The organism is Blastococcus sp. VKM Ac-2987 (assembly GCF_026967805.1).
Lineage (GTDB): Bacteria > Actinomycetota > Actinomycetes > Mycobacteriales > Geodermatophilaceae > Blastococcus.
This window is the reverse complement of record NZ_JAPVBG010000002.1, coordinates 425,624-538,546: the sequence shown is the minus strand read 5'-3', so window position 1 is coordinate 538,546 and position 112,923 is coordinate 425,624. Positions and strand designations below refer to the sequence as shown.

110 protein-coding genes and 1 tRNA gene (2 of these 111 only partly in view) are annotated in these 112,923 nt (G+C 74.5%); 51 read left to right on the top strand and 60 right to left on the bottom strand.

Annotation, left to right across the window (positions count from 1 at the left end; genetic code table 11):
• From O2W17_RS11455 to O2W17_RS11440, 4 genes are all read right to left on the bottom strand, one after another.
• Positions 1–93: the 5' portion of a peptidoglycan DD-metalloendopeptidase family protein gene (locus O2W17_RS11455; protein ID WP_269192565.1), read on the bottom strand. It extends 1,308 nt beyond the left edge of the window; only the first 93 of its 1,401 coding nucleotides appear in the window; it begins with the start codon at positions 91–93; its stop codon lies beyond the left edge, outside the window.
• A 186-nt stretch (positions 94–279) separates the two neighbouring features.
• Positions 280–1,080, bottom strand: a complete 801-nt coding sequence (locus O2W17_RS11450) for an ATP-binding cassette domain-containing protein (RefSeq protein ID WP_269192564.1) — start codon at positions 1,078–1,080, stop codon at positions 280–282.
• Entirely contained in the window at positions 1,077–2,012 is a 936-nt protein-coding gene (locus O2W17_RS11445; RefSeq protein WP_269192563.1) for an ABC transporter permease, read from the bottom strand. The genes O2W17_RS11450 and O2W17_RS11445 overlap by 4 nt, the downstream gene beginning before the upstream one ends.
• A 119-nt stretch (positions 2,013–2,131) precedes the next feature.
• Positions 2,132–3,127: a substrate-binding domain-containing protein gene (locus O2W17_RS11440; protein ID WP_269192562.1), complete on the bottom strand. Its 996-nt coding sequence runs from the start codon at positions 3,125–3,127 to the stop codon at positions 2,132–2,134.
• A gap of 158 nt (positions 3,128–3,285) precedes the next feature.
• Between O2W17_RS11440 and O2W17_RS11435 the strand changes: the two genes are divergently transcribed.
• Both O2W17_RS11435 and O2W17_RS11430 read left to right on the top strand, forming a co-directional pair.
• Positions 3,286–4,350, top strand: a complete 1,065-nt coding sequence (locus O2W17_RS11435) for a Glu/Leu/Phe/Val family dehydrogenase (protein WP_269192561.1) — start codon at positions 3,286–3,288, stop codon at positions 4,348–4,350.
• A gap of 163 nt (positions 4,351–4,513) precedes the next feature.
• Complete coding sequence (locus O2W17_RS11430) at positions 4,514–4,738, top strand: DUF3073 domain-containing protein (RefSeq protein WP_269192560.1); 225 nt, start codon at positions 4,514–4,516, stop codon at positions 4,736–4,738.
• A gap of 155 nt (positions 4,739–4,893) precedes the next feature.
• On the opposite strand, the gene purM is transcribed toward O2W17_RS11430, so the two are convergent.
• Both purM and purF read right to left on the bottom strand, forming a co-directional pair.
• Positions 4,894–5,958 (bottom strand): phosphoribosylformylglycinamidine cyclo-ligase, encoded by a 1,065-nt coding sequence (purM, locus tag O2W17_RS11425; RefSeq protein ID WP_269192559.1) that lies wholly within the window; start codon positions 5,956–5,958, stop codon positions 4,894–4,896.
• 103 nt (positions 5,959–6,061) lie between these two features.
• Positions 6,062–7,600, bottom strand: coding sequence for an amidophosphoribosyltransferase (gene purF / locus O2W17_RS11420; RefSeq protein ID WP_269192558.1), 1,539 nt, complete (start codon positions 7,598–7,600; stop codon positions 6,062–6,064).
• Positions 7,601–7,802: 202 nt separating this feature from the next.
• Between purF and O2W17_RS11415 the strand changes: the two genes are divergently transcribed.
• On the top strand, positions 7,803–8,111 hold the full coding sequence (locus O2W17_RS11415; protein WP_269192557.1) for a hypothetical protein: 309 nt from the start codon (positions 7,803–7,805) through the stop codon (positions 8,109–8,111).
• A 28-nt stretch (positions 8,112–8,139) separates the two neighbouring features.
• Here the strand turns inward: O2W17_RS11415 and O2W17_RS11410 are convergent, their stop codons facing one another.
• Both O2W17_RS11410 and O2W17_RS11405 read right to left on the bottom strand, forming a co-directional pair.
• On the bottom strand, positions 8,140–8,748 hold the full coding sequence (locus O2W17_RS11410; RefSeq protein WP_269192556.1) for an MBL fold metallo-hydrolase: 609 nt from the start codon (positions 8,746–8,748) through the stop codon (positions 8,140–8,142).
• A complete protein-coding gene (locus tag O2W17_RS11405) occupies positions 8,748–9,833 on the bottom strand; it encodes an S-(hydroxymethyl)mycothiol dehydrogenase (RefSeq protein WP_269192555.1) in 1,086 nt (361 codons plus the stop codon). The genes O2W17_RS11410 and O2W17_RS11405 overlap by 1 nt, the downstream gene beginning before the upstream one ends.
• A 206-nt stretch (positions 9,834–10,039) precedes the next feature.
• Between O2W17_RS11405 and O2W17_RS11400 the strand changes: the two genes are divergently transcribed.
• Together O2W17_RS11400 and O2W17_RS11395 are read left to right on the top strand one after the other, a co-directional pair.
• Positions 10,040–11,458 carry an OFA family MFS transporter gene (locus tag O2W17_RS11400; protein WP_269192554.1) on the top strand — a complete coding sequence of 473 codons (1,419 nt, stop codon included), beginning with the start codon at positions 10,040–10,042 and terminating at the stop codon, positions 11,456–11,458.
• Positions 11,455–11,604, top strand: a complete 150-nt coding sequence (locus O2W17_RS11395; RefSeq protein WP_269192553.1) for an MFS transporter small subunit — start codon at positions 11,455–11,457, stop codon at positions 11,602–11,604. Before O2W17_RS11400 ends, O2W17_RS11395 begins: the two co-directional genes overlap by 4 nt.
• A gap of 129 nt (positions 11,605–11,733) precedes the next feature.
• Here O2W17_RS11395 and O2W17_RS11390 read toward each other — a convergent pair whose 3' ends face one another.
• The 6 genes from O2W17_RS11390 to purB form a co-directional block, all read right to left on the bottom strand.
• The gene (locus O2W17_RS11390) at positions 11,734–12,156 is read right to left on the bottom strand and encodes a sterol carrier family protein (protein WP_269192552.1); all 423 of its coding nucleotides are present in this window, start codon (positions 12,154–12,156) and stop codon (positions 11,734–11,736) included.
• Positions 12,156–14,522 carry a phosphoribosylformylglycinamidine synthase subunit PurL gene (purL, locus tag O2W17_RS11385; protein ID WP_269192551.1) on the bottom strand — a complete coding sequence of 789 codons (2,367 nt, stop codon included), beginning with the start codon at positions 14,520–14,522 and terminating at the stop codon, positions 12,156–12,158. Before purL ends, O2W17_RS11390 begins: the two co-directional genes overlap by 1 nt.
• Before the next feature lie 77 nt (positions 14,523–14,599).
• Entirely contained in the window at positions 14,600–15,271 is a 672-nt protein-coding gene (gene purQ, locus O2W17_RS11380; protein WP_269192550.1) for a phosphoribosylformylglycinamidine synthase subunit PurQ, read from the bottom strand.
• A gap of 10 nt (positions 15,272–15,281) precedes the next feature.
• Positions 15,282–15,521, bottom strand: coding sequence for a phosphoribosylformylglycinamidine synthase subunit PurS (gene purS / locus O2W17_RS11375; RefSeq protein WP_269192549.1), 240 nt, complete (start codon positions 15,519–15,521; stop codon positions 15,282–15,284).
• Between the two features lie 50 nt (positions 15,522–15,571).
• Positions 15,572–16,435, bottom strand: a complete 864-nt coding sequence (locus O2W17_RS11370; RefSeq protein ID WP_269192548.1) for a phosphoribosylaminoimidazolesuccinocarboxamide synthase — start codon at positions 16,433–16,435, stop codon at positions 15,572–15,574.
• Complete coding sequence (gene purB, locus O2W17_RS11365; protein ID WP_269192547.1) at positions 16,432–17,739, bottom strand: adenylosuccinate lyase; 1,308 nt, start codon at positions 17,737–17,739, stop codon at positions 16,432–16,434. The genes O2W17_RS11370 and purB overlap by 4 nt, the downstream gene beginning before the upstream one ends.
• Before the next feature lie 102 nt (positions 17,740–17,841).
• On the opposite strand from purB, the gene O2W17_RS11360 reads away from it, so the two are divergent.
• Entirely contained in the window at positions 17,842–19,263 is a 1,422-nt protein-coding gene (locus tag O2W17_RS11360) for an AI-2E family transporter (protein ID WP_269192546.1), read from the top strand.
• Positions 19,264–19,265: 2 nt separating this feature from the next.
• On the opposite strand, the gene purD is transcribed toward O2W17_RS11360, so the two are convergent.
• Positions 19,266–20,549, bottom strand: coding sequence for a phosphoribosylamine--glycine ligase (purD, locus tag O2W17_RS11355; RefSeq protein ID WP_269192545.1), 1,284 nt, complete (start codon positions 20,547–20,549; stop codon positions 19,266–19,268).
• Between the two features lie 229 nt (positions 20,550–20,778).
• Between purD and O2W17_RS11350 the strand changes: the two genes are divergently transcribed.
• Positions 20,779–21,780, top strand: a complete 1,002-nt coding sequence (locus O2W17_RS11350; protein ID WP_269192544.1) for a glycerophosphodiester phosphodiesterase family protein — start codon at positions 20,779–20,781, stop codon at positions 21,778–21,780.
• Between the two features lie 10 nt (positions 21,781–21,790).
• Here O2W17_RS11350 and rsgA read toward each other — a convergent pair whose 3' ends face one another.
• Positions 21,791–22,822 carry a ribosome small subunit-dependent GTPase A gene (gene rsgA / locus O2W17_RS11345; protein WP_269192543.1) on the bottom strand — a complete coding sequence of 344 codons (1,032 nt, stop codon included), beginning with the start codon at positions 22,820–22,822 and terminating at the stop codon, positions 21,791–21,793.
• 187 nt (positions 22,823–23,009) lie between these two features.
• Complete coding sequence (locus O2W17_RS11340; protein ID WP_269192542.1) at positions 23,010–24,368, bottom strand: adenylosuccinate synthase; 1,359 nt, start codon at positions 24,366–24,368, stop codon at positions 23,010–23,012.
• Between O2W17_RS11340 and O2W17_RS11335 the strand changes: the two genes are divergently transcribed.
• From O2W17_RS11335 to O2W17_RS11325, 3 genes are all read left to right on the top strand, one after another.
• On the top strand, positions 24,367–24,981 hold the full coding sequence (locus tag O2W17_RS11335) for a hypothetical protein (protein ID WP_269192541.1): 615 nt from the start codon (positions 24,367–24,369) through the stop codon (positions 24,979–24,981). The two genes, O2W17_RS11340 and O2W17_RS11335, sit on opposite strands and share 2 nt — an antisense overlap.
• A gap of 111 nt (positions 24,982–25,092) precedes the next feature.
• Positions 25,093–26,202 carry an ABC transporter permease gene (locus O2W17_RS11330; RefSeq protein WP_269192540.1) on the top strand — a complete coding sequence of 370 codons (1,110 nt, stop codon included), beginning with the start codon at positions 25,093–25,095 and terminating at the stop codon, positions 26,200–26,202.
• A complete protein-coding gene (locus tag O2W17_RS11325; RefSeq protein WP_269192539.1) occupies positions 26,199–27,038 on the top strand; it encodes an ATP-binding cassette domain-containing protein in 840 nt (279 codons plus the stop codon). Before O2W17_RS11330 ends, O2W17_RS11325 begins: the two co-directional genes overlap by 4 nt.
• A 41-nt stretch (positions 27,039–27,079) precedes the next feature.
• Here O2W17_RS11325 and O2W17_RS11320 read toward each other — a convergent pair whose 3' ends face one another.
• The 8 genes from O2W17_RS11320 to O2W17_RS11285 form a co-directional block, all read right to left on the bottom strand.
• Positions 27,080–27,223: a GPGG-motif small membrane protein gene (locus tag O2W17_RS11320; RefSeq protein WP_269192538.1), complete on the bottom strand. Its 144-nt coding sequence runs from the start codon at positions 27,221–27,223 to the stop codon at positions 27,080–27,082.
• 155 nt (positions 27,224–27,378) lie between these two features.
• A complete protein-coding gene (locus tag O2W17_RS11315) occupies positions 27,379–27,801 on the bottom strand; it encodes a DUF3151 domain-containing protein (RefSeq protein WP_269192537.1) in 423 nt (140 codons plus the stop codon).
• A 4-nt stretch (positions 27,802–27,805) separates the two neighbouring features.
• Positions 27,806–28,840: a class II fructose-bisphosphate aldolase gene (gene fbaA, locus O2W17_RS11310; protein WP_269192536.1), complete on the bottom strand. Its 1,035-nt coding sequence runs from the start codon at positions 28,838–28,840 to the stop codon at positions 27,806–27,808.
• 127 nt (positions 28,841–28,967) lie between these two features.
• A complete protein-coding gene (locus tag O2W17_RS11305; protein WP_269192535.1) occupies positions 28,968–29,603 on the bottom strand; it encodes a pentapeptide repeat-containing protein in 636 nt (211 codons plus the stop codon).
• 6 nt (positions 29,604–29,609) lie between these two features.
• A complete protein-coding gene (locus O2W17_RS11300) occupies positions 29,610–30,962 on the bottom strand; it encodes an FAD-dependent oxidoreductase (protein WP_269192534.1) in 1,353 nt (450 codons plus the stop codon).
• Positions 30,959–32,374 (bottom strand): FAD-binding oxidoreductase, encoded by a 1,416-nt coding sequence (locus tag O2W17_RS11295; protein ID WP_269192533.1) that lies wholly within the window; start codon positions 32,372–32,374, stop codon positions 30,959–30,961. Before O2W17_RS11295 ends, O2W17_RS11300 begins: the two co-directional genes overlap by 4 nt.
• A 115-nt stretch (positions 32,375–32,489) precedes the next feature.
• Complete coding sequence (gene pyrE / locus O2W17_RS11290) at positions 32,490–33,044, bottom strand: orotate phosphoribosyltransferase (RefSeq protein ID WP_269192532.1); 555 nt, start codon at positions 33,042–33,044, stop codon at positions 32,490–32,492.
• Positions 33,045–33,099: 55 nt separating this feature from the next.
• Positions 33,100–33,780: a fasciclin domain-containing protein gene (locus O2W17_RS11285; RefSeq protein ID WP_269192531.1), complete on the bottom strand. Its 681-nt coding sequence runs from the start codon at positions 33,778–33,780 to the stop codon at positions 33,100–33,102.
• 149 nt (positions 33,781–33,929) lie between these two features.
• Between O2W17_RS11285 and O2W17_RS11280 the strand changes: the two genes are divergently transcribed.
• A complete protein-coding gene (locus tag O2W17_RS11280; RefSeq protein ID WP_269192530.1) occupies positions 33,930–34,409 on the top strand; it encodes a hypothetical protein in 480 nt (159 codons plus the stop codon).
• Here the strand turns inward: O2W17_RS11280 and O2W17_RS11275 are convergent, their stop codons facing one another.
• On the bottom strand, positions 34,410–35,159 hold the full coding sequence (locus tag O2W17_RS11275) for a hypothetical protein (protein ID WP_269192529.1): 750 nt from the start codon (positions 35,157–35,159) through the stop codon (positions 34,410–34,412).
• 105 nt (positions 35,160–35,264) lie between these two features.
• Complete coding sequence (gene clpB / locus O2W17_RS11270) at positions 35,265–37,850, bottom strand: ATP-dependent chaperone ClpB (protein WP_269192528.1); 2,586 nt, start codon at positions 37,848–37,850, stop codon at positions 35,265–35,267.
• Positions 37,851–38,068: 218 nt separating this feature from the next.
• On the opposite strand from clpB, the gene O2W17_RS11265 reads away from it, so the two are divergent.
• Both O2W17_RS11265 and O2W17_RS11260 read left to right on the top strand, forming a co-directional pair.
• The gene (locus O2W17_RS11265; protein WP_269192527.1) at positions 38,069–38,545 is read left to right on the top strand and encodes a MarR family winged helix-turn-helix transcriptional regulator; all 477 of its coding nucleotides are present in this window, start codon (positions 38,069–38,071) and stop codon (positions 38,543–38,545) included.
• A 76-nt stretch (positions 38,546–38,621) separates the two neighbouring features.
• A complete protein-coding gene (locus O2W17_RS11260; RefSeq protein ID WP_269192526.1) occupies positions 38,622–39,059 on the top strand; it encodes an OsmC family protein in 438 nt (145 codons plus the stop codon).
• Between the two features lie 89 nt (positions 39,060–39,148).
• On the opposite strand, the gene O2W17_RS11255 is transcribed toward O2W17_RS11260, so the two are convergent.
• From O2W17_RS11255 to O2W17_RS11210, 10 genes are all read right to left on the bottom strand, one after another.
• Complete coding sequence (locus O2W17_RS11255; RefSeq protein WP_269192525.1) at positions 39,149–40,831, bottom strand: MFS transporter; 1,683 nt, start codon at positions 40,829–40,831, stop codon at positions 39,149–39,151.
• Between the two features lie 301 nt (positions 40,832–41,132).
• Entirely contained in the window at positions 41,133–42,608 is a 1,476-nt protein-coding gene (locus O2W17_RS11250; protein WP_269192524.1) for a dihydroorotase, read from the bottom strand.
• Positions 42,605–44,023 (bottom strand): FAD-dependent oxidoreductase, encoded by a 1,419-nt coding sequence (locus tag O2W17_RS11245; RefSeq protein ID WP_269192523.1) that lies wholly within the window; start codon positions 44,021–44,023, stop codon positions 42,605–42,607. The genes O2W17_RS11250 and O2W17_RS11245 overlap by 4 nt, the downstream gene beginning before the upstream one ends.
• Positions 44,020–44,661: an aspartate/glutamate racemase family protein gene (locus tag O2W17_RS11240; protein WP_269192522.1), complete on the bottom strand. Its 642-nt coding sequence runs from the start codon at positions 44,659–44,661 to the stop codon at positions 44,020–44,022. The genes O2W17_RS11245 and O2W17_RS11240 overlap by 4 nt, the downstream gene beginning before the upstream one ends.
• Positions 44,662–44,705: 44 nt before the next feature.
• Positions 44,706–46,064 (bottom strand): MmgE/PrpD family protein, encoded by a 1,359-nt coding sequence (locus O2W17_RS11235; RefSeq protein ID WP_269192521.1) that lies wholly within the window; start codon positions 46,062–46,064, stop codon positions 44,706–44,708.
• A 14-nt stretch (positions 46,065–46,078) separates the two neighbouring features.
• A complete protein-coding gene (locus tag O2W17_RS11230; RefSeq protein WP_269192520.1) occupies positions 46,079–46,780 on the bottom strand; it encodes an ABC transporter ATP-binding protein in 702 nt (233 codons plus the stop codon).
• A complete protein-coding gene (locus tag O2W17_RS11225) occupies positions 46,767–47,501 on the bottom strand; it encodes an ABC transporter ATP-binding protein (RefSeq protein ID WP_269192519.1) in 735 nt (244 codons plus the stop codon). The genes O2W17_RS11230 and O2W17_RS11225 overlap by 14 nt, the downstream gene beginning before the upstream one ends.
• A complete protein-coding gene (locus O2W17_RS11220) occupies positions 47,498–48,535 on the bottom strand; it encodes a branched-chain amino acid ABC transporter permease (protein WP_269192518.1) in 1,038 nt (345 codons plus the stop codon). The genes O2W17_RS11225 and O2W17_RS11220 overlap by 4 nt, the downstream gene beginning before the upstream one ends.
• A complete protein-coding gene (locus O2W17_RS11215) occupies positions 48,532–49,587 on the bottom strand; it encodes a branched-chain amino acid ABC transporter permease (RefSeq protein WP_269192517.1) in 1,056 nt (351 codons plus the stop codon). Before O2W17_RS11215 ends, O2W17_RS11220 begins: the two co-directional genes overlap by 4 nt.
• Entirely contained in the window at positions 49,584–50,837 is a 1,254-nt protein-coding gene (locus O2W17_RS11210) for an ABC transporter substrate-binding protein (protein ID WP_269192516.1), read from the bottom strand. Before O2W17_RS11210 ends, O2W17_RS11215 begins: the two co-directional genes overlap by 4 nt.
• 250 nt (positions 50,838–51,087) lie before the next feature.
• Here O2W17_RS11210 and O2W17_RS11205 point away from each other — a divergent pair, with 250 nt between their 5' ends.
• From O2W17_RS11205 to O2W17_RS11145, 13 genes are read left to right on the top strand one after another with little or no spacing between them, the layout of a single operon-like run.
• Entirely contained in the window at positions 51,088–51,885 is a 798-nt protein-coding gene (locus tag O2W17_RS11205) for an IclR family transcriptional regulator (RefSeq protein WP_269192515.1), read from the top strand.
• Positions 51,882–53,066, top strand: coding sequence for a CaiB/BaiF CoA transferase family protein (locus O2W17_RS11200; RefSeq protein ID WP_269192514.1), 1,185 nt, complete (start codon positions 51,882–51,884; stop codon positions 53,064–53,066). Before O2W17_RS11205 ends, O2W17_RS11200 begins: the two co-directional genes overlap by 4 nt.
• Entirely contained in the window at positions 53,063–53,929 is an 867-nt protein-coding gene (locus O2W17_RS11195) for an HpcH/HpaI aldolase/citrate lyase family protein (protein WP_269192513.1), read from the top strand. The genes O2W17_RS11200 and O2W17_RS11195 overlap by 4 nt, the downstream gene beginning before the upstream one ends.
• Positions 53,926–54,759 (top strand): cyclase family protein, encoded by an 834-nt coding sequence (locus tag O2W17_RS11190; protein ID WP_269192512.1) that lies wholly within the window; start codon positions 53,926–53,928, stop codon positions 54,757–54,759. Before O2W17_RS11195 ends, O2W17_RS11190 begins: the two co-directional genes overlap by 4 nt.
• Positions 54,756–56,162 carry an MmgE/PrpD family protein gene (locus tag O2W17_RS11185; protein WP_269192511.1) on the top strand — a complete coding sequence of 469 codons (1,407 nt, stop codon included), beginning with the start codon at positions 54,756–54,758 and terminating at the stop codon, positions 56,160–56,162. Before O2W17_RS11190 ends, O2W17_RS11185 begins: the two co-directional genes overlap by 4 nt.
• A gap of 44 nt (positions 56,163–56,206) precedes the next feature.
• Complete coding sequence (locus O2W17_RS11180; protein WP_269192510.1) at positions 56,207–57,526, top strand: MmgE/PrpD family protein; 1,320 nt, start codon at positions 56,207–56,209, stop codon at positions 57,524–57,526.
• A complete protein-coding gene (locus O2W17_RS11175; protein WP_269192509.1) occupies positions 57,523–58,896 on the top strand; it encodes an MmgE/PrpD family protein in 1,374 nt (457 codons plus the stop codon). The genes O2W17_RS11180 and O2W17_RS11175 overlap by 4 nt, the downstream gene beginning before the upstream one ends.
• A complete protein-coding gene (locus tag O2W17_RS11170) occupies positions 58,893–59,780 on the top strand; it encodes a DUF3891 family protein (RefSeq protein ID WP_269192508.1) in 888 nt (295 codons plus the stop codon). Before O2W17_RS11175 ends, O2W17_RS11170 begins: the two co-directional genes overlap by 4 nt.
• The gene (locus O2W17_RS11165; RefSeq protein ID WP_269192507.1) at positions 59,777–60,361 is read left to right on the top strand and encodes a pyridoxamine 5'-phosphate oxidase family protein; all 585 of its coding nucleotides are present in this window, start codon (positions 59,777–59,779) and stop codon (positions 60,359–60,361) included. Before O2W17_RS11170 ends, O2W17_RS11165 begins: the two co-directional genes overlap by 4 nt.
• Positions 60,358–60,711: an EthD domain-containing protein gene (locus O2W17_RS11160; protein ID WP_269192506.1), complete on the top strand. Its 354-nt coding sequence runs from the start codon at positions 60,358–60,360 to the stop codon at positions 60,709–60,711. Before O2W17_RS11165 ends, O2W17_RS11160 begins: the two co-directional genes overlap by 4 nt.
• A 53-nt stretch (positions 60,712–60,764) precedes the next feature.
• The gene (locus O2W17_RS11155; protein ID WP_269192505.1) at positions 60,765–61,400 is read left to right on the top strand and encodes a hypothetical protein; all 636 of its coding nucleotides are present in this window, start codon (positions 60,765–60,767) and stop codon (positions 61,398–61,400) included.
• On the top strand, positions 61,397–62,341 hold the full coding sequence (locus tag O2W17_RS11150; protein ID WP_269192504.1) for an LLM class flavin-dependent oxidoreductase: 945 nt from the start codon (positions 61,397–61,399) through the stop codon (positions 62,339–62,341). The genes O2W17_RS11155 and O2W17_RS11150 overlap by 4 nt, the downstream gene beginning before the upstream one ends.
• Entirely contained in the window at positions 62,338–63,720 is a 1,383-nt protein-coding gene (locus O2W17_RS11145) for an MmgE/PrpD family protein (protein WP_269192503.1), read from the top strand. The genes O2W17_RS11150 and O2W17_RS11145 overlap by 4 nt, the downstream gene beginning before the upstream one ends.
• Positions 63,721–63,759: 39 nt before the next feature.
• Here O2W17_RS11145 and O2W17_RS11140 read toward each other — a convergent pair whose 3' ends face one another.
• The 5 genes from O2W17_RS11140 to dnaK are packed head-to-tail and all read right to left on the bottom strand — an operon-like array spanning position 63,760 to position 68,512.
• Positions 63,760–64,233, bottom strand: coding sequence for a MarR family winged helix-turn-helix transcriptional regulator (locus O2W17_RS11140; RefSeq protein WP_269192502.1), 474 nt, complete (start codon positions 64,231–64,233; stop codon positions 63,760–63,762).
• Positions 64,230–64,682, bottom strand: coding sequence for a heat shock protein transcriptional repressor HspR (locus O2W17_RS11135; RefSeq protein WP_269192501.1), 453 nt, complete (start codon positions 64,680–64,682; stop codon positions 64,230–64,232). Before O2W17_RS11135 ends, O2W17_RS11140 begins: the two co-directional genes overlap by 4 nt.
• Positions 64,679–65,899, bottom strand: a complete 1,221-nt coding sequence (gene dnaJ / locus O2W17_RS11130) for a molecular chaperone DnaJ (RefSeq protein ID WP_269192500.1) — start codon at positions 65,897–65,899, stop codon at positions 64,679–64,681. The genes O2W17_RS11135 and dnaJ overlap by 4 nt, the downstream gene beginning before the upstream one ends.
• Positions 65,900–65,930: 31 nt before the next feature.
• Complete coding sequence (gene grpE / locus O2W17_RS11125; RefSeq protein WP_269192499.1) at positions 65,931–66,635, bottom strand: nucleotide exchange factor GrpE; 705 nt, start codon at positions 66,633–66,635, stop codon at positions 65,931–65,933.
• A complete protein-coding gene (gene dnaK, locus O2W17_RS11120) occupies positions 66,632–68,512 on the bottom strand; it encodes a molecular chaperone DnaK (RefSeq protein WP_269192498.1) in 1,881 nt (626 codons plus the stop codon). Before dnaK ends, grpE begins: the two co-directional genes overlap by 4 nt.
• 309 nt (positions 68,513–68,821) lie before the next feature.
• Here dnaK and O2W17_RS11115 point away from each other — a divergent pair, with 309 nt between their 5' ends.
• The 3 genes from O2W17_RS11115 (at position 68,822) to O2W17_RS11105 (ending at position 74,966) form a co-directional block, all read left to right on the top strand.
• Positions 68,822–72,454 (top strand): heterodisulfide reductase-related iron-sulfur binding cluster, encoded by a 3,633-nt coding sequence (locus O2W17_RS11115; RefSeq protein WP_269192497.1) that lies wholly within the window; start codon positions 68,822–68,824, stop codon positions 72,452–72,454.
• A 140-nt stretch (positions 72,455–72,594) separates the two neighbouring features.
• Positions 72,595–73,560, top strand: coding sequence for a DUF389 domain-containing protein (locus O2W17_RS11110; protein WP_269192496.1), 966 nt, complete (start codon positions 72,595–72,597; stop codon positions 73,558–73,560).
• A 68-nt stretch (positions 73,561–73,628) separates the two neighbouring features.
• Entirely contained in the window at positions 73,629–74,966 is a 1,338-nt protein-coding gene (locus O2W17_RS11105) for a CynX/NimT family MFS transporter (RefSeq protein WP_269192495.1), read from the top strand.
• Here the strand turns inward: O2W17_RS11105 and dcd are convergent.
• Positions 74,963–75,547 (bottom strand): dCTP deaminase, encoded by a 585-nt coding sequence (gene dcd, locus O2W17_RS11100; protein ID WP_269192494.1) that lies wholly within the window; start codon positions 75,545–75,547, stop codon positions 74,963–74,965. The two genes, O2W17_RS11105 and dcd, sit on opposite strands and share 4 nt — an antisense overlap.
• Positions 75,548–75,723: 176 nt before the next feature.
• Here dcd and O2W17_RS11095 point away from each other — a divergent pair, with 176 nt between their 5' ends.
• The 5 genes from O2W17_RS11095 (at position 75,724) to O2W17_RS11075 (ending at position 82,088) form a co-directional block, all read left to right on the top strand.
• Positions 75,724–78,444: a S8 family serine peptidase gene (locus O2W17_RS11095; protein WP_269192493.1), complete on the top strand. Its 2,721-nt coding sequence runs from the start codon at positions 75,724–75,726 to the stop codon at positions 78,442–78,444.
• 173 nt (positions 78,445–78,617) lie between these two features.
• Complete coding sequence (locus O2W17_RS11090) at positions 78,618–79,196, top strand: PAS domain-containing protein (protein ID WP_269192492.1); 579 nt, start codon at positions 78,618–78,620, stop codon at positions 79,194–79,196.
• Position 79,197: 1 nt separating this feature from the next.
• Positions 79,198–80,151: a methyl-accepting chemotaxis protein gene (locus O2W17_RS11085; protein ID WP_269192491.1), complete on the top strand. Its 954-nt coding sequence runs from the start codon at positions 79,198–79,200 to the stop codon at positions 80,149–80,151.
• Between the two features lie 52 nt (positions 80,152–80,203).
• Positions 80,204–80,277: transfer RNA gene (locus O2W17_RS11080), tRNA-Gly, on the top strand.
• Positions 80,278–80,462: 185 nt separating this feature from the next.
• Positions 80,463–82,088 (top strand): sensor histidine kinase, encoded by a 1,626-nt coding sequence (locus O2W17_RS11075; RefSeq protein WP_269192490.1) that lies wholly within the window; start codon positions 80,463–80,465, stop codon positions 82,086–82,088.
• Positions 82,089–82,101: 13 nt separating this feature from the next.
• On the opposite strand, the gene O2W17_RS11070 is transcribed toward O2W17_RS11075, so the two are convergent.
• The 4 genes from O2W17_RS11070 to O2W17_RS11055 all read right to left on the bottom strand — a co-directional run bounded on the left by O2W17_RS11070 (position 82,102) and on the right by O2W17_RS11055 (position 84,978).
• On the bottom strand, positions 82,102–82,746 hold the full coding sequence (locus tag O2W17_RS11070; RefSeq protein ID WP_269192489.1) for a response regulator: 645 nt from the start codon (positions 82,744–82,746) through the stop codon (positions 82,102–82,104).
• A 73-nt stretch (positions 82,747–82,819) separates the two neighbouring features.
• A complete protein-coding gene (locus tag O2W17_RS11065) occupies positions 82,820–83,848 on the bottom strand; it encodes a type III polyketide synthase (protein ID WP_269192488.1) in 1,029 nt (342 codons plus the stop codon).
• A 73-nt stretch (positions 83,849–83,921) separates the two neighbouring features.
• Positions 83,922–84,629 carry a methyltransferase domain-containing protein gene (locus tag O2W17_RS11060; protein WP_269192487.1) on the bottom strand — a complete coding sequence of 236 codons (708 nt, stop codon included), beginning with the start codon at positions 84,627–84,629 and terminating at the stop codon, positions 83,922–83,924.
• A 7-nt stretch (positions 84,630–84,636) separates the two neighbouring features.
• Positions 84,637–84,978: a DUF3140 domain-containing protein gene (locus tag O2W17_RS11055; protein WP_269192486.1), complete on the bottom strand. Its 342-nt coding sequence runs from the start codon at positions 84,976–84,978 to the stop codon at positions 84,637–84,639.
• A 101-nt stretch (positions 84,979–85,079) separates the two neighbouring features.
• On the opposite strand from O2W17_RS11055, the gene O2W17_RS11050 reads away from it, so the two are divergent.
• The 11 genes from O2W17_RS11050 (at position 85,080) to O2W17_RS11000 (ending at position 91,874) form a co-directional block, all read left to right on the top strand.
• Positions 85,080–86,015 (top strand): ribokinase, encoded by a 936-nt coding sequence (locus O2W17_RS11050; protein ID WP_269192485.1) that lies wholly within the window; start codon positions 85,080–85,082, stop codon positions 86,013–86,015.
• A gap of 66 nt (positions 86,016–86,081) precedes the next feature.
• A complete protein-coding gene (locus O2W17_RS11045) occupies positions 86,082–86,237 on the top strand; it encodes a hypothetical protein (protein ID WP_269192484.1) in 156 nt (51 codons plus the stop codon).
• Between the two features lie 142 nt (positions 86,238–86,379).
• Entirely contained in the window at positions 86,380–86,514 is a 135-nt protein-coding gene (locus O2W17_RS11040; RefSeq protein WP_269192483.1) for a hypothetical protein, read from the top strand.
• Between the two features lie 162 nt (positions 86,515–86,676).
• Positions 86,677–87,303, top strand: coding sequence for a TetR/AcrR family transcriptional regulator (locus O2W17_RS11035; protein ID WP_269192482.1), 627 nt, complete (start codon positions 86,677–86,679; stop codon positions 87,301–87,303).
• 15 nt (positions 87,304–87,318) lie between these two features.
• The gene (locus tag O2W17_RS11030) at positions 87,319–87,744 is read left to right on the top strand and encodes a hypothetical protein (RefSeq protein WP_269192481.1); all 426 of its coding nucleotides are present in this window, start codon (positions 87,319–87,321) and stop codon (positions 87,742–87,744) included.
• Positions 87,745–87,880: 136 nt separating this feature from the next.
• Entirely contained in the window at positions 87,881–88,051 is a 171-nt protein-coding gene (locus O2W17_RS11025; RefSeq protein WP_269192480.1) for a hypothetical protein, read from the top strand.
• Entirely contained in the window at positions 88,048–88,404 is a 357-nt protein-coding gene (locus O2W17_RS11020; RefSeq protein ID WP_269192479.1) for a LapA family protein, read from the top strand. Before O2W17_RS11025 ends, O2W17_RS11020 begins: the two co-directional genes overlap by 4 nt.
• Before the next feature lie 189 nt (positions 88,405–88,593).
• The gene (locus O2W17_RS11015) at positions 88,594–90,438 is read left to right on the top strand and encodes an acyl-CoA dehydrogenase (protein WP_269192478.1); all 1,845 of its coding nucleotides are present in this window, start codon (positions 88,594–88,596) and stop codon (positions 90,436–90,438) included.
• A gap of 114 nt (positions 90,439–90,552) precedes the next feature.
• A complete protein-coding gene (locus O2W17_RS11010) occupies positions 90,553–90,804 on the top strand; it encodes a hypothetical protein (RefSeq protein WP_269192477.1) in 252 nt (83 codons plus the stop codon).
• Complete coding sequence (locus O2W17_RS11005) at positions 90,801–90,944, top strand: hypothetical protein (RefSeq protein ID WP_269192476.1); 144 nt, start codon at positions 90,801–90,803, stop codon at positions 90,942–90,944. Before O2W17_RS11010 ends, O2W17_RS11005 begins: the two co-directional genes overlap by 4 nt.
• 24 nt (positions 90,945–90,968) lie before the next feature.
• Entirely contained in the window at positions 90,969–91,874 is a 906-nt protein-coding gene (locus tag O2W17_RS11000) for a 3-methyladenine DNA glycosylase (RefSeq protein WP_269192475.1), read from the top strand.
• 33 nt (positions 91,875–91,907) lie between these two features.
• On the opposite strand, the gene O2W17_RS10995 is transcribed toward O2W17_RS11000, so the two are convergent.
• Positions 91,908–94,922 (bottom strand): glycosyltransferase family 2 protein, encoded by a 3,015-nt coding sequence (locus O2W17_RS10995; RefSeq protein WP_269192474.1) that lies wholly within the window; start codon positions 94,920–94,922, stop codon positions 91,908–91,910.
• Positions 94,923–95,242: 320 nt separating this feature from the next.
• Between O2W17_RS10995 and O2W17_RS10990 the strand changes: the two genes are divergently transcribed.
• The 3 genes from O2W17_RS10990 to O2W17_RS10980 all read left to right on the top strand — a co-directional run bounded on the left by O2W17_RS10990 (position 95,243) and on the right by O2W17_RS10980 (position 98,522).
• Positions 95,243–96,811, top strand: coding sequence for a chitinase (locus O2W17_RS10990; RefSeq protein ID WP_269192473.1), 1,569 nt, complete (start codon positions 95,243–95,245; stop codon positions 96,809–96,811).
• An 85-nt stretch (positions 96,812–96,896) separates the two neighbouring features.
• Positions 96,897–97,652, top strand: coding sequence for a 3-hydroxybutyrate dehydrogenase (locus O2W17_RS10985; protein ID WP_269192472.1), 756 nt, complete (start codon positions 96,897–96,899; stop codon positions 97,650–97,652).
• A 36-nt stretch (positions 97,653–97,688) separates the two neighbouring features.
• Positions 97,689–98,522: a tyrosine-protein phosphatase gene (locus O2W17_RS10980; RefSeq protein WP_269192471.1), complete on the top strand. Its 834-nt coding sequence runs from the start codon at positions 97,689–97,691 to the stop codon at positions 98,520–98,522.
• Positions 98,523–98,526: 4 nt separating this feature from the next.
• Here the strand turns inward: O2W17_RS10980 and O2W17_RS10975 are convergent, their stop codons facing one another.
• The 8 genes from O2W17_RS10975 to pdhA all read right to left on the bottom strand — a co-directional run bounded on the left by O2W17_RS10975 (position 98,527) and on the right by pdhA (position 108,022).
• Entirely contained in the window at positions 98,527–100,611 is a 2,085-nt protein-coding gene (locus tag O2W17_RS10975; RefSeq protein ID WP_269192470.1) for a diguanylate cyclase domain-containing protein, read from the bottom strand.
• A gap of 69 nt (positions 100,612–100,680) precedes the next feature.
• Complete coding sequence (locus O2W17_RS10970) at positions 100,681–102,732, bottom strand: sensor domain-containing diguanylate cyclase (RefSeq protein WP_269192469.1); 2,052 nt, start codon at positions 102,730–102,732, stop codon at positions 100,681–100,683.
• Positions 102,733–102,985: 253 nt separating this feature from the next.
• Positions 102,986–103,135 carry a hypothetical protein gene (locus O2W17_RS10965; protein ID WP_269192468.1) on the bottom strand — a complete coding sequence of 50 codons (150 nt, stop codon included), beginning with the start codon at positions 103,133–103,135 and terminating at the stop codon, positions 102,986–102,988.
• A 223-nt stretch (positions 103,136–103,358) separates the two neighbouring features.
• The gene (locus O2W17_RS10960) at positions 103,359–103,820 is read right to left on the bottom strand and encodes an SRPBCC family protein (protein WP_269192467.1); all 462 of its coding nucleotides are present in this window, start codon (positions 103,818–103,820) and stop codon (positions 103,359–103,361) included.
• A 130-nt stretch (positions 103,821–103,950) separates the two neighbouring features.
• Positions 103,951–104,325, bottom strand: coding sequence for a hypothetical protein (locus O2W17_RS10955; protein ID WP_269192466.1), 375 nt, complete (start codon positions 104,323–104,325; stop codon positions 103,951–103,953).
• 38 nt (positions 104,326–104,363) lie between these two features.
• Positions 104,364–105,902, bottom strand: coding sequence for a dihydrolipoamide acetyltransferase family protein (locus O2W17_RS10950; protein WP_269192465.1), 1,539 nt, complete (start codon positions 105,900–105,902; stop codon positions 104,364–104,366).
• A gap of 3 nt (positions 105,903–105,905) precedes the next feature.
• A complete protein-coding gene (locus tag O2W17_RS10945; protein WP_269192464.1) occupies positions 105,906–106,883 on the bottom strand; it encodes an alpha-ketoacid dehydrogenase subunit beta in 978 nt (325 codons plus the stop codon).
• On the bottom strand, positions 106,883–108,022 hold the full coding sequence (gene pdhA / locus O2W17_RS10940) for a pyruvate dehydrogenase (acetyl-transferring) E1 component subunit alpha (protein ID WP_269192463.1): 1,140 nt from the start codon (positions 108,020–108,022) through the stop codon (positions 106,883–106,885). The genes O2W17_RS10945 and pdhA overlap by 1 nt, the downstream gene beginning before the upstream one ends.
• Before the next feature lie 216 nt (positions 108,023–108,238).
• Here pdhA and O2W17_RS10935 point away from each other — a divergent pair, with 216 nt between their 5' ends.
• Positions 108,239–108,712, top strand: coding sequence for an Lrp/AsnC family transcriptional regulator (locus tag O2W17_RS10935; RefSeq protein ID WP_269192462.1), 474 nt, complete (start codon positions 108,239–108,241; stop codon positions 108,710–108,712).
• Here O2W17_RS10935 and O2W17_RS10930 read toward each other — a convergent pair.
• Positions 108,709–108,960 carry a DUF3253 domain-containing protein gene (locus O2W17_RS10930; protein WP_269192461.1) on the bottom strand — a complete coding sequence of 84 codons (252 nt, stop codon included), beginning with the start codon at positions 108,958–108,960 and terminating at the stop codon, positions 108,709–108,711. The two genes, O2W17_RS10935 and O2W17_RS10930, sit on opposite strands and share 4 nt — an antisense overlap.
• Positions 108,961–109,059: 99 nt before the next feature.
• Here O2W17_RS10930 and O2W17_RS10925 point away from each other — a divergent pair, with 99 nt between their 5' ends.
• On the top strand, positions 109,060–109,578 hold the full coding sequence (locus O2W17_RS10925) for a hypothetical protein (protein ID WP_269192460.1): 519 nt from the start codon (positions 109,060–109,062) through the stop codon (positions 109,576–109,578).
• Between the two features lie 69 nt (positions 109,579–109,647).
• On the opposite strand, the gene O2W17_RS10920 is transcribed toward O2W17_RS10925, so the two are convergent.
• Positions 109,648–110,973, bottom strand: a complete 1,326-nt coding sequence (locus O2W17_RS10920) for a serine hydrolase domain-containing protein (protein WP_269192459.1) — start codon at positions 110,971–110,973, stop codon at positions 109,648–109,650.
• A 35-nt stretch (positions 110,974–111,008) separates the two neighbouring features.
• Entirely contained in the window at positions 111,009–111,332 is a 324-nt protein-coding gene (locus O2W17_RS10915) for a DUF3817 domain-containing protein (protein WP_269192458.1), read from the bottom strand.
• 113 nt (positions 111,333–111,445) lie between these two features.
• Between O2W17_RS10915 and O2W17_RS10910 the strand changes: the two genes are divergently transcribed.
• Positions 111,446–112,006, top strand: coding sequence for a hypothetical protein (locus tag O2W17_RS10910; RefSeq protein WP_269192457.1), 561 nt, complete (start codon positions 111,446–111,448; stop codon positions 112,004–112,006).
• Here O2W17_RS10910 and O2W17_RS10905 read toward each other — a convergent pair.
• Positions 111,976–112,923: the 3' portion of a C40 family peptidase gene (locus tag O2W17_RS10905; RefSeq protein ID WP_269192456.1), read on the bottom strand. It continues 147 nt past the right edge of the window; the window shows 948 of its 1,095 coding nt (coding positions 148–1,095); its start codon lies beyond the right edge, outside the window — the gene reads right to left on this strand; its stop codon occupies positions 111,976–111,978. The two genes, O2W17_RS10910 and O2W17_RS10905, sit on opposite strands and share 31 nt — an antisense overlap.

The window sequence follows — 112,923 nt, the reverse complement described above, 5'->3', positions numbered from 1 at the left end:
GGCGGTGCGGAACGGCCGGGTGGAGCGGCCCGCGACGGCCCGGCCGGTGCCGGTCCGCGGGGTCGCCGGTCCGGACGGACGGCGCTGGGACATGTGCTCGCTCCCTGGGGAAGAGGGTTTGGGCGGTGTGGCCTGCGAACGGTCCCACTGTCACCGGGAGTCACAAAGGCAACACGCGGCAGCACAGCCACGCCGCGGACCAGAACGATCGGCGACCGTCTCGTCACGGTCGGTATGTCGACCTGACGCGTGCAGAACGGTTTCCGCCGCTCCCGGCGGCTAGCTCCCCGGGCGCTCCAGCTCGTGGCCGAGCGCGTCCAGCTCGGCACCACCGGCCATCAGCCGGGTGAGCTCCTCACGGCTGATGTCGGCCTTCGCGAACTCGCCCAGGCTCCGGCCCCGGTTGAGCACGAGGAAGCGGTCCCCGACGGGGTGGGCGTGGTGCGGGTTGTGGGTGATCAGCACGACGCCGACGCCCCGGTCGCGCGCCTGCGCCACGTAGCGCAGGACCACGCCGGCCTGCTTGACGCCGAGGGCCGAGGTGGGCTCGTCGAGGATCAGCACCCGGGCGCCGAAGTGCACCGCCCGGGCGATCGCCACCGACTGGCGCTCCCCGCCGGAGAGGGTGCCGACGGGCTGGTCCGGGTTGCGGATGTCGATGCCCATCGCGGCCAGCTCGCGGCGGGTGGTCTCCTTCGCGCGCGCGACGTCGAACCGCCGGAAGGGTCCGCGGCCGCGGGTCGGCTCGGCACCGAGGAAGAAGTTCCGCCAGATCGCCATCAGCGGGATCATCGCCAGGTCCTGGTAGACGGTGGCGATCCCGGCGTCGAGCGCCTCGCGCGGCGATCCGAAGCCCGCCGGCCGGCCGTCCAGCAGCACCGTCCCGCGGTCCGCCCGGTGCACGCCCGAGAGGATCTTGATCAGGGTGGACTTGCCCGCCCCGTTGTCCCCGAGCACGCAGGTCACCTCCCCGGCGCGCACGGTGGTGCTGACGCCGTCGAGGGCGATGACCGAGCCGTAGTCCTTGCCGACGTCGGCCAGCTCCAGCAGCGGCGGGGCGCCGTCCCGGGGCGCGGTCACCGCCGGGCCGCCTCGGCGGAGCGGCGGACCAGCCGGTTGGCCAGGACGGCGAGCAGCAGCATGGCGCCGAGGAAGAAGTAGAACCAGTCGGCGTCCCAGCGCAGGTACGGGATCCCCAGCTGGGTCATCCCGAAGATCAGCGCGCCGAGCGCGGCGCCGATGGCCGATCCGAAGCCGCCGGTGAGCAGGCACCCGCCGATGACCGCGGCCACGATGTAGATGAGCTCCTGGCCGATGCCGGTGTTGGCCTGCACCGAGGTCAGCCGGACGGCGAGGGTGGTGCCGACGAACCAGGCCGCGGCCGCCGTCGTCATGAACAGCGCGATCGTGGTCCGCCGGGCGGGCACGCCGACGTTGCGGGCGGCCACCTCGTCGCCCCCGGTGGCGAAGACCCAGTTGCCGAAGCGGGTGCGCAGCAGGACCCAGGTCGCCAGCGCGGTGAACAGCAGCCACCACAGGACCGCCACCCGGATCGGCGCGCCCAGCACCTCCACGCGGGAGGCGAACACCCACTCGGCCACCGCGTACCCGGGCACGTCGTCGATGCCGCCGACGGTGACCGTGTCGGTGAACAGCTTGGTGAGCCCCAGGTTCAGGCCCTGGAGCATCAGGAAGGTGCCGAGCGTGATGATGAAGCTCGGCAGCCCGGTGCGCGTGACCAGCCAGCCGTTGAAGAAGCCGATCGCCAGGGCGACGACCAGCGCGACGCCGATGGCCACCCACAGGTGCTGCCGGAACTCGACGGCGACGATGCCGACCGTGAGCGCGGTGGTCCCGGTCATCACGCCGGCGGAGAGGTCGAAGTGGCCGCCGATCATGAGCATCGCGACCGCGACCGCCATGATCCCCAGCGTCGACGCGGGGTCGAGCCAGTTGGCGATGCCGCGGGGCGACCGGAACACCTCGGACTGGACCGCGAAGAACGTGAACACGGCGACCGCGCCGACCAGCGCGCCCAGCTCCGGCTTGACCAGCAGCCGGCGCAGCGGGCCGGCGGCACCGAGCCGCTCGTCGCCCCGCCGCTCCGCCGGGGCGGTCGCCTCCCGGGTGCTCAGCGCGTGCCGGCCGTGGCCAGGTCGGCGATCGCGTCGACGTTCTCGGCGTCGACGATCGCCGGTCCGGTGAGCACCGGCTGGCCACCGCCGACCGTGTTCAGGTTCTCGGCGTAGAGCTGGAGCATCACGACCGGCAGGTAGCCCTGCTCGTACTGCTGCTGGTCGACGGCGAAGGCGATGTCGCCGGCCTGGATGCCCTCGATCACGTCCTCGTTGAGGTCGAAGGTGGCCACCCGGGCGTCGGAGCCGGCGTCCTGGGCGGCCTCCACGGCGACGGCTGCCACGGCCGAGTTCAGGGCCAGCACCGCGTCGATGCCCTCGTCGCTCTGCAGCTGCGAGGCGATGGTCGACTGCGCGCCGGTGAGGTCGTTGATGTCGACCTGCACGGTGCGGATCCCACCGCCCAGCGCCTCCGCCGCGCCGGCGCAGCGCTGCTCGAGGCCGATGTTGCCGGCCTCGTGGATGACGCAGAGCACGTCCTGGGCGCCGTCCTCGGCCAGCCGGCGGCCGGCGCCCTGGCCGGCGATCGTCTCGTCCTGGCCGACGTGGCCGATGGCGCCGAACTCGGCGGACTCCCCGCCGCCGGAGTTGATGGTGACCACCGGGATGCCGGCCTCGACCGCCTGCTCGACGGCTCCCTGGAGCGCGTCGGGGTTCGCCATCGAGACGACGATGCCGTCCACGTCCTGGTTCACCGCCGCCTCGATCAGCTGCGCCTGCCGCTGCGGGTCGCCGTCGCTCTGGTAGTCGACGTCGATGCCGAGGTCCTCGCCGGCCGCCTGCGCGCCGTTCTGCACGACGTCCCAGAACGCGTCACCGGCCGAGCCGTGCGTGATCACCGAGAAGGCCAGGTCGCCCCCGCCCCCGGCGCCGTCGGACCCGCCGCCGGCTCCGTCGCCGCCGTCGCCGTCGCTCGCGCTGTCCGTGGTGCACGCGGAGAGGAGCAGGGGCGCGGCCAGGGCCAGTGCCAGCAGTCGCTTGGGTGCGGCCATCGAGAGTCCTCCTGTGCTCGCGGGGCCCTGGGCCCGCGCGTCCGGTCCGCCCAGGATCATGCCCCTCCCGCCTGCCGGTGGCGCCGTCGAGGGTGGCCGACGCGCGGCCGCTTCCCTCGGACCGGGTCACGGCCGCGGCGCGTTCTACGCTCGGCGTCGTGGACGTCCTGGCATCCGGTCATGAACAGCTCGTGTTCTGCAGCGACCCCGAGTCGGGGCTGCGGGCGATCATCGCCATCCACTCCACGGCCCTCGGGCCGGCGCTCGGGGGGACGCGCTTCTACCCCTACGCCGACGAGGAAGCCGCCGTCGCCGACGCGCTGCGGCTGTCGGCCGCCATGACGTACAAGAACAGCCTGGCCGGCCTCGACCTCGGCGGTGGCAAGGCGGTGATCATCGGCGATCCGCGCACCGCCAAGACCGAGGCCGTGCTGCGGGCCTACGGCCGCTTCGTCGAGTCGCTCGGCGGGCGCTACCTCACCGCGTGCGACGTCGGGACCTACAACGCCGACCTCGACGTCGTCGCCCGGGAGACGCGGTTCGCCCACGGCCGCTCCGAGGCCTACGGCGGCTGCGGCGACTCCTCGGTGCTGACCGCCTACGGGGTCTTCCAGGGCATGCGGGCGGCCGCGCAGCACTGCTGGGGCTCCCCGTCGCTCGCCGGGCGCACGGTGGCCGTGGCGGGCGTGGGCAAGGTGGGCTCGTGGCTGGTGGGCCACCTGGTCGACGACGGCGCCGACGTCGTCGTCACCGACGTCGACCAGGGCGCCGTGCAGCGCCTGCAGGCCCGCCACCCGCAGGTGCGCGCCGTCGACGACACCGCGGCCCTGGTGCGCACCCCCCATGACGTCTACGCGCCCTGCGCACTCGGCGGGGCCCTGGACGCGGAGACGGTGGAGGCACTGCCCGGCCGGATCGTCTGCGGCGGGGCCAACAACCAGCTGGCCACCCCGGAGATGGCCGACCGGCTGCGCGAGCGCGGCGTCCTCTACGCCCCGGACTTCCTCGTCAACGCCGGCGGCGTCATCCAGGTGGAGGACGAGCGGCACGGGTTCTCCTTCGACCGCGCCCAGGCGAAGGCCTCCGGCATCTTCGGCGTGGCGCTGCGGGTGTTCGCCCTCGCCGACGCCGAGGGCATCTCCCCCGCCGTGGCGGCCGATCGGCTGGCGGAGGAGCGGATCCGGACGGTCGGCCGGCTGGCCACGATCCGGCTCCCCCGCTGACCGACGACGACGCGCGCACCACCTGCGAGGGGGAGGGCGTGTGCCCGTCGCGGATCCGTGTCGTAATGTTGTCCGAGACATAGTCACTCAGTCGGGGTCGCCACGCGGGCCGCATCAGCCGCTTGGCTGGTCCACCGCACTCCGTAACGAGGGGGTCGAGCCGATGGGGCGCGGCCGAGCGAAGGCCAAGCAGACACGCGTGGCCCGTGAGCTCAAGTACAGCTCACCCAACACCGACCTCACCGCGCTTCAGCGCGAGCTGGCCGGTTCGTCGTCGACCTACACCGCGCCCAGCGCGGCTGATGACGACGACGAGGACGAGGACGACACGTACGCCGATCGTTGGGCGGACGACGACTCCGACGACGACTGGGCGGCCAGCCGCTGACCCGCGGCTGATCCGTCCGACACCACGACACCGCCGCCCTCCGGGGCAGCGGTGTCGTGGTGTTCTCCCGTCCACGGGCGGCCCGGGCGCGGGTCCGCCGAGCCCGGGAGTCGTTCCGGGCCCGGGGCGACGCGCACGCGCCGCACCGGGTCGGCTCAGCGGTAGGCGCCGGTGAGCTCGGCGGCCGGCGCGGCGTCGTCGCCGCGGTCCCGCACGGTGCCGGCGACCCACGCGGGCACCCCGCGAGCCGTCAGCAGCGCGACGGCGGCGTCGGCCTGCTCGGGGGCGACGGCGGCGACCATGCCCACGCCGCAGTTGAAGGCGCGCTCGGACTCCGCCCGCGGCACGCCGTGCTCCTCCATCAGCCGCACCGCGGCCGGCAGCACCCAGGTGCCGCGGTCCAGCACGGCCTGGAGCCCCTCGGGGACCACGCGGGCGGTGTTGCCGGCCAGCCCCCCGCCGGTGATGTGCGCGAAGGCGTGCACCGCCCCCACCCCGAGCTCCTCGACCAGCGCCAGGCAGTCCAGGGCGTAGATGCGGGTGGGCTCGAGCAGCACGTCCCCCAGGGGGCGGTCCAGCCCGGCCGGTGTCGCGGCGAGGTCCAGCCCCGCGGCGGCGACCACGCGGCGCACCAGCGAGTAGCCGTTGGAGTGGAAGCCGGAGGAGGCCATCGCCACGACGGCGTCCCCGCTGCGGACCCGCTCGGGGCCGAGGACGGCGTCGGCCTCCACGACGCCGACGGCGGTGGCCGCCAGGTCGTACTCGTCGGCGTCCATGAGGTCACCGTGCTCGGCGGTCTCCCCGCCGACCAGGGCGGCCCCCGCCTGCGTGCAGCCGGCGGCGATCCCGGTGACGATCGCGGCGATCCGCTCCGGCACGACCCTGCCGCAGGCGACGTAGTCCTGGAGGAAGAGCGGCTCGGCACCGCAGGCCACCAGGTCGTCGACGACCATCGCGACCAGGTCGATGCCCACGGTGTCGTGCCGGTCGAGCTGCCGGGCCAGCGCGATCTTGGTGCCGACGCCGTCGGTGGACGAGGCAAGCAGCGGCTTCCGGTACTTCTGCGTGTCCAGGGCGAAGAGACCGGCGAAGCCGCCGAGCCCACCCACCACCTCGGGGCGGTTGGTCCGCTCCACGGCCGACCGCATCAGGGTGACCGCGCGCTCCCCGGCGTCGATGTCGACGCCGGACGCCGCGTAGGTGAACGTCGGTCCGGTCATGACTCGACTCCGCCCTCGTTCCGCTCCTCGGTCGCCGTCCCCCGCAAGCGGGAGGTGCCCCCAGCCAGGGGCGATGCTCGCTCGGTCGTCGTTCTCGCGGGGCTCACGGGCGCCTCAGCGCGTCCTCGGCACCGCCGGGCACCGCGGCGCTGCCGGCCTGCTGCCCGGTCCAGCCGCTCACCGCGCGCTGGCCGATGCCTTCGAGCACGTGCTTGCCCAGCACCTCGGGGGCGCCCAGCGGGATGGGGTACTCGCCGGTGAAGCAGGCGGTGCACAGCCGGTTGACCGGCTGCTCGGTGGCCGCGATCAGCCCCTGCTCGGAGACGTAGCCGAGGGAGTCGGCGTTGACCGACGCCCGCACGCCGTCGATGTCCAGGCCGTTGGCGATCAGCTCGGCGCGGCTGGCGAAGTCGATGCCGTAGAAGCACGGCCACTTGACCGGTGGCGACGCGATGCGGACGTGCACCTCGACGGCCCCGGCCTCGCGCAGCATCCGGATCAGCGCCCGCTGCGTGTTGCCGCGCACGATCGAGTCGTCGACGACCACGAGCCGCTTGCCGCGGATGACGTCCCGCAGCGGGTTCAGCTTCAGCCGGATGCCCAGCTGCCGGATGGTCTGGCTCGGCTGGATGAAGGTGCGGCCCACGTAGGAGTTCTTGACCAGGCCCAGTCCGTAGGGGATGCCCGACGCCTCGGCGTAACCGACCGCCGCCGGGGTGCCGGACTCGGGCACCGGGATGACCAGGTCTGCCTCGGCAGGGTGCTCCTTGGCCAGCCGGCGGCCGATCTCCACGCGCGCGGCGTGCACGCCGCGCCCGGAGATCGTGGTGTCGGGCCGGGCGAGGTAGACGTACTCGAAGACGCAGCCCTTGGGCTCCGCCGGGGCGAAGTGCTGGCTGCGCAGGCCGTTCTCGTCGATGGCGATCAGCTCACCGGGCTCGACCTCGCGCACCACGGAGGCGCCGACGATGTCGAGGGCGGCGGTCTCGCTGGCCACGACCCAGCCGCGCTCGAGCCGGCCGAGCACCAGCGGGCGGACGCCCTGCGGGTCGCGCGCGGCGTAGAGCGTGTCCTCGTCCATGAACGTGATGGAGAAGGCCCCCCGCAGCTGCGGCAGCACCTCCATCGCCGCCGCCTCGACCGAGATGTCCTGGTAGGAGGCGATCAGCGCGGTGACCAGGTCGGAGTCGTTGGTCGCCACGAACGCGCCCGGCACCCCGGCGTCGGCGGCCTTGCTGGCCAGCTCGGCGGTGTTGACCAGGTTCCCGTTGTGACAGAGCGCCAGGCCTGTCCCGGCCTCGGTGGTGCGGAAGGTCGGCTGCGCGTTCTCCCACGTGGAGGCGCCGGTCGTCGAGTACCGGGTGTGGCCGACGGCGAGGTGGCCGCGCAGGCTGCCGAGGGTCGGTTCGTCGAAGACCTGGCTGACCAGCCCGAGGTCCTTGTAGACGACGACCGAGGCGCCGTCGGACACCGCGATGCCCGCCGCCTCCTGACCGCGGTGCTGGAGGGCGTACAGACCGAAATAGGTCAGCTTCGCGACCTCCTCCCCCGGCGCCCAGACACCGAAGACGCCGCAGGCGTCCTGAGGTCCGGGGAACTGGGGGTCGAGGTCGTGCGTCAGCCGTCCATCACCGCGAGGCACGGGTCGAGCGTACCGGCGCCGGCGGCTCCACCCCGAGCGCAGGTGGTGTGCCGTGTCACCGTCCCGCGTGGCCCACCGGATCGCGCGCCGTGTCCGGGGCGCGGAACCCGGGTAGGCAGCGGTGCGTTGACGTCTGAGCCGCTCACCGACCGGCCACCCCGCGCCGGACGACGTGCTCGCGACGAGCGACAGGAGACCTGGGATGGCAAGCAACGGACCCGATCCGCGCGACTTCCTCGACATGGCGCAGAAGATGCTGCGCCAGCTCTTCGACGAGCCGCGCCGCGACGACCAGCCATGGGCGGACGTGACGCGCGAGGCCGCGCGGCGCCGTCCGGAGCCGAGCCCCGAGGAGCAGCGGGAGAACCTGACGTTCGCCCTCGCGACGCGCGCCGTCGAAGCGCTGGAGGACCTCGCGCTCAACGTCGCGGCGATCCGCCAGCGGCTCGAGCGCACCGGCGCGGAACCGCAGGACCGGCCCGGGCAGCAGGAGGACCCGCCGGGGCGGTGACCGGACCGGGCCCGGTCAGGTCACCGCCTCAGCGGACGTTCGACAGCTCCGCGGCGATCGTCGTGTCGTCGCCGTGCCCGGTCCGCACGACGGTGTCACCGTGCAGGCTGAGCAGCTGGGCGCGGATCGAGTTGACGATCGTCGGGTGGTCGCTGAACGACCGCCCGGTCGCCCCGGGCCCGCCGCAGAACAGCGTGTCGCCGGTGAACACCGTGCGCAGGTCCGCGGCGTGCAGGCAGGTGCTGCCCGGCGAGTGACCCGGCGTGTGCAACGCGACCAGCCGGGTGCCGGCGACGTCGAACCGGGTGCCGGCCCCCAGCTCCTCGTCGGGTGCGGCGTCCGGGTGCGTCATGTCCCAGAGCATCCGGTCGGCGCTGTTGAACCAGATCGGGGCGCCGGTGGCCTCGCGCAGCGCGGGCGCGGCGGTGATGTGGTCGTTGTGCCCGTGGGTCAGCACGATCGCGGTGACCGTCCGGCCGCCGATCGCCGCGATGATCGGGGCGGCGTCGTGCGGGGCGTCGATGACCAGCACCTCGTCGTCGTCCCCGACCAGCCAGACGTTGTTCTCGACGTCGAAGTCCTGCCCGTCCAGGGAAAAGACGCCGGGGACGACGACCTTGTCGATGCGGGCGGCCATCAGAACACCACCACGGAGCGCAGGACCTCGCCCTTGTGCATCTTCTCGAAGGCCTGCTCGACGTCGTCCAGGCCGATCGTCTCGGAGACGAAGGCGTCGAGGTCGAAGCGGCCCTGCAGGTACAGGTCGACCAGCATCGGGAAGTCGCGGCTGGGCAGGCAGTCGCCGTACCAGGAGGACTTGACGGCGCCGCCGCGGCCGAAGATCTCGATGGCCGGCAGCGTGATCTCCATGCCCGGCGTCGGCACGCCGACCATCACGACCCGGCCGGCGAGGTCACGGGCGTAGAAGGCCTGCTCGAACACCTTCGGGTGACCGACGGCGTCGATGGCGACGTCGACGCCGAAGCCACTGGTGAGCGCCTTGATGGCCTCGACCGGGTCGGTGCCGGCGGAGTTGACGGTGTGGGTGGCGCCGAACCGCCGAGCCCACTCGAGCTTCTGGTCGGAGATGTCGACGGCGATGATCGTGCTGGCCCCGGCCAGCTTCGCGCCGGCGATGGCGGCGTCACCGACGCCGCCGCAGCCGAAGACCGCGACCGTCTCCCCGCGCTGCACCGCGCCGGTGTTGATCGCCGCGCCGACACCGGCCATCACGCCGCAGCCGAGCAGGCCGGCCGCTGTCGGGGGTGCGGCCGGGTCGACCTTCGTGCACTGGCCGGAGTGGACCAGGGTCTTCTCGGCGAAGGCGCCGATGCCCAGCGCCGGGGACAGCTCCGTGCCGTCGGCCAGCGTCATCTTCTGCGCGGCGTTGTGCGTGTTGAAGCAGTACTGCAGCTGGCCCTTGCGGCAGGCGCGGCACTCACCGCACACCGCGCGCCAGTTCAGCACCACGTAGTCGCCGACGGCGACGTTCGTGACGCCGTCGCCGATCGCCGCCACCACGCCGGCCGCCTCGTGGCCGAGCAGGAACGGGAAGTCGTCGTTGATCCCGCCCTCGCGGTAGTGCAGGTCGGTGTGGCAGACCCCGCAGGCCTGCACGTCCACGACCGCCTCACCCGGGCCCGGATCGGGGACCACGATGGTCTCGACCGTGACGGGCTGTCCCTTGCCGCGGGCCACGACGCCCCGCACCTCGTACGCCATACCGGCAGCCTAGAGGGCGCACCGCGACCGACCCAGCCCGCTTCCGTCCTGCGGGACGCGGTCACGCGCGGGTCACGGGTTGCATGTTGAGCGCGCAAGTTTACGGACGACGAAGTACGGTGCCACCCGATAGCGACCCATATCACAGGGCGCGTCCCGGTCGTGTCCGTCCGGCCGCACCGGTCCCGTCCCCGGAGGTTGTCCTCGTGGCAGTACCCAGCTTCCTGGCCCGCGAGCGCATCGTCGCCAGGCCAGGCTTCAACCGGTGGCTGATCCCACCCGCCGCGCTCGCCGTGCACCTGTGCATCGGCCAGGCGTACGCCACCAGTGTCTACAAGGTGGCGCTCGTCGAGCACTTCGACACGGGCCTCACCCAGATCGGGATCATCTTCTCGATCGCCATCGTGATGCTCGGCCTGTCGGCCGCCGTCTTCGGCACCTGGGTGGACAAGAACGGCCCCCGCGCCGCGATGTTCACCTCCGCCGTCTTCTGGGTGTCCGGCTTCCTCGTCGGCTCGCTCGGCATCTACACCGAGCAGCTCTGGCTGCTCTACCTCGGCTACGGCTTCCTCGGCGGCATCGGCCTGGGCATCGGCTACATCTCGCCGGTCTCCACGCTGATCAAGTGGTTCCCCGACCGCCCGGGCCTGGCCACCGGCATGGCGATCATGGGCTTCGGCGGTGGCGCGCTCATCGCCTCGCCGCTGTCCCGCCAGCTGATGAACTGGTACGACCCGAACTACGACCCGGCCGTCGCCGGCACGGTGCCCAGCGGCAACGCCGTCGCGGGTCTGTTCCTCACCCTCGGCCTGATCTACCTGGTCTTCATGATGTTCGGCGCGTTCATCATCCGGGTGCCTGCGGCCAACTGGCGGCCCGACGGCTTCGACCCGTCGACCGTCAAGCAGAAGTCCCTGGTCACCACCGAGAACGTCTCGGCCAACAACGCCATCAAGACGCCGCAGTTCTGGCTGCTGTGGACCGTCCTGTTCTGCAACGTGACCGCCGGCATCGGCATCCTCGAGCAGGCCGCGCCGATGATCCAGGACTTCTTCCGCACCGGTGCGACCTCCACGGTCCTCGCCGCCACGGCCGCCGGCTTCGTCGGCCTGCTCTCGCTGTTCAACATGGCGGGCCGGTTCGTGTGGTCCTCGACCTCGGACTACATCGGCCGCAAGCCGATCTACATGGTCTACCTCGGCGTCGGCATCATCCTGTACGTCATCCTGGCGACCCTCGGCAGCACGGCGACCTGGATCTTCGTGGTCACCGCCGCCATCATCATCAGCTTCTACGGCGGTGGCTTCGCCACGGTCCCGGCGTACCTGCGCGACCTCTTCGGCACCTACCAGGTCGGCGCCATCCACGGCCGGCTGCTGACCGCGTGGGCGGCCGCCGGCATCGCCGGTCCGCTGATCGTCAACGGCGTCCTCGACGCCCGGGGCACCCCCGGTGAGCTCGTCGCGGGCGACTACCGGCCGGCGCTGTTCATCATGGTCGGCCTGCTGGCCGTCGGCTTCGTCGCCAACCTGCTGATCAAGCCGGTGTCGGAGAAGTACTTCGAGCCCACGCAGACCGACGTCCCCACCACCGCCGCCGAGCCCGAACGGAGCACCGTCCGATGAGCCACCCCGCGTCCACGGCCGGCGACCAGCCGACCACGCACACCCCCACCGGCCTCATCGCCTTCGCCTGGGCGCTGGTGGGCATCCCGCTGGCGTACGGCCTGTACAACACGATCAAGGCGGCCAGCGCGCTCTTCGGCGGCTGACCCACCCGAGCACGGCCACTGCGCCCCCGTCCGCATCCCGCGGGCGGGGGCGCGGTGCTGTCCGGGCTGGCGGTGTCGCGCCGAGTGGGGCCCGGAGGGTTCCGCGCAGGTGCGACGAAGCGGCTCAGCTCAGCTGGGGGACGGCTCCTGGCCGCGGTGTCGCCCGGAGGGTGACAGAGGGGAGAGCGGGAGCAACTGGCTCAGGTCCGCGCGGTTGCCGCTGGCGCTCACCCTGCCCCCGGCGACGGCCTCGTCCCAGCCGATCTCGCCGGTGGCCAGCCGCAGCCAGGTGGCCGCGTCGGTCTCGACGACGTTGGGCGGGGTGCCGCGGGTGTGCCGCGGCCCCTCGATGCACTGGACGGCGACGTGCGGGGGAACCCGCAGCTCCACCGAGCGCCCCGGCACCTGCTGGGCGAGCCAGCGCGCCGTCGTCTTCACCGCCGCGCCGAGCACCGCCCGGGGCGGCTGCTCGGCCTCGCCGGCCAGCCACGCGCGCACCGGGTCGACGGCGGCGCGCAGCTCCTCGGCCGGGATGGGGGCGGCCGACGGCATCAGGAGGTGGGGACGGTGCCCGCCGGGACGGTGCCGACCGCGTCCTCGGGGCGGCCGAACAGCGCCGGCAGGGTGGCGCTCCAGGCGGACCGCAGCTCGGCGAGCGGCAGCTCCAGCACGCCGTCGACGGTCAGCGCGTCCCCGCCGGTCGTCCCGAGTTCCGTCACGTGCACGCCGGCCCACCGGGCCGTCGTCTTCACGCCGCCGGGGTCCGACGTCGTGATGACCGCGCGGGCGGTGGACTCGCTGAACAGCGCGGTGAACGCGTCGTCGCCGAGCGCCAGCCGGGCGCCGACGCCGTGGCGCAGCGCCGACTCGGCCAGCGCCTGGGCCAGCCCGCCGTCGGCCAGGTCGTGCGCGGAGCTGATCAGCCCCTCCCGGCCGAGGGCGCCCAGCAGGTCGCCCAGCGCGCGTTCCGCGGCCAGGTCGACGGCCGGCGGCATGCCGCCCAGGTGGCCGTGCACCACGCCCGCCCAGGCCGAGCCGCCGAACTCCGGCCGCGTGGTGCCGACCAGCAGCACCGTCTCCCCCGGCGTCCGCCAGCCGGTGGGCACCCGGGTGCGCACGTCCTCGTGCACGCCCAGGACGCCGATGACCGGGGTCGGGTTGATCGGGACGTCGCCGGTCTGGTTGTAGAGGCTGACGTTGCCGCCGGTGACCGGCAGGCCCAGCTCGCGGCAGGCGTCGGCCAGGCCGCGGACGGACTCGGCGAACTGCCACATGACCTCGGGCTCCTCCGGGGAGCCGAAGTTCAGGCAGTTGGTGACGGCGAGCGGCCTGGCACCGGAGACGGCGACGTTGCGGTAGGCCTCGGCCAGGTTCAGCTGGGCCCCGGTGTAGGGGTCCAGCCGCGCGTAGCGGGCGTTGCCGTCCAGGGAGAGCGCGATGCCGCGGGAGCTCTCCTCGTCGATGCGCACCACGCCGGCGTCGTCGGGCTGCGCCAGCACCGTGTTGCCGCGCACGTACCGGTCGTACTGCTCGGTGACCCACGTCTTGTCCGCGCCGTCCGGGCTGCTGACGACGGCGAGCCAGTGGGCCTGCAGCTCGGCGCCGCTCTGCGGCCGCGCGAGCCGGGCGGGGTCGTCGGCCTGCAGGGCGTCGAGGTCGCGCGGCCGGGCCATGGGGCGCTCGTAGACCGGGCCCTCGTGCGCGACGGTCCGCGGCGGCACGTCGACGATCCGCTCGCCGTGCCAGTCGACGGTGAGCCGGTCGCCGTCGGTCACCTCACCGATGACGGTGGCCAGCACGTCCCACTTGCGGCAGACGGCGAGGAAGGCGTCGACCTTGCCGGGCTCGACGATCGCGCACATCCGCTCCTGCGACTCGCTCATCAGGATCTCGGCGGGGGTGAGCGTGCTGTCGCGCAGCGGCACGGTGTCCAGGTCGACGTGCATGCCACCGGTCCCGGCGCTGGCCAGCTCGCTCGTGGCGCAGGAGAGCCCGGCGCCGCCGAGGTCCTGGATGCCGGTGACCAGGTCGGCGGCGAAGATCTCCAGGCACGCCTCGATGAGCAGCTTCTCGGTGAACGGGTCGCCGACCTGCACGCTCGGCCGCTTGGCCGGGCCCTCGGCGTCGAAGGTCTCGGACGCCAGGACCGAGACCCCGCCGATGCCGTCGCCGCCGGTGCGGGCGCCGAAGAGGATGACCTTGTTGCCGGCGCCCTCGGCCTTGGCCAGCCGGACGTCCTCGTGCTTCATGACGCCGACGCACAGCGCGTTGACCAGGGGGTTCCCGGCGTAGCACTCGTCGAAGAGCAGCTCGCCGCCGATGTTGGGCAGGCCCAGGCAGTTGCCGTAGCCGCCGACCCCGGCGACCACGCCCGGCAGCACGCGGGCGGTGTCGGGAGCGTCCGCCCGGCCGAAGCGCAGGCTGTCCATGACGGCGATCGGGCGGGCGCCCATGGTCAGGATGTCGCGGACGATCCCGCCGACGCCGGTGGCCGCGCCCTGGTACGGCTCGACGTAGCTCGGGTGGTTGTGCGACTCGACCTTGAAGGTGACCGCGTAGCCGTCACCGACGTCGACGACGCCCGCGTTCTCGCCGATCCCGACCAGCAGCGCGTCGCTGGGCGGCAGGTCGCCGAACTGCCGCAGGTGCACCTTGGAGCTCTTGTAGGAGCAGTGCTCGCTCCACATGACCGAGTACATCGCCAGCTCGGCGGTGGTGGGCCGGCGGCCCAGGATCTCCTTGATCCGGGCGTACTCGTCGGCCTTCAGGCCAAGCTCTGCGTAGGGCTGCTCGTCGTCGGGCGTGCCCGCCGCGAGCTCGACGGTGTCCAGCCGGCCGGCGAGCCGCCCCGGGCCGGTGTCGAGCTCGGAGAGCCCTGCGGTGGCGCTGGCCCGTCCCGCCGTTCCGTCCTCGCTCACGCCATTGCCCGGCGCGACTCCGGACTCGTTCCGCTCCACGGTCGCTGGCGCTCCCTGCGATGCTCGCTCGTCCGTCGTCACGCGCCGACAACCGCCTTCAGGATGCTGGTGAAGAAGCCGAGCCCGTCGGTGCCGGGCCCGGTGAGGTCCTCGACGGCGTGCTCGGGGTGCGGCATGAGCCCGACGACCCGGCCGTCCTCGCTGGTGACGCCGGCGATGTCGCGAGAGCTGCCGTTCGGGTTGCCCCCGGCGTAGCGGACGACGACGCGCCCCTCGCCCTCGATGCGGTCGAGGTCCGGGTCGGCGGCGACGTAGCGGCCCTCGCCGTTCTTGACCGGGATGACGATGCGCTGGCCGGTCGCGTAGTCGGCGGTCCAGGAGGTGTCGGCGCGCTCCACGACCAGCACCTGGTCGCGGTTGCGGAAGTGCAGGTGGCTGTTGCGGGTGAGCGCGCCGGGCAGCAGGCCCGCCTCGCACAGGACCTGGAAGCCGTTGCAGATGCCGAGCACGGGCATGCCGCGCTTCGCCCGGTCGACGACGTCCTGCATCAGCGGCGCGCGGGCCGCGATGGCCCCGGCCCGGAGGTAGTCGCCGTAGGAGAAGCCGCCCGGGAGGACGACGGCGTCGACGTCCTTGAGGTCGTGGTCGGCGTGCCAGAGGGCGACCGGCTCACCGCCGGCCAGGCGCACCGCCCGCGCGGCGTCGACGTCGTCCAGGGAGCCCGGGAAGGTGATGACACCGATGCGCACGATCGCTCTCTCAGTCGGTGGGGAGGTGCAGCTCGACGTCCTCGATGACCGGGTTGGCCAGGAGCGTCTCGGCGATCTGCCGCAGCTCGGCCTCGTCCGGCGTCCCGTCGACCTCGAGCACGAAGTGCTTGCCCTGGCGGACGCTCCGCACGGAGTCGTGGCCGAGGCGGCCGAGCGCGCCGAGGACCGCCTGACCCTGGGGGTCGGAGATCTCCGGCTTCAGGACGACGTCGACGATCACCCGCGGCACGCCGACGAGGGTACCGGGCCGCGCTGCGCCGCTCGGCGCCGCGCCCCACCTCAGACGAAGGAGGTGCCGGTCAGGCGTTCGTAGGCGGTCACGTAGCGCTCTCGGGTGGCGGCGACGACGTCCTCGGGCAGCTCGGGCGGCTCGGAGACGCGGTCCCAGCCCGACGCGGTCAGCCAGTCGCGCACGAACTGCTTGTCGTAGGAGGGCTGCACCGCGCCCGGCGACCACGTGTCGGCCGGCCAGAAGCGGGACGAGTCCGGGGTGAGCACCTCGTCGCCCAGGACCAGCCCACCGTCCGGGTCCACCCCGAACTCGAACTTGGTGTCGGCCAGCACGATGCCCGCGTCCGCCGCGATCTCCGCACCCCGCCGGTAGAGCGCCAGCGTGAGCTCGCGCAGCTCCTCGGCCCGGGCGGCGCCCACCGCGTCGACGACGGCGGCGAAGTCGATCGCCTCGTCGTGCTCGCCCACCTCGGCCTTGGTGGACGGCGTGAACACCGGCGACGGCAGCCGCGAGCCCTCCACCAGGCCGGCGGGCAGGGCGACGTCGCGGATCGACCCGGTGCGCTCGTACTCCTTGGTGCCCGAGCCGGACAGGTAGCCGCGGGCCACGCACTCCACCGGCAGCATCTCCAGCCGCCGGACCAGCATCGCCCGCCCCGCCACGGACGCAGGCACGTCCGAGGCCGACACCAGGTGGTGCGAGGCGTCGAACGAGGCCAGCACCGGGGAGAGCTGCTCGAACCACCACACCGACAGCCGGGTCAGCACCGTCCCCTTGTCCGGGATCGGCGTCGGCAGCACGAAGTCGTAGGCCGAGATCCGGTCGGAGGCGACCAGCAGCAGCCGGTCGGGGCCGGCGTCGTAGATCTCCCGGACCTTGCCGCGGGCGATCAGCGGGAGATCAGGTCTCACGACAGCGCGGCCAGCCGGTCGAACAGCGGGCCCAGGTTCGCCACGTACTCCTCCGGTCGGCAGATCTCGTCCAGCCGCGCCTCGTCCAGCGTCACGCCCGACGACGACGCCCGGGCCCGCAGCGTCTCCCGGAACGGCGTGCCGCTGTTCCAGGTCTCCATCGCGGCGGCCTGGACCAGCGCGTACGCGTCCTCGCGCGACTGCCCGCTCTCCACCAGCTCCAGCAGCACCGACGAGGTGTAGATCAGCCCGCCGGTGGACTCCAGGTTCGCCCGCATCCGGTCGGCGTCGACCACCAGGTTCTCCACCAGCCCGGCGGTGAGGTGCAGCAGGTAGTCGGTGGTGATCGCGGCGTCGGGCAGGAACACCCGCTCGGTCGAGGAGTGCGAGATGTCGCGCTCGTGCCAGAGCGGGATGCCCTCCATCACCGGCACGATCGCCGCGCGCACCACCCGCGCCAGCCCGGCGATGCGCTCGGAACGGATCGGGTTCTTCTTGTGCGGCATCGCGCTCGAGCCCTTCTGGCCCGACCCGAACGCCTCGGACAGCTCGCGCACCTCGGTGCGCTGGCCGTGCCGGACCTCGAGCGCGATCGCCTCGCAGACGGTGGCGATGATCGACAGCGCGCAGACCCACTCGCTGATCGAGTCGCGCAGCACCACCTGCGTGGAGGCGTCGGCGGGCCGCAGGTCCAGCGCCTCGGCGACCGCCACCTCGACCGAGGGGTCGATCAGCGAGTACGTGCCGACGGCGCCGGAGATCGCGACGACGCCGACGCGCTCGCGGGCCGCCCGCAGCCGGTCCCGCGACCGGGCGGCGGCGAAGGCGAGGTCGGCGACCCGGTGCCCCCACACGACGGGCTCGGCGTGCACGCCGTGGGTGCGCCCGACCTTGATCGTGTCCCGGTGCGCCAGCCCGTGGTCGCGCAGCGCCGCCACCAGCCGGTCGGCCTTGGCCAGCAGGATGTCGGTGGCCTCGGTGAGCTGCACGGCCAGCGCGGTGTCCAGCAGGTCCGACGACGTCATGCCGTGGTGCACGAACGCCGCGGCCGAGCGGGGCTCGGTGTTGTCGGCCCAGGCGGTGAGGAAGGCGATGACGTCGTGCTGCGTCGTCTCCTCGATCTCGGCGACCCGCTCGGCGGTGGGCGGGGGCGCGTTGCGCACCGGCTCGACGACGTCGGCCGGGACGCGGCCCGCGGCGGCGTGCGCCTCGAGCACCAGCGTCTCGACGCGGCACCACAGCTCGTACTTGTGGGCGTCGCTCCAGACCCGGCCCATGTCGGGGAGCGTGTAGCGCTCGATCATGCGGGTACCGCCTGCCACTGCTCAGCTCGTCGCGCCACGGGGACAGTCTCCCGCAGGGCTAGCGTCATCACGAACGGCCCCTACGGACGGCGGAGGTGCGCGATGCTGCGCCGGGCCACGAACCTCACCGCACGCGCGCGTGCGCGCATCCGGGCGGCGCGGGAGCACGACCCGCACGGCTGGCACCACCACCCCTCCCCCGTCGACCACCACGACGACGGGGAGCCGGAGCCGATCGACTTCGTGCACGACCCGCAGGAGGACGACGACGGCGCCGCCCCGCCACCGCTGGGCAGCCCCGCCCCCGGCGCGCCCGATCTCGACGGGGCGGTGGGCCCCGGCGGCGTCAGCGGCCCGCCCGGCCGCACCTCGCCCGAGGGCGGCCGCCCGCGCCCGCCGGTGCGGCGGCCCCCCCGCCGGACCGGCGCCGAGGACGACGTCCCCTTCGGGCTCCGGACGGCGGCGGCCTGGGCGTGGCGGCTCATCGTGGTCATCGCCGGCTTCTACGTGCTGCTCTGGGCCGCCGCGTACGTGGCGGTCGTGATCGTGCCGGTCATCGTCGCGCTGCTGCTGGCCGCGCTGCTCCAGCCGGGAGCGGCGTCCCTCGTCCGATCCGGCTGGCCGCGGGGGCTGGCGGCGTCGGCGATGCTGCTGATCGGGCTGGCGGTGGTCGCCGGGATCATCACCCTGGTCGTGGAGCGCTTCACCGCCGGGTTCAGCGACCTGGCCGCGCAGGTCAGCCAGGGCCTGGAGGAGGTGGAGTCCTTCGTCGTCCGGACCTTCCCGATCACGGCGAACCAGCTCGAGGACGCCGTCGGCGAGCTGCAGGACTTCCTGGTCAGCAACGAGGAGACCCTCGCCACGGGCGCCATCAGCACCGCCACGACCGTCGGCGAGGTCTTCACCGGCATCGTCCTCGCGCTGTTCACGCTCTTCTTCTTCCTCAAGGACGGCCGGTCGATCTGGCTGTGGCTGGTCGGGCTCTTCCCGCGCGAGTCCCGGGCCTACCTGGACGAGGCGGCCCGGCGGTCCTGGCGGACGCTGATCTCCTACGTGCGGGCGACCGTCGTCGTCGCCGGCGTGGACGCCGTCGGCATCGGCATCGGGCTGGCGATCCTGGGGGTGCCGCTGGTCATCCCGCTGGCGGCGCTGGTCTTCCTCGGCGCGTTCATCCCGATCATCGGGTCGTTCCTGGCCGGCTCGGTCGCGGTGCTCGTGGCGCTGGTGTCCGTGGGCCCGGTGAAGGCGCTGATCGCCCTGGCGATCGTCGTGCTGGTCATGCAGCTCGAGGGGCACGTGCTGCAGCCCCTGCTGCTGGGCCGGGCCGTGCACGTGCACCCGCTGGCGGTCGTGCTGGCGATCGCCGCCGGCCTGCTGATCGGTGGCATCTTCGGCGCGCTGATCGCCGTGCCGACGGTGGCGTGCGTGAACGTGGCCGGCACCTACCTCAGCCGGCGCCACGAGGGGCCGCGCCCACCCGAGCCGCGGCCCGAGCGGGCCCGCCCGGCGGTTTCCGCCGGCTGAGCTCAGCCGGGGGTGATCCGGCCCTCGACGGCGGCCAGCGCGATGTCGGTGCGCCAGTGCGCGTCGGCCAGCCGGACGCCGGCCACCCGCTCGTAGGCGGCCTGCCGGGCGGCGGCCAGGTCGTCGCCCACCGCGGTCACGGCCAGCACCCGCCCTCCGGCGGAGACGACGGTGCCGTCGGCGGTGACCGCGGTGCCCGCGTGGAGCGCGCCCTCGCCGTCGGCACCGGTGATCGGGTCGCCGGTCCGCGGCGCCTCCGGGTAGCCCGCCGCCGCCACCACGACGGTGACCGCGGCGCCGGAGCGCCAGCGCAGCGGCGGGTGGTCGGCGAGGGTGCCGGTGGCGGCCGCGTGCAGCAGCCCGCCCAGCGGCGTCTCCAGCAACGGCAGCACGACCTGGGTCTCGGGGTCGCCGAAGCGGGCGTTGAACTCCACCACGCGGACCCCGCGCGAGGTCAGCGCCAGGCCGGCGTAGAGCAGCCCGCTGAACGTCTCGCCGCGGCGGGCCATCTCGTCGACGGTCGGCTGCAGCACGGTGGCCAGCACCTCGTCGACCAGTCCCGGCGGGGCCCAGGGCAGCGGCGCGTAGGCCCCCATGCCGCCGGTGTTGGGGCCGCCGTCCCCGTCGTCGCGCCGCTTGGCGTCCTGGGCCGGGACCAGCGGCAGCACCGTCGTCCCGTCGGTGACGGCGAACAGCGACACCTCCGGCCCGTCGAGGTACTCCTCGACGAGCACCGCACCGCCGGCGTCGAGCACCCGGCGGCCGTGGGCGGCGGCGGCAGCCCGGTCGGGGGTGACGACGACGCCCTTTCCCGCGGCCAGACCGTCGTCCTTGACCACGTACGGCGCGCCGCCGGTGACCGCGGCGACCTCGTCCAGCGCGGTCTCGAGCTCGGCGGCGCCGCCGACCGGCCAGGACCGGGCGGTCGGCACCCCGGCCGCCGTCATCACGTGCTTGGCGAAGGACTTGCTGCCCTCCAGCTGGGCGGCCTGCGCCGACGGGCCGAAGCAGGCGATCCCGGCCTCCCGGACCGCGTCGGCGGCCCCGGCGACGAGCGGCACCTCGGGTCCGATCACGACCAGGTCGGCCCGCCAGTCCCGCGCCAGCGCGGCCACCGCGACCGGATCGGCCGCGGCGAGCGACTCGCCGCCGGCCGGTGGTGGGGCGACCGCCCGCGTCCCGGCGTTGCCGGGGGCGCAGGCCAGCCCGCTCACCGCGGGGTCGGACTGGAGAGCCACGCACAGGGCGTGCTCCCGGGCACCGGAGCCGATCACCAGCACGCGCACGAGCGGCGACCCTACCGATGCCGGCGGATCCGCAGCCCGGCGGAGGGCGCCGTCCCATCCGCCACAGACACCACAGGTGACCTATGTCACCTTTCCGGTCGATCGCCGCTGGTCAGGCGAACCGGCCGCTGGATGGTGCGCAACCCGTCTCCTCCAGTTCCCCTCCGATTCATCCGATTCAGGTGTGGTGGGTGCCATGCGCGCGACCGAGTCGCTGGCGGACCGGCCAGTGACACGCCTTCCCCGGCCCGTCGTCATCGGACACCGCGGAGCCCCGGCCTACCGGCCGGAGCACACCGCGGCCAGCTTCGAGCTGGCCATCGACCTCGGTGCCGACCTCATCGAGCCCGACGTGGTGGTCAGCCGCGACGGCGTGCTCGTCGTCCGGCACGAGAGCGAGCTCTCGCTCTCCACCGACGTGGCCGAGCACCCGGAGTTCGCCGACCGCCACACCACCAAGCTGCTCGACGGGCAGCTGCACACCGGCTGGTTCGCCGAGGACTTCAGCTACGCCGAGCTGCGCGCCCTCCGCGCGATCGAGCGGATGCCGTCGCTGCGGCCGCTCAACACCGCCTACGACGGCCGCTACGGCATCCTGACGCTGGCCGAGGTGGTCGAGCTGGCGCGCTGCCGCTCGACCGCCGCGCGCCCCGTGCGCGTGCTCGCCGAGCTCAAGCACCCCGCGTGGTGCCACGCCCTGGGGCGCTCCATGGCCGAGCTGGTGGCTGACGAGCTGCGCCGGCTCGGTGCCGACCGCGCCGACGGCACCGTGGTGCTGCAGTCGTTCGACCCGGCCGTGCTGCGCGAGCTGCGCCTGCGGCTGGGCGAGGACGGGCCCCGGATGGTGCAGCTGGTCGGGGACGCCCTCGACGGCGACGCCCTGGTGAGCCCGTCGGGGCTGCGGGAGGTCTCGACGTACGCGCAGGGGGTCGGCCCGAGCCGGGAGCGGCTCCTGGCCGACGCCCCGGAGCACGCGCTGACCGGCACCCCGAACCTCGTCGAGCAGGCGCACGGGGCCGAGCTCGCGGTCTTCTGCTGGACGCTGCGGGCCGAGAACGTCTTCCTCCCCGAGCACCTGCGCCGGGGGGAGGCCCCCGAGGCGCACGGCGACGCGCTGGGCGACGCCGTCGCGCTGCTGGGCCTAGGGGTGGACGGGCTGATCACCGACTCCCCCGACCTCGCGGTGCGCGCCCGCACCGCCGTCACCGCCGTCACCCCGCAGCTGGTCTGAGCCGGACGGCTCAGCGCACCCGGTTGGGCTGGGCGCGCTGCGCGCGGTGCACGGCCCGCAGCCGGGCGCGCTCCTGCGCCCGGGCCCGCGCGTCGACGCGCAACTGCTGCCGGTGGGCCTCCGCCTGCAGCTTCCGCCAGGACCGGAAGCGCGCCGGATCGAGCCGGCCGGCCTCGATCGCGGCGGCGACGGCGCAGCCGGGCTCGGTCCGGTGCGCGCAGTCCCGGTAGCGGCACCCGGTGGCCAGCTCCGCGACGTCGGCGAACGCCCGGTCGACGCCGTCCGCGTCGTCGTGCAACCCCAGCTCCCGCATCCCCGGGGTGTCGATCAGCAGGCCGCCACCGGGCAGCACGTGCAGCTCCCGCGCCGTGGTGGTGTGCCGCCCCCTGCCGTCGTCGCGGATGTCCCGGGTGCCGGCGACCGTCCGGCCGGCCAGCGCGTTGGCGAGGCTGGACTTCCCGACGCCGGAGGGGCCCACCATGGCCGCCGTCCCGCCGGGCGGCAGCAGCGCCCGGACGGCGTCCAGGCCGGCGCCGGTGGCCGAGCTGACGGCCAGCACCTCGACCCCCAGGGCGTCCTCGGCCACCTGGGCGACGCCGGCCGGCACGTCCGCGCACAGGTCGGCCTTGGTGAGGACGACGACCGGCGTGGCGCCGCTGCTCCACGCCACGGCCAGGTAGCGCTCCACCCGCCGCACCCGGGCCTCGCCGACCAGCGCGTCGACGACCAGGACGGTGTCCACGTTGGCGGCCACCACCTGCGCCGTCGAGGTGCGGCCCGCGGCCGTGCGGGTGAACGCGCTGCTGCGCGGCAGCACCGCGACCGCCAGCTCACCGCGGAGGGCCACCCAGTCGCCGACCGCGGGGCCGGCCGGGTCGTCGTACAGCGCCGCCGCGGGGGCGACCCGCCGCTCACCGGCGGCGGTGAGGGCGCTCAGCCGGCCGCGGTCCACCCGCGCCACCCGGCCGGGCTCGCACCCCGGGGGCAACGCGGCGGCGCGCCCGGGCGTCCAGCCCAGATCAGCAAGCTCCACCTGCGGCATGGTGGACCCGAGCGACCTCGGATGTCGCCGCATTTTCGGTAGCCGGCGACGCGGGGGCAGCCGCCCCGCGAGGCGGCCCCGACGAAGGGCGGCCGGAGGCCACCCTGAGAAGGGCCGGCACCGGCTCAGCACATCAGGGGCACGGCACCTGGCCGCGGTGCGGCCCGGAGGGCCGCAGTGAGCACCGTCAACCGATCAGATCGTGGATGACCACGTTCTCGTCCCGGCCGGGGCCGACGCCGATGACGCTGATCCGCGCCCCGGCGAGCTCCTCGAGCCGGCGGACGTAGGCCTGGGCGTTCGCCGGCAGCTCGTCGAAGGTCCGGCAGTGCCGGATGTCCTCGAACCAGCCCGGCATCTCCTCGTAGACCGGCTTCGCGTGGTGGAAGTCGGTCTGCGTCATGGGCATCTCCTCGTGCCGCACCCCGTCCACCTCGTAGGCCACGCAGATCGGCACGGTGTCCAGGCCCGACAGCACGTCGAGCTTGGTGAGGAAGTAGTCGGTGATCCCGTTGACCCGGCTGGCGTAGCGGGCGACGACGGCATCGAACCAGCCGCAGCGGCGGTCCCGCCCGGTGGTGACGCCGACCTCGCCACCCTGCTTGCGCAGGTACTCGCCGCTGGCGTCGAACAGCTCGGTCGGGAAGGGGCCGGAGCCGACACGGGTCGTGTACGCCTTGAGGATCCCGACGACCCGCTCGATCCGGGTGGGACCCACCCCGGCGCCGACCGCCGCGCCGCCCGCGGTCGGGTTGGACGACGTCACGAACGGATAGGTGCCGTGGTCGACGTCGAGCAGCGTGCCCTGGGAGCCCTCGAGCAGCACCCACTCGCCGGCGTCCAGCGCCGTGCCGAGCAGCAGCCGGGTGTCGACGATGCGGTGCTTGAGCGCCTCGGCGTACTGCGTGTACTCCTCGACGACCTCGTCGACGTCGATGGCCTTGCGGTTGTAGACCTTGACCAGGATCTGGTTCTTCTCCTGGAGCGTCCCCTCGAGCTTCTGCCGGAGGATCGACAGGTCGAGCAGGTCCTGCACGCGGATGCCCACGCGGGCGACCTTGTCGCCGTAGGCCGGGCCGATGCCGCGGCCGGTGGTACCGATCTTGCGCTTGCCCAGGAACCGCTCGGTGACCTTGTCGAGGGCACGGTGGTGCGGCATGATCAAGTGCGCGTCGGAGGAGATGACCAGCCGTGAGGTGTCCACCCCTCGCTCCTCCAGCCCGGCGAGCTCCCCGATCAGCACCTCGGGGTCGATGACCACCCCGTTGCCGATGACCGGCGTGCAGCCCGGCGTCAGGATCCCGGAGGGGATCAGGTGGAGGGCGTACTTCTCACCGTCGGGCGTGATCACGGTGTGCCCGGCGTTGTTGCCACCCTGGTAGCGGACGACGAAGGGGACGCGGCCGCCGAGCAGGTCGGTGGCCTTGCCCTTGCCTTCGTCGCCCCACTGGGCACCGATCAGCACGACAGCGGGCATCGGCTCCTGGTTCTCCTGTTCTTCGGCACCCGGGTCGAACCCGGCCGGCAGGTGGCAGGGTATCGGCATGTCCTCCGTCGAGCTGGACCTCCGCCGTCTGGGCCCCGGTGAGGCGCCCCTCCGGAGCCAGCTGGAGCCGGTTCCCGCCGCCGGTTCGCTGCTGGTGCGCGGCCCGGTGGCGGGGCTGTCCGCCGTGCTCGCGGCCCTGCACAAGGCCGGGCGGACGGCGGAGGTGCCCGTCTCCTGGGAGCCGGCCCCCGACAAGGCGTCCACCGCGCTGGCCCGCGACCTGGAGATCGGCACCGGCGCGCCCCGGGACCTCACCCTGGTCCGGGACGACCACGGCGGGGTGCTGCTGCACCACGGCCGGATCGAGGCGGCCGGTGACGGGCGGAGGTCTCTGTCGCGCCGGCTGGGCCTGCAGGCCCACCACGACGACATCCGGGTGGCCGACGGCGAGATCACCCGCATCGACGTCCGCCCCGACTGGAGCGCCGTCGACACGATCGGCGTGACGGTCATGGTCCAGCCGCTCCGGCCGACCCGGCAGACCAGCGGTCGCGCCCTCCAGGTGGCCTGCGACCCCGCGCGGATCGTGCGCGACGGCGTGCCCTACGTCCGGCCGGTCGACCGCTGGACCTGGTACGCCGATGACCGGGTGCGGTGGCGCCTGCACCCCTGAGGGAGCGCCCGGCCCGCACCGCACGCGGCGGGTCCCTGCGGGGGGCCGGGGCCGTCGTGGACACTGGGGGAGCACCCGAACGCCCGAGGAGGACCCGCTGCCGACGTCCTGTTGCCGCTCCGGGTCGCCGTGCTGCCCGGCCAGGTCGTCGTGCCGGTGATGACCGACCGGCCGTCGGCCTTCCGCGGCCGCACGGCCCCGGTGCCGCCGGGCCGCCGGTTCCTGGCCCGCGCACTGGCCCGGCCGAGCCTGCCGGCCGTCGTCGGCCTGGTGCTGGTCGTCGCCTTCTTCGCCGTGCGCGTGCCGGACCTGCTGACGCCGTTCGGGCTGGCCACGGTCCTCGACACCGCGGCCGTGCTGGGCATCGGGGGCGTCGCCGTGGCGCTGCTGCTCATCGCCGGGCAGTTCGACCTCTCGGTCGGGGTGGTCGCCATCTCCAGCTCGCTGCTCACCGCGCTGCTGATCGGCTACGCGGGCTGGAGCACCTGGCCGGCGCTGGCGGTCTCGCTGCTCGCCGCGCTGGCGGTCGGGGTGGTCAACGGCGTCCTCGTGGTGAACACCGGCCTGCCGAGCTTCCTGGTGACGCTGGCGACCTTCCTGATCCTGCAGGGCACCTCCCAGGCCGGGGCGCAGGCGGTCGCGGGCTCCACCCGGGTCAGCGGCCTGGACCAGACGCCGGGCTGGTCGTCGGCGAGCGCGCTGTTCGACGCGACGGTGGAGATCGGCAACGGCCGGTTCAGCGTGTCGATCCTGTGGTGGCTGGTCCTGACGGCGCTGGCCACGTGGAGCCTGTGGCGCACGAGGTTCGGCAACGCCGTCTTCGCCTGCGGAGGCGCCCGCCGGGTCGCGCGCGAGCTCGGCGTACCGGTCCGCCGGACGACGGTGACGCTCTTCTGCCTCACGGCGGCCGCGGGGTGGCTGCTGGGCACGTTCGCGCTGGTGCGGCTGGGCAGCGTCCAGGCGGGCGGCACCGTGGGCATCCTCAGCGGGATCGACTTCATCGTCATCGCGGTCATCGGCGGCTGCCTGCTCACCGGCGGCTACGGCTCCGCGATCGGCGCCGCCGTCGGCGCGCTGCTGTACGGGGTCGCCCGGGAGGGCATCACGCTGGCCGACTGGGACACCCGCTGGTTCCAGGCGCTGTTGGGGGTGCTGCTGCTGGTGGCCCTGCTGGCCAACGGCGAGGTGCGCCGGCGGCTCAAGTCGAGGCCCCGCTCGTGAGCACGGCCGCGACCGTCGACGGCGGCGCCACGGCTCCCGGCCCGACCCCGGTCGTGGAGCTGCGCGGGGTCACCGTCCGGCACGGCCACGTACCGGCGCTGAGCCGGGTGCACGCCGCGCTGGTGCCGGGCGAGATCACCTGCGTGCTGGGCGAGAACGGCTCCGGGAAGTCGACGCTGGTGGCGGTGCTGTCGGGGCTGCGCCGGCACGACGAGGGGGAACTGCTCGTCGACGGCGTACCGGTGCGGTTCCGGTCGCCCCGGCAGGCGCGCGAGGTGGGGATCGCGACCGTCTGGCAGGACCTCGCCGTCGCCCCGCTGCTGTCGGTGTGGCGGAACTTCTTCCTCGGCGCCGAGCCCACCCGCGGGGTGTGGCCGCTGCGCCGGCTCGACCTGGACGGCGCCCGCGAGACGACCGCACGGGCCATGGCCCGGGTCGGCGTCACCGGGCTGGACCCCGACCAGCCGGCCAGCTCGCTGCAGGCCGGCGAGCGGCAGAGCCTCGCCGTCGCCCGCGCGCTGCACTTCGGCGCCCGGGCGCTGGTGATCGACGAGCCGGTGACCCCCATGACGGTGGCCCGGCAGACGCTGTTCGGGCAGTCGATCCTGGCCGCCCGGGCCCAGGGGCTGGCGGTCGTCGTCGTCACCAACAACCCGCGCTACGCCCACCTCATCGGCGACCGCTTCCTGCTCCTGGCGCACGGCCAGGTGGCCGGCAACCTCACGCGGGACGACGTCGACGCCGACGTCCTCACCGCCCTGATGGCCGGCGGCGACCAGCTGACCACGCTGACCGACGCGCTCACTGCGCTCCACCCGGAGCTCGGCGAGCGCTGAGCCGCGCCCGGGCCCCCGCGACGGCGGGGGCCCGGGGCAGGTCAGGTGAAGATGCTCACGCCGCCCGGGCCGACCAGCAGGCCCAGCACGATGAGCACGATTCCCCAGACGATCTCCTTGCGGATGATCGCGACGACGCCGGCGACCACCAGGACGACGGCGAGGATCCAGAGCAGGGTGGCCATCGATCGGTCCTCTCTCCAAGGCGCCCGACTGGCGCCATGCACGCTCAGTAGTGAGCCACCCGAGTGTGATCCAAACTCTTGTCCCCCGAAAGTGCTGGTGGACGCCGAACGGGCGGCCCGCAGCACGCGGACCGCCCGTTACCGATGGTGAGCAATCAGATGGACAACGTCGGATCGCAGTCGCGCAGGAGCTGGGTGCACCGCTCCGCCTCGTCGGTCTCCCCGATCGCCCCGGCCGCCGCGGCGAGCACGGTGACGCAGCGCAGGAAACCGCGGTTGGGCTCGTGCGACCACGGCACCGGGCCGTAGCCCTTCCAGCCGTTGCGGCGCAGCGCGTCCAGGCCGCGGTGGTACCCGGTGCGGGCGTAGGCGTAGGCCTGGATGGTGTCGCCCAGGGCGCGCTCGGTGCGGTGCAGCGCCTCCTCGGCCAGGCCGGCCCAGACCGCGCTCACCGTCGGGTGGTGCGCGGCGACCTCGGCCAGCGTCGCGCCCTCGGCGAGCTCGGCGTCGGCCTCCGGAGTCGCGGGCAGCAGGGTGGCCGGCGGCTCGCCCAGCAGGTTGCCGTGGGAGTGGGTCATGCGGTCACGCCCCCTGCGACTGGCCGGCCGACAGCAGGTGCTCGCAGGCCTCCACGATGCGGGCGGCCATGCTGGTCTCGGCCGCCTTGAGGTAGCTGCGCGGGTCGTAGGCCTTCTTGTTGCCGACCTCGCCGTCGATCTTCAGCACGCCGTCGTAGTTGCTGAACATGTGGCCGGCGACGGCGCGGGTGAACGCGTACTGGGTGTCGGTGTCGACGTTCATCTTGACCACGCCGTAGGAGAGCGCCTCGCGGATCTCCGACTCGGCCGAGCCCGACCCGCCGTGGAAGACCAGGTTGAACGGCTTGGCGCCCTCGCCCAGACCGAACTCCTTGGCCACCAGCGCCTGGCCCCGCTCCAGCACGTCGGGCCGCAGCTTGACGTTGCCCGGCTTGTAGACCCCGTGCACGTTGCCGAAGGTGGCGGCGAGCAGGTAGACGCCGCGCTCCCCCAGGCCGAGCTGCTGCGCGGTGCGCAGGAAGTCGCCATCGGCGGTGTAGAGCTTCTCGTTGATCTCGGCGACGACGCCGTCCTCCTCGCCGCCGACGATGCCGATCTCGAGCTCCAGGACGATCTTGGCCGCCGCGGCCTTCTCCATCAGCTCCTCGGCGATGTCGAGGTTCTCGCCCAGCTCGATGGCCGAGCCGTCCCACATGTGCGACTGGAACAGCGGCTCCTGGCCGGCGTCGACCCGGTCCTTCGACAGCGCGATCAGCGGGCGGACGTAGGAGTCGAGCTTGTCCTTGGGGCAGTGGTCGGTGTGCAGCGCGACGTTGACCGGGTACTTCTCGGCCACCACGTGCGCGAACTCGGCCAGCGCCACCGCGCCGGTGACCATGTCCTTGACACGGGTGCCCGAGCCGAACTCGGCGCCGCCGGTGGAGAACTGGATGATCCCGTCGCTGCCTGCGTCGGCGAAGCCGCGCAGCGCCGCGTTGACGGTCTCCGAGGAGGTGCAGTTGATCGCCGGGTAGGCGTAGCCGCCCTCCTTCGCCCGGCTGATCATGTCGGCGTAGACCTCGGGGGTCGCGATGGGCATGAGCGTGCACTCCTCGCATCGGTTGCGGCTGTACGGCGCTGTACGGCTGACGTCGGCGCTCAGTATCCCGCCGCGCCCCCGGGCGCGACAGCACGGGCCCAGAGGCCCTCGACCGGGCGACGTGTGGTCAGCCGCCGCCGCCGTCCGCCGCGCCGTCGTCGCCCACCCGGAGCCCGAGCGCGGAGGCGAGCTGCGCCGCCTGCCCGAGGTCGATCCGGGCACCGGCCAGCCGGGCCTGCCGGGGGTCGAGCGCCGAGAGGTCGCTACCGCGCAGGTCGGCGCCGGTGAGCTCGACCTCGTGGAGTTCCGCTCCGGAGAGGTCGACGTCGCGCAGGGTGGCCCCGGCGGCCCGCACCCGGGTGAGGTCGGCCTCGCGCAGCCGGGTGCCCCGGAACGTCGCCCGGCCGAGGTCGGCACCGGCCAGGATCGCGAACGACCAGTCGCCGCCGTCGACGGTGAGCTGGTCGAAGGAGCAGCGGTCGAACCTGGCGCCGACGAGCTTGCAGCCGGCGAGGGTCGCCGAGAAGAACGAGCAGCCGGTGAACGAGCAGTTCACGAAGGCGGTGTCGGTGAACTCGGCGAGGTTGAACCGGCAGTCGTGGAAGGTGCAGCCGGTGAAGACCACGGCGGTGCCGGTGGCCTCGGTCAGGTCCACCCCGCTGAAGGCCACGCCGGTGTGCTCACGGCCGGAGAGGTCCTGCCCGTACCAGTCCGCGTCCCGGACGTCGGTGTCCGGGACGGAGGCGGCATGGCCGGGAGGCACCCGGGCTCAGCCCTGCTCGATCCGGCTGACCACCCGGGCGGCGACGACCACCGGGTCGTAGGTCGGGGAGAACGGCGGCGCGTAGGAGAGGTCGGAGCCGGCCAGGTCCTCGGCGGTCATGCCGGCCCAGATGGCGGCGGCCAGCACGTCGATCCGCTTGCCCGAGCCGGGGCCGCCGACGATCTGCGCCCCGAGGAGCCGCCCCGACCCGGCCTCGCTCAGCAGCTTGATCGCGACCTCCTCGGCGCCCGGGTAGTAGCCGGCCTTCGTCGTCGCCTCGATGGTGTCGGTGCGGTAGTCGAACCCCGCCTGCTCGGCCTCGGTGGTGCACAGCCCGGTGCGGCCGATCTCCAGGTCGCCCACCTTGGTCAGGGCGGTTCCCAGGACCCCGGCGAAGCGGGCCGCCCGGCCGCCGATGACCGAGCCGGCCACCCGGCCCTGCTTGTTCGCGTGGGTGCCCAGCGCGATGTGAGTGGCCTCGCCGGTGACCCGGTGGAAGGTCTGCGAGCAGTCGCCGGCGGCGAAGATCTCCGGGTGCGAGCGGGTGCGCTGGGTGCGGTCGACGGCGATGGCGCCGGTGGTGCCCAGCCGGATGCCGGCGCGCTCGGCCAGCCCCACCTCCGGGCCCATGCCGAGACCGAGCACGATCAGGTCGGCGTCGTAGCTGCCGGCGTCGGTGCGCACGCCCCGCGCGCGGCCGGACTCGTCGACGAGGATCTCCCGCACCGCCTGGTCGGGGTGCATCTCCATGCCCATGGCGCCCATGCCGGCGCAGACCCGCTCGGCCATGTCGGCGTCGAGCAGCTGCATGGGCAGCGGGTCGGCGAGCACGACGGTGACCTCGAGCCCGCGCCGCTGCAGCGCCTCGGCCATCTCCAGCCCGATGTACCCGCCGCCCAGCACCAGGGCGCGGCGCGGCCCGGCGTCGAGCGCGGCCCGGATGGCGGCGCCGTCGTCGAGCCGGTGGACGCCGAAGACGCCCGGGGCGTCCAGGCCGGGGATCGGCGGGCGGTTCGGGCGCCCGCCGGTGGCCACGAGCAGCCGGTCGTAGGCGATCCGCTCGCCGGCGTCGGTGACGACCTTCCCCGCGTCGGCGTCGATCTCGACCGCGCGGGTGCCGGTCTGCACGGCGATGTCCCGGGCGGCGAACTGCGCCGGCGTGCGGGCGATGAGCTCGTTCCGGTCCTGCACCTGCCCGCCCACCCAGTAGGGGATGCCGCAGGCGGAGTAGGAGACGACGTCACCCTGCTCCAGCACGACGATCTCCAGGTCGTCGGCGTCCCTCAGCCGGCGGGCCTGGGCCGCCGCCGACATGCCTGCCGCGTCGCCCCCGATGACGAGGAACCGTTCCCTGCTCATCGCCCCAGCGTGGCACCCGCCGGCGCGCTGCGGAACACCGTGCCCGGGTTCAGCAGCCCCGCCGGGTCCAGCGCGGACTTGATCGACCGGTGCACGTCGAGGGCCACCGGGCCGATCTCGCGCTCCAGCCAGTCGACCTTGAGCACCCCCACCCCGTGCTCGCCGGTGATCGTGCCCCCGAGCGCGAGACCCAGCTCCAGGATGTCGTCGAAGGCGCCGAACGCCCGGGCCCGCTGGTCCTCGTCGACCGGGTCGAAGACGACGGTGGGGTGCATGTTGCCGTCGCCGGCGTGGCCGACGACGCCGATCACCAGCCCGCGGGCGGCGGCGATGGCGTCGCACCCGTCGAGGAACTCAGCGATCCGGGACCGCGGCACGGCGACGTCGTCGATCAGGGTGCTGCCCAGCTGGGCCAGGGCCGGCAGCGCCATCCGCCGGGCCGCGAGCAGCAGGTCGCCCTCCGCCTGGTCCTCGGTGGTGTGCACGAAGTCCGCCCCGGCCTCCCGGCAGAGCTCGGCGAGCGCGGCGATCTCCGCCGCGGCGGCCGCACCCCCGGTGTCGGACTGGGCGACCAGCAGGGCGTGCGCCGAGCGGTCGAGGTCGGCCTTCAGCAGGTCGTCGACGGCCCGGATGCAGGTGTTGTCCATGACCTCCATCAGGCTGGGCACCAGCCCCGCCGTCACCACCCGCTCGACCACCTGCCCGGTCTGCGCCGTCGTGGCGAAGGTGGCCGCCAGCGTGACCGGGCGCTGCGGCGCCGGGCGCAGCGCGAGGGTCGCCTCGGTGATGATCCCGAGGGTGCCCTCCGCGCCGACGAAGAGCCGCGCCAGGTCGTAGCCGGCCACCCCCTTCACCGTGCGCCGGCCGGTGCGCAGCACCTGCCCGTCGGCGAGGACGACCTCCAGGCCCAGCACGTAGTCGGTGGTGACGCCGTACTTCACGCAGCACAGCCCACCGGAGTTCGTGGAGAGGTTGCCGCCGATCGTGCACCAGTCGTAGCTCGACGGGTCCGGGGGGTAGAACAGACCCGCCCCGGCGACGGCGTCGCGCAGCGCCTTGTTCACCACGCCCGGCTGGACGACCGCCAGCCGGTCGGCCGCCGAGACCTCCAGGACGGCGTCCATGCGGGTCATCACCACGGTGATGCCGCCGTCGACGGCGTTGCTGGCCCCGGCCAGCCCCGACCCGGCGCCCCGCGGCACCACCGGGATCCCGTGCCGCGCCGCCACCCGCATGACGGCGACGACGTCCTCGGTGCGCCGGGGGAACACCACGGCGGCCGGGGTGCCGGCGGGCGCCAGCATCGCCTGGTCGCGCGCGTAGCCCGCGGTGACGTCGGGGTCGGTGCGGACGCCGTCGGCGCCGAGCGCGTCGGTCAGCTCGGCGAGCCACGTCGCCGTCGTCGTGGTCACCGTCACACCGTAGCCACGCGATGATGATCAGGTCACCTGATCATCCCGGGTCCTGGCTCAGCACCGGTGGTGAGCCAGGACCACGAACGATCAGGTCACCTGATCATCCGCGGGGTCAGGCGAGGCCGAGGTCGGCGAGGGTGAAGGCGGCCCGGTACTCGAAGCCGGCTTCCTCCACCGCCGCGCGGCCGCCGCGGTCGACGACCACAGCGATCGCGAGCACCTCGGCGCCGGCCTCCTGGAGCGCCTGCGCGGCGGCGAGCGGGCTGCCGCCGGTCGTGGAGACGTCCTCGACCACGAGGACGGCGCGGCCGTCGATGTCGGGACCCTCGATCCGCCGCTGCAGGCCGTGCGCCTTGCCGGCCTTCCGCACGACGCAGGCATCCAGGAAGCCCTCGCCCGCCGCGGCCGCGTGCAGCATGGCCGCGGCCACCGGGTCCGCGCCCAGGGTGAGCCCGCCGACGACGTCGTAGCGCAGGTCGCCGGTGAGCTGGCGCATCACGCGGCCGACCAGCGGCGCGCCCTCGTGGTGCAGCGTCAGCCGGCGCATGTCGATGTACCAGTCGGCCTCCTGCCCCGAGGAGAGCGTGACCTTCCCGTGCACCACGGCGAGATCGACGATCAGCTGGAGCAGCCGGTCGCGGTCGGGCAGGTTCGGGGCAGCCGTCATGCGCCCGACCCTACTGAGGGCCGGGATCGGGGCATGCCGCTGCGCGGCCCGGGGATCAGGCGGTGGGGGCGAGCACCTGGTCGATGACGTAGACGGTGGCGTTGGCGGTCTGCACGTTGCCGCAGATCACCGAGGCCTCCGTCCGGCCCAGGACGGTGGCGTCGGCGGCGACGGTGAAGTCCTGGCCGGAGCCCTCGATGGTCACCTGGTCGTTGTTCAGCGTGGTGTGCGTGCCGGCCAGCTCGTCGGGGGTCAGGCGGCCGGGGATGACGTGGTGGGTCAGCACCGCGGTGAGCTGCGGGGTGTCGGCCAGCAGCGCACCGACCGCATCGGCCGGGACCGCGGCGAAGGCGTCGTCGGCCGGCGCCAGCACGGTGATGTCGGGCGTGGTGTTCAGCGTGTCCACCAGGCTGGCGGCCCGGACGGCCGTGACCAGGGCCGACAGCGACGGGTTGTTGCCGGCTGCGGTGGCGACCGGGTCGGCGCTCATGCCCGCGAAGCTGCCCGGTCCCTCGGCGGGCACGGCCGCGCAGCCCTCGCCGAACGGCTCGTCGGGGACCGGCACGGCGGAGCTCTCCGGAGCCGGGGAGCCGGCGCCGGCGCCGGCGCTGACGGTGGGGCTGGGGCTGGGGGCGGCGGTGCTCCCGGCGGGGTCGTCGGAGCCGCAGGCGCCGAGCGCGAGCGCCAGGGCGGGGACGGCGGTGAGCCAGACGCCGCGGGTGAGGGTGCGCTGCATGGTGGTGCTCCTGTCGTCGGTGCGTGCGACGCCGGTCTCCGACGGCCATTCTCGGCCGGGCCCGCACCCGGATGCGTCCCGGCCCGGGAATCCGACGCCGGCCGCGGCACCGCCCCGGGGCGGGCAGGCCGATCTGCCAGGCTGGGCCGGTGCCGGCCTCTCCGCTCCCCCCGTCCGACAGCGGTCCCCCGACTCCGCAGAAGCCGCCGTCGGTCCGGGTCGCGGTCGCCCTGCTGGCCACCCTCGCCGCCCTGATCCTGCTCTACGTGGTGATCTCCCTGCTGGGGTGGGACGGCCTGGTCACCGCGCTCACCGAGGCCGGGCTGACCCGGGAGGAGGCCCAGCGGTACCTGCTGATCAACACCACGGCACCGGGGTCCATCGGGCTGGTGTACGCCGTCTCGGCGTGGGGGCTGGCCACCCGCCGGTCCTGGGCGCGCTGGACCGGCCTCGCGGCCGCGGTCGTGCTCGCGCTGATCCTGGTGTCGGCGATCCTGTCCGCCGGTGGGGTCACCGTCATCTCGCTGCTGCTCCTGGTGCTGTCGGTCGCCGCCGCGACCAGCCTGGTGGCGCGCACGACGCGCGACTGGCTGGCGGCCGGGCCCGACGGGCGGGCCGCGACGGCCTGATCAGCGCTGCCCGTTGGCGAACTGCCACGTGCGGAAGCGGTACCAGTCGTTGGACGGCTTGGCCGCGAGCAGCACGACGCCGGCCGCGATCAGGGCGGTCGTGAACCAGGAGAGCGTGGTGACGAACGGCAGCGGCCCGGTGCCGCCGGCGCTAAAGGGCGCGAACACGAGGGTCAGCCCGCCCAGCACCCACAGCACGATCCGGGCCCAGTTGCGGCCCTGCCAGGCGAACCAGACGAACAGCGCCTGCAGCAGGAGCATCAGCGCGCTGAACGCGATGCTGAACTGGAGGACGAGCTCGGCGAACTGCTCGGCGTCCAGGCCCTCGATCCCGGGGTCACCGGCACCGGCCCCCTCGGCGAGCGTCCAGTCGAGGACCTCGTCCCAGTTGAGCACCATGGCGAGGCCGGCCACCGCGCTGAGCACGAGGGCGGCCAGGAAGGCGCCGAGCCCGGCCCGCACCGTCAGCGGGCGCTCCACCGGCGCCGGCGCGTCGGGGCCCGGACCGGTCGGCGCGGCGGGGGCGGGCAGGTAGCCGTACGGGGGCGGCCCGTAGGGGTGCTGACCGTGGCCCTGGGAGCCCGGGCCGTAGGAGCTCGGGCCGGAGGCACCCGGGCCGGAGGCACCCGGGCCGGAGGGACCTGGGCCGGCGGGCGGCTGGACCGGCGGCGGAGGCCAGCCGGGCCGCTGCCCGCCCTGCTCCCCGGGCCGGCCCTGCTGGCCCTGCTCGTCGCCCTGACCCGCCGTCATCACGCCTCCGTACCTCGGTGCCCGTCATCGCCATCATCGACGACGACGGCACCGGGGACCACGGGGCACGCGGGGCCGCCCCGGCGGAGCGGCCCCGCGCCGCGCTCAGCCGCGGGCGACCCGCAGGCCGGCGTCCGGCTCACCGGCCGCCCAGTCGACGACGACCTCGTCCCCGTCCCGGATGTCGCCGGCGAGCAGCGCCCGGGCCAGCTGGTCGCCGATGGCCGACTGCACCAGCCGGCGCAGCGGCCGGGCCCCGTAGACGGGGTCGAACCCGTTCAGCGCCAGCCATTCGCGGGCCGCGTCGGTGACGGTGAGGGTCAGCCGGCGGGCGGCCAGCCGGCGGGCGAGGACACCGACCTGGATGTCGACGATCCCGGCGAGCTCGTCGGTGCCGAGCGCCCGGAACACCACGACGTCGTCGAGCCGGTTGAGGAACTCGGGCTTGAAGTGCGACCGCACCACCTCCAGCACCGCGGCACGCCGCCGGTCCTCGGGCACCGACTGGTCGGCGATGATCGGCGAGCCGAGGTTCGACGTCAGGATCAGGATGGTGTTCCGGAAGTCCACCGTCCGGCCCTGGCCGTCGGTCAGCCGCCCGTCGTCGAGCACCTGCAGCAGCACGTCGAAGACGTCGGGGTGCGCCTTCTCCACCTCGTCCAGCAGGACGACGGTGTACGGACGGCGCCGGACCGCCTCGGTCAGCTGCCCGCCGGCCTCGTAGCCGACGTAGCCGGGGGGCGCCCCGACCAGCCGGGACACCGAGTGCTTCTCGGAGTACTCGCTCATGTCGATGCGGACCATGGCGCGTTCGTCGTCGAACAGGAACTCCGCCAGCGCCTTGGCCAGCTCGGTCTTGCCGACACCCGTCGGCCCGAGGAACAGGAACGAGCCGGTGGGCCGGTCGGGGTCGGCGACGCCGGAACGCGCCCGGCGCACCGCGTCGGACACGGCCCGCACGGCGTCGGGCTGGCCGACGACCCGCCGGCCCAGCTCCTCCTCCATGCGCAGCAGCTTCTGCGTCTCGCCCTCCAGCAGCCGCCCCGCGGGGATGCCGGTCCAGGCCTGCACCACCTCGGCGATGTCGTCGGGCCCGACCTCCTCCTTGAGCATGGAGTCACCGGTCTCGACCGACTGCTCGGCCTCGGTCAGTGACTTCTCCAGCTGCGGCAGCCGGCCGTAGCGCAGCTCGGCCACGCGGGCGAGGTCGCCGTCGCGCTCGGCCCGCTCCGCCTCGAGCCGCAGCCGCTCCAGCTCCTCCTTGATGGCCTGGATGCGGCCGATGGCGGACTTGTCCTGCTGCCAGCGGGCGGTCAGCTGGGCGAGCTCCTCGCGCTTGTCGGCGAGGTCCTCGCGGAGCGCGGCCAGCCGCTCCAGGGACGACGGGTCGGCCTCCTTGGCCAGCGCCATCTCCTCGATCTCCAGCCGGCGGACGGCCCGCTCCACCTCGTCCACCTCGACGGGGCGGCTGTCGATCTCCATCCGCAGCCGGCTGGCCGCCTCGTCGACCAGGTCGATCGCCTTGTCGGGCAGGAACCGCGACGTGACGTACCGGTCCGACAGCGTCGCCGCGGCGACGATCGCGCCGTCGGTGATCCGGACCCCGTGGTGCACCTCGTAGCGCTCCTTGAGCCCGCGGAGGATGCCGATGGTGTCCTCCACCGAGGGCTCGCCCACGTAGACCTGCTGGAAGCGGCGCTCCAGGGCCGGGTCCTTCTCGATGTGCTGCCGGTACTCGTCCAGGGTCGTCGCGCCGACCATGCGCAGCTCACCGCGGGCGAGCATCGGCTTGATCATGTTGCCGGCGTCCATGGCGGAGTCGCCGGTCGCGCCGGCCCCCACGATGGTGTGCAGCTCGTCGATGAAGGTGACCACCTGGCCCTCGGCCTCGGTGATCTCCTGGAGCACGGCCTTCAGCCGCTCCTCGAACTCCCCCCGGTACTTGGCCCCGGCCACCATCGCGCCGAGGTCCAGCGCCATCAGGCGCTTGCCCTTGAGGCTCTCGGGCACGTCGCCGGCGACGATCCGCTGGGCCAGGCCCTCGACGATCGCCGTCTTGCCGACGCCGGGCTCGCCGATGAGCACCGGGTTGTTCTTGGTCCGCCGCGAGAGCACCTGCACGACGCGGCGGATCTCGGTGTCCCGGCCGATGACCGGGTCGATCTTCCCCTCGCGGGCCCGCTCGGTGAGGTCGACGGCGTACTTCTCCAGCGCCTGGAAGGTGCTCTCCGGATCGGCCGTCGTCACCTTGCGGTTGCCGCGCACGGTGCGGAAGGCCGCCACCAGCGCGTCGCGGGTGGCACCGGAGCCGGTCAGCACGGCCCCCGCCTCGCCCTCGGAGCCGGCCAGCCCGACCAGCAGGTGCTCGGTGGAGACGTATTCGTCCCCGAGCGCGGTCGCCTGCTCCCCTGCCGCGTTGATCACCCGGAGGAACTCCCGCGACGGGGACGGCGCGGAGACCGTCGACCCGCTGACGCTGGGCATCCGGCGCAGGGCGGCGTCGGCCTTGCTGCGCACGTCGACCGGATCGGCACCCACGGCGGTCAGCAGCGGACCGGCGATGCCGTCGGTCTGCTCCAGCAGGGCGACCAGCAGGTGCAGCGGCTCCAGGGCCGCCTGACCGCGGCCGACGGCCAGGCGCTGGGCACCGGCGACGGCCTCCTGCGAACGGGTCGTGAGCTTGCTCTCCATGCTGCGGCGCACGTCCTCTCGTGTCTCGGGCGACGCCGCCCGTCCGTGGCCGACGTCGCTGCCTGCTGCAACGACCCAAAGGTTGAGTCTGTTCCGCTCAACCCTGCCAGGTAGGCGGACGTTCCCGCCACCCCGCCCCCGAGCCCGGGACCTCTCTCCCGGGTCGGCACAGGGCACAAGGTCCCTGTCCCCGCGGCACCGCCCCCTAGACTCGGGGCATGACCGCTCTGCCGGCTCCGAGCGCGGCGCTCGACGACCAGCTGTGCTTCGCCCTGTACGCAGCCTCCCGGGCCGTGACCGCGCGGTACCGCCCCATGCTCGACACGATCGGTCTGACCTATCCCCAGTACCTGGTCATGCTCCTGCTCTGGGAGCAGGACAACCAGACGGTCGGCCAGCTGGGGGCCCGGCTCGCCCTGGACAGCGGCACCCTGTCGCCGCTGCTCAAGCGGCTCACCGCGGCCGGGCTGGTCACCCGGCACCGGCGGGTCGAGGACGAGCGGTCGGTCGCGATCGCCCTCACCGACGCGGGGCGCGCGATGCAGGACAAGGCCGAGGCCATCTCCGAGGAGATGATCGGCGCCATCGGCTTCGACACCACCGAGTTCGACGACCTCAAGAGCCGCCTCCGGCTGCTCACCGAGCGGGTCAACGGCACCGCGGCCAACGAGGACGCACCGGACGCCGGACGGTAGGGCTCCCGCCCGGCGGGTAGGAGGACGGCCACGCGCCGCCCCAGCCGGAGGCGGCCACGGCCCGGAAGGGGCGCCCATGCCCACTCGTACCGCTCGCACCGCCTGGAACGGCACCCTCCAGGAGGGCTCCGGTCAGGTCGAGCTCTCCAGCTCCAAGGTCGGCACCTACGAGGTGTCCTTCCCCAAGCGCACCGCCGACGAGGCCGGGGGCACCACGAGCCCCGAGGAGCTCATCGCTGCGGCCCACTCGGCCTGCTTCGCGATGGCGCTGTCCAGCGAGATCGGCAAGGCCGGCGGCACGCCGCAGTCCCTCGAGGTCTCCGCCGACGTCACCCTCGGCCAGCAGGACGGGGCGCCCGCCATCACCGGCATCAAGCTGACCGTGCGGGGTGAGGTGGAGGGCCTCGACGCCGACGGCTTCGACAAGGCCGCGCAGGCCGCCAAGGCCGGCTGCCCGGTGAGCAAGGCCCTGACCGGCACCCAGATCACCCTGGACGCGGCGCTCGAGGGCTGACTCCCCGCAGCGGTCGACCACGACGACGGCCCGTCCCCCGCTCGGGGGGACGGGCCGTCGCCTGCTCGCGGCCGGGGCGCGCGCCGCCCTCAGCGGGCGGCGGACCCGGCGCCGGCGTGCACCACCTCGCCGGTGCGCTCGCCGTCGGCCGCCCGGCCCTCGATGGCGCCGGTGTCGATCCGGACCGCGCCCGACCGCTCGGCCGCCCGGCGCTCGTCGCCGGTCTCGGTGCGCAGCGCCACCTCGCGGATGAACAGCACGGCGGGGACCGCGACGACGGCCACGAGGGCCGAGATCAGGAAGACCCGGCCGGTCGCATCGCCGTAGGAGGCCCGGATGAGGTCCTGGATCGGCGCCGGCGCGTCCGCGAGGTCCGCCAGGCCGACGTCCCCGCCACCCGCGGCGGCGGCCCGGGCCGCACCCGGGACGCCGGCCAGGCCGCCCCGGATCAGGTCGGCCACGTGGTTGCTCAGCACCGCGCCGAGCACCGAGACACCGACCGTGCCGCCGAGGCTGCGGAAGAAGGCCACCGCGGAGCTGGCCGCCCCGAGGTCGCTCGCGGCCACGGTGTTCTGCACCGCCAGCACGAGGTTCTGCATGGTCATGCCGATGCCGGCGCCGAGCACGAACAGGAAGCCGCTCAGCAGCACCATGTCGGTCTGGTGGTCGATCGTGGCGAGCAGCGCGAAGCCGACCAGGACCAGGACCGAGCCCACCGAGAGGAAGACCTTCCAGCGCCCGAACCGGGTGATGAGCAGCCCGGACACGGTGGAGGAGATCAGCAGGCCGCCGACCATCGGGATGGTCAGCAGGCCGGCCTCGGTGGGCGAGTAGCCGCGGGAGATCTGCAGGTACTGGCCCAGGAAGACCGACGAGCCGAACATCGCGACGCCGACGGCGACGCTGGCGACGATCGCCAGGGTGGTGGTGCGGTCCCGGAAGAGCCGCAGCGGCACGATCGGCTCGGCCGCGCGCACCTCGGTGACCAGGAAGGCGACGACCGCGAGCAGCGAACCGCCGAGGAAGAGCGCCGTCTCCACCGAGGCCCACGCGAAGCTGCCGCCGGCCAGGGTGACCCAGATGAGCAGCCCGGAGACGCCGGCGGTGAGGAACGCGGCACCGAGGTAGTCGATCGTGACGTCTCGCTTGGTGACGGGCAGGTTCAGGGTGCGCTGCAGCAGCACCAGGGCGACGGCGGCGAACGGCACGCCGACGTAGAAGCACCAGCGCCAGCCGAGCCAGCTGGTGTCCACCAGCAGGCCGCCCAGCAGCGGGCCGCCGACGGTCGCCACGGCCATCACCCCACCCAGCAGGCCGGAGTAGCGGCCGCGCTCGCGCGGGCTGATCATGGCGGCCATCGCGATCTGCACCAGCGCCTGCAGTCCGCCGAGGCCCAGCCCCTGCAGCACCCGCCAGGCGATCAGCGTGTCCACCGACTGCGCGAGCCCGGCCAGCATCGACCCGACGATGAAAATGACGATGGACAGCTGGATCAGCAGCTTCTTGCTGAACAGGTCCGACAGCTTGCCCCAGATGGGCGTGGACGCCGTGGAGGCCAGCAGCGTCGCCGTGATCACCCAGGTGTACTGGTTCTGCGTCCCCCGCAGCTCGGTGATGATCGTCGGCAGCGCGTTGGAGATGACGGTCGAGGACAGGAACGCCACGAACATCGCCAGCAACATGCCGGAGAGGGCCTCCAGGACCTGGCGGTGCGTCATCCTCCCCTGCTGCTCGACGGGCGCCCCGGCTGCTGCGGTCCGGACGGTGCTCACGGAACTCCTGGGTGCTTCCGGTGCGGGCTGGGGGGAGCTGGATCGGGCGGTCATCCGGCGGCCGCCACGGGATCGGGGCGCGGCTGTGCGCCGGCGACCTCGACGCTCGCCAGGAGGCGTTCCCGGGTGGCGGGACCGAGAGGCATGACGACGTCCTAGGGGGTTGCAACCACTTGTAGACCGAAACCATACGCCTTGTTGGTTGCCGTCTGCAACGGTGCGGGTGTCGCGGGTGTCCCGAACGGCGCGATGCCCGGATCCCCAGCGGGGATCCGGGCATCGCGGCCTGGACGTGCTGCGCTCAGCGGGTGTACGGGCGGTGCAGGTAGCGGCCGGCCGGCCGGCCGGTGACCGCACCGTCGGCGAGCACCTGGTTGCCGCGCACCCAGGTGTCGGTCACGCGGGCGCCGAGCTCGAAGCCCTCGAAGGGCGTGTACTCCTGCGTGGACTCGGACTTCTCCGCCTGGACGGTCCACGTCGCCGACGGGTCGACCAGGCAGAAGTCGGCGTCGTACCCGACCCCGATCGTCCCCTTCCCCGGCAGCCCGTACCGCTGGGCCGGGTTCCAGGACGTCAGCTCCGCGATCCGCCGGTAGGACAGGCCGCGGCGGCGCCCCTCGCTCACCAGGCCCGGGAGCAGGTACTCCGCGCCGCCGAAGCCCGACTTCGCCGCGAAGATGTCGTCCCGAGGCTCGCCGAACTTCTTCTCGTCCTTGCAGCAGGCGTGGTCGCTGACCACCCAGTCGACGTCCCCGGCGAGCACGTGCTCCCACAGCGCCTCGACGTCCTCCCGCGGCCGCAGCGGCGGGTTCACCTTGCCGCCGAGCCCGTGGGCGGTGTCGATGTCGGCCAGCAGGTGCCCGATGGTGACCTCGCGGCGGAAGTCCACGTGCGGGAAGACCTTCGCCATCCGCAGGGCGGCGGTGAGGGCCTTGCGCGAGGACAGGTGCAGCAGGTTGATGCTCGGCAGCCCCGTCTCGTCGGCCAGGAAGGACGCGATGGTGACGGCCAGGCCCTCGGAGTGCGGCGGCCGCGAGGCGCTGTAGGCGGCCAGGCCCTGCAGCGAGCCCTCCGCCTGCACCAGCTTGGTGTAGGCGGTCATGATCTCGGCCGTCTCGCAGTGCAGGGACAGCGAGACGTGCGGCGCGTGCTCGGTGAGCTTCTCGCGGGCCTCCTGGATGCCGCGCATGACGAACTCGAAGTGCGCCAGGTCGTAGCGCTCGTCCGGCGGGATCATCAGGAACGAGCTCTGGTCGGACGACGCGCCGTGCAGGCCGTGCCCGCCGTAGAACATGAAGATCTTGAACGAGGTGACGCCGAACTCCTCGATCAGCGCCGGGATCTCCCCGATGTGCTCCTTGGACATCGGCGCCAGGTGGAAGGCGTAGTCGATGTAGGAGCGGCCCTCGGAGGCGGCCAGCACCTTCGGGAAGAACTCCCGGTAGGGCCCACCCTCGTTCAGGTAGTACTGCCCGGTGCGCATGTAGGTGAGCCCGGTGGTGACGCCGCCCTGGGCGCTGGCCCGGCTCTCGGTCTCCGCGTCCTCGCCCAGCGGGTTGTAGATGCCCCAGTGCTGGTGGGCGTCGACCACGCCGGGGAAGGCCACCCGGCCGCGGCCGTCCACGACCACGTCGGCGTCCTCCGCGGGGATGTCCCGCTCGACCCGGACGAACTTCCCGTCGACGACGCCGAGGTCGAGCGCCTCGCCGTCCTCGGCGCCCGGGACGTCCGGTCGGACGACCGTCACGTTCTTGACAAGGGTCTGGAGGCGGGTCATGCGGTTCCTTCCTCGGAGGTGGTGGCGGCGTGCCCGGGAGCCGACCCGCCGCGGCCCGCGGCCACGTGGTCGGCGGCCAGGTAGGCCAGGCCCAGTGCGGGCAGGAGGCCGTTGCCGGCCAGGTAACCGGCAGCGCCGTGACCGGAGATCCCGGCCGCGGCCCCGCCGGACGCGTAGAGCCCGGGGATGACCGAGCCGTCGGTGCGGGTGACGCGGGCGTGCTCGTCGACGACGAGACCGCCCTGGGTGTGGAACAGCGCGGGCACGACGCGCACGGCGGCGAGCGGCGGGGCGAGCTCCCCCTCGAAGAACGTCCGGCCCAGCCGGTCCTCGGCCTCCCCGCGCGCCAGGGCGGCGACCGCGGCGAGCTCGTCGGCCAGCGCGTCGGCGGGCAGCCCCGTGGCCGCGGCGAGCCCGGCGACGTCGTCGGCCCAGACCAGGGCACCGCCCTCGATCGTCTGCCGGAAGTCGGTGAAGGGCAGGCAGGCGTCGTGGATGCGCTGGTCTAGGACGATCCAGGCCGTCGCGCCGGGCTGCTGGGCGATGACCGAGGCGTACTCGGAGTAGCCGGTCGTCTCGTCGCCGAAGCGCCGCCCGTCCTGCCCGACGATCACCGCGCCGTGCATGACCGTCGCCCAGCCGACCAGGGTGGAGGAGCGCGCCGCCAGCGCGCCGTGCCCCTGGTAGGCGTCGAGGTAGGCGGTGTCCGCCCCGAGCCCGGTGCCGATGCGCAGCGCGTCCCCCCGGGAGGCCTCGCTGCCGTGGTAGACCGCGTCGGCGATCTCCGGGAGGTGGCGGCCGACGAGCTCGCGGTCGGCGCCGTAGCCGTTCGTCGCCAGCAGGACCGCCGGCGTCTCGACCTCCTCGGTGGCCCCGTCGGGCGTCTCGATCACCGCCGCGCGCACCCGGCCCGCGTCGTCGAGGAGCACGTCCACCAGCCGGGCCGGGACCAGCAGGTCGATGCGCTCCTCGGCCTTCACCGCGGCGACGAGGTGGTCGAGCAGGACCGTGCCGTGGCGGCCCTCGATGGTGTGGCAGCGGTCGGCGCTGTGCCCCGGGTAGTGGAAGTCGGTGACCAGCCCGAGCGGCAGCGCCACGTCGTCGGCCAGCCACTCGACCAGGGGCGCGCTCACGTCGGCGAGCGTGCGCGCCAGCCGCTGGTCGGCCTGCCCCTTCGTCTTGCGCATCACGTCCTCGACGAAGAGCTCCGGCGAGTCCTCGATGCCGGCCTCCCGCTGGAAGCGGGAGCCCGCGCCGGGGATCATCGCCGTCGACATCGAGGTGTTGTTGCCGCGGCGGAAGTGCTCGCTGACCTCGACGACCAGCACGTCCAGCCCGTGCTGCGCCGCCCGCAGCGCGGCCGCCAGCCCACCGCCGGCGCCGGCGACGACCAGGTCGGGTCCGGTGTCGCTCATGCCGCCTCCCCCGCCGCGATCAGCCGGAGGGCCAGGGCGGTCGGGTCGACCACGCGCACCGGCCAGGCCGCCGCCTCCGCCGGCAGGTCGACCGCGCTGCAGCCGTTGACCAGGTCACCGGCGCCGGCCCGGCCCATCCGGCCGACCACCGCCTCCAGCGAGGCGGCCCAGCGGTCGGCCTGATGGATCGCGTCGACGTCCAGGTCCAGCACCTCGACGCCGGTGAAGGAGCTGCCCAGCCCGTAGGCGTCGACCTGCCGCGCGAGCTCGTCGGCGATCGGCCGGTTGCGGGTCACCGCACCGACGGAGCGCCCGGCGAGCGCGCTCCAGGTCATGCTGGTCCGGAGCAGTCCGAAGACCGGGCGGCCCAGCTGCCCGGCCAGCGCCGGCACGCCGGGGTCGAGCACGCAGTCGGGCAGCAGCGCGTCGGCCTCGTCCGGCGCCCCGCGGAGCGCCTCGGTGACCATGCCCTCGCTGTCGCGCACCTGCTGCTCGGTGTCCAGGGCGCGCGGCGCCGCCACGCCGATGTCGTGCAGCTCCACGGTCAGGCCGGGCGGGCACAGGGCGTCGTACCGCGCCTGGCGCCGGGCCAGCTCCTCGGCGGGGACGTGGATCGGGGTGACGGCGAAGATGCGCACGGAACTCCTCGGGGACGGGTCGGACGGGCCAGGGGCCGGGCGGGTCATCCGGCCAGCCGGCCGAGCAGCGGGGCGACGTCGGGGGCGCCGGGCAGGCCGGTGGCGACGTCGCGGACGGTGGCCACCACCTCGTCGTCCGCGAGCAGGGTCGTCAGCAGCGCCAGCACCTCGGCCTCTGCGAACGGGTGGTGGGCGGCGTCCCCGACGGGGTTGGGGACCTCCAGCGCGAGCTCGCGCCCGGCGGCCCGGACGGTCACCCGCGCGGCGCGCTCGTCGGGCAGCCGGGCGTCGAGGTCGTCGGCCCGCACGACCCGGACCCGGCCGGCGAGGCGGGTGACGCGGCCGTCGGTGCGGGCCTCCTCGGCCGAGGCGTCCGGCCCCACGGAGCCGTGGACCAGCGCCGCGGCGACGACGAACGGCACGCTGAACAGCGCACCCAGGCGCGAGTCCCAGGAGGTGCGGGCCAGGCCCGCGGCCAGGGAGTGCGTCTCGACGACGACCTCGTCGACCGCCGCCGGGTCGTCGAGCTGGGGGCGCAGCCGCAGCACCGCGTCGGCCACCGGGTGGGTGAAGGAGCAGGAGGCGTGCCGCTTGAAGTACCCGTGCCGCACGTCCCAGCGCTCGCCCAGGGCCTCGGTCAGCGCCGCGGCGTCGAAGGAGCCGAGCAGCTCGCCCAGCGAGCCGGCCGCCGTCCCGGTGTTGCGGGCGACGCCGGCCGCGGCCATCCGCGCGGCGGCGAGCCCCGAGACGTTGGACGCCGACATCCACGCGTCCCGGACCGGGTTGCCGTCGAGGGCGGAGTCGAAGTGACCGGCGACGGGCAGGCCCGCCCCGGTGTCGATGGCCGCGGCCACCTGGTCGGCACCGAGGCCGAGCAGCCGGGCGCACCCCGCGGCCGCCCCGGCGACGCCCCAGCTGCCGTGCGGGTGCATGCCCGGGCGCAGCCGGGTGGCGCGGCCGAAGCGGGCGGCCACCTCGTACGCGGCCATCAGCGCCGCGGCGGTGTCCGGACCGGAGGCGTGCAGGTCGGCCGCGAGCGCCAGGACCGCGGGGAGCCCGTGCGCCCCGGGGTGCCCCTTGGCGTACTTGTGGCCCTCGTCGAGCTCGAGCCGGACCAGCGCGCTCGCGTTGAGCCAGGCGGCGGCCTCGACCGTCGTCGACAGCCCGCCGCCGACCAGCGGCGCCGGCCCGGCCCCGGGCCGCCATGCCGCCACGAGGGCCTGCTGCTCGGGCTGCCGGGCACCCAGGACCGTGACCCCGAGGGAGTCCAGCAGCACCAGCGACAGCCGCTCGCGGGCGTCGGCCGGGACGTCGGTCCACCGCAGGCCCGCGACCCACCGGCCGAGGGTCTGCGTCGCCTCGCGCGCCTGGTCGGCGGACGGGCGGACCGCCGTCGCCGTCACCGGTGCTCCTGCCGTCACAGGCCGAGGTACGCGCTGCGCACCCGGTCGTCCTCGGCGAGCTCCGGTCCGGGGCCGGAGAGCACGCAGCTGCCGCTCTCCAGGACGTAGGCCCGGTCGGCCATCCGCAACGCCTGCGCGGCGTTCTGCTCGACCAGCAGGACGGCGACGCCGCGGTCGCGGATGGTCCGCACCGCCTCGAGCACCGACCAGGTCAGCTTGGGCGAGAGGCCGGTCGAGGGCTCGTCCAGCATCAGCAGCTTGGGGCGGGCCATGAGCGCCCGGCCGATGGCCAGCATCTGCTGCTGCCCCCCGCTGAGGGTCTCCGCCGCCTGGCGGCGCCGCTCCTCCAGGATGGGGAACAGCTCGAACACCTCGGTGAGCGAGGTGGACACGTCCGGGCCCTTCTGGGTCCAGCCGCCCATGCGGAGGTTCTCCTCCACGGTGAGCGGCCCGAACAGCGCCCGCTCCTCGGGCACCTGCACCAGGCCACGGCGGACGAGCTCGGCGGTGCGGACGCCGTCGGCCCGCTGGCCGTCGAAGCTGATCGACCCCGAGCTCGACGACACGACGCCGGAGATCGCCCGCAGCGCCGTCGTCTTGCCCGCCCCGTTGGCGCCGACCAGCGCCACGATCTCGCCGGCCTCCACCCGGAGGTCGAGCTCGTGCAGGATCTGCAGCCCGTGGTACCCGGCGCAGAGACCGTCAAGAACCAGCACCGGCCGGCTCCTCTCCGAGGTAGGCCTCGATCACCCGGGGGTCCCGGGTGACCTCCGCGGGCGAACCGGCGGTGAGCACGCGCCCCTGCTCGAGGACGAGCACCGAGTCCGACAGCCGCATGACCGCGGCCATGATGTGCTCGACGAAGACGAGCGTGACGCCGTCCTGCGAGCGCAGGGTCTCCAGCAGGTCCATGACCGGCAGCCGCTCGGCCGGGAGCAGCCCGGCGAGGACCTCGTCCAGCAGCAGCACCCGGGGCCGCGAGGCCAGCGCGCGGGCCAGCTCCAGCCGCTTGAGGCCGGCGGTGGGCAGCCCGTCGGCGCGCGCGTCGCGCCACCGGGACAGCCCGACCCGCTCCACGACGTCGGCCGCCGCGTCGGTGGCCGCGCGCCGCGACGTGCCGTGGGCCATGGCCGCCACCGCGACGTTCTCCAGCACGCTCATGCTGCCGAACGGCTTCATCAGCTGGAAGGTCCGTGCCATCCCGGCCTTGGACACCTTGTGCGGCGCCGCCCCGGTGACGTCGGTGCCCGACAGCCGGACGGTGCCGGTGTCGGGGGCGATCGCCCCCGCGATGCAGTTGAACAGCGTCGTCTTCCCGGCGCCGTTGGGCCCGATGATGCCGAGGATGCTGCCCTCCTCCACGGTGAAGGAGACGTCGTCGACGGCCTTGAGGCCGCGGAAGGTCTTGCTGACGTTGTCGACCTGCAACAGGCTCATCGCCGTTCCCACCTCTCGCGGATGGCCCCGTACACGCCTTGCGGCAGCAGCAGGACGATGAGGATCAGCAGGACCGCGTAGACCATGACGTCCAGCCCGGCCCGGCCCTGCAGGAACTCCAGCCCGGGCGGCGGGTCGCGCAGCAGCGTGGCCGTGAGGTCGTTGAGCGGCCCGAGGATGGCCGCACCGATGACCGGGCCCCAGATCGTCGCGACGCCGCCGATGACCGCCGGCAGGATCGCCTGGATCGAGACGCTCGACCCGAAGGCGACGTCGGGGTCGACGAAGAAGTAGTACTGGACGTAGAACGTGCCGGCCACGGACGTGATCGCCGCCGACAGCATGATCGTGAGCAGCTTGGTGCGCATCACCGGGATGCCGAGGGCCGCGGCAGCGTCCTCGTCGTCCCGCACGGCCACGGTGAACCGGCCCAGCCGGGACCGCAGGAACACGATGGTGACGACCAGCGCGGCGACGGTCAGCGCCAGGGCGATCCACAGGTACTCCGCCGCACCGGGCTCGAACTGGATGAACGCCCAGGACGACTCGCCCCGCAGCGGGACGTTGTACCCGACCGCCCGGTTCACCAGGTCGCTGTTGGTCGCCAGCAGCCGCAGCATCTCCGCGAAGGCGAACGTCGAGAGCGCGAAGTAGGCACCCTTGAGCCGGTAGCGCAGTGCCAGGAAGCCGATCAGCGCGGCGAACAGCGCGGCGGCCACCATCCCGGCGAGCATCCCGATCCACGGGGAGACCCCCCGCTCGACCAGCAGCCACACGCTGACGTAGGCACCGATGCCGAAGTAGGCGGCGTGGCCGAAGCTGAACATGCCGCCGAACCCGCTCATGATGTTCCAGCCCAGCGCGAGCAGGGCGAAGATCAGCACCCGCACGGCCACGGCCTGCTGCGCCGGCGCCAGGACCAGCGGCAGGAGGGCCAGCAGCACCGCCAGGACGGCGACGGCCGCCAGGTGCCGCCCCCACGGGGGGCGCGGGAGGGCCCGGGGCTCCTCGGAACTCTGCACCGCGGTGCTCATGCGGCCCTCCCGAACAGGCCCTGGGGGCGCAGGAACAGCACCAGGACGAAGACGATGAACACCGACAGCAGCGGGCTCTGGCCCGGCAGGTAGAGCGCGCCGAGCTGCTCGGTCAGGCCGATGAGCAGGCCGCCCACGAGCGCGCCCACCACGTTGCCCATGCCGCCGAGCACGACGACCACGAACGCCACGATGTTGAACAGCTCGCCGGTGGTCGGCTCGATGGTGACCAGCGGGGCGACCAGGACGCCGGCCGCGCCGGCGCAGGCGGTCCCGATGGCGAAGGTGGCCATGTAGATGCGCCGGGTGTCGATGCCGACCATCTGGGCGCCGCTGTCGTTCGCCGCCACGGCGCGGATCGCCGTGCCGAGCCGGGTGCGCTGCAGGAGCAGGTACAGCAGCCCGGCCAGGACGAGGGCGACGGCGAAGGCCAGCAGCCGCCCCACGGTGACCACGGCCCCGAAGACGTTGATCCCGGTGTCGTTGGGCAGCCGCGCCGACTGCGGGTTGGGGCCGTAGAACAGCAGCAGGCCGTTGTCGATCAGCAACGCCAGGCCGAGGGTGATCAGCAGCTGGTTCTCCAGCGGCTTCCCCATGGCGCCGGAGAGGATGAACCGCTGCACCGCCGCCCCGAGCAGGAACATCAGCGGGACGCTCACCAGCAGGGCCAGGTACGGGTGGGCCCCGAACCGGCCGACCATCTCCACCGTGATGTAGAGGGCCACCGCCAGGAAGGCGCCGTGCGCGAAGTTGACGATGTCCAGGACGCCGAAGATGAGGGTGAGGCCCATGGCGACCAGGCCGTAGACCCCGCCGATCATCAGCCCGGTGAGCACCGCCTGGGTGACCACCACCTCGTTGCCGGTCCGCCAGTACGCCAGCCCCAGGGCCACCACCGCGATGGCCACGACCGCCGCCACCCGGACCGCGACCGCCCGGCGCCGGCCCCCCGGCGCCGGGGTGGTCAGCTGCGTGGTCTGGGGTGGCTCCTCGGTGGAGACGGTGCCCCGGTCCAGGGGCGGGGCACCGTGCTCCCTCGTCGGGTCGGTCACGAGTTCGGCGACGCCGGGTAGACGGGCTCGGTCTCGGCGTACTCGGACGGGAAGACCTGCTGGACGGTGCCGTCGACGACCTGCATGAGGATCGGCGCGGCGTTCTCGTTCTCGCCGGTCTCGTCGAAGGCGATCGGGCCGTCCTGCGCGATCAGCGAGTCGAGCTCGGTCTCGGAGATGGCGTCGCGCAGCTCCGTCGGGTCGGTGGAGCAGGCCCGCCCGAGCGCGTCGGCTATGACCTGGACCGCGTCGTAGGACAGCACGGCGGCGGTGCGGATGTCGTCGCCGTGGGTCTCGCGGTACAGCTCGGCGAGCGCCTGCGTGTCCTCGTTGGTCATGTCCAGCCGGTAGTTGGCGTCGAAGAAGCCCTCGCCCGCGTCGCCGACCTCGCCGGGGAACTGCGGGGTGTCGAACGCGCCGTTGGCCACGCCCCAGACCGCGTCGAGGCCCGGCTGGACGGTGTCCACGGCGTTGGCCACGAGGACGCCGTCCCGGTAGTAGCCGGCGACCATCATCACGTCGGCCCCGGCCTCGCGGACCGCGGTGATCTGCGTGGTGAAGTCCGAGACGCTGGCCGGGTCGTAGCTGATGACCGGCCCGATCGTCATGCCCTGGCTCTCCGCCTCGGCGGTGAAGCCCTGCGCGATCGCGGTGCCGAAGGGACCCTGCTCGTGCAGGATCGCGACCTGCTGGGCCGGGTCCCCGGCCTGCTCGGAGACCTCGGCGAGGTACTGGGCACCGCGCTGGGCCAGCACCGCGGCGCTGGGCTGCAGGCGGAACGTGTACTGGTAGCCCTGCTGGAGGATCTCGTCGGCGCTGGAGACGTCGATGACGAAGGGCACCTGGTTGCGCTCGGCCACCGCGGCCACGTTCTGGCTCACCGCGCTGTTGTAGGTGCCGACCAGGGCGACGGCGCCCTCCTGGATCAGCCGCTGCGCCTCGCTCTGCCCGACCTCGGGGGCGCCCTGGGTGTCGCCGCTGGCGAGCTCCAGCTGCGCGCCGTCCAGGCACTCGATCCCGCCGGCCTCGTTGACCGCGTCGACGGCGAGCTGGGCGCCGTTGTCCATCTGCTGGCCGTCGGCGGCGAAGGCGCCGCTGAGCGGGTGCAGCGAGCCGATGGTGATCGTGTCGCCGGAGCCGCCGGCCTCCCCGCCGCCGGTGCCCTCGGTGCCGGGCGGGGCGGAGCCACCGCAGGCAGCGAGCGTCAACGGCATTGCGACTGCGACCGCGGCGATCCAGGGCTTCCGCATCTCGTCTCCCGACCTCAAGGGCGTTCCTCTGCACGGAACGACCTGGTAGCTCGCCACTCTGGCACCGCGCTTCGGATGTGCGCAAGGTCTCGACACATTTCCTGTGTTGCGGTTAAGTTTCGGTGCCACCAGGACGATTGCGGCACGCTCGCGAGCCGTCCTAGTGTTCCGTCCACAGGAACACAGGTAACGATCCGGTGGAGCACGGTCGAGGATGCGGCGCCCAGCGCCGCCCGGGAAGGCGGCAGCAGTGGCGGACAACGGGGGCACGGAGGGTGCGGCGCGGGTCGCCGACGTCCTCCTCGCGTTCCTCGACGGGCCGCGGTCGCTGGGGGTCTCCGCGATCGCCCGGGAGCTGGACCTGTCCAAGGCCGTCGTCCACCGGATCCTGCAGACGCTGGTGCAGCGCGGGCTCCTGACCGCCGATGCGGGCACCCGGGAGTACCGGCTGGGGCCGGCCGCCGCCGCCCTGGGCGCCCGCGCCCTCCGCGGCCTGGACCTCCGGAAGGTGGCCCTCCCGGTCCTCCGGTCGCTGCAGGAGGTGACCGGGGAGACGACCACGGTCTCCGCCCGCGTGCCGGGCGGCCGGGTCTACCTGGACCAGGTGGAGAGCCGGCAGGAGATCAAGATGACCGTCGAGATCGGCCGCCGGTTCCCGCTGCACGCCGGCAGCTCGAGCACCTGCATCCTCGCCTTCCTGCCCGACGACGAGATCGGCGCGGTCCTCGGCGGACCCCTGGACCTGCTGACCGACCGCACCATCGCCGACGCGGGCGACCTGCGCCGCCGGATCGAGGAGATCCGGCACCGGGGCCACGCCTGCTCCGACGGCGAGCGGCAGGCGGGTGCCGGCTCGGTCGCCGCCCCGATCTTCGGCTTCGACGGGTCGGTCCTGGGCGCCATCTCCGTCTGCGGCCCCGCCGCCCGCGTCGACGCCGCCGCACGAGACCGGTTCGTCCCGTTCCTCATCTCCGCCGCCGACCGCATCTCCCGGGACATGGGGTGGCGCGGCGGTCTCCCTGCCACGAAAGGACGGGTCTCCGCATGACCTCCGCACTCACCGGGCTCCGGGTCCTCGACGTCTCGACCCTCTTCGCCGGCCCGCTGGCCGCGACCATGCTCGGGGACTTCGGCGCCGAGGTGATCAAGATCGAGCACCCCAAGGGTGACCCGGTCCGGTACCACGGCGCCAGCAAGGACGGCGTGGGCCTGTGGGGCAAGGTCGTCGGGCGCAACAAGCGCGGCATCACCCTCTACCTGGGCTCGCCCGAGGGCCAGGAGGTCTTCCGCAAGCTCGTCGCCACCGCCGACGTCGTCATCGAGAACTTCCGGCCGGGCACGCTCGAGCGCTGGGGCCTGGGCTACGAGGAGCTCAGCCGCACCAACCCGGGGCTGGTCCTGGTCCGGGTGACCGGGTTCGGCCAGTTCGGCCCGTACTCCGGGCGGCCGGGCTTCGGCACGCTGGCCGAGGCGATGAGCGGGTTCGCCGCGATCACCGGCGAGCCCGACGGTCCGCCCACCCTCCCGCCGTTCGGCCTCGCCGACGGCATCTCCGCGCTGGCCGCCGCGTTCGCCACCATGACGGCGCTGCGGGCCCGCGACACCACCGGCCGCGGGCAGGTCGTCGACCTCGCCATCATCGAGCCCATCCTGACCCTGCTCGGCCCCCAGCCGACGGTCTACGACGCGCTCGGGCAGGTGCAGCCCCGGACCGGCAACCGCTCGGCCAACAACGCGCCGCGCAACACCTACCGCACGAGCGACGGCCGCTGGGTGGCCATCTCGACCAGCGCCCAGAGCATCGCCGAGCGGGTGATGCACCTGGTCGGCCGCCCCGAGTTCCTCGACGAGCCCTGGTTCGCCTCGGGCGCCGAGCGGGCCGAGCACGCCGACGAGCTCGACGAGGCCGTCGGCTCCTGGATCGCCGCCCGCGACCGCGACGAGGTGGTGCGCGCCTTCGAGGAGGCGCAGGCGGCGGTCGCGCCGATCTACGACGTCCGGGACGTGCTGGCCGACCCGCAGTTCCAGGCGCTCGGCAGCCTCGTCCGGGTCCCCGACCCGGAGCTCGGCTCGGTGCTCATGCAGAACGTGATCTTCCGGCTCTCCGAGACCCCCGGTGCCGTGGTCAGCGCCGGGCCGAGCATCGGCCAGCACACCGAGGAGGTGCTCGGCGAGCTCGGCATCGGCGCGGACGAGGTGGCGGAGCTGCGCAGCAAGGGCGCCCTGTGAGCACCGCTCCCCGGTCCTGGCTGTACGTCCCCGGGCACCGCGACGACCGGGTGGCCAAGGCGCTGACGGCCGGTGCCGACGCCGTCGTGGTCGACCTCGAGGACGCCGTCCCCGCGGCGCAGAAGGACCGCGCCCGGGAGCTCACCGCCGCCCTGCTGGACGAGCACCGGCCGGACGGCAGCGGCCCCCGGCTGTGGGTGCGGATCAACCCGCCCGGCACCGACGCCGGCGAGCGGGACGTCGCCACGCTGAGCGGGCGCCGGGTCGACGGCATCCGCGTGCCGCGGGCCGACGACCCCGTCGAGGTCCGCGCGGTCGGCGACCGCGTGGGCGTCCCGATGCAGCTGCTGCTCGAGAGCGCCCGCGGCCTCTGGCGGGCGCACGAGCTGGCCGGGGCGCACGAGCTCGTGGCCGGCATCGGCCTGGGCGAGGCCGACCTCGCCGCGGACCTGCTCGTCGACCGCGACGAGGGGCTGCGCTGGGCCCGCGGCACGGTGGTCGTCGCCGCACGGGCCGCCGGCCTGCCCTCGCCGGTGCAGTCCGTCTGGACCGACGTCGCCGACCTCGACGGCCTGCGGGCCAGCAGCCTCGTCGGCCGCGCCACCGGCTTCCACGGCCGGTCGGTGGTCCACCCGCGGCAGCTCGGTCCGGTCCACGAGGTCTACACGCCCTCGCCCGAGGAGGTGGCGGCCGCCGAGCGCGTCGTCGCCACAGCCGCGGAGGCGGCCGCCCGCGGCGAGTCGGCGGTCCTCGACGCCGACGGGCGGTTCGTCGACCCCGCCGTCGTGGCCCGGGCCCGGACCGTCCTGGACCGCGCCCCGTCCGCCCCCTCCCCCGCCCCCTCGTCAGGAGATCCCAGATGACCACCACCGCCCCGGCGGCCACGGACGCGCTGCTCGACGCCGTCCGCGGCGGCGTCCGCCTCGTCGAGCTCGGCCAGCCCTTCTTCACGGGCATGCCGTGCTCGCCCAACCACCCGGGCTTCCGGATGACCCTCATCCGCCGGCACGGCGACATGGTGCGGCCCGACGGCGGCTCGGCGTCCAACGAGATCATCGTGACCGGTGGGCACGTCGGCACCCACGTGGACGCGCTCTCCCACGTCAGCCACGACGGCCTGCTGCACGGCGGCGTGGACGCAGCGGAGGCGCAGACCGGCGGTCGCTTCGCCGAGCACGGCGCCGAGCACACCCCGGCGATGCTGACCCGCGGCGTGCTGCTCGACGTCGCGGCGGTCCACGGCGTCGACGTCCTGCCCGCCGGCTACGGCGTCACCGCCGACGACCTGGAGCAGGCCGCCGAGCGCGCCGGGGCCCGTCCGGGGCAGGGCGACGTCGCGCTGATCCGCACCGGCTGGGCCCGCAACTTCGGGGAGCCCGCGGTCTACCTCGGGCAGTCCGACGGCGTGCCGGGCGCGACGACCGACGCCGGGGAGTGGCTGGCGGCGGCCGGGGTGCGGGCGACCGGCGCGGACACCACCGCGTTCGAGCAGATCAAGCCCGGCGCCGGGCACAGCATCCTGCCGGTGCACCGGATCCTGCTGGTGGAGTCGGGGATCTTCATCATCGAGCACCTCGACCTCGAGGCCGCCGCCGAGCAGCGGCTGACCGAGTTCGTCTTCATGATGGCGCCGCTGCGCATCGTGGGCGGGACGGGCTCGCCGGTGCGCCCGGTGGCCGCGGTGCAGGCGTGACCGCCCCGACGATCGTCCAGCGGCTGGCCCGGCTGGCCGCCGACACCCGCGAGAACGGGCTGCCCGAGGGCATGCGCGACGACGTCGCCCGGCGGGTGCTGGACCTGCTGGGCAACAGCCTGGCGGCGACCGGCGAGGTGTCGGCGTCGGCGGTGACCGCCGTCGTCCGGGGCTGGGGCGGCCCGGAGGACGCGACCGCGATCGGCACCGGGCTGCGCGTCCCGGCGGCGGCCGCCGCCCTGGTCAACGGCACGCTGGCGCACTCGCTGGACTTCGACGACACGCACCTGCCGTCGGTGCTGCACCCGTCGGCCTCCGTGGTGGCCGCCGCCCTCGCGGTCGCGGAGGCCACCGGCGCGAGCGGGCCGGCCCTGCTCGACGCCGCCGGCGTCGGCATCGAGGTCGCCGTCCGGCTGGGCATGGGCGGCTACGACGCCGAGCTCGGCAACTCCGAGTTCTTCGAGCGCGGCCAGCACGCGACCTCCATCTGCGGGGCCATCGGCGCCGCCGTCGCGGCCGCGACGGTCGGCGGGCTGGACGTGGAGCAGATCGCGCACGCCGCCGGGATCGCCGCCTCGATGGGCTCGGGGCTGATCGAGGCCAACCGCACCGGGGGCACGGTCAAGCGGGTGCACTGCGGCTGGGCCGCGCACGCCGGCGTCGTCGCCGCCGACCTGGCGCGCCACGGCCTGACCGGCCCGCCCACCGTCATCGAGGGCCGGTTCGGCTTCCTGCACGCGTTCTGCGGGGAGCGGGCCGACGTCGACGCCGTCGTCGACCGGCTGGGCGAGCACTGGGAGCTGCCCGGCATCTTCTTCAAGCCCTACCCGTGCAACCACTTCACCCACGCCGGCGTGGACGCCGCGTTGGAGCTCCGCTCCCGGGGGGTGCGACCCGGGGACGTCACGGCGATCGAGCTGGGTGCCCCGACGGCCGTGCTGCGCACCATCGGCGAGCCCGCGGAGGAGAAGGCCCGGCCGCGCTCGGGCTACCACGCCGCGTTCAGCGGCCCGTACACCGTCGCGGCGGCGCTCACCGGCGGCGGCGGGCTGGGCCTGTTCCACGAGGACTTCACCGACGAGGCCGCGGCCGACCCCGACCGCCTGCGGCTGGCCGCCCTCGTGACCTGCGTGCCCGACGCCCGCTGCGACGAGATCTTCCCGCACCAGTTCCCCGCGGTGCTCCGGGTCGAGACCCGCGACGGCACCCGGCACGAGGTGCGGGTGGACGCCAACCGCGGCGGCCCGGCCAACCCGCTGTCGTCGGCGGAGCTGGCGGAGAAGTTCCGGCTCAACGCCATCCGGGTGCTCGACGACGACACCGCCCGCACGGTCGCCGACGCCGCCCTCGCCCTCCCGCACGCAGCCGACGTCCGGACCCTCATGTCGGGGGTCCGGGGATGACCGCCGCCGGGCCGGGCCCGTCCACGAGCCGTGTCGATCGGCTCGTGGGATGGGCGCTCGGCCCGGCGGTGCTGCGGCCGGAGGACACCGGGCACCTCGGCACCGTCGTGACCGACACCCTCGCGGCGATCATCGGCGCCTCGGTCGAGCCGGAGGTCCGGCAGGCGGCCCTGGTGGCCCCGCGCCTCGGCGGCCGCGGCCCGGCCACCGTGCTCGCCTCCGGAGCCGGCACCAGCCCGGCCACGGCCGCCCTGGTCAACGGGCTGGGCGCCGTCCGCCTGGAGCTCGACGAGGGGCACGCGCACGCGGCGAACCACCCGAGCGCGCACACGCTGCCCGCGGTGCTCGCCGCGGCGGAGGAGGTCGACGCGTCGGGTCCGGAGCTGCTGGCCGCCGCGGCCGCCGCCTACGAGGTCGCCGTCCGCTTCGCCCGGGGCCTGCGCCTGCGCCGGGCCGTGCACCCGTTCGGGACCGCCATGGCCTGCGGCGCCGCCGTCGGCGTGGCCCGGCTGCGCGGCTGCGACGTCGCGACCGCGACGCAGGCCGTGCTGATCGCCACCGCGCTGACGCCAGCGTCGACGCAGCGCGCCGCCAACACCGGGGCGACCGTCCGGAACGCGCTCACCGGGGTCTGCGCGTCGAACGGCGTCCTCGCCGTCGAACTGGCCGCGACCGGGACCACCGGTGACCCCCGCGCGCCGGAGACCGTGTTCGGCGAGATCCTGGGCACCGCCTTCGACGGGCGGCACCTGGTCGAGGAGCTGGGCGGGCTCCGGTACCTGACCACCGGCTACCTCAAGCTGCACGCCTGCAGCCGGTGGAACCACGCGCCGATCGAGGCCACCGAGCGGCTGATGGCCGAGCACGGCGTCCGCGCCGACGACGTGGCCGACGTCGAGGTGGCGACCTACGACCCCGCGACCCGGCTGGACGGACGCGACGCGCCCACCGGCTTCGCGGGCAAGCACTCCATCCCCTACTCCGTCGCCGCGCGCCTCGTGCGGCGGGACAACGGGACGGAGGCCTACACCGACGAGGCCGCCGCCGACCCGGCGCTGCGCGCCCTGATGGCCCGCGTCACCGTCGTCGAGGACCCGGCCATGACCGCCGCGGCGCCCGCGGTCCGGGGCGCGCGCGTCACGCTGCGGCTGCGGGACGGCCAGACCCTGACCGCCACCGAGGACGACCCGCCGGGCAGCTCCACGCGTCCCTACCCGGCCGCCGAGATCGCGGCCAAGCACCGGGCCCTGCTGACCCGCGCGCTGCGGGACGACGCCGCCGACGCCGTCCTCGCCTGGTGCGCCGCGCTGCCGGACGCCGCCTCGGTGCGCGGCCTGGCCGCCGCGGTCGGGGGCCGGCGGTGACCGGGGAGACGGAGGCCGGCGTGCTGGGGGCCGCCGTGGCGACGACGTCGTGGGCGGACTCCCCCGGGGCCGTCCGCGACCGCGTGGTGGACCTCGTCGCCGACTGCGTCGCCGTCACCGCGCTGGGTTCCCGCCGGGGAGAGCTGGCGGCTCTCGTCGACGGCTCGGCAGCGCAGGCACCGGAGGGGCTCGCGACGGTGATCGGCTCCGCGCGCGGGTGGCCGGCGTCGACCGCGGCCTTCCTCAACGGCTGCGCCGTCGCCGCCGACCAGCTGCAGGACGGCCACCGCCCGGCCCGCGGGCACCCCGCCTCGCACGTCGTCCCGGCGGTGCTCGCGCTCGCGGAGGATCGGAACTCCCCCGGCGAGGAGGCGCTCGCCGCGGTGCTCGCCGGTTACGAGGCCGGCACCCGCGTGGGCATGGCGATGGGCGGCACGCCCGACGGCGTCCACGACATCGGCACCTGGGGCCAGGTCGCCGTCGCCGCCGCCGTCGCCCGGCTGCTCGCCCCGGGCGACGCCGCGGCCGCCCGCCGGGCCCTGGAGCTCTCGGCCGCCGCGGTGCTGCTCACCGATGCGCGCACCGTCTTCGCCGGCACGACCGGCTCGCACGCGTTCCTCGGGGCGTCGATCCAGCTCGGGATGTCCCTGGGGTCCGCCGCCGTCGCCGGGCTCGCGCCCGCCGAGGGCGCGCTGGACCGCCACCTCGGCGCGGTCGCGGCCCGGGCCTGGGACCCGGCGCCGCTGGTCGCGGGCGCCGGCCACCCCTGGGCCGGGTACGAGGTCCTCGCCGGGTACGTGAAGGACCATCCCACCTGCGCCCACCTGCACGGCGTCAACGACGCCGTGGCCGACCTGGTCGCCCGCGGGGTCCGCGGCACGGAGGTGCGCGCGGTGGAGGTGCGCGCCTTCGCCGGGGCCGCCGCCTTCGCCGCCGTCGCCGACGGCGAGCTCGCCGCCCGGTTCAGCGTGCCGACGTCGGTCGCCGTCGCGCTGCTGACCGGGCGGCTGGACGAGACCACCCTGGACACCGCGACCGTGACCGCTCCCGAGGTGCGGGCGCTCGCCGGCCGCGTGCGCGTCGTCCACGACCCGGCGCTGGACGACGGCTACCCCGCCGGACGGCCGGCGCGGGTGCGCGTCGAGCTGCTCGACGGCACCGAACACCGCGCGGAGTCGGGCCGACCGCGCGGCGACGCCGACCGCGCCTTCTCCCGCCCCGACCTGGCCGCCAAGGCCGGCCGGCTGCTCGGCGCCCGCTTCGGCGCCGCGGCCCCGGACCTGCTCGCCGCCGTGCACGCCCTCGCCGACGGCGGGACGCCGCGCGAGCTGGGCGCGGCCCTGCGGCACGCCGCCGGGGGTGCCCGGTGATCGTCTCGCGCCGCGGCGGCGCGCTGGAGCTGGTCGAGCAGGTGGAGCACGGCCGCGTCGCCGGGGAGCTCGCCGGCGCCTGGGGGAACGAGGAGTTCGAGGTGCCCACCCCGCTGCACTCCGTCCGCACCGCCGCGGCCCGGCACGACGAGGGCTGGCGCGCCTGGGACGCGCGCGTGCTGTTCGACGAGCTCGAGCGCCGCCCGCTGCACTTCACCGACATCGACGCCGGCGAGCACATCCGGCTGTACCGCCAGGGCGTGGAGCAGGTCTCGCTGGCCGACGTCTACTCCGGCGTGCTGGTCGGCATGCACTGGACCGGGCTCTACCGGGGCCGGTGGTCCGCCCCCGGCGCGGCGGCGCGCGTCGGGCGCTCGCCGGAGGACCGGCGGCTGCAGGACGAGGTCGTGGCCGCCGAGGAGCAGCGCTGGATCGGCGCGAAGCGGCTCGCCTGGACCGACGACGAGCCGCGCAGCGTCTTCGAGACGCAGCTGTGGCACAACTACGAGCTGCTCCAGTTCTGGGACCTGCTCTCGCTGTACCTCGCGGTGACGCCACCGGACGAGGCGGGCACCGAGGGTGTGCCGCCGCAGCCCTGGGGCCCGCAGCTCCGCCGGCTCGAGCACGGCACCGAGCCCGTCCTCCTCCCCCCGGTGCCCCTGCGCCCCGGCGGCGGACGGATCGCCGTCACCGCCTCGGTCCGGGCACCGGGGACGGTCGCGCTGGACCCGTTCCCCTTCCGGGCGCCGCTGGAGGTCGCGGTCGAGCGCGTGCTCGTCCCGGACCGCGGCTGGAGCCACGAGGAGCTGGTGGCCCGGCTGCGGCGGACCCGCCGGTCGACGACGACCTGGCGGCTGGTCCCCGCGGACGGGGCCCGGTCGTGAGCGGCCCCGCGGCCGCCGACCCGCAACTCGCCGCCGCCCGCCGCGCCGCGCTCGCGTTCGTCCTGGAGGAGGCGGGCTTCGCCCAGCTGACGACGATCGACCGGGACGGCTTCCCGGTCGGCCGGTCCATGACGGCGTTCCTCAACCCCGACTGGTCGGTGGACCTGGTGCAGCGGCGCACCCACGCCCGGCTGGCCCAGCTGCGCCGCGACCCCCGGCTGCTGGTCACCTGGGTCGGCGACCCCGCCCCGGGCGCCACCAACGACCGACCGCACGTCTTCGACATCGGCCGGTTGCCCCCACGGGCCGTGTACGTCCGTGGGACGGCGGCCTTCCTGGACGACGAGGCGACGATCTCGCTCTACCTGCACCACGTCGGGCAGCAGCGGGCTCGCGGTTTCACCAAGGCCCCGCTGCGCGCCCCCGCGCAGGTCGTCGAGGACCTGGTGGGCGTGCACGTGACGCCGCACCGCATCCGCCTCGAGGGGTTCGGCGAGGGCGCGCAGGCCTTCGACTGGACCCACCCCGATCCCCCACCCAGCCCGGCGGACGCCGTCCGCCCGATCCAGGGAGCGACATGAGCATCACGACCATCCTCGGTTACGAGATCCAGCCCGGCGTCAGCGCGGAGGAGTACGAGGCCTGGCTGTTCGACGTGCACGCGCCCGACCTGCTGGCCAACCCGCACCTGGACCGGATCGTGTTCAACAAGGTGCTGCGCCCGGTGCGGCAGGCGTCGGGCGGCACCGCCGACGTGCCGGAGGGGATGACCTTCTACCGCATCGCCGAGATGCACTTCGCCGACGAGCAGGCCTACGCCGACTACCTGGCGTGGTTCGCCGAGCACCCCATCCCGGCCGAGCGCGGCCCCGCCGGGCGGACCGACTTCAAGTTCTACCTGGTCACGGAGAGCACGGAGGTCACCCGCTGACCGGCGCCGTCCGGCCGGCGCTGCAGCGGCTGGCGGCCGCCGCCTCGTCGCCGGTGCCGGCGGACCTGCTCGCCTGGGCCGCCACGATCGGCGCGGCCGCCGGTGCGCTGCCGCTCCTCGGCGCCGGGCGGCGTGCGCCGCGGTACCCGGCGCTGCTGTGGAACGGCGCGCGGCTGCACCGCGCCGGGGCACCCGAGGCCGACGGGCTGACCCTGGTCGCGCTCGCCGCGGCTCCCGACGACGCCCCGCTGGAGCTGCTGGAACGCGCCGTCGCCACCGGGCTGGCGCTGCGCACCGGCCTCGACCCCGGCACCGACGGGCCCCTCCCCACCGGCCGGCCGACCACCGGGGTGGTCGCCGCCGCGGGCTGCGCCGCCGTCGCCGCGGGGATCACCGACCTCGGCCCGGTTCTCGACCTCGCCGCCGGCCTGATGGTGGTGCAGCCCCCGGAGATCGGCACGGTCGCCGAGGCAGCGCTCGGGTGGGGCCACTGCCTGGCGGCCGGGTGGCTGGCGCCGCGCGCCCTCGGCGCCGGCCTCATCGGCATGCCCGACGCCCTGCTGCCCACCCTGGAGACGGTGACCGGCCACCCCGCCCGCGCCGTCGCCGTGCCCGCCGGGCCGCACGCCCCCGCGGCCGTGCCGGCCGGCGGCGACCGCGCCGCCCAGCTCCTGGCGGCGCTGTCGTGACCGCCGTCCTGCTCAACTCCGCCGCGCCGTGGGGGGCGGGCGACGCCGTGGCCACCGCCGGGCACGCCCTGGCCGCCGGGGCCGACGGCGTCGGCCTCGCCGACAGCCCGCGGCTGTTCCCCGACTGCCTGGTCGAGACCCAGCGCGTGCTGGCCGCGACCGGGGCGCCGCTGGCCGGGCCCTGCGTGGCCAGCCTCGGGCTGCGCCACCCGGCGACCCTGGCCGGCGCCGTGCGCACGCTGGAGCAGCTGCACCCGGGACGGGTGCTCACCGTCGTCGGGCGCGGGGAGAGCTCGGTGCGCAACGAGGGCCTGGACCTCCCGCCGCTGCGCGCGTACACCGCCGCCCTCGGGTCCCTCCGCGAGGCGCTGGGCCAGGACGGCCCGGGCCTGCGCGGCCGGCTGCTGGGCGCTGCCTCCGGCCCCCGGACCATCTCGGCGACGGCGGCGGCGCTGGGCGGCGTCCTCGTCGACGCCGGCGCGGACACCGACGTGGTCACCCGAGCGGTGGCGCGGGCCCGCGAGGCGGACGCCGGCACCACCGTCTGGCTCTTCCTGCGGGCCACGGTCACCGACTCGGAGGAGGCGGCGGCCGCGGCCGCGGAGCCGATCCTGGGCTCCTGCGCCATGCGGCTCGTCGGCGCTCCGGAGTGGAACGGGCTGGACGCCGGCCAGCTGGCCGCCGCGAAGCAGGTGGCCGGGTCGCACGACTACTCCCGGCACGGCACGGCCGGGGCCCGCGGCGGCGCCGTCACCCCGGCGGACCGCTGGGTGCGGGACCGCTTCCTGCTCACCGGGGACGCGGCCACGATCACCGCCCGGCTGCGCCCGCTCGCCGGCCTCGGGATCGGCGGCGTCGTCCTGGCCGGTGCCGTGGCCGGCGTGCAGGACCGCCTCGCCGAGCTGGTGCCCGCCGTGCGGGCCGGGCTGGGCGCGACGTGAGCGCCGCGACGGACCAGCCGTACCGGGCCCTCGGCGAGTTCGCCGCCGGTGCGCGGCTGGCGGACGTCCCCGGCGACGTCGCCGCCTTCGCCCGGCTGCTGCTGGTGGACACGCTCGGCGCGCTGCTCGGCGGCCTGCGCTACCCGCCGGTCCGGGCGCTGGCCCGCGCCCTCGCGGCCGACGGCGGTCCCGATGCCGGCCCGCCGTCCGGTGCGCTGATCGCGCTGGGCACCGCGGCGACCTGGCTGGACGCCGACTCCGGCGGCTCCTTCCACCCCCAGGGGCACCGGCTGCCCCCGGTGCCGACGGCGCACCCCGCCCCGCACGCCCTGCCGGTGCTGCTGCACGCCGCGGCGGCCGGCGAGGTCGGTGACCGGCGGGCCCTGGAGGTCTTCCTGGTCGCCTGCGAGGTGGGGCTGCGCGGCGGGACGGCGACGTCGCTGCGCCCGGGGATGCACCCGCACGGCGTGCACGGCCCCGCGGCGGCGGCCCTGGCCGAGGTGCTCCTGCACGACGGCTCCGCCGAGGAGCTCACGCACGCGTTCCTCCTCGGGTCCGCGCTGCCGCTGGCCGCGACGCTCGCCGTCCCGGTGCACGGCGGCACCGTCCGGAACCTCTGGACCGGGCTGGGCGCCTACTACGGCGCGCTCGCCGGGCGGCGGGTCCGGGAGGCGGGCGCACGGGGCAGCGTGGACACCTACCGGGCGCTGTTCGACTCCGCCGTCTGCACCGACCTCTCCGAGGAGGAGCTCGCCGGCGGGCTCGGCCGGCGCTGGCAGCTGGCGAGCAGCTACCTCAAGCCCTACGCCTGCGCCCGGTGGATCCAGCCGGCCCTGGACGCCGTGCTCGCCGCCACGGACGGGCAGCAGCAGGCCCCCGCGGAGATCGCCGCCGTGGACGTGCGGACGTTCGCCTTCGCCGCGGCGCTGGACGCCGTCGACGTGCGGTCGGACCTGCACGCCCGCTTCTCGCTGCCGTACTGCGTGGCGACCCTGCTCACCGACGGCGCGCTGGACGCCGGGTCGTTCCTGCCCGGGCAGCTGGCCCGTCCGGACGTGGCGGAGCTGGCGCACCGGGTCTCCGTGCGCGAGCTGCCGGAGTTCTCCGCGGCGCTGCCCGTCGAGCGCCCGGCGGAGGTGACGATCCGGGCCCGCGACGGCCGGAGCTGGACGGCGACCACGCGCAACGCGCGGGGCAACCCGGCCACCCCGCTCTCCCGGGCGGAGGTCGAGGAGAAGTTCCGGCGCAACGTCGGCGAGCTGGTGGCCCCGGCGCTCCGGGACGCCGCGCTGGACGCGCTGCTCGACCCCGGTCCGGGCGACGGCGACGCCCTCGGCGCCGTCGCGCGCGCCGTGCTGGCCGACCTCGCCGTCCCCTGACGGCGTCCGGCCGGGTGCGGTGCACCCGGCCGGTCGGCGTCACTCCTTCGACTCGGCCTCGCGGGCCTCGCCGATGCGGTTGAGCCGCTCGAGCAGGACGGCGAGCGTGGCGACGTCCTCGGCAGGCCAGTCGGACAGGTCGCTCTCCCAGCGGGCGCGCCGCGCCGACCGGATGCGGGCCAGGCGGGCGGCCCCCTCGGCGGACGGCGTCAGCACCTGCGCGCGGCCGTCGTCGGGGTCGGCGGCCCGGTCGACCAGCCCCAGGTCCACCAGGCTGGAGATCTGCCGGCTGACGGTGCTCTTGTCCAGCCCCAGCCGCGCCACCAGGTCGCTCGCCCGCAGCGGGCCGGTGTCCTGGAGCAGCGCCAGCAGCCCGTACGCCGCGCCGTCCAGGTCCGGGTGCAGCTCGCGCGCCAGCCGGGCCGAGATGGCGCGCGAGCGCCGCAGCAGCAGGCCGATCTCGCGCTCGAGCGCGACGTACGCCTCGTGGGCGTCGGTCGCCGGGCGGCTCACCGCGCACCTCCGGGACGCCAGACGACCAGGGCCGAGCTCGGCCGCCGGTGCGGGACGAGGTCCGCCCGGTAGGCGGCCGGGACCGCGGCCTCCGCGGCCATCCGCCGGTTCTCGGCGTGCTGCAGCTCCGCGAGCAGCTCGTGCACCCGCGCCTGCAGCGCCTCCACCTGCGACTCCAGGTCGATGATCCGCTTGATGCCGGCCAGGTTGACGCCGTCCTCCTGCGAGAGCCGCTGGACCTCGCGCAGCAGCGCGACGTCGCGCGGGCTGTAGCGCCGCCCGCCGCCGGGTGTCCGGCCGGGGCTCACCAGCCCCAGCCGGTCGTACTGCCGCAGCGTCTGGGCGTGCATGCCGGCCAGCTCGGCGGCCACGGAGATCACGAAGACCGGCGCGTCCTCCGCGACGGCCCGCCCGGCACTCCCCAGAGGGCCTCCCGGTGGCATGGTCATCCCTCACCTCCCGCCCGCACCGCGGCGGTGATCTGCGGGCGCGGGTCCTCGTGCATCTCCTCGGCCAGGCTCTCGACGGCCTTGCGCTGCGCCGGGGTCAGCCGCGCGGGGACGGCGATCTCCACGGTGACCAGCAGGTCGCCGGCCCGGCCCTTCCCCGGCGCCCCGCGGCCGCGCACCCGGAGGGTGCGGCCGCTCGCGGTGCCGGCCGGCACCTTGAGCGACACGGTGCCGTCCAGCGTGGGCACCGTGAGCGTGGTGCCCAGCGCCGCCTCGGGGAAGGTGATCGGCACGGTGAGGGTCAGGTCGTCGCCCTTGCGCCCGAAGAGCGAGTGATCGGAGACGTGCACGACGACGAACAGGTCGCCGGCGGGCCCGCCGCGCCGTCCCGGTGCACCCTTCCCGGGCAGCCGGATGCGCTGTCCGTCCTTGACACCGGACGGGATCCGCACGGTGATCGTGCGGGTCTGGCTGGTGATCCCGCTCCCGGCGCAGGTCGGGCAGGGGTCGTCGACCACCTGACCGCTGCCGCGGCAGTTGCGGCACGGCTCGGAGAAGGCGAACGCGCCCTGGCTCCGGCTGGTCACGCCCGCCCCCTGGCAGACCGGGCAGGTGTGCGGGCTGGTGCCGGGCTTGGCACCGCTGCCGGCGCAGGTCGGGCAGCTGCCCGGGCTCTGCATCCGCAGCGGCACCGTCACCCCGAGGACGGCCTCGTCGAAGGAGAGCGTCGCCTCGGTCTCGACGTCCTGCCCGCGCGCCGGACCGGACGCCGCCTGGCTGCGGGCGCGGGCGCCGCCGCCGGCGCCGCCGAAGAGCCCGCCGAGGATGTCGCCCAGCCCGCCGGCGCCCCGGGCGCCCGCGCCGGCCCCGGCCCCGGCCCCGGCCGCACCGAACAGGTCGCCGAGGTCGAAGGGCTGGCCGCCGGGACCTGCCCCCGGGAAGCCGCCGGGGAACCCGGCCCGGGCACCGGCTCCCCCGGCGCCGAACAGCCGTCGCGCGTCGTCGTACTCCCCGCGCCGCTTGGGGTCGGAGAGCACGTCGTAGGCCTCGGAGACGTCCTTGAACCGCGCCTCGGCCTCGGTGTTGCCCGGGTTCTTGTCCGGGTGCAGCTCCGTGGCCAGCTTGCGGTAGGCCTTCTTGATCGCGGCGGCGTCGGCGTCCTGGGGGACGCCGAGCGCGCCGTAGTAGTCCTTCTCGATGAAGTCACGGGTGCTCATCGGACGCCCCCTCTCGTCGCTGTCGGGCGGTTCAGACCGCCGCCTGGCCGGCGTCGTCGCCGTCCTGCGGTGCCTCCTGCGGCTGCGGTGCGGCGGCCGGGGACTCGGGCTCGGTGACGGCCACCATCGCCGTCCGCAGCACGCGGTCGCCCCGGCGGTAGCCCTGCCGGAGCACCGTGGTCGCCGTCGGCACGCTCACCTCCGCGGAGGTGTCGTGCATGACGGCCTCGTGCAGCGACGGGTCGAACTCGTCGCCGGCCACCCCGAAGGCCTCCACGCCCAGGCCGTCGAGCAGGCCCAGGATGCGGTCGGCGACGAGCTTGAAGGCCCCGGTGAGGTCGCCGTGGTCCCGCGCCCGCTCGATGTCGTCGACCATCGGGAACAGCTGGGTGGCGAACCGCTCGGCCGCCTGGTCGACGACCAGCGTCCGGTCGCGGTCGATCCGCCGCCGGTAGTTGGCGTACTCGGCCGTGACCCGCTGCAGGTCCTCCGTGCGCTCGGCCAGCTGCTGGGCCAGGTCGCCGCCGTCCGCGGTCTGCTGCGGTGCGGTCGGCGTCTGCGGCGCCTGCTCGTCGACCGGCGTGTCGTGCTCGCTCATCTGCTCCCCTGGGAGGTCGGTACCGGGCCGGACGCCGGCCGGCTGCTCGCCGGCCGGCGTCCGTACTGCACCAGTGGTGGGGTCGATCCGCCGCTTGTCACGGATGACCACCCGCGGCTGCTCGTCCCCCGGGCTCATCGGCGGTCGGTGCCCTGGTCCGGGCCCTCGTCGACGATCTCGGCGTCGACGACGTCGTCGTCGGCCGCCGTGGCGCCGCCGCCCTGCGCCGCACCGTCACCGGCGTCGGCACCGGGCGCACCGCCGGCCGCCTCGGCCTGCTGGGCGTAGAGCGCCCCGCCGACCTCCTGGGACACGCGGGCCACCTTCTCCTGCGCGGACTTGATGGCCTCGATGTCGGAGCCGCCCAGCGCGCTGCGCAGCTCGGACAGCGCCTCGCCGAGCTCGTCCTTCTTCTCGGCCGGGATCTTGTCGCCGTTCTCGGCCAGGAACTTCTCGGTCTGGTACTGCAGCGACTCGGCGAGGTTGCGGGTCTCGGCCTCGTCGCGGCGCTTCTTGTCCTCCTCGGCGTGCGCCTCGGCGTCCTTCATCATCCGCTCGATGTCGTCCTTCGGGAGGGCCGAGCCGCCGGTGATGGTCATCGACTGCTCCTTGCCCGTGCCGAGGTCCTTGGCGTGGACGTGGACGATGCCGTTGGCGTCGATGTCGAAGGCGACCTCGATCTGCGGGACGCCGCGGGGCGCCGGCGGCAGACCGGTCAGCTCGAACATGCCGAGCTTCTTGTTGTACATCGCCATCTCGCGCTCGCCCTGGAACACCTGGATCTGCACGGACGGCTGGTTGTCGTCGGCCGTCGTGAAGATCTCGGAGCGCTTGGTCGGGATCGTGGTGTTGCGCTCGATGAGCTTGGTCATGATCCCGCCCTTGGTCTCGATGCCCAGGGACAGCGGGGTGACGTCGAGGAGCAGCACGTCCTTGACCTCGCCGCGGAGGACACCGGCCTGCAGCGCGGCACCGATGGCGACGACCTCGTCGGGGTTGACGCCCTTGTTGGGCTCCTTGCCCCCGGTCAGCTCGCGCACCAGGTCGGAGACGGCCGGCATGCGGGTCGAGCCACCGACGAGGACGACGTGGTCGATCTGGTTCACCGAGATGCCGGCGTCGCGGATCGCCTGGTTGAACGGCGCGCGGGCCCGGTCGAGCAGGTCCTGCGTCATCCGCTGGAACTCGGCGCGGGTGATCGTGATGTCGAGGTGCAGCGGACCCTCGGCCCCGGCGGTGATGTAGGGCAGGTTGAGGTTGGTCGACTGCGCGCCCGAGAGCTCGATCTTGGCCTTCTCGGCGGCCTCGCGCAGGCGCTGCATCGCCAGCTTGTCCTTGGACAGGTCGATGCCGTTCTGCGCGTTGAAGGTCTGCACCAGGTGCTTGACGACGCGCTCGTCCCAGTCGTCCCCACCGAGGTGGTTGTCACCGGCGGTGGCCTTCACCTCGATGACGCCGTCCCCGATCTCGAGCAGGGAGACGTCGAAGGTGCCGCCGCCGAGGTCGAACACGAGGATCGTCTGCTCGGTCTCGCCCTTGTCCAGGCCGTAGGCCAGCGCGGCCGCGGTCGGCTCGTTGACGATCCGCAGCACGTTGAGGCCCGCGATCTCACCGGCCTCCTTGGTGGCCTGGCGCTGCGCGTCCTCGAAGTAGGCGGGGACCGTGATGACGGCGTCGGTGACCGGCTCGCCCAGGTAGGTCTCGGCGTCCCGCTTCAGCTTCTGCAGCGTGCGGGCGCTGATCTCCTGCGGCGTGTAGCGCTTGCCGTCGATCTCCTCGGTCTTCCAGTCGGTGCCCATGTGGCGCTTGACCGACCGGATGGTGCGGTCGACGTTGGTGACGGCCTGGTTCTTGGCCGACTGCCCGACGAGGACCTCGCCGTTCTTGGCGAAGGCGACGACCGACGGGGTGGTGCGCGAGCCCTCGGAGTTGGCGATCACCGTCGGCTCGCCGCCCTCCAGGACGGTGACGACGGAGTTGGTGGTGCCGAGGTCGATACCGACCGCTCGAGCCATGGAGATGGCCTCTCTTCCGTGTGCTGGGGTGGTACTGGTCCGTGTGGTCAGCCGGTGGCCGCCCTTGCGCGGGGTCCACTCAACTTTCCTGCCCACCCTAACGGCAGGGACGCCGGTCGTGTTCCCGGGGCCCCGTTCACGGCGGCGCCCTCCTCCGCGCGACCGACCTCCCCGCCGGCACGCCGTCCTCGTGCTCCGGCGCGAGGACGGCGCGCCGGCCACGCTGGTCCGCCGTCCACAGCCGGGGCGACCATGCACATCTCCCCCGCCCGGGCACCGGCGAGCGCGGAGGATCGGCAGGCTGCCGCCGTGCACCCTTCGCTGCGCGCCCTCGCCGAGCCACGCCACGGGTTGTTCACCACGTCGGAGGCCCTGGCGGCCGGCTACGGGCGCGGAGAGATCAGAGCTCTCGTGTCGACCGGGCGCTGGACCAGGCTGCGCCGCGGGGTGCTCGCGGCCGCCGACGACCTCGCTGCGGGGCAGGACGCCGTCGGGCGGCACCGCGTCGACTGCCTGGCCGTCCTCATGGCGCTCGACCGGCCATCGGCCGTGGTGAGCCACTCGTCCGCCGCCCGGCTGTGGCACCTCCCCGTCCCGGACGACGCCGATCCCGTCGTCCGGCTGACCGATCCCCGGCAGTGGCGGCGCGGCAACGGATACTTCATGACGTGCGCGCCGCTGGCCGGGGCGGACCGGTGGCGCACGGGACCACTGCGGCTGACCTCCGCGGCCCGGACGCTGGTCGACTGTGCGCGGGAGTGGCGGCTCGACGACGCCGTCGTGGCGATGGACGCCGCACTGCTCGCCGAACGGGCCACGGCCGCCGGACTGGCCGCGGCCGCGGCGGCCGCTCGCTCATGGCCCGGGGCACCACGGGCGGCACGCGCCGTCGGACTGGCCGACGGGCGGGCGGAGTCGCCGCTGGAGACCCGCGGGCGGCTCCGCATCCTGGGCGCGGGCCTGCCCTCCCCGGAGCTGCAGGTCGAGATCCGGAGCCAGGGGCGACTGGTCGCCGTCGTCGACGCGTGGTTCGACGACGCCGCCGTCGCCGTCGAGTTCGACGGCCGGGTGAAGTACACCGACCCGTGGCGGAACCGCTCCCCCGGCGAGGTGCTGTGGGAGGAGAAGCGGCGCGAGGACGAGCTGCGTGCGCTCGGCATCGGGGTGGCCCGGATCGCGGACCCCGACGTGCGGCCCTTGGCTTGGCCGCGGACCGAGGCGGATCTGCGGCGCCTGCTCGCCCGACCGGCGGACCGCGCGGGGCGCCGGTTCACCGCGACCCCGCGGGCGCGGGGGGGTCCGGCGCGAGGGCTGACGCACCATCCTCACCTTCGGCACGCCGACCACTCGCTGCAGCGCGATGACGGCGGTCCGCACCCGAGGATCACGGCGGGCGGGACGGGCGTGGGCGCGGCGCACGGAGGGGCGGGGACCAGGCTGTGCGGCGCGCTGTCGTTACCCGCGAGTAGCGTCTCGGCGCGCCCGCTATCGTGCGTCGCAATGCGGGCAGCGCTGCCCGCATGCGATCCGCGGGCCGGCCCGAGCGCCGGCGCACCGGCGCGCGCACCACACAGAGCCCCTCGCCCGGGTGGTAGGCGGGGGTCAGCCGACGCCGCCAGGCGTACGGGAGGGGAAAACATGACGGGCCCGCTGCAGATCGTCCTGGGGACGATCAGCGTCCTGTTCCTGATCGTCGCGTCCGTGATGGCCTACCGGGCCGTCCGGGCGATGGTGCGGATCATCCGCACCGGCCAGCCCGATGGGACCCGCTTCGGCCCGGTGAAGAGCCGGTTGAAGACCCTGGTGGTGGAGTCGCTCGGCCACACGCGCATGCTGAAGTGGTCGTCCATCGGCATCGCCCACTGGTTCGTCTTCGTCGGCTTCTACGGCCTGTTCCTGACCCTGGTCGAGGCGTTCGGCGAGGTGTGGAACCCCGCGTTCCACCTGCCGCTGATCGGCACCTGGGCGATCTGGAGCCTCTTCGTCGACCTGATCGGCGCCGGCACGATCCTCGGGATCATCTACCTGATCTACCGGCGGCAGAAGGACCACCCGCGCCGGCAGGGCCGCAAGAGCCGCTTCGCCGGGTCGAACGAGGGGCGGGGCTACTTCGTCGAGGCCGTCGTCCTGATCGTCGGCATCAGCATCCTGAGCATCCGCGCCGCCAAGGTCGCCTCCGGCCTGGACGACGCCCCCACCTGGTCGCACCCGTTCGCGAGCCTGGCGTCGAACCTCTTCCCGGACAACCCCGACGTCGTCTCGATCGTCGCGTTCATCAAGATCGTCGTCTCGCTGACCTGGCTGGTGGTCATCGCCCGCATCCTGAACATGGGCGTCGCGTGGCACCGGTTCAGCGCCTTCTTCAACATCTACTTCAAGCGCAACGACGACGGCAGCCAGGCCCTCGGCCCGCTGCCGGCCATGACCAGCGGTGGCAAGCCCATCGACTTCGAGGACCCGGGCGAGGACGACGTCTTCGGCCGCGGCAAGATCGAGGACTTCACCTGGAAGGGGATGCTGGACTTCACCACCTGCACCGAGTGCGGGCGGTGCCAGAGCCAGTGCCCGGCGTGGAACACCGGCAAGCCCCTGTCGCCGAAGATGGTGATCATGGACCTGCGGGACCACCTGTACGCCAAGGCCCCGTACCTGCTCGGCGAGAAGACCGCGGCCGAGTCGGCGCCGGACTACGACGTCCTCAAGCCCAGCGACGAGCAGGTGTGGGCGTCGGGTTACGCCCGCATCGAGGGCACCAACGACGCGCAGGCGCACCGCCCCCTGGTCGGCACCCTCGAGGAGGGCGGGGTCATCGACCCCGACGTGCTGTGGAGCTGCACCAACTGCGGCGCCTGCGTCGAGCAGTGCCCGGTGGACATCGAGCACATCGACCACATCGAGGACATGCGGCGCTACCAGGTCCTCATCGAGAGCAACTTCCCCTCCGAGGCCGGCGTGATGCTGACCAACCTGGAGAAGCGCGGCAACCCGTGGGGCATGGGCGGCAACGTCCGCGAGGACTGGATCAAGGACCTGGACTTCGACGTCCGCGTGGCCGACGGCCCGCTGCCGCACGAGGTCGAGTACCTGTTCTGGGTCGGCTGCGCCGGCGCCATCGACGACCGCGCCAAGAAGGTGACCAAGGCCGTCGCGGAGCTGCTCAACACGGCCGGCGTCGAGTTCGCCGTCCTGGGCAACGGGGAGACCTGCTCCGGTGACCCCGCCCGCCGCCTGGGCAACGAGTTCGTCTTCCAGCAGCTGGCCATGGAGAACGTCGAGACGCTCGACGGCGTCTTCGAGGGCCGGGTGCCCGGCACCCGCAAGATCGTCGCCACCTGCCCGCACTGCTTCAACTCGCTGGGCCGGGAGTACCCGCAGGTCGGTGGGGAGTACGAGGTCGTGCACCACACCCAGCTGCTCGGCAAGCTGGTGGAGGAGGGCCGGCTGACCCCGGTCACGCCGGTCGACCGCAAGGTCACCTACCACGACCCCTGCTTCCTGGGCCGGCACAACAAGGTCTACACGCCGCCGCGGGAGATCCTCGACTCCGTGCAGGGCCTGTCCACCCAGGAGATGCACCGCTGCAAGGACCGCGGCTTCTGCTGCGGCGCCGGCGGTGCCCGCATGTGGATGGAGGAGAAGATCGGCAAGCGGATCAACGTCGAGCGCACCGAGGAGGCGCTCGAGCTCGATCCCGACGTCATCTCCACCGCGTGCCCGTTCTGCATCACGATGCTGAGCGACGCGCTGACCTCCAAGAAGCAGAACGGCGAGGCGGCCGAGCACGTCGAGGTGCTCGACGTCAGCCAGATCCTGCTGCGCTCGATGCAGCCGGTGGCGGTCTCCGCCCAGGGCGCGGCCTCCGGTCCCGACGTCGGGACCTCGCCCGGCGCCGACCCGGCAGGCGAGGGCTCGGCGGCCACGGAGCACGGCCCGAAGGCCTGACGACAGCTCCGGGAGCATCGCAGCGAGGAGCGGACCGGAGCGCGGAGTCCGGCCCGTGCCACGGCCAGATCGACCGCACCACGACGGCGCGCACCCCCCGGGGGTGCGCGCCGTCGTCGTCCACGGGATAGAAAGCCCCCGTGCTCCTCCAGCTGCGGGTTACCGTTCCCTCCGACCGCACGGACGAGGTGCTCGCGCTGTTCGCGCACTGCCCGGGGACGGCGCACCTGGCGGTGCTGCCGGGTGCCTCCCTGGCGCCGGCCGGTGACCTCGTCCTCGCCGACGTGGCACGCGAGTCCGCCGACGGGCTGGTCTCCGCGCTGAGGGAGCTGGGCATCGACCGGGACGGCGGCATCGCGATGGTCACCGTGGACGCGGCGGTCTCCTCGGCCGCGCGGCGGGCCGAGGAACGGGCACCCGGTGACGGCGCCGACGCCGTCGTCTGGGAGCAGGTGGTGCGGACGACGGAAGCCGACTCGTCGCTCTCGGTGTCCTACCTGGCGTTCCTGACCATCGCCACGCTGCTCGCCGCGGTCGCGATCATCAACGACTCGGCGGTCCTGCTGATCGGGGCGATGGTGCTCGGCCCGGAGTTCGCGCCGCTCGCCGCGCTCGCCGTCGCCACCCTGCACGGCCGCCGGGCGATCGCGCGGCAGGCCGGCGCCTCACTGGTCGTCGGCTTCCTCGTCGCGATCGGCGTCACCTCCGTGGTGGTGCTGTCCGGCCGCGCCCTGGGGTGGTTCGGCACCGAGCTGCTCACCGCGGACCGGCCCGCGACCGGGTTCATCACCGCCCCGGACCGGTGGTCGGTGGTCGTCGCCGTGCTCGCCGGCGTGGCGGGCGTCCTCTCGCTGACCGCGGCCAAGAGCGGCGCCCTGGTCGGCGTCTTCATCTCCGTGACCACCGTGCCGGCCGCCGCCGACATGGCCGTCGCGACCGCCCTCGGCGGCGGGGCCGAGTTCGTGCGGGCGGCCACCCAGCTCGGCATCAACCTGGCCGGCATCCTCGTCGCCGCGCTGGCGACCCTGGCGCTGCAGCGGGCGGTCTGGCACCGCATGCCGCGGACCGTGCCACCGGTCGAGCGCGTGACCGGCGCCCGCGGCTGAGCCGAGGTGGTTGCGGCGCGCACCGACCCGAGGTCGATGTGCCGACGGTCATGGAGGACGCTTTCCGGGTGACGCGCACCGCCCCGGACCGCAGCAGCACCGGCACCGACCGCCGTCGGGGTCTCGGGTTGATGGCCGTGGCCATCGTGCTGACGGCGCTCAACCTGCGGACGGCGGTCACCAGCGTCGGTCCCGTGCTGGAGGAGATCGAGCGGGGTCTGGGCATCTCCAGCAGCCTGGCCGGGGTCATCACCACCATGCCGGTGCTCTGCTTCGCGCTCATCGGGTTCACCGGTCCGGCCCTGTCGGCGCGCTACCGGGACTCGCACGTGCTCGCCGGCGCCCTGGTCGCGATGACCGCCGGGCTCGCGCTGCGCAGCCTGGCCGAGGCCTTCCCCGTCTTCCTCGCCGGCACGGCGCTGGCCATGGCCGGTGGGGCCCTGGGCAACGTCATGCTCCCCAGCCTGGTGAAGCGCCACTTCCCGGGGCGGACCGGCCCGCTGATCGGCGCCTACAGCACCGCGATGGGCCTGGGCGCGACCCTGGCGGCCGTGGCCTCGCAGCCCATCGCCGACGTCGCGGGCACCGAGGGCGAGGGGTGGCGCTGGGCGCTCGTCGTCTGGGCGCTGCCGGCGCTCGTCGCGGCGGGCGTGTGGCTGGCCGTGCCGGCCGCCCCCGACGTCTCCCGCCAGGGCCACACCGCCGTCCGCATGCGGGCGCTGGTGCACAGCCCGACGGCGATGGCGATCACCGCCTTCTTCGGCGTCCAGGCACTGCAGGCCTACGTCGTCATCGGCTGGTCGGCCCAGTACCTGCGCGACTCGGGGCTGAGCGCGGCGACCGCGGGGCTGCTCCTGGGCCTGAACTCCGTCGTCGGCCTGCCGCTGAGCGCCGTCATCCCGTCGCTGACCGTCCGGCCGCGGCTGCAGCGCCCGCTGCTGCTGGTGTTCATCGCCTGCTACGTGGCCGGCTGGGTCGGCCTCTGGACGGCACCGACCACCGCGCCGTGGCTCTGGATGGTCCTCATCGCCGTCGGCATGGGCACCTTCTCGATGGTGCTCACCCTCATCGGGCTGCGCGCCCGCACGCCCGAGAGCGTCTCCGCGCTCTCCACCGTCAGCCAGAGCTTCGGCTACGTGATCGCCGGCTCGGGCCCGCTCCTCGTGGGCGTGCTGCGCGGGGTGACCGGCAGCTACGACGGCATGTTCGTCATCGCGCTCACCGGCGTCGCCGTGCTCAGCGTGGCCGGGTGGATCGCCACCCGGCAGGTGTTCGTCGACGACGAGGTGGAGCGGGCCGTCCCCGGCTGGTCACCGGCGGGTCGCTGCGGCGACGTGCTGGAGAGCGCCGGCGTCGAGGTGCCGGCCGCCGCCCGCGTGGCGGACGACCCGCCGCCACGCGCCTAGGGGCGCCTGGTCTCTGCGCGGGTGAAGTTCCGGAACGACCGCGACGGCGTGGGGCCGCGCTGGTCCTGGTACCGCGAGCCGTAGACCGCCGAGCCGTAGGGGTGCTCGGCCGGGCTGCTCAGCCGGAACATGCACAGCTGGCCGATCTTCATGCCCGGCCACAGCGTGATCGGCAGGTTCGCCACGTTGGACAGCTCCAGCGTGATGTGCCCGGAGAACCCGGGGTCGACGAACCCCGCCGTCGAGTGGGTGAGCAGCCCCAGTCTCCCCAACGAGGACTTCCCCTCCAGCCGCGCGGCGAGGTCGTCGGGGAGGCTGATCACCTCCAGCGTGGAGCCGAGCACGAACTCGCCGGGGTGCAGCACGAAGGGGTCGTCGCCGTCGGGCTCCACCAGGGTGGTGAGGTCGTCCTGCTGCTCCGCCGGGTCGATGTGGGTGTACCGCGAGTTGTTGAACACCCGGAAGAACCGGTCCAGCCGGACGTCGATGCTGGACGGCTGCACCAGCCCCGGGTCGTAGGGCTCGATGCCGAGGCGTCCCCCGGCGATCGCGGCCGTGATGTCGCGGTCGCTCAGCAGCATGGCGCGGAGTCTAGGGAACCGCTCCGGCCCTCCCTCCGGGTGAATCCGGCCTCCCGGGCCTCAAGCCGGCCGGCGGCCGCGTCGTAGCCCAGCGGGAGAGCGCCTGCCGGCGACCGGGCTCCCCGGTCCCGGCCCCTCCGGACCGGCCGGGCGGGTGGCGCCGGAGGACTGTGCGGATGACGAGCAAGAAGGTCCTGGGGGTCGTGCTGACCTCGGCCGTCGTAGCCGGCTACGCCGGCGCAGCCGTGTACACGGCTTGGGCCGCCCCCGCGGTCCAGGTGGCGACGGACTTCGGCGACGGTGACGGGCTGACCCGCTACGTCGTGACCGCGAGCGCCGCGGACGCGGTCCTGCTCGGCGCCCTGGAGGCCGTGCCCGGTGTCGCGCACGCCCAGCCGCTGGACGAGGTCTCCGCCCTGGTCGCCACCGACGGCGTGACGGCGGACCGGCTCCGGGCGGTGGCGGGGGTCGACGAGGTGGCCACCTCCCAGTCGGTCCCGGTGCTCGGCACCGTCACCGACCCCTACTTCCCCCAGTACGGCTGGAACCTCGAGAACACCGGTACCAACTCCTACCACCAGCCCGTCCCCGCGCTTGCGGACGCGGACGTCGACGCGACGAGCGGCTGGGAGACCGGCACCGGAGCCGGCCGGATCGTGGCCGTCGTCGACACCGGCTTCGACTCCGACCACGTGGAGCTGGCCGGCTCGCTGTGGACCAACCCGGACCAGGCCTGCGGCGCCCCCGACACGGACGGCAACGGCCTGGCCGGCGATTGCCACGGCTGGAACTTCTACGCGAACAACGCCGACGTCGACAACGGCAGCATGGGCACGCACGGCACGAGCGTCGCCGGCGTGGTGGGTGCCCGGGCAGGCAACGGCGCCGGCACAGCCGGGGTCGCGCCGGGCGTGACGCTCATGCCGCTGGTCATCGGCGGCGGTGGCACGGTCGACGTGAACGCCGGGGCGAAGGCGATCCGGTACGCCGTCGACAACGGCGCCGACGTCATCACCGCGTCCTGGGGTGGCGAGTTCACCGGCTTCGCCCTGCAGAACCTGCGGGACGCCGTCGCGTACGCCGCAGCCCACGACGTCCTCGTCGTCGCCGCGGCCGGGAACGACGCCCTGGACCGGGACAGCAGCATCCTGTACCCGGCGAGCCTGCCCGACCCCAACGTCATCACCGTGGGTAGCTCGACCGCCGGAGACACCATCTCGCCGAGCTCCGCCTACGGTGCGACCGACGTCGATCTGTTCGCCCCTGGCTACCTGGTGCTCACCACGTGGAACGACGGTGGCGTGCGCTTGGTCGGCGGGACGTCGATCGCCGGCCCGCAGGTAGCTGCGGCGGTCGCCCTCTACCGCGCCGCCATGCCCATGGCCACCGCCGCCGAGATCAAGGCCGCGCTCCTGGCGGACGTGGACCTGGTGCCCGCGTTCGTCGGCAAGTCCGTCACCGGCGGCCGGCTCACGATGAGCCGCCTGGCCGAGGGCGGCACCGAGCCGGTGCAGTACGCCTTCACGTCGATGACCGCCCGCCCCGGCGTGGTCACCCCGACCATCGGGATCAGCGGGTCCGCGGGGAGCGGCGAGTACTCGGTCGCCATCGGCCTCGGCATGGAGCACGCCGGGGAGATCTGGGCGCTGTCGCAGAAGGCGGTGACCCTCGACGGCGTGACGGTCAGCACCGACGACGCCGGCGACGCCCGCTTCGACCTCGGCACCTTCGGTTCCTTCGACGGCACGGGCCTGTCCCCCGCGGTCGAGCTCGCCGAAGGGCGCTACGTCCTGACCGTGCAGCTGTACCGCGACGACGACCCGCTGGGCAGGATGCACGCGGCCCCGCTCCTGGTCTCCTCGGCGAGCCCGAGCCCCGACGGCGGGAGCCCGGCCGAGCCGATCCGGACCGACCCGCCGTCCGGCACCTCCCCGGACGATGCGGCGCCGGCACCGGGCGGCACGTCGCCCGGGGGCACGACCCCCGGACCGGGCACGGGCACGGCGCCCCTCCCCGGGTCGGCGCCGGGCGGCACGTCGCCCGGGGAGAGCACCCCCGACGGGACCACCCCGGACGGCGCCACACCGGACGACACCGTCCCCGACAGCACCGTCCCCGACGGCACCACACCGGACGACACCGTCCCCGACGGCACCACACCGGACGACACCGTCCCCGACGGCACCACGCCCGACGGCAGCACCCCCGGCACCAGCCCGGACAGCAGCACGCCCGGGGACACCACGCCCGGCACGACGCCGGAGGGGACAGCTCCCGACGGCAGCACCCCCGAGGACGGGGGCGGCACGCCGGCGCCCCCGGGGACGACGACCTACCCGGAGGTCGGCGTCTTCCGCATCACGTCGCTGGGCCCCGACCGGGTGAGCACCTCGGGCGGCACGCTGGTGACGATCACCGGCCGGGCCCTGCCCGCCGACCCCACGGTGCGGATCGGCGCCACGACGACGGGCACCGTGGTCAGCAGCAGCACGACCGACCTGGTGGTCCGCGTGCCCGCCCGGGTGGCCGGCACCTACGACGTCTCGGTCTACGCACGGGACGGGCGGTCGACCGTGCTGAGCAACGCGCTGACCTACGCCGACGAGGTCGGTACGGCACCGACGGACCCGGCCGACGGCAGCGACCCCGGCGGCCCGATGCCCGACGGGAGCACGCCCGACGGCGGCACGACGCCTGACGACACCACCCCCGGCAGCACCTCGCCGGACGGCAGCACGCCCGACGACGGAACGCCGGACGGCGGAGCACCTGCTGCCGGGCCCGTGGTCCGCAGCGGCCCGGCCGGCGAGCGGCTCGTCCGCTCCGACCGGTTCCGTCCGCTCGGCTCCATCTGGTCGATGAGCTGCGCCTCGTCCTGCACCGGCGTCGCCCTCTGACGCCGTCCGCGCCGCCCCGGCGCACCCCCTGAGCCACCGCGCCCCGTCCGACTTCCCCGTGCGGACGGGGCACGGTGCCGTCCCGGAGACGACGGGACCTTCGGCCCGTCCACATCTTCCCCGGTCTGCCGATGTAGAGGACGCAATCGACCGAGAACCAGGGAGACCGCTTCGTGCTCGACACCAGGCCGGCGCCACCGGCACCCCGTGGCGCCCGCGTTCCCGCTCGCCCCACGGGACGTGAGCGGCCCTTCGCCGCAGACGAGCTGATCGTCTCCAAGACCGATCTGCGCGGCGTCATCACCTATGCCAACGACGTGTTCCTCCGGGTCAGCGGCTACGAGCTCGACGACGTCCTCGGCAAGCCGCACAACCTGATCCGGCACCCCGAGATGCCGCGTGCGGTCTTCAAGCTGCTGTGGGACGGCCTCGCCGCCGGCCAGGAGGTCTTCGCCTACATCAACAACCTGGCGGTCGACGGCGGGCACTACTGGGTCCTGGCGCACGTCACCCCCTCCTACGACGCCGGCTGCCGCGTCGTCGGGTACCACTCCAACCGCCGCCGGCCCTCCCGGGGCGCGGTCCAGCGGGTGCTCCCCCTCTACCAGCGGCTGCTCGACGAGGAACGCCGCCACCCGAACGCGCGCGCCGCCGTCGAGGCGTCCGCCCGGCTGCTCGCCGACGTGCTGGCCGAGCAGGGGCAGACCTACGACGACTTCATCTGGTCGGTCATCAACCGCGAGGAGAGCTGAGATGGGCGTGCGCTCCACCCGCGGCGCCGACGCCGCCGAGCTCGCGGCCTACCGCGCGTTCGTGCGCCAGCTGACGGCGGCCTGCGAGGCGGCCTCCCGGGGTGACCTGGAGGCCCGCAGCCGCATCGCGCCCGACGCCGAGGCGATCCCCGAGCTGGTCGGGCTGCACCACGCGGTCAACCGGGTGCTCGACGTCTCCGACGCGTTCGTCCGCGAGTCCTCGGCCGCGCTGCACTCGGCCGCCGAGGGCCGGTTCCACCGCCGGCTGCTGACCACCGGCCTGCTGGGCTCCTTCCGGCGCAGCGCGACCGCCATCAACGACGCCCGCGGCGCCATGCAGCAGACCGCCGGGCGGGTCACCGAGGCGCAGCGCAGCCGGCTGCAGCTCGCCGACGACTTCGAGTCGGTCGTGCTGTCCATGTCGGAGCAGGTGGCGACGGCGGCGACGGAGCTCAGCGCCTCGGCCTCGGGCCTGACCGCCGCCGCGTCGGCCGCCAGCTGCGAGGTCGGCGCCGCCCGCGAGACGATCGGCTCGCTCACCCGCTCGTCGGCCGAGATCGAGGAGATCATCGCGCTGATCGACTCGGTGGCGGCCCAGACCCGGCTCCTGGCGCTCAACGCCACGATCGAGGCCGCCCGCGCCGGTGAGGCCGGCAAGGGCTTCGCCGTCGTCGCCTCGGAGGTCAAGGACCTCGCCGACCAGACCGGGCGGGCGACCGAGCGGGTGACCGCCCAGGTCGAGCAGATCCGGCAGGCCTCGGAGGACGTCGCCGAGGTGATGAGCAGCGTGGGCTCGACCGTGGGCGAGATGAACGGGCTGGTCGACGGCATCGCGGCCGCGGTGGACGGCTCCGCCTCCCTGAACACCGGCTCCGACGACGTCACCGGGCTGTCGCAGATGGCGGAGAAGCTGCGCTCGGAGGCGACCGGGTTCCTCGCGGAGATGCGCCGCTGACCGGAGGTGGCTGTCGCGGCGGGGAGGCGACCAGGTAGTCTCGTCGCCGTTCGCGGGTGTAGTTCAATGGTAGAACATCAGCTTCCCAAGCTGACAGTGCGAGTTCGATTCTCGTCACCCGCTCCACGACGCTCCCGAGGCCCCGGTCGATCCGACCGGGGCCTCGTCGCGTCCGGGAGGCCGACCCGGTGCCGGGCCTTTGGTCCCTTTGGGACGACCCCGTTTCGCACGACGATGGGCGAAGCGCTTCCCCCGCTACGTCGGCGCTCCTACGGTCGGGCCGTGTCCCCGCCCGACCGCTGGTGCCACCGATGACCGACGACGCCACCGCGCTCACCGCCGCACTGCTCGCCGCCGCGTCCGGCGGGCAGCTGGAGGCGACCCTGCGGGAGATCGTCGAGGCGGCGGTCCGGCACGTCGGCGCCGGCTACGGCGCCCTCGGCGTGCTCACGCCGGACGGCCGCGGGCTGGACCGGTTCGTCACGGTGGGGATGACCCCCGAGGACCACGAGCGGATCGGTCGGCCCCCGGCGGGTGACGGCATCCTCGGGCTGCTGGTGGAGGAGCCCGAGGCGATGCGGCTGGCCGACCTCGGGCAGCACCCCGCGTCCGTCGGCGTCCCGCCGGGGCACCCGCCGATGCGGTCGTTCCTGGGCGTGCCGGTCCGGGTCCGCGACTCCGTGTTCGGCAACCTGTACCTCACCGAGAAGCGCACCGGCACGGCCTTCACCGAGGCCGACCTCGAGGTGGCCCAGGGCCTGGCCGCGGTGGCGGGGCTGGCCATCGAGAACGCCCGGCTGCTGGAGCGCGCCGAGCAGCGCCGCGCCTGGTCGCAGGCCGGTACGGAGATCGCGACGGCCCTGCTCTCGGGGCGGCCGGCCGACGAGGTGCTGCGGGCCGCCGCCGCCCGCGTCGTCGAGCTGTCGGGCGCCGACGCCGTCGGGTTGCTGGTGCCCCTGCCGGGTGACGAGGAGACGCTCACCATCACCGTCGCCGCCGGCCCGTCCGCCGGCGACACCGAGGGGCTGCTGGTGTCGCTGGCCGGCTCCCGCCTGGGCGTGGCCCACCGGTCGGGCACGCCGCAGCTGGTCGACGACGTCGAGGCCCCGCCCCCGGGGATGACGCGCGCCGAGGTCATCGGCCGGCTCGCCGGCCGGTACGGCCCGGCGCTGTTCCTCCCCGTCGGGGAACGGTTCCGGACCAGCACGCTCGTCGCCCTGCGGACCCGGGGCCGCCCCCCGTTCGACCCCATGGTGCTGGAGCCGGCGGCGGCATTCGCCACCCAGGCCACCGTCGCCATGGAGCTGGTGCGCAGCCAGGAGCGCGAGCAGCGCCTGCAGGTGCAGGCCGACCGGGAACGGATCGCGCGCGACCTCCACGACCACGTGGTGCAGCGGATCTTCGCCACCGCGCTGGCCCTCGACCGCCTGGGCCGGTCGCTGGAGGAGTCGGCGCCGGAGGCGGCGAGACGGATCGCCGAGCGGGTGGACGAGCTCGACGGGACGATCGCCCGCGTCCGGGCGTCGATCTTCGAGCTGCACGGGGCGGAGGACTCCTCCGCCGCGGCGGTCCGGCAGCGGGTGGCCGAGGTCGTCCGCTCGGTCACCGACGGGCACGGGTTGCGGCCGGACCTGCGGGTGCGCAGCGAGGTCGAGGACCTTCCCGCGGCCATGGTGGGCGACCTGGTCGCGGTCGTCCGGGAGCTGGTGACGAACGTCGTGCGGCACGCGCGCGCCTCCCGGGTGACGGTGGAGGTGACGCTCACCGACGCGGTCTGCGTCGTGGTCACCGACGACGGCTGCGGGCTGCCGGCCGTGACCGTGCGCAGCGGGCTGGCGAACCTGGCCGACCGCGCCGAGCGGCGGGGCGGCCGGATGACGGTGGCGGCCGGACCCTCCGGCACCGAGATCCGGTGGTCGGTGCCGCTCCCGAGCTGACCACGCGGCGGCGTCAGCGTCCCGGCGGACGCGTCTCGCGCAGCTCGGTCGCGAGGATCGCGGCCTGGGTGCGGCGCTCCAGCCCCAGCTTGGCCAGCAGGTGGCTGGTGTAGTTCTTCACGGTCTTCTCCGCCAGCCCCATGCGCTCGCCGATCTGCCGGTTGGTCAGACCCTCCCCGATCAGCCGTAGGACGATGCGCTCCTGGTCGGTGAGCGCCGCCAGCCGGTCCCCGCCCTGCCGCCCCGCGGGCGGCGGACCGTCGGCCAGGAGCGTGCCGCCGCCGGCCACGGTGCGCACCGCCGACACCAGGGCCGGTCCGCGCACCTGCTTGAGCAGGAAGCCGGCCGCCCCGGCCCGGACGGCGTCGTCGCGGGCGCTCCGGTCGGCGTAGCTGGTCAGCACCAGGCAGCGGAGGCCGCGGACGCGGGCGCGTAGCTCCCGGCACAGCGAGGCGCCGTCACCGTCGGGCAACCGCATGTCCAGGACGGCGACGTCGGGACGCACCGCCGGCACCCGCGCCAGGGCCTCGGCGACCGTGCCGGCCTCCCCGACGACGACCAGGTCGGCGGCGTCCTCCAGCACCTCGGCCACGCCGCGGCGGACCACCTCGTGGTCGTCGACGAGGAAGACCCGCACGCGAGATCGGGACGGCTCCACGGCTGCCCTCCCCCCAGTCCGACGTCGCGGTACGCCGGAGCGTAGGGCCGGGCGCGCCCGGCCGACAGTCGGGTCAGGCCGGCAGCAGCAGTGCGGCGTACAGCGTCAGCCCAGGACCGAAGGCCATGGCGACGATCGGGCCGTCGACGTCGGCGAGCTCCTGCAGCACGAGCAGGACGGTGGCCGAGGAGCAGTTTCCGTGCTCGGCGAGCACCCGACGGGAGGCGCCGACCTGCTCCTCGCGCAGCCCGAGCTCGTCCCGGACCACGTCGATGATCCGCGGCCCACCGGGGTGGACGGCCCAGCCGGCGACGTCCTCGGCCCGCAGACCCTCGGCGCCCAGCAGCTCGTCGACGACGTCGCCCACGTGCCGCGACAGCACGTCGGGCACGCGCGGGGACAGCCCCATGCGGAAGCCGAGGTCGGTGACGTCCCAGGTCATGTGGTCGGCGGTGGAGGCGTCGGTGCGCGCGACGATGCCGGCCAGCCGGTGCCCGCGCGAGGCGCCGGGCTCGACGACGACGGCCGCGGCGGCGTCCGAGAAGAGCGCGTGCGCGACCACCTGCTCGAGGTCGGCCTGCGCCGGCTGCACGTGCAGGCTGGTCAGCTCGCAGCACAGCAGCACCGCCGGCCGCGAGCGGGCGGTGACGAAATCGCTCACGGCCGCCAGCCCCGGGATGGCCGCGTAGCAGCCCATGTGGCCGACGAGCAGCCGCTGCAGGCCCGCCGGCATGCCGAGGTCGCTGGCCAGCCGGATGTCGAGGCCCGGGGTGGCGTAGCCGGTGCAGGTGGCGACGGCGAAGAGGCCGACGTCGCCCGGGGCCAGACCCGCGGCGTCCAGCGCCCCGGCCACGGCCTGCTTGCCCAGCGGCAGCGCCTCCTGGATGTAGCGGGTCATCCGGGCGCCGGTGCCCCAGCCGCTGAGGTCCTCGTCCACCGGGTTCGCGACCGCGTGGCGGCGGCGGACCCCCGCGCCCAGGAAGATCCGGCGGGCCGCGCGCACGCCTTCGTAGTGCGTGGCGAAGAACCCCTCCCAGGCAGCTTCCTGGTCGAGCGTCGTGGGCAGCGCGGCGCCGGCGCCGGTGAGGACGGCCGCGGTCACGGGCGCGGTTCCGCGACGGACCTGCTCTGGATCATGCGCCCGACGGTACGTGCGCCGGGACGCCGACGCCCGCTCACCGCTTGCGCCCGTAGCCGGCGAAGACGACGGCGGTGGACCTGATCGGCTTCATCCGCACGCCGCCGCGGCGGCCCAGCCGCCAGGCCACCGCGTCCCGGAGCGAGGGCCGCAGGCCGACCAGGCGGAGGTCCAGCCCCAGCCGGTCGGCCGCGGCGAGCAGCCGCCCGCGGTCCACGAAGAGCGCGGGGTCGTGGATGCCCGGCGGCGGGCCGCCGGGCAGCCGTTCGGCGACGGTGATCGTGAGGAAGCGGCCGATCCGGGTGGCGGCGAGCGCGTCGAGCACCAGCACGCCCCCGGGCCGCAGCAGTCGGGCGCACTCGGCGAGCACCGCGACGTCGTCCTCGACGTGCTCGAGGATCTCGCCGGCGACGACGACGTCGGTGCAGCCGTCGGCCAGGGGGACGGCGAGCACCGATCCGCGCACCGGGAGCACGCCGTGGCCGCGCGCCGTCCGCAGCCCCTCGAAGCCGAGGTCGACGCCCACGTGCCGGTAGCCGAGGCGGGCCGCGTGCGGCGCCATGAGCCCACCCCCGCAGGCGAGGTCGACCAGCAGCGCGCCCGGCTCGGCCGCGGGCGGGATGTGCTCGGCCCGCGAAGCCGCCAGCCAGTGCAGCGCGGCGAACCCGCCGGAGGGCTCCCACCACTGGTCGGCGAGGTCGTCGTACTGGGCGGGGTCGTTGCGCGGTCGGACGCTGTCTCGCACGTGGGGCCTAGCCCTTCTTCAGCGGATCGTGCCCCCAGTTCATCAGGGAGTACCGCCATCGGGAGGTCTCGACGTCCTCCTGGGCCGGCCGCTGGGCCAGGTGCCGCGCCACGTAGCCGTGCACCTTCCGCATGTGGGCGAGGTCGTCGTCGGTGAGGTCGCCCTTCTTCGTGCGCAGCAGCTCGACGATGCGGCGGCCGGAGACGTGCCCGGTGGACTCGTCGCCGCCGTCCTTCTGCCCCACGGCCTGCGACTCCTCGGTCGCCAGCCACTCCTCCAGTTCGCCGGCGGTCATGTTCACCGCCTCGCCGAACTCGCGCCGGACGTCGTCGGGATCCTCGGTGGTCATCGGTCCTCCGCTCGGTCGTCGCCCTCCCCTACCGCGGCACCGGCCGGGGGAAACAGCGGTCTGGTACTGCTGGTGCCCCGTCCCCCACCCCGGAGGTCCGCGTGTCCGTCACCGTCGTCGGCAGCCTGAACGAGGACGTGCTGGTGGCCGTCGACCGGCTGCCCGGCCGCGGGGAGACGGTCGTGGCCCGCTCCGCGGCGCTCGCCCCGGGTGGGAAGGGCGCCAACCAGGCGGCTGCCGCCGGGCTCCTCGGCGGCCAGGGCAACAACACCGTCCACATGGTCGGGCGGGTGGGCGACGACCCGGCCGGGGACCGGCAGCTGGCCGCGCTGGCCGGCTCGCGGGTGAACGTCAGCCGGGTGCTGCGCACGACCGGCACGCCGACCGGGACCGCGACCATCCCGGTCGAGGAGACGACCGGGGAGAACCTGATCGTGGTGGTCCCCGGGGCCAACGCCGAGCTGACGCCGGACGACGTCGACACGCCCTCGGTGCGCTCGGCCAGGGTGGTGCTCCTGCAGCTCGAGGTGCCGCTGCCGACGGTCGAGGCGGCGGCACGGGCGGCGACCGGCACGGTGGTGCTCACCCCCGCGCCCCCGCGCCCGCTGCCGGCCGCGCTGCTGGCACGGGTGGACGTCCTGGTGCCCAACGAGCACGAGCTGGTGCAGCTGGCCGGCGAGGAGCCCGGCGAGCGCTCCCCCGCCGGGCTCGCCGACCTGGCCCGCCGGGTGACGGCGGGCGCGGTGGTGGTGACCCTCGGGGCACGCGGCGCCCTCGTGGTGCCCCGGGAGGGCCCCGTCCTGATGCAGGCGCCGCCCGCGGTCACCGCCGTGGACACCACCGGCGCCGGGGACTGCTTCACCGGCGCGCTGGGGCAGGCGCTGGCCGACGGAGCGAGCCTGCCCGACGCCGTGCGGCACGCCGCCACCGCCGCGGCGTTGTCGACGACCGGCCCCGGGGCGCGCGGCGCCCTGCCCGACGACGACGCCGTGCGGCGGGTGCTCCCGCACGTGCCCGCCGCCATCCCCGTCGGCTGAGCAGCGGTTCACCGGCCGGAGGACCGGGCACAGCCACCCCGACCCGAATCCCGAGGAGGAGCCCCGATGAGCGAACCCCAGCGCACGCCGCACAGCGCCGATCGCGCCGAGGGCGACCCGGCCGGCGAGGAGTCCGGCAGCGGCCGCACGCCGCACGCGGAGGAGCCGGCCGAGGGGCGCGACGACGCCGCCGGCGGCGGTGCCGACTCCCCCGACGTCTGATCGCGCTCCCGGCCGGCACGCGCCCTGCGTGCCGGGCCGGGGCACGTGCCCCGCGACCCCGGGGGCGGGTGGTGACGCGTCTCTCAGCCCCGATCGGGTACGCGACGGTTTCCCCGGTCGACGGTCGGGCACGCTGGAGCGCATGGAGGACAACGCCCGCACGCACCCGAACACCCACGAGTCGCCCACCTCGTCGCGCGACGAGTCCGCCGTCGAGACCGCGGCGCACGCCGTCGCCCGGCTGCTGGCCAACCCCCGCCGCACCCGCCGGGACTGACGCCGGCGGCGCCGGGGAGCCGCGTCCGGTGACGCTGAGTCGTCACACCGACACCATCGATCCCCGGTGCCACGCCCAGCCCGGGCGCCTCTCGTCACCCAGAGCGATCATCGTCGGCGTGCCGCGAACTGCTCCGTCACGTCCTGGTGCACCATCGCTGACGTGACCGCCGCCCTACCGCTCGCCGCCGACGACGACATCTCGGCACCGGTCCGCCGCAGCCGCGCCGAGCGGCAGGCGATCGTGCTGGACACCGCCGAACGGCTGTTCGCCGGGCGCAGCTCGCGCAGCGTCGGCATGGACGAGCTGGTGCGGGAGACCGGCCTGGGCAAGATGACGGTCTACCGGCTGTTCAAGAGCAAGGACGACCTCGTCGGGGCCTACCTGACCCGCAAGGCGGCCACCGTCCTGGGCTTCATCGACGCCGAGCTGGACCGGCTCGAGGGCGACCCGCGGGCCGCGCTGCTGTCCGTCGTCGACGCGGTGGAGCGCGACGTCACCCGCACCGGGTTCCGCGGCTGCCCCTTCACGAACGTGAGCAGCGAGTACGACGACCCGCAGCACCCGGCCCGCAGCGCCGCGGCCGACTACAAGTTCGAGCTGCACGCACGCCTCGAGCGCCTGGCCGACGAGATCGTCCCGGCCCACGGCGACGACCTAGCCGCCCAGATCCACCTGATCATCGACGGCATGTACCTCTCCGGTGGCCTGCTGGGCCCCGACGGCCCCGCCGCGCACGGCCGCCGGCTGGCCGAGCGGCTGATCGAGATCGCGGCCGCCCGGGGCTGACCGCAGGATGGGCCGGTGAGCACCGATCGCACCCGGCCCGACCTCGACGACACGACGGTGGAGGCGCTCGGCAAGCTGTCCGAGGCCCTGGAGACCGTCGACCAGGCACGCGGCTTCCTGTACGCCTTCCACCAGTTGACCGGCAAGGCCGACCGGCTCCTCCAGGAGGCCGTCGAGCTGTTCGGGAAGGCGGGGGCGGACCGGCTGGCCGAGGACATCGCCCGCGACCTCGTCGGGCGCAACGTCATCGCCGACCGGTGGACCTTCCAGATCGTCGAGGACTTCGACGAGAACTACTGGGGCTCCTTCCGCGCCTACGACGCCCGTGCGCGCGAGGAGCTCTCGGGGGGCGACCGGCACGTCTTCGAGGCGCGGATGAAGCAGCGCGAGCGGACCTCCGGCCACCCCGCGCACGAGGCCGGCCCCGCGCTGGAGGGGTGACCGGAGCCGGACCCACCACCGGGCGTGGACCGGTCGCGGGGGCCGGAGGCTCCCCGACCGGGACACGGGCCACCGCGCCACGGCACCGGACGACGGCAAGTGGCCGCGGTGTCGCCCGGAGGGGGACAATGTGCAGATGAGCATGCCGGACGAGAACAACGCCGGATCGGAACGCACGGCCCAGCCGCTCGGTGCCCAGAAGGCCCCCGGCGAGGACCGCGACTCCCTGGGGGCCACCGAGGGGCCGGCCGACGGCATCGCCGGCCCGGCCTACCCGCCCGCCGACACCGAACCGGACGCGCAGTGAGCGCCCCCGACCGGTCCGGCACGGCCGACGACCCGCTCAGCGTCGGCCTGGGGAACCGCTCGACCGGCCCCGCCGACGGCGGAGCGGCCGAGCCCGCGCCGCAGCAGGCCCCGCAGAAGGAGCGGCACCCCGGCCGCGCGATCGGCCGCTCGCTGGCGCTGGCCCTGCTCATCTTCGTCACCGTGCTCCTGGTGCTGTTCGTCGTCTTCAACGGCCAGACCGTGCAGATCAGCCTGGTCTTCGGCGACGTGGAGGCACCGCTGGTGGTCGCGCTGCTGATCGCCGCGGCGCTCGGCGGGCTGCTGGTGTGGCTGGCGAGCATCGTGCTCCGGGCCCGGCGCCGCCGCCGCTGACGCGCACGGCCGGCGGACTCCGCCGTCGCCGGGCGGGGACGCACGGACCCTCGGGGACGTGCGTCCCGGCTCACCCGTAGTAGGCGTGCCGGCTCAAGACCTTGCTCCTGCGTACCGACCAGTAATAACGTTTGTTACTGGCGAGTAGGCAGCGCCGTCCATCGGCAGGGAGCACGGGAGCCAGCGCACATGAGCCACTACACCGCGAACCTGCGGGACCTCGAGTTCAACCTCTTCGAATTCCAGGACACCAAGGACCGCTTCGGCACCGGGCCGTTCGAGCAGATGGACGTCGAGACCGCTCGGGGGATCCTCGGCGAGGTCCGCCGGCTGGCCGAGGGCCCGGTCGCGGCGTCCTTCGTCGACGCCGACCGCAACCCCCCGGTGTTCGACCCGGCCACGAACTCGGTGACGCTCCCCGAGTCGTTCAAGAAGTCGGTCAAGGCCATCGAGGACGGCGAGTGGTACCGCCTCGACCTGCCCGAGCACCTCGGCGGTTTCGGGGCACCGCACGCCCTGACCTGGGCCGCCTTCGAGATGATCCTCGGCGCCAACCCGGCCGCGTTCATGTACGGCTCGGGCGCGGCCTTCGCCGCGATCCTGGACGAGCTGGGCACGCCGGACCAGAAGCGCCTGGCCGAGCTCATGCTGGAGCACAAGTGGGGCGCCACCATGGTGCTCACCGAGCCCGACGCCGGCTCCGACGTCGGCGCCGGCACCACCAAGGCGGTGCAGCAGCCCGACGGCTCGTGGCACCTCTCCGGCGTCAAGCGGTTCATCACCTCTGCCGAGCACGACCTGAGCGACAACATCATCCACCTGGTCCTGGCCCGTCCCGAGGGCGCGAAGGCCGGCACCAAGGGCCTGTCGCTGTTCGTCGTCCCCAAGTTCCACGTGGAACTGGAGACGGGCGCGCTGGGCGAGCGCAACGGCGCCTACGTCACCAACGTCGAGAAGAAGATGGGCCTGAAGGTCTCCACGACCTGCGAGCTCACCTTCGGCGACGGCCCGGTGCCCGCGCAGGGCTGGCTGGTCGGGGAGGTGCACGACGGCATCGCGCAGATGTTCAAGGTCATCGAGCACGCCCGCATGTTCGTCGGCGCCAAGGCCATCGCCACCCTCTCGGCCGGCTACCAGGTGGCCCTGGACTACGCGAAGACCCGCGTCCAGGGCGCCGACCTCACGGCGACGTCGAAGGACGCCCCGCGGGTGACGATCACCCACCACCCGGACGTCCGCCGCTCGCTGATGCTGCAGAAGTCCTACGCCGAGGGCATGCGCGCCCTGTACCTCTACGCGGCGAGCTTCCGCGACCGGGTCACCGAGGCCGAGGCGGCGGGCGAGGGGCACGGCGAGGAGGCGAAGCTCGCCGAGCGGATCAACGACCTGCTGCTGCCGATCGTGAAGGGCTTCGGCTCCGAGCGGGCCACCCAGCTGCTGACCGCCGAGTCGCTGCAGACCCTGGGCGGCTCGGGCTACCTGCAGGACTACCCGATCGAGCAGTACATCCGCGACTCCAAGATCGACACCCTCTACGAGGGCACCACGGCGATCCAGGGCCAGGACTTCTTCTTCCGGAAGATCGTCAAGGACGGCGGGGTCGCGCTGACCTGGCTGGCCGAGCAGATCCAGCTCACCGTCGACGGCGAGGCCGGCAACGGCCGGCTGAAGGAGGAGCGGGTCCTGCTCGGCACGGCGCTGGCCGACGTGCAGGGGATGCTCGCGGCGATGTTCACGCACCTCACCGCGGCGCAGGAGGACATGACGTCGCTGTACAAGGTCGCGCAGAACACCAGCCGCCTGCTCCTGGCCACCGGTGACCTCATCACCGCCTGGCTGCTGGTCCGCCAGTCGGAGGTGGCCCTGGCCGCCCTGGCCGGCGACGTCAGCGACAGGGACCGGCTGTTCTACGAGGGCAAGCTCGCCGCCAGCCGCTTCTTCACCACCCAGGTGCTGCCGCGGCTGGCCTCCGAGCGAGCTGTCGTCGAGGCCACCGACAACGCCCTCATGGAGATCGACGAAGCGGTCTTCTGATCGCTGCACCGACAGCCGGGGCCGCCTTCCCCACCGGGGGAGGCGGCCCCGGCCGTTTCGCGGGAGGGATGCCGGGCATGGCCGGGGGACAGCCCCGACCGACAGGAGGCCGGCATGACCGACCCGCAGGGCAGCGACCGCATCCAGCAGGACATCCCCACCTCGTCCGCCACCGGCGCCAACAGCGACCTCGGCTCGTCGTTCGACGACGTCCCCCTGACCGCCGACGAGGCGATCGAGCGCGACGCCGCCCAGGGTGACGACCTGCCCGCGAACGCGGACGGCGACATCGCCCGCGCCACGCGGGCCGGCGCGTCCGGCGAGGTCCAGGCCCCCACGAACCGATCCGGAGACGATGGCCGATGAGCGAGTCCCAGCCGACCGGCTACCACGAGTCCCCCGAGGCCGACGACGCCGCCGCTCCGGACGACGCCCCGGACGTCACGCTGACGACCGACGAGGAGAGCCAGCGCGACGAGTCGGTGGCCCGCCCCGGCAACGACTGAGCGACCGCACCTAGCCTGGACGCCGTGCCGCGTCCGCCCCTGACCGTCCTGGACGAGGGCCAGTGGCTGCCGCGGGCCCGGGCGCACGCGGCGCGGATGGCCGTCTGGACCGGGCCGCACGCGGCACGGCGCCGGGCCGGGGTGGCGCACCCGGTGCTGGACTTCCTGTTCACCTACTACTCCGAGACACCGGGCCGGCTGGCCCGGTGGCATCCCGGGGTGGGGTTCGCCCTGGCCGGCCCTGCGGCCCGGGAGCGCCTGGACTGGCCGTTCCACACCGCCCGCGCCGACGGCGCCGTCGGCATCGATCCGGCGGCCTTCCTGGCCGCCCGCGGCGAGGTCGTGGCCCGGGTGGCGCACCTGCTCCGCGCGACCGCCGGGCGGCCGGCGCAGTTCGGCTGCTTCGGCCTGCACGAGTGGGCGATGGTCTACCGCCCGGACGACGGCGAGGTCCGGCACGGCGTGCCCCTGCGCCTGGGCATCGACGGCACGGCCGAGGTCGTGGACCGCCACCGCGTCCAGTGCAGCCACTTCGACGCCTACCGCTTCTTCAGCCGCCGCGGCCGGCCGCTGAACACCCTGCGGCCCACGCGCGCCGCCCAGCCGGACCTGGAGCAGCCGGGCTGCCTGCACGCGACCATGGACCTCTACAAGTGGGCGTACAAGCTCTCCCCCGCCGTGCCCGGGGAGCTTCTGGCCGACTGCTTCGCCCTGGCCGTGGACGTGCGCGAGCTGGACATGCGCGCCTCGCCCTACGACCTGAGCGGCCATGGGTACGACCCGGTGCCCGTCGAGACGCCCGAGGGCAAGGCGCAGTACGTGGCCGCCCAGCGGGCGTTCGCCGACCGGGGCGCGACGCTGCGGCGACGGCTGGTCGACGTGTGCGAGACCGTGCTGGGCGCCGGGCCCTTCGTCACCCCGCGACCGTGACCGGGGGTGCGGCGCGCCGCACCCCCGGAGGCGTCACAGCCCGCTCGCGGCCTCGACGAGGTCGGTGCCCCGAGCCGGCCGGTCCAGCACGCGGGCGGGCGCCGGCAGGCCGAGGTAGAAGCCCTGCCCCAGCTGCACCCCGGCCTCGCGCAAGGCGTCCCGCTCGGCGGCGGTCTCCACGCCCGAGGCCACCACGCGGCACCCCCGCTCCTCGGCGAAGGGCACGAGCGCCCCGAGGAGTGCGCGGCGCGCAGCGTCGTGCTCGATACCGGCCGTGGTCTCCCGCCCGAGCTTGAGGAACGCCGGCCGGTGCTCCTCGACCCACCGGAAGCTGTCGTAGCCGACCAGCGGGTTCTCCAGCGCCACCTGCACACCGATCGGCAGCTCGGTCGCGGACAGATCGCTGCCCCCGACCAGCGCGCCGGACTCCAGGACCACCGGGCAGGCCGAGCGGCTGACGATGGAGGACAGCTCCCGCGGCGAGTTCCACAGCGCCGGGGAGACGTTCACCGACACCCAGGCCCCCTCGGGCAGCGAGGCGGCGGCGGACAGCGAGGCGCGCAGGAGCGCGCCGTCGAGGTCCACGCCGATGCCGCGGTCGGTGGCCGCGTCGAGCCGCTCCTGGGGCGCCCGCCCGTCGGCGAACCGGCACAGCGCCTCGTAGCCCACCGGTTCGCCGGTGGTGAGGTCGACGATCGGCTGGAAGACGGTGAAGAAGATGAAGTCGCGGAACGCCGCCACCACGGCGCTGTCGTCCGGTTCGGCGGGCGGGGCCGACCGCGGGGCGGGCACCGCAGGGGCGTCCCGCCCGCTGCCACCGGTCGCGGGCACGGCGACGCCGTCCGGGGTGCCGGGGATGCCGTAGTGCAGGACGGAGGCCCAGTCGGGGCCCGACGGGACCGCGAGGGGCCGGGGCTGCGCGGCCCGGTGCGACCCGGCCGGCCGGTCCGGGCCGGTCGGCGCCTGCCGACGCGGCTCCACCGGGCGGTAGAGCCAGTCACGCAGGTGCACCCACAGATCCACCACGCTGTTGCCGATGCCCACGAAGGCGACCATGGCGTAGGTGGCCAGCGCGGTGTTGAGCGCGGCGAAGACGAGATGGCCCCAGTGCTGCGACTGGATGTCCACGACGACGGTGTAGGCGGAGAACGCGATCAGCGCCAGGGGGGCGAGGATGTAGACGGCGCCCGCCGTCGTGCGGTCACGGACCTTCGGGGTCCGCTTGAAGGCGCTCTTCTCCCCGGTGATCAGCTGCAGCATCGAGGCGAAGGAGCCGGACAGGTTGACCGGCAGCAGGATCAGGTTGAACCCGTAGATCCGGAGGACGTCGGTCCGCCGGTACCCGGTGGCGTGCAGGTCGCCGGCCATCATGAGGAAGTACGGCACCGACACGAGCAGCAGCAGCGGGTTGAGCAGCTCGGCGTTGAACGGGTAGAAGAGCATGACGACCAGGCACACGGAGCTCCAGAAGATGGAGGCCATGTAGTTCACCCGCAGGAACAGCTCGCCGAAGCGGTTGCGCTCCCCGCGGGCCCGGCGGGCCCGCACCTGCTCGCGCAGCTTGGAGAGGATCAGCAGACCGCCGTTGGCCCACCGCTGGCGCTGGATGCACAGCGAGCCGAAGTCCGGCGGGGTCGCCGAGTAGGCCAGCCGCTCGGGGTAGTTCAGCAGCGACCAGCCGTGGACGCCGAGGTCGATGGTGGACTCGGTGTCCTCGATGACGGTCCGGTCCTGGATGTAGCGCCGGATCTCGAAGTCGCCGTCGTAGTCGACCTCGACGATGTCGTCGAGGGCCCGCTTGCGCAGCACCGCGTTCGCCCCGACCCAGAAGGTCGCGTCGTACTGGGTCATGCCCTGGTGCACGATGTGCTGCAGGTCGGTGGACGCGCCCGAGATGCGCTCCAGGCGGGTCGCCGACCCCGGGAACGAGCTGTACGGGGTCTGCGCGACGGCCACCCGGCTGTGCGCGCTCTGGCTCAGCAGGTGCACGATCCGCGCGGCGTACTCCGGGAGCAGCATGCTGTCGGCGTCCAGGGTGAGCACGTACTCCGGCTCCTCCACCGTCAGGTCGGCGACCCGTGCCGCCGACCCGACCAGCGCCAGCCCCACCGGCGTCTGGACCTCCCGGTAGCTACCGCCCATGAGGCCGATGTAGCTGTTGAGGTTCATGGCCTTGTTCGGCTCGTGGGACAGCGACCGGTAGCGCTTGCGCTCGAAGCTGCTGACGCGCGCCCCGAACGTGGCGGTGAGCCGGCGGTGGAGCTGCAGCAGCCGGTCGCCGGGGAGGACCGCCCCCTCCTCGGCGGCGCTGGCGAGCGCCTCGCCGACGGTGCCGAGGTCCGCGGCCAGCGCGCCGAGCACGTGGTCGACGAAGAAGACGTCGGTGTGGTCGATGATCTCGTGCCGCGCGGCCAGGTCGTGCAACCACTCGACGGCGAACCGGTAGTGACCGGCCAGCTCGCGGACGTCATCGGCCGTCGCGGCCCGCCCGGCGCCGTCCGCCACCGCCCGCTCGAAGGCGTCGCGGGCGGTCCGGAAGCGTCCGGCGGGCACCTCGAGCTCGGCCGTGATGGTGCCGGGGAGCGCCCGGGCGTCCTCCAGCAGCGCCCGGGCCCGGTTCGTCGTCGGGTTCTGCGGGTCGTCGATGAGCAGGACCACGTGCAGCGCCGGGTACTCCTGGAGCGCCGCCGACAGCAGCGTCGTCCGGATCACCCGCTCGTCCTCCTGGTAGGAGGGCACGAGCACCGTCACCGGGGCCGCGGGCTGGTCGAAGAAGGCGTCGAGGACGGCGCGCGGTGCCCGGGTGTGCGCCCGGCTCCGGTAGAAGAACCCGATCCGGGTGATCAGGTAGGCCATGGCCGAGGTGGCCAGCCCGGTGATCAGCAGCAGGTAGACGATCGCCTCGATGACCAGCCGCGCGCTGTCGGCCTTGCCCTCGATGAACTGCTGCTCGATGGTGAACGCCACGTACACGGCCCACGCCGAGACGGTCAGCACGATGGCCAGCCGGCCGATCGCCATGCGCCGCTCGGACACCTTCGCAGGCACCAGCGGGAGCGGCTCCCGTCGCCGGTCGCTCCCCCACTGCCGCCGGACATCCGGCCGGCGCGGGTCGGGAAGGGTGCGTCGCATCTGTTCCGCCTTCGTACTCGTCAGGTCCGACGGGTGCCAGGCGTCCGACCGGCGTCCCCCACGTCGGGAGCATCCTGCGGTCGCGGTGACGCCGGCCGCTGCCCCCGCTCACCCCTCGTGGTGAGCCACCGGCCCGGAGCGGGTCGTCCCGGTGCGGTTCCGGGGCACGCTGTGCCGAGATCGAGCCACCCACCCGCAGTCCGGCCGGTACTGCGTCGACGAGAGCGAGGGCTTCCATGGGCGCACCGAGCGCCGCACCCCGGGACGAGGAGCAGCCGGTCGCGCGCCGGCTGTCCTGGACGCGCGTGGGCCTGCTGCTGCTGGTCGTCGCGGCGGTCGCCGGCGGGGCGTTCGTCTCGGTGACCGAGGCCGCGGACCGGACGGAGCCGACGAGCCTGTCCTGGAGCGTCCCCTACGTCGACGTGACCCTGACGCCGACCTTCCAGTTCCAGGACCCGTCGGCCAACCCGGCGCGCACCGTCGCCCTGGCCTTCGTGGTGGCCGACCCGGCAGACGGCTGCGCGCCCAGCTGGGGCGGCTACTACTCCCTCGAGCAGGCCGGCACGGACCTGGAGCTCGACCGCCGGATCGACCAGCTGCGCTCCGCCGGCGGCGACGTCATGGTGAGCTTCGGCGGGCTGGTCAACGACGAGCTCGCCGTCACCTGCACGGACACCGGCGCCCTCACCGACGCCTACCGCGAGGTCGTGGAGCGCTACGACCTGTCCGCCGTCGACCTCGACGTGGAGGGCACCGCCGTCGCCGACCTCGCTGCCGCCGGCCGGAGGGCCGCGGCCCTGGCCGACCTGCAGCGCGAGCGCGCGGCCGACGGGTCCCCGCTCGCCGTGTGGCTCACGGTGCCGGTGGCTCCGACCGGGATGACCGCCGAGGGCGTGGACCTCGTGCGCGCCACGCTGGCCGGCGGCGTGGAGCTGACCGGCGTCAACGTGATGACCATGGACTACGGCGGCGCCAAGCCCGCGGAGCAGTCCATGATCGAGGCGACCGAGCAGGCGCTCCGGGCCACGGCCGGACAGGTCCGCGCCCTGTACGAGGAGATCGGCACGACCCTCGGCGAGCGGCAGGTCTGGAGCCGGATCGGCGCGACCCCGATGATCGGCCAGAACGACGTCGAGGGCGAGGTCTTCACCCTCGAGGACGCCGCGGTCCTGACCTCCTTCGCACGGGCCACCGGTCTGGGGCGGGTCTCGCTGTGGTCGCTGAACCGGGACACCGGGTGCGGCGCGAGCTTCGCCGACGTCGCCGTCCACTCGAACACCTGCAGCGGCGTCGCCCAGGAGCCTCTCGCCTTCGTGGACGCGTTCGCCGGCCTCGGCGGCGACGGCCCGGCCGTGCAGATCAGCGACACCGTGGCGGACGCCGGCCGGCAGCCGGTCGTCGACGACCCGGCCACGAGCCCCTACCCGATCTGGCGGGCCGAGGCCCAGTACCCGGCCGGCTACAAGGTCGTGTGGCACGGCAACGTGTACGAGGCCCGCTGGTACGCCATGGGGGTCGACCCGTCCCTGCCCGCCACGGCCGGCGTCCCGTCGCCCTGGGCGTTGCTCGGCGTCGTGCAGACGTCGGAGTCCGCCCCCGAGCCGGTGCCGACCGTCACCGACGTGACGGAGGTGTGGAACCCCGACACCCTCTACCAGCGGGGCGCCCGGGTGCTCCTGGACGGGCTGCCCTACGAAGCGCGCTGGGCCAACCGGGCCGCGACCCCCGGCACCCTGTTCCCGATCGGGCCGGACGAGGCCTGGGGGCCGCTGTTCACCATCCCCGGGGAGCCCGCCGGCAGCTGAGCGGTGCGTGGTCGTCCCACCCGTCGAGCGGCACCTGCGTGGCCGTCGGACGCGGCCGGGGCGCGATCGCCCCTAGGGTGCATCCATGGCGAACAACGGTCCGCTCGCCGGGCGGCGGGCACTCATCACAGGTGGGGCGTCGGGCATCGGCCGCGCCTGCGCCGTCCGGCTGGCCACCGACGGCGCCGACGTCGTGGTCGTCGACCGGGACGCCGAGGCCGCACGGGCGGTGGCCGCGGAGGTCGACGGCACGGCTGTGACGGCCGACCTGTCCGACCTCGCCGCCGTGGACGGCCTGGACCTCGCCGTGGACATCCTGGTCAACAACGCCGGTCTCCAGCACGTCGCCCCGCTGCACGAGTTCCCGGTCGACCGGTTCTCCTACATCCTGCGGCTCATGCTGGAAGCCCCGTTCCGGCTCGTCCGCGGCGCGCTGCCGCACATGTACGACCAGGGCTGGGGGCGGGTGGTGAACATCAGCTCGGTCCACGGGCTGCGTGCCTCGCCGTACAAGGCGGCCTACGTCACGGCCAAGCACGGCCTCGAGGGCCTGTCCAAGGTCATCGCCCTGGAAGGCGCCGACCGGGGCGTCACGTCGAACTGCGTGAACCCCGCGTACGTGCGCACGCCGCTGGTGGAGGGGCAGATAGCCGCCCAGGCCCAGGCGCACGGGTTGTCGGAGGAGCAGGTCGTGGAGCAGGTCATGCTCGCACCGGCGGCGCTCAAGCGGCTCATCGAGCCGTCCGAGGTGGCGGACGCGGTGGCCTGGCTGTGCTCGCCGGGCGCGACATCGGTCACCGGGACCTCGTTCGTGATGGACGGCGGGTGGACCGCCCACTGAGCGTCCGAACGGCCACGACGCCGTACCGTCGCAGGCGTGACCACCACGAACACCGGCCGCTGGATCCGGCTCGACGGCACCACCAACATGCGGGACCTGGGCGGGCTGCCGACCACCGACGGCGGGCGCACGGTGGCCGGGCGCGTCCTGCGCAGCGACAACCTGCAGACCCTGAGCGACGCCGACGTCCGGCGGCTGGTGCACGAGATCGGCCTGCGCCAGGTCATCGACCTGCGCACGACGGCGGAGATCCTCCTGGAGGGCCGTGGGCCGCTGCGCGCGCTCCCCGAGGTCACCCACCAGCACTTCACCCTGCTGCCCGAGCGAGGGCACCACACCGACGTGTTCGCGGTCGAGGAGACCGACGACCGGCCCGAGCTGCCCGCAGGGTGGCTGGAGTCCCTGCTGCCCCGGCAGGTGGCGGCCCACGACGAGGGCGAGCCGCCGGCGGTCCGGTCCTACCTCGGCTACCTCGGCCAGCGGTCGGAGAACGTCGTCGGTGCACTCCGGGCGCTGAGCCGCGCGGAGGGAGGCGCGTCGGTGGTGCACTGCGCGGCCGGCAAGGACCGCACCGGCGTCGTCTGCGCCTTCGCCCTGTCCGTCGCGGGCGTGCCGCACGACGAGATCGTGGCCGACTACGCGCTGACGGCGGAGATCATCGACGCGCTGGTGGCCAAGCTCGCCACCTCCCCGACGTACGCCGACGACATGGTGACCCGCGACGTCGCGAGCCACACCCCGCGCGCGGAGACGATGGAGCGGGTGCTGGCCCTGCTCGACGACCGGTTCGGTGGCCCCGCGGGCTGGCTGGACGCGCACGGCTTCGGCGCCGGCGAGCAGGTCGCCCTGCGCGCCCGGTTGCGGGACTGACGGCTCAGCGGGCGGCGCGGTCCTTGCGACCGCGCCCCTCCTTCTGCCGGTACATCGCGGCGTCCGCCTCGCGGAGCAGCTCGTCGGCGCTGCGGCTGCGGTCGGCGCCGAGCACCGCCACGCCCACGCTGGTGCCCACCCGCACCGGGGTGCCGTCGAGGCGGAAGGGCTCGGCGAAGCAGCCGACGACGCGGTCGGCGAGGCGCCCGGCGTGGTCGGCGTCGGCCAGCTCCGGCAGCACGATGGCGAACTCGTCGCCGCTGAGCCGGCCGACGGTGTCGCCAGGGCGCACGACGGCCCGCAGGCGCGCCGCGACCTGACGCAGCAGCTCGTCCCCGGCGGCGTGGCCGAGCGAGTCGTTGACCTCCTTGAAGCGGTCGAGGTCGCAGAACAGCACCCCGAGGTGCCCGTCCGCGTCGGTGGCCGCGAGCGTCGCCTCCAGCCGTTCCAGGAACAGCACCCGGTTCGGGAGCCCGGTCAGGGCGTCGTGGGTGGCCTGGTGCCGGACGGTCTCCAGCAGGCGGGCCTTCTGCAGCGCGGTCGAGGCCTGGTCGCCGACGCCGCGCAGGCGGGCGAGGACGTCCCCGCCCAGCTCCTCCGGCGCCTGGCCGGCTTCCCAGCTCGCCGTGGCCACGCCGAGGAACGTGCTGCCCGCCAGCAGCGGTACCGCGACGACGTCGGAGACGCCGATGTCGGTCAGCAGCCGGCGCAACGGCGGGCTGCTGTCGGCGGCCCGGACGATCCGCGGCTCCCGGTCGGTGAGCATGCCGACCAGCTCCGGGGTGTCCTCGGCGTGCAGCGGCGTGTCCAGGAAGTGCGCGCGGTGCCCGCTGCTCAGGTTGGCCGACGACCGGCCGCGGAGCTGGCCCTCGGCCGGGTCCCAGAGCATGACCGACGCGCTGCTGCAGCCGACCACGTGCGGCAGGGCGTCGGCGACGATCGAGCTGACGGCGGTGGCGTCGGTGGCCTCGGCCAGCTCGTGCGCCAGGGCGAGGAGCGCACCGGCACGGTCGGCCGCCCGGCGGGCGTCCTCGAGCGCGATGAGCAGGTCGAGCGCGGCCGCGGCGTGCCCGGCGTAGGCGGCGAGCATGGTGTGCTCGTCGGTCATCTCGCCGTCGCCGGACGGGTAGATCGCGGCCAGCCGGCCGTGCCGGCGGCGGGCGGAGGCGACGTCGACGACGACGGCGCTGGGGCCCAGGTCCTCCCCGGCCAGCAGCCGGGCGGCCAGGCCGGCGAGCCGGTCCGCGGGGACGCCGGCGCCGTGCACCAGCGGTGCCCCGCCGTCCGGGGAGGCGACGGCCAGCAGGTGCGCCGGGGCGAGCACGGCCTCGCCCGCGCGGGCGACGATGCGGTGCAGCACGGTGTCCAGGTCGTCGCTGGCGACGAGGTCGCCGGCGGCGGACTGCAGGGTGCGCAGCTGTCCCCGGAGTGCCGTCAGCTCCGGATCGGCCACCCGGTCGCGGCGGCGGGAGAGCCGGGAGCGGCGCTCCCAGGTCATCCGGTACGTGCAGGTCCGGCTGCCGCCGACCTGGCACTCGGCGGAGGTGATGACCCCGGGCGGCAGACGGAAGATCTCCGGGATCGAGACGGCCAGGCCGCGCGCGTACGCGCAGTCCAGCGGCGAGTGCGCGTAGCCCTCGTGCAGGTGGAGCGCGGCCACGGCCGACGTGGCGCCCAGCTCGCGCACCTCCATGGTGGAGACCGTGGTGAACTTCGCCGCGGCGCGGGGCAGCTGGCGGAAGACCTGGCGCGGCGAGCCCAGCGCCCGCAGGACGAGCGTCAGGGAGTGCCCCAGCCCGCTGCGCGTCGCGGCAGCTCCGATGTGGAACATCGTGTCGGGGTCGCCGAGCACGTCGGTCGCGGCGGTGAACAGCCGGATCCGGGCGTCGTAGCTCCACCAGCGGCTCGGGTCGTCGAACTGACCGGCGACGGCGGTGAGGCCGGCCCGGTCGAGCACCTGGCCCACGCCGTCGTCCCCGGCCGCACGGCGCACGTAGGTGAGCACGCCGGCCATGGTGAGGCCCGGCGTCTCCCGCGCCTCGGTCGGCGGATCAGCGGTCGTGCCGCCGCCGGGTGCTCCTGTGCCCACGGACCGAGCATCGGCCGGCAGACCCACCCGCTTGAGCGGAACTGCCCGGTTCGGGTGAGACGGCGCAGGTCAGCCGCGCGCCGGGGCCCCTCGGTCCGCGTGCTTCCGCCGGTACATCGCCGCGTCCGCCGTGCGCAGGAGCTGCTCTGCGGTGCTGCCGTCGCGCGGGTGCACGGCCACCCCGACGCTGGTGCCGATGCGCGCGTCGGCGCCCTCCAGCCGGAACGGATCGCGGAAGCGGTCCACGATCCGCGCGGCCAGACCGTCGGCGTCCGAGGGCTCGGCCAGCCCGGGCAGGACGACGGCGAACTCGTCGCCGCTGAGCCGGCCGACGACGTCCCCCGGCCGGACCGCGGCGAGCAGCCGGGCGGACACCTGGCGCAGCAGCTCGTCGCCGGCCGCGTGCCCCAGCGTGTCGTTCACCTGCTTGAACCGGTCGAGGTCGCAGAACAGCACGGCGACGTGCGACCGCCCGTCCGCCGCCGCGATCGCTGCGGTGAGCCGGTCGAGGAACAGCACCCGGTTGGGCAGCCCGGTCAGCGCGTCGTGGGTGGCCTGGTGCCGGACGGTCTGCAGCAGGCGGGCCTTCTGCAGGGCGGTGGTCGCCTGGTCCGCCACACCGCGCAGCCGGACCTGCACGTCCCCCACGAGCGACGCGGGCGCCTCCCCGGCCTGCCAGCCCGCCGTGGCCACACCGAGGAACGTGGTGCCGGCGACCAGCGGTACGGCGACGACGTGGGCACTGCCGATGCCCCGGAGGACCGCTCTCAGGCCGGGGCTGCTCGTCGCGTCGTCGAGCGTGAGCGGCGTCCGGTCGGTCAGCATCCGCACCAGCTCCGGGGTGTCCTCCGGACGCAGCACGGAGCCCGCCAGCAGGGCCGCCTGCTCCTCGGACATCCCGGCGGTGGAGGACGCCCGCAGCTCCCCGGCGCCCGGGTCCCACAGCAGCAGACTGGCACGGCTGCAGCCCACGACGCGGGGGAGCGCCGCGGCGACCAGCTCGGTCACCTCGGCCGGGTCGGCCGCAGCCGCCAGCTCGTGCGACAGCGCCAGCAGCGCCCCGGCCCGGTCCGCCTCGGTGCGGGCCTCCTCGAGCGCGATGATGAGGTCGAGGGCGGCCGCCGCGTGGCCGGCATAGGCGGCCAGCATGGCTGCCTCGTCCCCCATCGCCGGATCGCCGGACCGGTAGAGGGCGGCCAGCCTGCCATGGCGCCGCCGCGCGGAGGCGATGTCGACGACGACCGCGCCCGGGCCCAGGTCCTCCTCGCCGAGGAGCGCGGCGGCCAGCTCGGGCAGCCGCTCGACCGGCAGGCCCGCCCCGTGCACCAGCGGCGGACCGCCGCCCGGCGCGTGGACGGCCAGCAGGTACGCCGGCGCCAGGACCGCCTCCGCGGCTCGGGAGACGATCCGCTCCAGCGCCGTGTCGACGTCCTCGCTCGCGACCAGATCCGTGGCCGCCGACTGCAGGATCTGCAGCTGGCCGCGCAGGGCCAGGAGCTCCGGGTCGACCGCCAGGGCCGCGCGTCGGCGCCACGGCAGGCGCGACCGCCGGTGCCAGGTCAGGTGGTAGACGCAGGCGGCGTGCCCGTCGGACTGGCACTCGTCGTGGGTGATCTCCGCCGCCGGGAGGGTGAAGATCTGCGGCACCGTGCTCAACAGGCCCTGCGTGTAGTCGCAGTCCAACCGGGAATGCCGGTACCCGTCGTGCAGGCGGTACCTGATAGTCGCCCCGGTGGGCCCGGCCTCGAGGATCTCCATGGTGGAGGTCGTGCTGAACTTCTGCACCGCCCGCGGCAGCTGCCGGAAGACCTGGCGGGGCGAGCCCATGGCGCGCAGCAGGAGGACCAGCGAGTGCGCCAGACCCGTCTGCAGCACCGCCGCTCCGACGTCGAACATGGCGCGAGGGTGGTCGAGGACCTCGGTGGTGGCGGCGAACAGCGCGATGCGGTCCTCGTAGGTCCACCAGCGGGACTGGTCGTCGAGCTCCTCGGGCGTGGCTGCCACGCCGGCACGCCGGATCACCTCCGCGACGGCCTCGTCACCTCGTCGGGCGCGGACGAAGCGCAGCAGCCCACCGGTGGTGGCGCCGGAGGTCTCGCGTCCGGCGCCGGGCTGGCTCATCGTCGCCACCCCGGGCCCGGCGCCTGCTCCACGTCCACGCCCTCTGATCGACGCCGGAGCTCCGCGACCGCAGCGCTTTCCCTCGACGGGGGGAGGCCCGCTCGCCGCTCAAACACCCCGCGTACGCGCACGGCTACACACTGCCAGCGATGCGGCGTCCTCGGAAGTCGTTGTCCCTCGAACGCATGCGACCCCGGTCTCGACGGAGACCGGGGTCGGGATGTGTCGCGGGCCGCGTGGGCGCGGCCGGGGCTCAGCGGCCGAGGAAGTGGCCGCTGTTCGCCATCGTCAGGAGCTCGTCGCGCATGGCCGGGCTGCTGCTGCGCGCCAGGGCCTTGTCGAGTGCTCGCCGGGTACGCGCTACCTGCCGACGCCGCCGCCAGCTGGTGGTCACGCTGCTCATCGTCACTGCCTCTTTCGTCGGTGTGTGGTGCCTATGCCCGTAGTAACGCAGGCATTCATAACTATAATCCATCGATTCGTCGGCGAAGTTGAGCAGACACCGAGGATCCCTCATCCGTTCGGGTGAGCGTCGTCACGCCGGCGCCCCACCGAACCCACCGGACCCGCGAACGGCGACGGCGCCCGCCCCCGGTGGGGGCGGGCGCCGTCGGCGGGCGGTGGGGTCAGCTGGGTCGCTGGACGTCCCCGCGCCACGCTCCGGTCTCGGTGCCACGGCTCTCGATGAACTCCTTGAACTTCTTCGCGTCGGCCTTCACCTGGCGGTCGTCGAAGCCCAGCGCGGCGCCGGCCTTCTCCACCAGCCCGGTGGGCTCCCAGTCGATCTGGATCATCACGCGGGTCTTGGCGTCGTCGAGCCGGTGGAAGGTCACCACACCGGCGTGCTTGGCTTCGCCGCTGGTGCTGGTCCAGGCGACCCGCTCCTCGGGGTGCTGCTCGGTGATCTCGGCGTCGAACTCCCGCTTCACGCCGTCGACGTTGGTCACCCAGTGGGTGTGCGTCTCGTCGATCTGCGTGATGCTCTCCACCCCACCCATGAACTGGGGGAACGACTCGAACTGCGTCCACTGGTCGTAGGCGACGCGGATCGGGACGTCGACGTCGACGGACTCCTGCACGCTGGCCACGTTCTCAGCTCCTTGATGTCGCGTATTCGGTAGCGCGCCACCTACCCCGCGCACTCCCGCCTGACACGTCGGAGCAGGTCAGCGGAGCGCCGCCGGAGACGCTGCCCCCGCACCGGCCGGCCCGGCCGCGCTAGGACCCGGCACGCCGGTCGGCCACCAGGGCGACGGCCAGCCGCGCCGTCACCACCCCCACGACGGCCAGGCAGATCAACCGCACCAGGCCGGCGCCGATGTTCGCCCCGACGTCGGCCGCCGTCAGCGCGTCCACGACGGCCATGACCGCCGTCCCGGCGAGCACCACGAGGCCGAGCTGCCGGTCGCGGCCGACGTCGCCCAGGAGCAGGAGGACGCCGCCGGTGATCGCGCACAGGTAGCCGAGCCCCTGCAGCAGCAACGGGGCGGCCCCCTGCTCCAGGGCCGGCCGCGCGCCGCTCACGCCGATCGCCACGCCGGTGAGGACGACGAACAGCAGCAGCGCGGCGAGCGCTCTCGTACGACGGTGCACGGGTGGGCTCCCTCGCCGGTCGGGCACGGTGTGCGCCGTCAGTAGGCCAGGGCGCTCCCCGGATCGTGCAGCAGCGCGCCGACGTCGGCCAGGAACCGCGACCCCAGCTCGCCGTCGACGATGCGGTGGTCGAACGAGAGCGCCAGCTGGGTCACCTGCCGCACCCGGATCTTCCCCTTGTGCACCCACGGCATCTCGCGGACCGCCCCGAACGCCAGGATGGCGGCCTCGCCCGGGTTGAGGATCGGCGTGCCGGTGTCGACGCCGAAGACGCCGACGTTGGTGATGGTGAGGGTGCCCCCGCTCATGTCGGCCGGGGCGGTCCGCCCGGCGCGGGCGGTCTCGGTCAGCTCCCCGAGAGCCGCGGCCAGCTCGGGGAGGGGGAGCCGGCCGGCGTCCCGGATGTTCGGCACGATCAGCCCCCGCGGCGTCGCGGCGGCGATGCCGAGGTTGACCTGGCCGTGGACGACGATCTCCTGCGCCGCGTCGTCCCAGGAGCTGTTCACCATCGGGTGGCGGCGCGCCGCGAGCAGCACGGCCTTGGCGACGAACAGCAGCGGGCTGACCTTGACCCCGGCGAACTCCGGCCGACCGGCGAGCCGGCTTCGGAGCTTCATCATCCGGGTGACGTCCACGGTCAGGAACTCGGTGACGTGCGGCGCGGTGAAGGCGCTGGCCACCATCGCCGCGGCGGTCGCCTTGCGCACCCCCTTGACCGGGATCCGCTGCTCCCCGCCGGTCCGGGTCTCCGCGGCCGGCTCCGCCGCGGGGGCGGTGCGGGCGCCGACGGCAGCGTCGACGTCGGCCCGGGTGATGCAGCCACCGGTTCCCGAGCCGGTGATCGTCGTCAGGTCCACCCCGAGGTCCTTGGCGTACTTGCGCACCGGGGGCTTGGCCAGCGGGCGGGGGCCGCGGCGACCCGGCTGCGCCCCGCGGGCGGGCGCGGCGTCCTCGCGGAGGGCGGCGGCCTCCGCCTGGCGGCCGACCTCGAGCCCGCCGTGCCGCATGGGCTTGCTGCGCATGTCGGGAGCGGTGGCGAGCAGCGGCGGACCGTCGTCGGTGGGCAGCGGCGGGCGGTCGGTGCCCCCGGAGCCGTAGTCGGCGCCGGGCAGCGCGGTCGCGCGGGCCGCGGCGGCGGTGCCCGAACGCCGCGGCCGGCGCCGCGCCTCGGTCGTGCGCGGGCCGTAGCCGACCAGCACCGCGGTCCGGCCGCCCGGTGCGGTGCCCCCGATCAGCCCGGCGGCGGGCTCGCCGTCACCGGCTCCAGCCGGTTCGCCGTCGTCGGCCGGCTCGGCGGCCGGCGCGCCGCCGGCTGCCTCTCCCCCGCCGGTGTCGATCGTGATGATCGGCGTGCCGACGTCGACCATGGTCCCGGCCTCGTGCAGCAGCTCGACGACGGTGCCGGCGAACGGCGAGGGCAGCTCGACGGCCGCCTTGGCGGTCTCGACCTCGCACAGCGGCTGGTTGACCGTCACGGTGTCACCGACGGCGACCAGCCACTGGAGGATCTCCCCCTCGGTGAGGCCCTCACCGACGTCGGGGAGCTTGAACTGGCGGAGGGTGGCGCTATGCGGCATGGCTCAGAACTCCATCGCGCGGTCGACGGCGTCCAGCACCCGGTCGAGGTCGGGGAGGTACTCCTCCTCGAGCTTCGACGGCGGGTACGGGGTGTCGTAGCCCCCGACCCGCAGCACCGGCGCCTCCAGGGAGTGGAAGCAGGTCTCGGTCACCCGGGCGGCGATCTCCGCGCCCAGGCCCAGGGTCACCGGCGCCTCGTGGACGACCACGCAGCGCCCGGTCCGGCGCACGCTCTCGAACACCGGCGCAAGGTCCAGCGGGGAGACGGTGCGCAGGTCGACGACCTCCACCGAGCGCCCCTCCTCCGCCGCGGCCTCGGCGGCCTGCAGCGCCGTCTTCACCATCGGCCCGTAGGCGAGCACGGTGACGTCGTCCCCGCCGCGGACCACCCGCGAGGCGAACAGCGGGTCGGGCGTGGCGTCGACGTCGACCTCGGCCTTCTCCCAGTACCGGCGCTTGGGCTCGAGGAAGACGATCGGGTCGGGGTGGGCAACGGCTTGCTGGATGCCCCAGTAGGCGTCCACCGGGTTGCTGACCGCGACGACCTTGAGGCCCGCGGTGTGCGCGAAGTAGGCCTCCGGGCTCTCGCTGTGGTGCTCCACCGCGCCGATACCGCCGCCGAACGGGATGCGGATGACGATGGGCATCGGCAGCCGTCCCTTGGAGCGGGCGTGGATCTTGGCCACCTGGGTGACGATCTGGTTGTAGGCGGGGAAGACGAAGCCGTCGAACTGGATCTCGCAGACCGGCCGGTAGCCGCGCATGGCCAGGCCGACGGCGGTGCCGAGGATGCCGGCCTCGGCGAGCGGGGTGTCGACCACGCGCGCCTCGCCGAAGTCCTTCTGCAGGCCGTCGGTGATCCGGAAGACCCCGCCGAGCTTGCCGATGTCCTCGCCCATGAGCACGACCTTCGCGTCGTCCTCCATGGCCTTGCGCAGGCCGAGGTTGAGCGCCTTGCCGATCGTGAGCGTCTGCGCCATCAGTGCTCGCCCCCCTCGAACGACGCCTGGTAGGCGACGAAGTCGGCCCGCTGCTGCGCCAGCTGCGGGGTCTGCTCGGCGTAGACGTGGTCGAACATCTCCGTCGGCGCCGGATCGGGCATGTCGACGGTGCCGCTCCGGATGCGCGCGGCCAGCTCGTCGGCCTCGGCCTCCACGGACTGGAAGAACGCGGCGTCGGCGATGGAGCTGCGGGACAGGTGGGCCTTGAGCCGGGCGATCGGGTCGCGCAGCTTCCACTCCTCCAGCTCGCTCGCCAGCCGGTAGCGGGTGGGGTCGTCGGAGGTGGTGTGCGCACCCATCCGGTAGGTGAACGCCTCGATGAAGGTCGGCCCCTGGCCCTCGCGCGCGGCCTGCAGCGCCTGCCGCGTCACGGCCAGCACGGCGAGGACGTCGTTGCCGTCGACCCGGACGCCGGGGAAGCCGAAGCCGGCGGCCCGCTGGTACAGCGGCACCCGCGACTGCCGCTCCAGCGGGACGCTGATCGCGTACTGGTTGTTCTGGCAGAAGAAGACGACGGGGGCCGAGAAGCTGGCCGCCCAGATCATCGCCTCGTTGACCTCGCCCTGGCTGGTCGCGCCGTCGCCGAGGAAGGCAAGCGCCGCGTTCTCTGCACCGTCGCGCTGCAGGCCCATGGCGTAGCCGGTGGCGTGCAGCGTCTGCGCGCCGATCACGACGGTGTAGAGGTTGAAGCCGGTGGCCACCGGGTCCCAGCCGCCGTTGTCCACGCCGCGGAACAGGCTGATCACGTGCAGCGGGTCGACGCCGCGGGTCCAGGCGACGCCGTGCTCGCGGTAGGTCGGGAAGGCCATGTCGGAGGCGGCCATCGCCCGCCCGGCGCCGATCTGCGCGGCCTCCTGGCCCAGCAGCGAGGCCCAGATGCCCAGCTCGCCCTGCCGCTGCAGCGCGGTCGCCTCGACGTCCCAGCGGCGGACCAGGACGAGGTCGCGGTACAGCGCGCGCAGCTCGTCGTGCCCGATCTCGAGCGCGTAGTCGGGGTGCTCGACCCGGTCGCCCTCCGGCGTCAGCAGCTGGACCAGGTCGGCGCGGTTGGGCAGGTGGGGCGCGGCGGCCCCCGGGACGGGATCGACCATCTCTTCGGTCTCGGGCAGCGCTGTCACGGGTCGCACTCCTCGCCGTCGGCCACCGCCGCCGGGGTCACCGGTGGCGCGGTGGGGCTGGACGTTCCGGCCGCCGGGTGTGGCAGCCCTCACACATCCTGACACGGCAGCCCGGCCGAGGACCAGCCCTGATCAGCAGCGATCTGCGCAGGGCTCGCGCCTCGATCTGCGCAGAACGTCACCCATTCGGGGTCGGCACCTGCCAGACTGCACAGCATGCCGGAGATCGACGCGACGGACGCGCGGCTGCTGCGCGCGCTGACCGCGGACCCGCGGGCCAGCGTGATGGCGCTGTCGCAGCGGCTGGGGCTGGCGCGCAACACCGTGCAGACCCGGCTGGCCCGGCTGGAGGGCAACGGCGTCCTCGCCCCGCTGGACCAGCGGGTGCGGCCCGAGGCGCTCGGGTACCGGCTCGCGGCGTACATGTCGGTGCAGGTGGCGCAGCGGGGGCTGGGTGAGGTCAGCGACGCGCTGGCCGGCCTGCCGGAGGTCCTGGAGGTGACCGGGCTGTCCGGCGCCACCGACCTGCTGGTGCACGTGGTGGCCACCGACGCCGACCACCTCTGGCGGATCACCGAGGCCGTCCTGGCGATCGGCGGCGTCCAGCGGGTGGACACCGCGCTTGCCATGCGCCGCTTCGTCGAGCGCCGCACCGCACCGCTGCTGGACCGGGCCGCCGGGACGGGCTAACGGGGCCGGCGGATCCGCACGGGCCCCCGGGCGGTCCGGACGTCGACCACCTCGCCGCCCTGGATCACCTCGACGGCCCCCGCGTCCGCGAGCCGGCCGGCCGCGCTGCGCGCCTCGGGCATCAGGTCGCGCCAGCCCGCAGGATCCACCGCGCGAGCGGCCTCCGAGGGGCAGATGGAGGCCTCGGGACGACGCTGTGCGAGGAGCTCGCCGATGGTGCGCTCCAGCTCGGCGGCGACGTCGTCCACCCGTCCAGCCTGCGCGGAGCAGGACGGACCCGCCAGCGGGCGACCGTTCCGGCCGGCGGTCGGTGGGTGGGGCCGCTGCAGGGCGGGTACCGGCCGCGCATGGCGAAGCGGACCCCGTTCGGCGTGGCGGGCAAGGGCAAGCGCGGGATCAGCACCCTCGGGTGGGCGTTGCGCGGTGCGGCGGCCGGTGCGGCCGGGACGACGGCGCTCAACGCCGTCACCTACCTGGACATGGTTATTCGCGGCCGGGGCGCCAGCTCGACGCCGGAGCGGACCGTGGAGCGGCTGGCGGAGACGGCGCACCTGGCCGTCCCCGGCGACGACGAGACCCGCCGGAACCGGGTGCAGGGGCTGGGGCCGATGACCGGTCTGGTGGCCGGCGTCGGCGTCGGCGTGGTCGGCGGCCTGGCCCGCGCGTCGGGCCTGCTCTCGGCGAAGCCGGTCGGGACCCTGCTCACCGGGCTGGGCGCGATGGTCGCGGCGAACGGGCCCATGACGGCGCTCGGCGTCACCGATCCCCGCACCTGGTCGGCGGCCGACTGGCTCAGCGACCTGGTGCCGCACCTGGTCTACGGCGTGGTCGTCAAGAACACCATCGACGCCTTCGACCGCCCCTGACCCCCCAGGGCATAGGAGGCAATGCCTACGGTTCGGGCGCCGGAACCGCAGGCATAGCCTCCTATGCCTCTACGAGCGCCAGCCGCCCTCGTCCACGCCACCGGGCACGGGCGCGTCGGGGTCGTAGGGGGTGCGGGTGAAGACGAACGTGTCCAGGTCGAGGTGGTCGGCGGCGATCCGCAGCGTCTCGCCGGCGAAGTAGCCGTCCAGACCGAGCCACGTGCCGTCGTCGCGCCGGGTGAACCGGCTGGCCCGCCCGCTGCGGCCGGGCAGCGGGCCCAGGTGCAGCAGGCCGCCGGCGACGGCGCGGAGGACGTAGGGGGCCGGCCCCCAGAACCAGACGCCGAGGCTCTCCAGCGGCACCGGCGACGGCGCGGGCACCCACGGCTCGACGATCCGCGGCTCGGCGCCGCGCAGGTCGGCGAGCAGCCCGAAGACCAGCGGGTCGACGCCGCTGGTCGCGTTGGCCAGCGAGACCGCGCCGGTCTGCTCCTCGCGGTCGACGAACACCCCGGCGAGGAAGCCGGGCATCGAACCGCCGTGCCCCACGAGCGTCCGGCCGTCGACCCGCACCACCTGCACGCCGAGCCCGTAGGACGACCAGCCGGGCGCCGAGGAGTCGACTCCGGCGGGCACGGTCATCTCCTCCAGCGTCGCCGGGTCGAGGACGTCGGCGGTGTCGCCGAGCAGGAAGGCGGCGACGCGCCCGAGGTCGGCCAGGGTCGCCCACAGCTGCCCGGCGGCGGCCATGACGCCGGCGTGGTGCTCGGGCTCGGGCAGGACGACGTCGGCCCAGGGGTGCACCGCGAACCCCTCGGCCGCCGGGGCGACCGGCCGGGGCGTGGTGCGCGCCATGCCCAGCGGCGCCAGCACCTCGGCGGTCACCGCCTCCTCCCAGCTACGGCCCCGCTGCCGGGCGACGAGCTCGCCCAGCAGCCCGAAGCCCAGGTTGGAGTAGTGGAACCGGCGGGCCGCCCCGAGCACGACGTCCCGGTCGGCCACGCCGAGCTCGTCCAGGGTGCCGCCGGGCGTGCGCTCCCACCAGCCGCCGGGGCTCTCCGCGGAGGCACCGGCGAGGTGCGAGAGCAGCTGTCCGACGGTGCGGTCGCCGAAGGGCGTCCCCGGCAGGTGCTGCTCCAGCGGGTCGTCGAGGCGCAGCAGGCCCTCGTCCCGCAGCCGCAGCACGACGACCGCCGTCACCGTCTTGCTGATCGAGCCCAGCCGGTACTGGACGTCGGTGTGCGGCTCGGCCACCGCGCCGCGGCCGGCCGACCAGGCCAGCCCGCCGTCGCGGACGACGCCGGCGACCAGGCTGGGCGCGCGGCCGTCGCGCTGGACGCGGGCGGTGCGCGCCAGCAGGAGGCGGGCGGTGCTGGGGAGGACGGGCTCGGGCATGACGGCGACCGTAGCGAGCCGCCACACCCGGGGGGTCAGGCGGTCAGCGCCCCGCGCGCGGGCAGCTCACCGGAGCGGGTGGCCCGCCGCTCGAACCAGACCGTGGCCAGCGGCGGCACCGATGCGGCGAGCGCGAGCACGGTGGTGCCGGCCGACCAGCGCAGCACCCGGGCCGCGACGAGCGCCACGAGGACGTAGACGACGAAGACCCCGCCGTGGATCGGGCCGAACACCTGCACACCCAGCTCGGAGGTCTGCAGCACCCACTTGACGAACATCCCGGCCAGCAGGCCGATCCAGGTGATCGCCTCGGCGACGGCGACGATGCGGAAGGCGGTGGCGACGGTGCGCGGGGTCAACGGACGTCCTCGGGTCGGCGGGGCTGTCCGAGGGTCAACGACCGGGCGGCGTGCGGGGTCCCCGCCGCGGGTGTGACCTTGGCGGCACAGGGGCACCTGGCAGGGTCGGCGCCGTGCGCGGACTGGCCCGGCGGGAGTTCTGCCTGGTCCTGCTGCGCCGGATGGCCGACGTCCGGCCCGACCTCACCGCCGCGGCCCTCCCCCGGCTCGGCGCGACCCGGGCCGAGGCCCACGCCGCGCACACCCGCTGGCAGGCGCTGCAGCACTCCCGGCGGGCGCCGCGCGGGCTCGCGCTGCGCTCGGCGGTCCTCGGCCCGCCCGAGGAGCTGGAGGACCGGCGGTTCGGCGACCTCGACGTCCAGGTGCGCCGCTGGCCCCTGCCGCTGTGGCCGCACCTGTGGTGGGAGGTGCTCAGCGGTCCGGGCGGCGCCGTCTACAACGAGCACCTCGTCCGGGCACCCGGCTCGCCCGTCCCGCCGGCCACGGGCCGTCGGCTGCTGGTGTGGGAGCACGTGCTCGACGACGTCGTCGGCCTGCCCGGCGCCCGCGGTGCCGGCGTGGTGACCCGCTGGGAGGTGTCCCTGCCGGACGGCGCCCGGGCGGTGTTCGTGTGGGGCCTGCTCCAGCAGGTCACCCGGGATGGTCAGCCGGCGATCCGCCGGGCCCCGTTGTAGCCGCCCATCGAGTCGATGCTGGCCACCTTGACCACGTCGCCGGACGTGGGCGCGTGCACCATCTGGCCGTTGCCGATGTAGACGCCGACGTGGCTGATGGGGCTGTAGAAGAACACCAGGTCGCCGGGCTGGAGCTGGTCGCGGGAGACCGCCTGGCCGACGCCGGCCTGGTTGCGGCTGGCCCGCGGGAGGCTGATCCCCGCGGCGCGGTAGGCGTAGGAGGTCAGACCCGAGCAGTCGAAGGCGCCGGGTCCGGAGGCGGCCCACACGTAGGGCTTGCCCCGCTGGGCCATGGCGGCGTCGACGGCGGCCTGGGCGGCGCTGCTGTTCGCCACGACCGGCGCCGACGGCGCAGGGGCGCGGTCGCTGCGGCTGGCGCGCTGCGGCTCGGCGGCGGGCGCCTCCCCGCCGTGCCCGTCCTCGGCGTGCGCTGCGGCGGCGGCTGCCGCGGCGGCCTGCCGCTCCGCCGCGGTGAGCTGCTCGTACTGCGCCCGGAAGTCGGCGACCTGCTCCGCCAGGTCGGCCTGCTGCCGGGCGACGTCGTCGTAGGTCGCCTGCGCGTCGGCGGCGGACTGCTGCGCGGTGGTCTGGGCCTGGGCGGCGGCCACGTTCGCGCGGGCGGCCTCCTCGAGGAGACCGCTCTGGTGCCCCGCGATGGTCTGCAGCGTGGCCACCCGGTTGACGAACTCGTCGGCCGAGCTGCTGGTGAGCATCGCCTGGAGCGACCCCAGGCTCTCCCCGGTGAAGGCGCTGCGGGCGATGCCGCGCACGGCCTCCTGCGCCCGGGCGAGATCGGCGGTCGCCTGCTCCAGCTGGGCCGCGGCGGCGGCCGCGGCGGCCTGCTGGGCGGCCAGCGCGTCCTGCGCCTCGTTGAACCGCTCGGTGACGACCTCGAGCTGGTGCCCGCGCTCGGCGAC

Excerpts from the sequence above, each read along its gene's own strand:
- O2W17_RS11440 (WP_269192562.1), bottom strand. The coding sequence starts at position 3,127 with ATGGCCGCACCCAAGCGACTGCTGGCACTGGCCCTGGCCGCGCCCCTG.
- O2W17_RS11430 (WP_269192560.1), top strand. The coding sequence starts at position 4,514 with ATGGGGCGCGGCCGAGCGAAGGCCAAGCAGACACGCGTGGCCCGTGAG.
- purM (WP_269192559.1), bottom strand. The coding sequence starts at position 5,958 with ATGACCGGACCGACGTTCACCTACGCGGCGTCCGGCGTCGACATCGAC.
- O2W17_RS11415 (WP_269192557.1), top strand. The coding sequence starts at position 7,803 with ATGGCAAGCAACGGACCCGATCCGCGCGACTTCCTCGACATGGCGCAG.
- O2W17_RS11410 (WP_269192556.1), bottom strand. The coding sequence starts at position 8,748 with ATGGCCGCCCGCATCGACAAGGTCGTCGTCCCCGGCGTCTTTTCCCTG.
- O2W17_RS11405 (WP_269192555.1), bottom strand. The coding sequence starts at position 9,833 with ATGGCGTACGAGGTGCGGGGCGTCGTGGCCCGCGGCAAGGGACAGCCC.
- O2W17_RS11395 (WP_269192553.1), top strand. The coding sequence starts at position 11,455 with ATGAGCCACCCCGCGTCCACGGCCGGCGACCAGCCGACCACGCACACC.
- O2W17_RS11390 (WP_269192552.1), bottom strand. The coding sequence starts at position 12,156 with ATGCCGTCGGCCGCCCCCATCCCGGCCGAGGAGCTGCGCGCCGCCGTC.
- purB (WP_269192547.1), bottom strand. The coding sequence starts at position 17,739 with ATGATCGAGCGCTACACGCTCCCCGACATGGGCCGGGTCTGGAGCGAC.
- O2W17_RS11360 (WP_269192546.1), top strand. The coding sequence starts at position 17,842 with ATGCTGCGCCGGGCCACGAACCTCACCGCACGCGCGCGTGCGCGCATC.
- rsgA (WP_269192543.1), bottom strand. The coding sequence starts at position 22,822 with ATGCCGCAGGTGGAGCTTGCTGATCTGGGCTGGACGCCCGGGCGCGCC.
- O2W17_RS11335 (WP_269192541.1), top strand. The coding sequence starts at position 24,367 with ATGTCCTCCGTCGAGCTGGACCTCCGCCGTCTGGGCCCCGGTGAGGCG.
- O2W17_RS11340 (WP_269192542.1), bottom strand. The coding sequence starts at position 24,368 with ATGCCGATACCCTGCCACCTGCCGGCCGGGTTCGACCCGGGTGCCGAA.
- O2W17_RS11320 (WP_269192538.1), bottom strand. The coding sequence starts at position 27,223 with ATGGCCACCCTGCTCTGGATCCTCGCCGTCGTCCTGGTGGTCGCCGGC.
- O2W17_RS11315 (WP_269192537.1), bottom strand. The coding sequence starts at position 27,801 with ATGACCCACTCCCACGGCAACCTGCTGGGCGAGCCGCCGGCCACCCTG.
- fbaA (WP_269192536.1), bottom strand. The coding sequence starts at position 28,840 with ATGCCCATCGCGACCCCCGAGGTCTACGCCGACATGATCAGCCGGGCG.
- O2W17_RS11300 (WP_269192534.1), bottom strand. The coding sequence starts at position 30,962 with ATGAGCAGGGAACGGTTCCTCGTCATCGGGGGCGACGCGGCAGGCATG.
- pyrE (WP_269192532.1), bottom strand. The coding sequence starts at position 33,044 with ATGACGGCTGCCCCGAACCTGCCCGACCGCGACCGGCTGCTCCAGCTG.
- O2W17_RS11285 (WP_269192531.1), bottom strand. The coding sequence starts at position 33,780 with ATGCAGCGCACCCTCACCCGCGGCGTCTGGCTCACCGCCGTCCCCGCC.
- O2W17_RS11275 (WP_269192529.1), bottom strand. The coding sequence starts at position 35,159 with ATGACGGCGGGTCAGGGCGACGAGCAGGGCCAGCAGGGCCGGCCCGGG.
- clpB (WP_269192528.1), bottom strand. The coding sequence starts at position 37,850 with ATGGAGAGCAAGCTCACGACCCGTTCGCAGGAGGCCGTCGCCGGTGCC.
- O2W17_RS11265 (WP_269192527.1), top strand. The coding sequence starts at position 38,069 with ATGACCGCTCTGCCGGCTCCGAGCGCGGCGCTCGACGACCAGCTGTGC.
- O2W17_RS11260 (WP_269192526.1), top strand. The coding sequence starts at position 38,622 with ATGCCCACTCGTACCGCTCGCACCGCCTGGAACGGCACCCTCCAGGAG.
- O2W17_RS11250 (WP_269192524.1), bottom strand. The coding sequence starts at position 42,608 with ATGACCCGCCTCCAGACCCTTGTCAAGAACGTGACGGTCGTCCGACCG.
- O2W17_RS11245 (WP_269192523.1), bottom strand. The coding sequence starts at position 44,023 with ATGAGCGACACCGGACCCGACCTGGTCGTCGCCGGCGCCGGCGGTGGG.
- O2W17_RS11225 (WP_269192519.1), bottom strand. The coding sequence starts at position 47,501 with ATGAGCCTGTTGCAGGTCGACAACGTCAGCAAGACCTTCCGCGGCCTC.
- O2W17_RS11220 (WP_269192518.1), bottom strand. The coding sequence starts at position 48,535 with ATGAGCACCGCGGTGCAGAGTTCCGAGGAGCCCCGGGCCCTCCCGCGC.
- O2W17_RS11210 (WP_269192516.1), bottom strand. The coding sequence starts at position 50,837 with ATGCGGAAGCCCTGGATCGCCGCGGTCGCAGTCGCAATGCCGTTGACG.
- O2W17_RS11200 (WP_269192514.1), top strand. The coding sequence starts at position 51,882 with ATGACCTCCGCACTCACCGGGCTCCGGGTCCTCGACGTCTCGACCCTC.
- O2W17_RS11190 (WP_269192512.1), top strand. The coding sequence starts at position 53,926 with ATGACCACCACCGCCCCGGCGGCCACGGACGCGCTGCTCGACGCCGTC.
- O2W17_RS11160 (WP_269192506.1), top strand. The coding sequence starts at position 60,358 with ATGAGCATCACGACCATCCTCGGTTACGAGATCCAGCCCGGCGTCAGC.
- O2W17_RS11135 (WP_269192501.1), bottom strand. The coding sequence starts at position 64,682 with ATGACCATGCCACCGGGAGGCCCTCTGGGGAGTGCCGGGCGGGCCGTC.
- dnaJ (WP_269192500.1), bottom strand. The coding sequence starts at position 65,899 with ATGAGCACCCGTGACTTCATCGAGAAGGACTACTACGGCGCGCTCGGC.
- grpE (WP_269192499.1), bottom strand. The coding sequence starts at position 66,635 with ATGAGCCCGGGGGACGAGCAGCCGCGGGTGGTCATCCGTGACAAGCGG.
- dnaK (WP_269192498.1), bottom strand. The coding sequence starts at position 68,512 with ATGGCTCGAGCGGTCGGTATCGACCTCGGCACCACCAACTCCGTCGTC.
- dcd (WP_269192494.1), bottom strand. The coding sequence starts at position 75,547 with ATGCTGCTGAGCGACCGCGACATCACGGCCGCGATCGCCGGGGGACGC.
- O2W17_RS11095 (WP_269192493.1), top strand. The coding sequence starts at position 75,724 with ATGACGAGCAAGAAGGTCCTGGGGGTCGTGCTGACCTCGGCCGTCGTA.
- O2W17_RS11085 (WP_269192491.1), top strand. The coding sequence starts at position 79,198 with ATGGGCGTGCGCTCCACCCGCGGCGCCGACGCCGCCGAGCTCGCGGCC.
- O2W17_RS11075 (WP_269192490.1), top strand. The coding sequence starts at position 80,463 with ATGACCGACGACGCCACCGCGCTCACCGCCGCACTGCTCGCCGCCGCG.
- O2W17_RS11055 (WP_269192486.1), bottom strand. The coding sequence starts at position 84,978 with ATGACCACCGAGGATCCCGACGACGTCCGGCGCGAGTTCGGCGAGGCG.
- O2W17_RS11045 (WP_269192484.1), top strand. The coding sequence starts at position 86,082 with ATGAGCGAACCCCAGCGCACGCCGCACAGCGCCGATCGCGCCGAGGGC.
- O2W17_RS11040 (WP_269192483.1), top strand. The coding sequence starts at position 86,380 with ATGGAGGACAACGCCCGCACGCACCCGAACACCCACGAGTCGCCCACC.
- O2W17_RS11025 (WP_269192480.1), top strand. The coding sequence starts at position 87,881 with ATGAGCATGCCGGACGAGAACAACGCCGGATCGGAACGCACGGCCCAG.
- O2W17_RS11015 (WP_269192478.1), top strand. The coding sequence starts at position 88,594 with ATGAGCCACTACACCGCGAACCTGCGGGACCTCGAGTTCAACCTCTTC.
- O2W17_RS11010 (WP_269192477.1), top strand. The coding sequence starts at position 90,553 with ATGACCGACCCGCAGGGCAGCGACCGCATCCAGCAGGACATCCCCACC.
- O2W17_RS11005 (WP_269192476.1), top strand. The coding sequence starts at position 90,801 with ATGAGCGAGTCCCAGCCGACCGGCTACCACGAGTCCCCCGAGGCCGAC.
- O2W17_RS10990 (WP_269192473.1), top strand. The coding sequence starts at position 95,243 with ATGGGCGCACCGAGCGCCGCACCCCGGGACGAGGAGCAGCCGGTCGCG.
- O2W17_RS10985 (WP_269192472.1), top strand. The coding sequence starts at position 96,897 with ATGGCGAACAACGGTCCGCTCGCCGGGCGGCGGGCACTCATCACAGGT.
- O2W17_RS10970 (WP_269192469.1), bottom strand. The coding sequence starts at position 102,732 with ATGAGCCAGCCCGGCGCCGGACGCGAGACCTCCGGCGCCACCACCGGT.
- O2W17_RS10965 (WP_269192468.1), bottom strand. The coding sequence starts at position 103,135 with ATGAGCAGCGTGACCACCAGCTGGCGGCGGCGTCGGCAGGTAGCGCGT.
- O2W17_RS10950 (WP_269192465.1), bottom strand. The coding sequence starts at position 105,902 with ATGCCGCATAGCGCCACCCTCCGCCAGTTCAAGCTCCCCGACGTCGGT.
- O2W17_RS10945 (WP_269192464.1), bottom strand. The coding sequence starts at position 106,883 with ATGGCGCAGACGCTCACGATCGGCAAGGCGCTCAACCTCGGCCTGCGC.
- O2W17_RS10935 (WP_269192462.1), top strand. The coding sequence starts at position 108,239 with ATGCCGGAGATCGACGCGACGGACGCGCGGCTGCTGCGCGCGCTGACC.
- O2W17_RS10925 (WP_269192460.1), top strand. The coding sequence starts at position 109,060 with ATGGCGAAGCGGACCCCGTTCGGCGTGGCGGGCAAGGGCAAGCGCGGG.
- O2W17_RS10920 (WP_269192459.1), bottom strand. The coding sequence starts at position 110,973 with ATGCCCGAGCCCGTCCTCCCCAGCACCGCCCGCCTCCTGCTGGCGCGC.